The following is a 113,068-nucleotide window of genomic DNA, read 5'->3' as shown; positions in this document are numbered from 1 at the left end:
CCCCGAAGAGGCGATTTTGGAGACGAAAAGCGGTCTTTCCGGCATCGGGGGCATCGAAAGCCGGGGGACGCTGCGGCGGCGGACGTAGGGGGGCCGCGCTTCCGTACGAGTTCTCCCCGCAGAGAACAAAAAAAGGGAAACCCCCATCCTCCGTGAACTATGATTTAAAGAGAGCGTTTGCGACTTTTCCGGTTTGGTTGAGCCACGACGGGAGGCCCGAAGTCTGCCATGGAATTTCGTCTCGGCCAAAAGATCCTTCTGGAATCCTTTCAAGAGTTGGGACCGCGCTACGAAACCCGTATCGCCGACGTAGCGGAAGCCGCACTCTACGTGGAACCCCTGTACGACCTCTCTCGGCGAACCTTTCGTTCGTTTGTCCCCGAGGGTACGGAGTTTGTGGCTTTCGTGAGCGGGGGGGACGGAGCGGCGTACCGCTTCCCCACCCGCGTCCTGGGCGTACGCCGGGACCAAATCTGGCTCGTGGCCCTCAGGCGGCCGCGCGACGAAGAGTTGGTGCGCGTGCAGCGGCGCGGCTATCTCCGCGTCCCCGTCCTTCTCGACCTCCGCGTGCGGCGAAACGAGGGGGAAGAGTTTCCGGCGGTTTCGCGCGACATTTCAGCCGGGGGAATCTCCTTTTACCTTCCCCCGGGAATTCTCCTCTCGCTCGGGGAACGGATCGCCGTGAACTTTTCCCTTCGTCTTGCGAGCGGCGAACGACGCGACTTTTCGCCCGAAGGAGAGGTCGTGCGCGTCTTCGAGGATTCCGGGATGCCCCCTCGGACCGCGGCGGCCGTGCGCTTTCTCCGCCTATCCCCGGAAGAGGAGCGCTTTCTCGTTCGGTATTCTTTCGAGCGCCAGCGGGAACTCAAGGCGAAGGGTTTCCCCGAGATATCGGAAACGTGACCTCAAGGATTAGGCGGAGTTCGGGGCGTATTCCCGGCTGACCGAAGAAGGAGGCAATCCCGCGTGGAGGTCTGTAAGCAAATTGCCCTCGGCACCTTCGACCCCTTCGTCCACGAGCTCGAAGATCCCTACCGCAGCATCCGCCCGCGCGATCCGTGGGTCGAGGCGGCAGTTCGTTACCTGCGCTGGACGGCTGCCCGATCTCTGGTTCCCAAAAGGCAGGAAAACCTCTCGCTTCCGCCCTCGAACCCCGAACGGCCGCTCCTTCTGTACGTGCACATTCCCTTTTGCCGGGCGTTGTGTGCGTATTGCTCCTTCCACCGGTTTATCTTCCGAGAAGACGTCGCCCGGCGGTACTTCGCCGTTCTGCACGAGGAACTCGAGCTCCTCCGGGAGCAGGGATACGTCTTTTACAGCTTGTACGTAGGAGGCGGAACTCCGACCGTCCTTCCGGACGAGCTCCTCCGCCTCATCGCCCACGCCCGGGAACTCTTTCCCCTGCGGGAGGTTTCCGTCGAAGGCGATCCATTGGCGTTGGATCCGGCTATCCTCGGAGAGATGCGCGGTCTCGTGGATCGCCTCTCCGTGGGCATCCAGACCTTCGACGACGACCTCTTGCTTCGTGCTGGGCGTCTCCACAAGTTCGGCACTTCTGAATCCCTACAACGGAGGATCGCCGCCAGTGTCGGCATCCTCCCGTTTTTGAGCATCGACCTCATTTTTAATTGGTCGGAACAGACCCCTCAGATGCTCTGTCGCGACCTGGAGATCCTCCTCGGGTTGGGGCCCGAGCAGATTACCACCTATCCCCTCATGGTTTCGCCGGCGACGCGTAGCCAAAACAAACTCTTGTTGGGGAACGTATCTTCGGCTCAGGAGGCGGTGTACTACAAGGTCGTCCGTCGAACGCTCGAACCCGCGTACACGCCGACGACGGCTTGGCACTTTGCCCGCGGAGACGGGCGACGCGACGAGCCGATCGACGAGTACGTCGTGGACTATCCGGAGTACATGGGGGCCGGGTCAGGGGCCTTCAGCTTCCGCGGCGACGCTCTGTACGTGAACGCCTACGACCTCGAAGAGCACGAACGGCTCGTCCGATCCGGAAAAAATCCCGTTACGCACACCGTGGCCTTTCCCCGGCGCGAGCGGTACCTCTACGAACTCATGGTCGAGCTCTTTTCTCGGAAGGTTTCCGAAGAGCGGTTTTCCCGTATCTTTGGCGTTCCGTTGACAAGGGTTATGGGGAAGGAGCTCGCCCTGCTCGAGAAGATCGGCGCCCTTCGCCGAACGGACGACGGATGGGCCACGACGCCGCGTGGGGAGTACCTCGCCCTCGCGCTCATGCGCGAGTTTTACGTCGCCATGGACAACGTCCGGGAGCGCCTGCGCGCCGAACTCGGAGCCAAGCGCTGACCGTGCACGCCTTTTTCGTTGACAGGGAGGTGCGACCCTGTTATAATCGATCCTTTTATTTGACACACTATGCAGGAAATGATATACTGGGGGGCGCGAGGTGATGGCTGCGTGGCGAAGAATGCGTTGGCCGACATCAAGACGGTCCTCGACCACCACATTGGCCGTCGGGTGCATCTGCGCGCGAATGGCGGTAGGCGGCGCATCATCGAGCACGTGGGCATCCTCGAAGAAACGTACCCGGCTGTATTCACGATCAAACTGGACGAGCCCGAACAACCCGTACGACGCATTTCCTTCAGCTACGCCGATGTGCTCACGGAGACCGTTGAACTTACGATTTTCCTCGACGATCGGACGCTTCGCGTGGAAAAACCCCGGTGAGACGCCGTCGGCAAAGGACACCTTCCGAGGCAGAGCCGGCGGGACGCACGAGGGATAGAAATTCCGGGAAGCGGGTGTGCTCGCTGGCGGAAAGTGTCGCACGCGGGTTTGACGCCGGGCGCACATCCTAGAAGCGGGGACGTTGGTCCCCGGGGAGGGATGGCGCGTGGGTCGGCGGCGCGGGGTGATGTCGGAAGGGTTCAAGGAAGAACTCGCCAAGGAGCTGGGCTTTTACGACAAGGTGAAAGACGGCGACTGGGGGAACATCACGACGCGCGAGGCCGGGTTGCTCGTTCGCCGGGCGATCGAAAAGGCGGAAGAGCAGCTCCGGGGACGTGCCGAGACGCCGGGGGGGCGTGAGGGCGATACGCGTTAGTTTCTGCTCGGTGCGGGGGAAAGGGTGCGCCCTTTCCCCCGTTTTCTGCGTCGTGATACAATAGCGGGGACGATTGGGGAGGAGATTCCCCGTGGGTGCTCTCCACCTTTTCGCACCGGCAAAGGTGAACCTCGTTCTCGAGGTCCTCGGACAACGGCCGGACGGCTACCACGAGATCGCTTCCGTGTTTGCCCCTCTCGACTTCGGGGATTTCCTGACGCTCACCCTTCTCGAGGAACCGGTGGTTCGCCTGCACGTTCGGGGGCACGCGGTTCCCGCCGGCAAGGAAAACCTCGCCGTCCGCGCCGCCCTGCTCCTTCGGGAGCGCTTCGGGCGAAGGGGCGGCGTGAGGATCGACATCGAGAAGCGAATTCCCGTGGGTGCCGGGTTGGGAGGGGGCTCGAGCGATGCGGCAGCCGTACTTCGGGGGCTGAACATCCTTTGGGAGCTAGGGATTCCTTCGGAAGAACTCGCCGCTTTAGGCGCAGAATTGGGCTCCGACGTCCCTTACTTCCTCTGGGACGGGTTTGCTTGGGTGGGGGGGCGCGGCGAGCGCGTAGAACCGTTTCTCCCCCAAGGCGAAAGCCCCTATCGCCTTCTTCTCGTAAAGCCCCGGGCCTCCTTGGCGACAAAGGACGTGTTTCTCCGGTTCCGTTCTCGAGGGTTTTCGCGCTCGGACGGAAGTCGCTCCCGTAAGCTTCGCGAGGCCTTGTGTGCGGGGGATTGGGAAGCGCTTCCGGAACTCGCCGCCAACGACCTCGAGGGAGCGGCGGTGGATCTCCTCCCCGAAATCGCCGCAGTTCGCGAGACGCTGAAAGAGCTGGGGGCCTGTGCGGCGTTTCTCACCGGATCTGGGCCCACGTACGTAGGCCTTTTTCGCGGGGGAGAAGAACTCTCCCGCGCCCGCGAGGCGCTCACGCGGGAGCTTCCCTTTGTCCGGGAAGCGACAATGGTGGTGCGACCCTTTGCGGGAAACACGAGCCTGAGGAAGTGACGCTGTGGCGAAGGAAGCAAAGCTCAGGCGGAGCGCGAGACTGGCCGACCTCGCGTTGCGGCTTCTCGAGGAGCCGGGGCGTACGTTTTCCCTCGGACAGCTCGCCCGCACGTACGGCGCGGCGAAATCTTCCCTGAGCGAAGATCTCTCGATCTTGCGCGAGGTCTTTCTCCGGGCGGGGATCGGGACGATCGAGACATCCCCCGGGGCGGCCGGCGGAGCCCGATACGTCCCGGGAATTTCTCGCGAACGGGCGGAGAATTTCGTGCATCGACTTGTGGAGGAGGTCACCCGTCCCGAGCGTATTCTCCCTGGGGGGTTCGTCTACCTCTCCGACCTTCTGGGGCGGCCGGATATCTTGCGCGATGTGGGGCGGATCGTTGCCGCGGCCTTTGCGTCGGTCGACGTCGACGTCGTCCTCACCGTGGAGACGAAGGGGATCCCCATCGCCTATGCCGCGTCTTTTGCCCTCGGAAAGCCGGTGGTCATCGCCCGTCGGGACGGACAGATCACGGAAGGCTCGCTCGTGACGATCAACTACCTTTCCGCCTCATCCCGGAGCATTCGCACCATGTCCCTTTCGCGCCGGGCGATTGCCGAAGGTGCGCGCGTGCTTCTCGTGGACGATTTTCTCCGCGGCGGAGGGACGATCCGCGGGATGCAGGAGCTCGTCCGCGAATTCCGCGCCGAGGGAGTCGGAGCCTTCGTCTTTGTCGAGGGTCCCGCGGGAAGCGGGCGGGTGGTCGAGGACGTGGCTTCCCTCGTCAAGGTCGAGGAAATCGACGCCGACGCGCGCACGATTCGTGCGGTTCCCGGGAGCATTTTTTCCCGCGCTTGGCCGAGTTCGCCGTGGGGAGGTCTTTTCCAGATCCGAGAATCGGAGGGCCGCTCCCCCAAGCATGACTTGACAGGAGGGTAAACCATGCGGGTAATTTCCGTTTCCGATGCACCGGCTGCCATCGGCCCTTACAGCCAAGCTGTGGAAAGCGGGGGATGGCTGTTTATTTCTGGCCAGATCCCCCTCACCCCTTCTGGCGAGCTCGTCCAGGGAGACATCGTTCGAGAGACGCGGCAGGTTCTCGAAAACATCCGCGCGATTCTCGCGGGGGCGGGCTACCGCCTCGAAGACGTGGTCAAGACGACGATCTACCTCACGGACCTCTCCTTTTTTGGGCAGGTGAACGAGGTGTACGCCGCCTTTTTCGGCGACCACCGTCCGGCGCGCGTCACCGTAGGAGTGGCTGCCCTTCCCCGGGGGGCTCGGGTAGAGATCGAGGCGATTGCGGTCCGACCGCCCGAGGGAAGCGCGGAAACGTCCTGACACCCTTGCCGGAGCCGTAGGAATTTGGGGAGCGAATGCGGCCATTGGGAGTCGATCAGGGAAGAGGGGGAAACGCCCGTGGAGCGCACGGCGGCGATCGTCCTTGCGGCAGGGCGGGGAACGCGGATGAAGTCGCGTACGCCCAAGGTTCTGCACCGCCTTTTGGGGAAGCCGATGCTCGCCTACGTCGTAGAGGCCTTGCGCGGCGCCGGGTTTTCCGACATCTACGTGGTCGTCGGGGAAGCGGGAGAAGAGGTGCGGCGCGCGTTGGGGTATTCGGTCCTTTACGTGGAACAAGGAGAGCCCTTGGGCACGGGACACGCTACGGCCAAGGCGTTGGAGGTCCTTCCCGCGGAAATCGAGCACGTGTTTGTCGTAAACGGCGACATGCCCCTTCTTACGGCAGAGGCGTTGCAGAAGCTCCGAGACGTGCACGCGCGCACGCGGGCGGCGGCTACGATAGCTACCACACACCTCGAAGATCCCCGAGGATACGGGCGGATCGTGCGTTCGCCCGACGGTTCCTTTTTGCGCATTGCGGAGGAGAAGGACGCCACACCCGAAGAGCGGGAAATCCGCGAAGTCAACGCCGGCTTGTACGCCTTTGCGGTAGAGCCTCTACGTCGCGCGGTTCCCCGATTGCACCGGGAAAACGCCCAAGGAGAGTACTACTTGCCCGACGTCCTTCCCCTATTCGCCTCTGAAGGGTTGCCGGTGTCCCTCGTCTCTCTTCCGCCGGAAGTCGTCGCCGGCGTAAACGACCGGTATGAGCTCGCCCGTGCCGAGGACGTCCTTCGACGGGCGATCCTCGAGCGGCACATGCGAGCGGGAGTAACCGTGGAAATGCCGGATACCGTACTCGTCGGTCCGGACGTCGTGCTCGAGGAGGACGTAGTCCTGCGGGCGGGAACCCGACTCTTCGGCCGTACCGTGGTGCGCCGCGGTGCGGAAATCGGCCCCCAGACCGAGCTTACGGACGTGGAAGTTTGGGAGGAGGCGCGCGTCCTGTACACGGTTGCCGAAGGCGCGAGCATCGGTCCGCGGGCAACCGTAGGACCTTTTGCCCGCCTTCGTCCGGGGACGGCGCTCGGCCCCGGAGTAAGGGTTGGGAATTTCGTAGAAATCAAGAACTCCCGCATCGGAGAAGGGTCGAAGGTGCCGCACTTGAGTTACGTAGGCGACGCCTTCGTCGGCCGGGACGTGAACATTGCGAGCGGCGTGATCACCGTGAACTACGACGGATTGCGGAAGTACGAAACGGTGATCGAGGATGGGGCCTTTGTCGGTTGCAATGTGAACCTCGTGGCTCCCGTTCGGGTGGGAAAGCGGGCGTACATCGCCGCGGGTTCGACGATCACGGAGGACGTTCCCGACGAGGCGCTCGCCATCGCCCGCTCGCGTCAGGTCGTAAAGGAGGGGTACGTCCCCACGCTCTTCGCCAAACGGGAAAAGTTGGCCACGCCAGAACGGGCCTCCCGTGCCGACGAAAGGGGAGCTCCGCCCGCCAATACGGACGTTTCGCCTTCGTGATTGTTTTTCCCGGGACAATTCGCCGCTCTGGCGTTTGGGCAGATGCGAGGAGAGGTGAGGATGCTCACGTACCGCGATCCGTCCCTCAAGGTCTTTACGGGAAATGCCAACCCCGAGTTGGCCCGGGCAATCGCCGAACACATCGGAATCCCCCTGGGGCGGGCCGAAGTTGGCCGTTTCAGCGACGGTGAAATTCAGGTCAAGGTGTTGGAGAGCGTTCGCGGGGCAGACGTATTCGTGATCCAGCCGACGAGCCACCCTGTAAACGACCACCTCATGGAGCTCCTCATCATGATCGACGCGCTCAAGCGGGCTTCGGCGGCGCGGATCAACGTCGTGATGCCCTACTACGGCTACGCACGGCAGGACCGCAAGGCGCGCGCCCGGGATCCCATCACGGCCAAACTCGTGGCCAACCTCATCGAGCGTGCCGGGGCCGACCGCGTGATTGCCATGGACCTCCACGCCATGCAGATCCAAGGCTTCTTCGACATTCCTGTGGACCACCTCCTCGCCTTGCCCATCCTGGGGAAGTACTTTGCCGACAAGGGTCTCAAGGACATCGTCGTCGTTTCCCCCGATCACGGAGGTGTTACGCGCGCCCGACGCCTCGCCGACTACCTAGGCGCGTCCATCGCGATCATCGACAAGCGGCGCCCTGCCCCCAACGTCGTCGAAGTGATGAACATCGTAGGAGACGTGCGAGGACGAACGGCGATCCTCGTGGACGACATCATCGATACGGCGGGTACCATTCTCTTGGGCGCCGAGGCGCTGCGTCGCGAAGGCGCCGAGCGGATTTACGCGGCGTGTACCCACCCCGTCCTTTCCGGTCCCGCGGTCGAACGGCTGCGCAACGCCGACCTGGAAGAGGTCGTCGTCACCGACACCATACCCGTACCCGAGGAAAAGCGGCTTCCGAACTTGCGCATCCTTTCCGTTGCTCCGCTCATCGCCGAAGCCATCGTCCGCGTGCACGAAGGCCTCTCGGTGAGCAAGCTCTTCGACTAGGGGGAGGGCGGCCGTGCGCCTCATTGTCGGCCTCGGCAATCCGGGAAAAGCGTATGAAGCCACGCGGCACAACGTAGGCTTTTGGGTGATCGACGCGCTTGCAGGTGCCTTGCGCCTTCGCGGGTTCCGTTGGCGCGATGCCTACGTGTACGAGGCGGATGTGGACGGGGAAAGGCGGGTGTTTCTCAAACCCCTCACCTACATGAACCTTTCCGGAAAGGCGGTGCGCGCCGCGGCAGAAGCGTACAAAATCCCCCCCGGAGAAGTGCTTGTCGTCCTCGACGACCTCGCCCTACCCCTTGGGCGCCTTCGCCTGCGTCCGCGGGGAAGTTCGGGGGGACACCGCGGGCTCGCCTCCGTTTTGGAGGCCTTGGGGACGGAAGAGGTGCCCCGGTTGCGCGTCGGGATCGGAAGTCCGCCGCCCGGCGTAGATGCTGCGGACTTCGTCCTCTCTCCTTTCCTTCCCGAAGAAGAAGAGACAATCGCCGCGGCCGTCGAAGCGGCGAGAGACGCGGTTTTGGCCCTCTTTCGCGAGCCATTCGCGCAGGTGATGACCCGCGTAAATGCCCGTTGATGTCGGGCGTCCGCGCGCAACTCGCCGGGACAAGGACGAAGGGGTGAGAAGCGCTTGCTTGGCGCTCTTTTTTCGGTTTTTTCTGATGATAAAGGCTTTCAGGACTTGGTGGATCGGATTGGGCGAAAGGCGGGAGATGCGCAGGTCGTCGGGCTTGCCGGGGCGGCGCGCGCCCTCTACCTCGCCGCCCTACAGGAGCGGCTCGGGCGCCCGCTCGCGGTCGTCGTCGCGAGCAACTTTCACGCGCAGCGCCTCGCCGAGGAAATCCGCGAGTTTCTCGGCGAGGAGGGGGTTTGGTACTTCCCCGGCGAGGAGATCTTTCTGCGCGATCCTCGGGACGGTGGCCACGAGGAGCGCCGCATGCGCCTGCGCGTAATCCGCGAACTTCTCGTCGCCCGTCGCCCTCGGGTCCTCGTCACCTCTCTGGCGGGATGGACGACCCCCCTCCCTCCCCCCGAAGTCTTCCGGGAGCTCGAACTCCGCATCGCCCCTCAGACGGAGATTTCGCTGGAAGCGGTCGTTCGCCACCTTCATCTCCTCGGTTACCGTCGCGCGGAAGAGGTCGAGGTTCCCGGGGAGTTTTCCGTCCGCGGCGGCATCCTCGACGTGTACCCTCCCCTGGAGGACGACCCGTACCGCATCGAGTGGTTTGGCGACGAGGTAGACACCGTTCGGGTGTACGACCTCACCTCGGGCCGAAGCCGAGAACAGGTGGAGGAGGTCGTTCTCTTCCCTGTGTACGAGGGATGCTACCCGCGCGAACTTCTCGGGCGGATCGTGGAACGGATGGACGCTCTTAAGGAGGCGGCTTCCGTCCGCCGGGGGGATACGTTCTGGCGGGAACGCCTCGCGCAGGTTTGGGAGGAGGAGAAGGCGGACCTTCTCCAGGGAATCCTCCACCCCCGGGCGACGCGGTACGTGCGCCTGGCCTACGACCGCCCTGCACACGTTGCGAACTTTCTCGGCGGCAACGTGGTGTACGTGTTCGACGAACCTACGCGCCTCGCCGAAGCCGCGGAACAACGGGAACGCGAGGAGGCGGAGTGGCAGACGGGGGAACTAGAGGCCGGACGCCTCGTGCCCGGGCTCACCCTCTCGTTTTCCTTTTCCGAACTTTCCGCCCGCGCCCGTCCGCGTCTCGAACTCTCTCTGTTCCCCAAGGCGGGGCGCGGTGGCGGCCTAGCCGTCTCCTACGTGAGCAGGACCGCGCAGGAATTTCACGGGCAGCTTCCCCTGCTCAAGGGAGAGGTGGAGCGGCTCGTGCGTGCGGGGTTTTTCGTGCTTTTCCTTGCCCCTTCGGATGAAGGCGTTCAGCGCATGGCCCAAGTGTTTGAAGATTACGGAATCTACGCAGAACCCCTCGTCACCCTCCCCGTTCCTCTGCCTCAGAGGCCCGTGATCCTTCGCGGATCGTTGGAACGCGGCTTCGAAATCCGAAGCGTGAAGCTCGCGGTCTTTGCCGAGGGCGATTTGTTCGTGCGCCGGACGAAGGCGAGCAAGCCTCGGGCACCTCGCGTGGCCAACGCCGAGAAGATCCGCGACCTCTTCGATTTGCGGCCGGGGGATTACGTCGTCCACGTCCACCACGGGATTGGGCGGTTTCAGGGGTTGGAGACGCTCACCGTAGGAGGTGTAAGCAAGGACTACCTCCTCGTCCGTTACGCCGGAGGCGATCTCCTCTACGTCCCCGTCGAACAACTCAACCTCCTTCAGAAGTACCTGTCCGCCGAAGGCCACGAACCTAAGCTCCACCGTCTGGGGGGCGGGGAGTGGAAACGCGCCAAAGCGCGGGCCCGGCGCTCGGCGCAGGAGATGGCCGAGGAGCTTCTCAAGATCTACGCCGCGCGCATGCGCCTCCCCGGGTTTGCCTTTGATCCCGACAACGAACTCATGCGCGCCTTTGAGGCGACTTTTCCCTACGAGGAGACGCCCGACCAGCTGCGTGCCATCGAGGAGGTCAAGCGCGACATGGAGTCGCCGCGTCCCATGGACCGCCTCCTCGTGGGGGACGTAGGGTACGGGAAGACCGAGGTCGCCCTCCGGGCGGCCTTCAAGGCGGTGATGAGCGGCAAACAGGTGGCCGTTCTCGTCCCGACGACGATCCTCGCTCAGCAACACCTCCAGACGTTTCGCGAGCGGCTCGAAGGGTTTCCCGTACGCGTGGAGATGCTCAGCCGCTTTCGCAGCCGCCGTGAACAAAAGGAGATCCTCCGCCGCCTCGCCCAAGGCGAGATCGACATCCTGATCGGTACGCACCGGATTCTCTCGGACGACGTGGTCTTTCGCGACCTTGGCCTTCTCATCGTCGACGAGGAGCAGCGCTTCGGCGTAGGCCACAAAGAGAAGATCAAAAAGATCGCCACGCAGATCGACGTCCTCACCCTTACGGCGACGCCCATCCCGCGTACGCTGCACATGGCCCTCGCGGGCATTCGGGATATGAGCGTCATCGAAACCCCACCGAAAGACCGCTTCCCCGTACAGACGTACGTCCTCGAGTACTCTCCCGTCGTCGTCCGCGAGGCGATCGAGCGCGAGCTCGGGCGCGGGGGGCAGGTGTTCGTCGTCTACAACCGCGTCCAGGGCATTCACCGCGTCGCCGCCGAAGTTCAGGCTCTCGTCCCCGAGGCCCGCGTCGCCGTGGCCCACGGCCAGATGGACGAGGAAGAGCTCGAGCGGGTGATGCTCGCCTTTTTCGAACGCGAGATCGACGTGCTCGTCACCACGACGATCATCGAGACGGGTGTGGACATCCCCAACGTGAATACGCTGATCGTCCTCGATGCGGATACCCTGGGTCTCGCCCAACTCTACCAGCTTCGAGGCCGCGTAGGCCGCTCGAACCGGATTGCCTACGCGTATTTTACGTATCGTCCGGGGAAGAGCCTCACCCCGGAGGCGGAAAAGCGTCTCGAGGCAATCCGGGAGTTTACGGAACTCGGTGCGGGCTTTAAAATAGCCATGAGGGACTTGGCCATTCGCGGTGCGGGGAACCTCCTCGGTCCGGAGCAGCACGGACACATCGCCGCCGTTGGCCTCGAGCTCTTCACAGAGATGCTGCGGGAGGCGGTGTCCGAACTCAAGGGGGAAGAGCTCCCCGCGCAGGTCCGCAACCGACTCGAAATCAACGTGAACGTGGACGCCTATTTCCCCAACACCTACGTCCCCTCGCCTACGCAAAAGATTTCCCTCTACCGACGTCTCGCGGAACTCACGCGCTTGGAGGATTGGCAGGAACTCGTAGACGAGGTCGTCGACCGTTTCGGCACACCGCCTCCGCCTGCGGAACGCCTCCTTCTCGTGGCCAAAGTGCGGGCCCTCGCCAGCGAGCTCGGGATCGAGTTCATCACCTACGAAGCGGGTGCCCTCCGGGCGCGTTTTTCTCCCGAGAGGGCGAAAGCTCTGCCGCGGGAATCGCTTTTCGCCCTCCTCGAGCGCTTTTCTCCCCGCGTGAGCCTCTTCAGCGGCGAGGGCTACGGGGTGATGGTGCGAGGTAAGGAGGCAGAGCTTCCCGTCCTCCTCGAACGGCTCGCGGCGTTTCTTCTCGCCCTACGCGAAACCCTCCTTCGCGCTTCGGGGGGAGCCGACGTTCCCCCCGACGGTCGCGTGCCCGTCGCCGAATAGGGGAGTGCCGCCCCGGAATCGGGGCGCGCACCTCCCGTAGGTCGGAGACGAATCTGAGGCCAAAGAGGCGATGGATACCATGCGTGTGCAAAAGGCACTTTTCGGCGTTGCGGTTCTCGGTTTCGCGTTGGCCCTATCCCTTGCGGGATGCAAACGAGGTGCGGACGCCTTTGCCCCCGTCCGCCTTCCGGCGGCCAAAGACGCGGTGGTGGCGGAGTACCGCGTGCAAGAGGACGGCGACGTTCGGACGGTGAGCGCCGCCGACTTCGAGCGCTTTTTGAATTTCCTCCAACTTATGAGCTCGCCCGCACAAAGGCAGGGTCCCGGAAGCCCGTCGGATCGGGGAAGCTGGAACCACTACCTCGACTTTTACCTCTCCCTCCTCATCTTGGACGCGCGAGCCCAAGCCGCCGGAACGTCGGGACAGGCGTGGAGCGAAGAGAACTTCTCGGCTCTCAAAAAGGCTTTTGCCGAGGAGGAAAAGGTCTCCTTTGACCAGGCGCTTCGTTCTCTCGGGCTTACCGAGGAAGGGGTGAGGGCGGAAATCGAAAGAATGAACCGCGCACAGGCGTACTTCCTCGACCTCGCCGAGAAACAGGACCTTCGCCAGGAATTTGAACAGAACCGCGACGCCTTCGTGACCGGAACCTTCCGGTTGATCCTCATGCTCCCCAAAGAGGGAGAGGCGGAGGCGGATGCGCGGGCGCGCGTCGACGAGGTGTGGAAGAAGGCAAAGGCAGGCGAGGACTTTGCCGCCTTGGCGGACACGTACTCCGTAGATCCGGGGAACGTGGACCCCCAGGGCAAAAAGCTCGGGGGACTGTACAAAGACTTTCCGCTCGTCGTCCTTCCCGAGTCCCTGCGTAAGGTCGTCCTTTCTCTCGAACCCGGCCAGGTGAGCGACGTGGTCGTCGACAACGGGAGCTACTACATCGTAAAGCTCGAGGAGCGTCGCACTCCTGCGTTCGAAGAAGTCCGGCCCGGCCTCGTGCAGAGCGAGGCGAGGCGGATGTACGACGCCTTTTACACGGAAGAGCTTCCCAAACTCGTCGTTTCCCGAAACCTTCCTTCCTAAAGCCCTCTTCCGAAACGCCAGCGCTGCTTCTTTTGCTTCCGCATAGAAGGTATACCGCCACCGCATACTACCATCGGACTCCATGCGAGACGCGGTACCGAAGGCGTCGAGAAGTTTTCGGAAAGAGAGGGGAAGGGCCGATGAAGGCCACGGGCATCGTCAGGCGCATCGACGACCTGGGACGCGTCGTCATCCCGAAGGAGATCCGCCGCACCTTGCGGATCCGGGAGGGCGACCCCCTGGAGATCTTTGTCGACCAAGACGGGGAGGTGATCCTCAAGAAGTACTCCCCCGTCCTCGAACTCGGCGAATTTGCGCAGAGCGTCGCCGCTTCGTTGTACGATACCTTTGGACTTACGGTACTCGTAACCGACCGGGATCGCGTGGTGGCCGTCGCCGGTCCGGGAAAGAAGGACTTCCAAGAACGCGAGATCGGGCCGCTCGTAGAGCGTGCAATGGAGGATCGACGCACGTATCGGGAAGGGGCGGGGGAGGTAGAGCTCTTCTCCCAGGGAGCGGAACGCGTAGGCGGCGTGGTCGTCGCCCCCATCGTCGTCGGCGGAGATCCGATGGGGGCCGTAATCCTCCTGAGTCGGGAGGAGCCGATCGCCCTCGGGGAGGCGCATGTGAAAGGCGCGGAGGTCGCCGCCGCCTTTCTCGCCAAGCAGTTGGAGGCCTAAAGCGTCCGCGCGCTTTTTTCCGCTCGGTCTCTCCAGGACGGAAGGAAATTCTTCGAAGCGGGTCGAATGTAGAAGCAGGGTTGCCCCTGCAAAGCTTGCCAAGCCAAATCTCGAGGAGGGATCCGCGTGAACAAGCAAGACTTCGTCTCCGCCCTTGCGGAACGGACGCGCCTTACGAAAAAGGACGTGGAGGCGGTCGTAAACGCCTTCTTCGAGGAGATCGCCGAAGCCCTGCGTCGGGGGGAGAAGGTCCAGTTCGTAGGGTACGGCACCTTTGAGGTACGGAAGCGGGAGGCCCGTACGGGACGGAACCCCCAGACGGGGGAGACGATCTCGATTGCCGCCTCCATGGTCCCCGTGTTCAAACCCGGGAGCAAACTCAAGGAGGCCGTCAAGGAAGCGGCGAAGTAATCGCCCGCCCCAAACCCCCGTCGCAACGACGGGGGTCTTTTTCCGATCTATAGAGGGTTCCTCGGCCTTCTTTAGCGCGAGGGGGGAACGAGATGCGCCTGGACAAATACCTCAAAGACGCGCGCATCGTAAAACGGCGGACGGTGGCCAAAATCCTTTGCGATGCGGGAAAGGTTCGCGTCGACGGAAAGGTCGCCAAGGCGGGTTTGGAACTTCGCGGCGGAGAATGGGTGGAGGTAGAGTATGCGGGAAAAAGGATTCGCGTCCTCGTAGGTCCGCCGGGCGGTCCGCCGTACCTCTCGCGCGAAGAAGAGCGGATTTCCGGCGGGGGCCTTCCTCCGCACGCGGAAAGGGGCGATTCCCTCTTTTCCTTCGGCGAAGAAGATGCCCCTTCTTCCCGTTGAGGCGCATATCCCCTCCTGGGCCGCGTATAGTTCCACAGAACGGGTGGGACAGGTTTGGGAGGGATGGAAATGGTGGCGAACGCCGGGCACGAACTCGCCCTCAAGGGAAGGAAGTACCTTGCCGTTTCCGGTGTGGTGAAGGTCGACCGTTTCGATGACGAGGAGTTTCTCGTGGAGACCGGAGAGGGCTACCTCCTCATCCGCGGGGAAGGGCTCACCTTGCGGCACCTCGACGTCGAGGTGGGGGACATCGCCATCGAAGGGCGCATCGACGAAATGCTCTACCTCGAAGAGGGCCCGGGCCGCGAACGTCGGGGCCTTTTCGGAAAGTTGTTCGGGTGAGGACATGCCCGAGATCGCTGCGCTTGGTTTTGCTGCGCTTCTCGGTGCCCTGTTGGCGTTCCTCCACGCCCTGTACCTCGCGTCCGTGTCTGCGCGCCATCGGAGCATTGCCTTTCACGTCGGCGAAGGGCTCCTCTTTGCGTTTTGGGCGGTTGCCTTTACGGCGTTTGCCCAGGTAGGTACGGGTGGGAAGCACCTCCCGGACTTGCTCTTGGGAGCGCTTGCCGGCGCAGCCGTATACCGCTTCTTCGTTCCTCCCGTGCCCCCGCGCGTCCCGCGCGCCATTTGGCGAATCGTTCGAAGCACGTGTTTTCCCCTCCTCCTCGTCGTGCGGGGGGCGAGGGCCTTCGTGCAGATTTTCCGGAAGTTCGTCGTCTTTCTCCTCCGTCCGCTGCGGCCCTTGGAAATCGGTTTTTGGAACGCTACACTTTGGATACGGGCGTTTGTCAGGCGTAAGGAAAGGGAGTGAAGACGTCGTGTCCGGAGGGCGGGGGAACAGTCCGGAAGAAATTCGCAAGCGCCGGCTCCGCTTGGCGCGTTTCCTGCTCGCCGTCTTCCTTCTGAGCCTCGTCCCCCAATTCGTACGGCAGGAACGGCTAATCCACGCCCGCCAGGCGGAGCGCGACCGCCTCGCCCAGGCGTATGCCTCTTTGTCCGAAGAGCGCGCGCGCCTCTTATGGGAGAAGTCGCGCCTCGAAGACCCGGAGGTCGCAGGGGCGTTGGCGCGCCGCTTCTTTCTCGTGGGAAGGCCGGGGGAGATCCTCTTCGACTGGGACCCTCTGTCCCCTTCGGCCCCCGCGTTGGAAGTCCCCACTCCCTCCTCTCGGAAGTCTTCTCGCTGACGCCCGCTTGCGGCAAAGGAGGTGGATTTCCGGTACGCCCTGCGGCGCGCCGGAAAAGCGAACATGATTGTGTTTTCGGGCGTCCAGCCGACCGGTACTCTCACCTTGGGAAACTACTTCGGGGCGATCCGTCACTTCGTCGCCCTCCAAGACGTCGCAAAAGAGGCGTACTACAGCATCGTAGACCTCCACGCCGTCACCGTTCCCCACGACCCTTCAGCCCTCGCCGCGCAAACCCGGAACGTCGCGCGTTACTACGTGGCGAGCGGCCTGGATCCCCGGAAGTCCGTGCTTTTCGTCCAGTCGCACGTACCCGCGCATGCGGAGCTCGCGTGGATTCTCACCTGCGTCGTCCGCTTCGGGGAACTCATGCGAATGACGCAGTTCAAGGAAAAAAGCGAGGGAAGGGACACGGTTTCCGCGGGACTTTTCACCTACCCCGCCCTCATGGCCGCGGACATCCTTCTGTACCAAACCACGCACGTCCCGGTGGGCGAGGACCAAAAGCAGCACCTTGAACTCACCCGCGACCTCGCGGAGCGGTTTAACCGCGATTTCGGCCCGACCTTTGTCGTACCGGAGGCGCTCATCCCCCCTGTCGGAGCACGCATCATGTCCCTCGACGACCCGACGAAAAAAATGTCCAAATCGAACCCCAACGATGCGAGCCGAATCAACTTGAGCGATCCCCCGGAGGTGATTCGCCGCAAGATTCGGCGTGCGACCACGGATTCGGGGCAGGAAATTCGCTACGATCCGGAACAAAAGCCCGGGATCTCCAACCTCCTCGTCCTCATGAGCCTTTCTACGGGGATACCCATACCCGAACTCGAGTCGCGCTACGCGGGGGCGAGCTACAAAACCTTCAAAGAAGACGTAGCCGAGGCGATCGTCTCCGTCGTCGAACCGCTGCGCGACCGCGCGCTCGAACTTTTGGACAGCGAAGTCGACCGCCTGCTGGCGGAGGGGGCAGAGCGGGCGGAGGCCAAGGCCCGTGTGACCCTGGCCCTCGCCCGGGAACGGATGGGATTTCTCCCGCGCCGAAACGGCTAAAGGGCCGACCTGGCGGAGATCGCCCGGCGCAAGCGAAGGCGCTGCCGCTTCCCGAATGAAAACGAGCTGCGAAGCCTTGAGAAGGACCGTGTCGGGAAAAACATCGTTTCCCTTGACGGACTTCAACACGCTTTCCTCCCTCCGCCCCCTATACTGGGGGACAAGCTGCGAGAGGGAGGGTTTCGGCATGCGCACGCTCGTGGAGGCGACGGCGCTCCCCCGCGCCCAGCGCCTGTTTCGCGCGCTCCCCTGGCGTTCGGCACTCCTCTTCGCGACGTCCTTTTTCCTCGGGCGGGCAACCTTGCTCGGGGAGCTATATCCCTTTCCGTTTGCCTTCTTTGCCGTGGTCTTTCACGCCCTGCGCGAGCGTTGGCCGCTCGCCTTTTTTGCGCTCAGCTTGGGGGCGCTTTTGTCCTCTCTCCCCCATGCGGCTTCCTTTGCCGCCTTCCTCCCTGTGTTTTTCCTCGCGTATCACGGATTGGCCGCGTCCATCCGGAGCACACCTACCTACCTTGGCCTCGCCGTCGCCGGAGCGGTCGTCCTAGCGGACGGAGCGGTTCGCGCCTTCGTCTCGCACTCCTTTGCCGAAGCGTGGCCGTTTGCCTTTTTAAACGGCCTTCTCGCCTTCGCCCTCGTGTTCATCTTTTTGCAGGCGTTGCCGCTCCTCGTCCACCGGAGTTTCGGCTTTGCGGTCAGCCACGAGGAGCTCGTTGCCTTCCTCATCGTCCTCGGCTCTCTCCTTACGGGCATGCTCGGAGTAGAAGTTGGCGGGATTTCCCTTGGGTACGTCGCAAGCCGCGGCTTTCTCCTCCTCCTTGCGCACGTGGGCGGAGCCACGATCGGCGCCACCACCGGGGTTCTCCTCGGACTCGTCATGGGCCTCGGCGATCTCGCCTACCTCGATCAACTCAGCCTCCTCGCGTTTTCCGGCCTTCTCGGCGGTCTCCTCCGTCCCGTCGGGAAGGCGGGAACGAGCCTGGGGTTTTTCCTCGGGGCGGCCCTCTTCACCCTTTTCCGGGATACCCCAGACGTGCTCTGGTCCTCGACGATCGCTTCCCTTTGGGCCGTAGGGCTCTTCTGGCTCGTTCCCGAAGCGGCGGAGCGAAGCGTCGCCCGCCTCGTACCGGGGAGCCCTTCGTACCTCGAAGAAGAAGAACGGCGTTTTCGGGAGGTGCGCGCCGCCGCGGCGGAACGGGTTCGCCGATTTGCCGATCTCTTTGCGCGGATCGGTATTCGGCTCGGCGAAGGGCGTCCGGCGGATGCCGAGGAGCGGAAGACAGAAGCCCTCGTGGGTGCCGTCGCGCGGCGCGTGTGCCATACGTGCTTTCGCCGGGAGATCTGCTGGAAGAAGGAGTTCGAAGAGACCTATCGCTTCTTCGCCTCGTTCGTCCGCAACCCCGCCGACGAAGAGCTCCTGCGCTCGTGGCGCATCCGCTGTCCTCACGTGGACGAGCTGCGTCGCGCCCTAGAAGAGGCGCGGGAAGAGGAACGCCTCAAGGAGGAGACGGAGCGCCGCTTTCTCGAGGTGCGCCTACGGGCCGCGGAATACCTTAGCGGGCTTTCCCTTGTCCTCGGCGGGTTTGCCGGGGAGCTCGATCGCGAACCGCGCCCCCTCCGTCGGCGCGCGGAGGAACTCGCCCGCGCCCTCGAACGCGAAGGGTACCCCGTGCATTCGCTCGAACTCCTTCGCCACGAACCGGGTCGCGTGGAGGTCCGCGTCGCCCTCTTGGGCGAGGTTTCTCCCGGGCTTACCGCCACGCTCTCGCGTCTTCTCGGAGAACCCCTCGCCCTTGCCAAAGGAGGGCTCGAGGTGAAGGGCAGCGGGCTCCTCGTAGCTCGCTTTCTCTCGACGAAACGCTATCACGTCGAAGTGGGCGTCGTTCAGGCAGCAGCCGGAGGCGGGGTGTTGAGCGGGGACAGCACGTTGGCCGTGGAACTTTCCCCGCAACTCTACCTCGTGGGGTTAAGTGACGGCATGGGGAACGGAGAGCGAGCTCGCTTCGCGTCGCAAACGGCGGTCGACCTCCTGCGGGAGGCGCTCGCCGTGGGCGTCGCCGAAGACTTTGCCCTTCGCACCGTGAACACCGTCCTCGCCCTGCAGGCGGACGGCGAGCGCTTTGCCACCCTCGACTTCGCCCTCGTGGACTTGCGCACGGCAGAGGCGAAATTTCTCAAAGTCGCGGCTCCGCCGACCTTCATTCGCCGGGGAGACCGCGTCTTCACCCTAGAGGGAAGGAGCTTGCCCGTCGGGGTCTTTCCCGACGTCCACGTGGAGCCGCTTGTGCGCAAGCTCCTCCCCGGTGACCTCCTCGTGTTTTTGAGCGACGGGGTGTACGAGGCACGGCCTGAAGAGGACCGCGACGTGTGGTTTCGCCAGGTGATTTCGCGCATCGACGCCGAAGACCCCCACGTCGTCGCCGACCTCATCTTGGAAAAGGCCATCCGGTTTACGGGGCTCTCGCCCAAGGACGACATGACCGTCGTCGCGGCGCGCATCGAAGAGGTCCGCCTTCCCTGGGCTGTGTTCTCCCCACGGGAAGTACGCGACCATCTGGAAGGCGTATCGTGATCTTCCTCAATTATTGACGCGCGGGGAGCGCGAGCCCCGAGATTCGTGGAAGCGCAGGAGAAAAGGGGATATAATGCTCCCAGAGTGGCCCAGCCGCCCCCTTTACGCGGGTTTCCCATGGGGCGGGCACGGGTTTGTCGGTCCGTCTCCTCTTTGGAGCGGCCGAAAATCCGCGTCTTGCAGGCGGCTTACGGCGCGCGGAGGGGAGGAAGGGCTCGTGCCGCGGGAAGAACTCGGGGCACCGGAGGCCGTACCGGCGTGGTTGTGGGAAGAGCAGCTTCTCGCGCCGCATGAGACGGTCCTCCTCGCGGTCTCCGGCGGAGTAGACTCCATGACCCTCCTCCACCTGTTCCGCTTCCTCATGCCAATCCCCGTACGCCTCGTCTGCCTTCACGTCGACCATCGGCTTCGGGGTGCTGCCGCCGTAGAGGACGCGCGCTTCGTTCGCGCCGTCGCCGAAGCGTGGGGAGTTCCGTGTTTCGTGTACCCCCTTCCCTTTTTTCCCGCCGGCGGCAACGTCCAGGAAACCGCTCGCGCCCTACGCTACGGTCTCTTCGCGTACGTAGCCCGCGAGGTCCGGGCGACAGCCGTGCTCACCGCGCACAACTTCGACGACGTGGTGGAGACCTTTTTCCTGCGCCTTTTTCGAGGGGCAGGTCCTCGAGGTCTCGGGGGAATCCCGATCGTGCGTCCGTTGTCCGGTTCCCGCCTTCTTCGCCCCCTTCTCCCCGTCCGCAGACGCTCCATCGAAGCCTATGCCAGTCGCCACGGGGTGCCTTGGCGGGAAGACGTGTCGAACCGATCTCTGACGTATGCCCGAAACCGCATCCGCCATCTCTTCCTTCCTTTGGTGGAGGAGCTTGCGCCGTCGGCGGCGCACCACGTCGTCCGCCTTGCAAACGTACTCCGACAAGACGAAGCCTTTTTGGAGGGGGCGGCGCGGGAATTCCTTCGGAAGCACCTCTTCGCCTTCCCCAGCTTTCTTCTCGTTCGCCGGTCGGTGCTCGCAACCCTTCCCCTTCCCGTTTTGCGCCGGGCGGTCCGCCTGACCTGGTCGGAGCTCCGGGGGAGCCGTACGTCCCTCGCCTACGAAGACGTGTGTGCCACCTCGGAGGTTGTGCTGGGGAAGCGGCGTGCCGCGAGCCTTCCGGGAGGCGTAACGGTGGAGAGACAAGGCGAATACGTCCTGTGGGTGCGCGAAGGGGGGGCGGACGAATTCGCCACCGCGGTCGATTGGCCAGGGACCGCGCGGATTCCCCACCTCGGGTGTTCCGTTCGCATCCGGGATCCGGGCGAAGGCTCGGGGGTCGAAGATGAAAGGGAGGTAGCGTGCCGCGCGACCCTCTTTCTCACCCCCGATCTGCCCCTCGTTTTCCGATCGCGGCGCCCAGGCGATCGCCTCGAAACGCCGTGGGGTTCACGAGAGGTGCGCGAGCTTTTGCGGACGGCGGGAGTCCCTCCGCGCCTGCGAAGGGTTTGGCCTGTGGCCGAGCAAGGGGGTCGAATCGTGTGGGTGCCGGGGGCGTCCCCGGCGTCCAAGAAAATCGAAACGGGGAAAGAGGTCGTGGTCGAACTCGGATGGTGTACGTCGCCCTTTGTACGGCGATTTTGGCGGCACTTTTGCACACACAGGAACGGGAGGTGAAGGCCCGCCTACGGGCCTGTCCATGGAATCGCTCTTAGACGACATCCAGTCCGTTCTCTACTCGGCCGAAGACATCCGCCGTCGGGTAAAGGAACTCGGCGCAGAACTCTCTTCGTGGTATCGCGACGAGGTCCCCCTCGTCGTCGGCATCCTCAAGGGCGCTTCCTACTTTCTCGCCGACCTCACGCGCGAGATGCCCATACCTTTGGAAATCGACTACATGGTCGTTTCGAGTTACGGCACGTCGACGCGCTCTTCCGGCGTGGTTCGCATCCTCAAAGATCTGGACTACGACATTTCCGGTCGGCACGTCCTTCTCGTCGAGGACATTATCGATACGGGGCTCACCCTTCGCTACCTTGTGGACATCCTCGCGCGGCGAAACCCCAAAAGCCTGAAGATCGTCACCCTCCTCGACAAGCCGGCGCGCCGCAAAGTGGACCTCGTCCCCGACCTTGTGGGCTTTACCGCTCCGGACGAGTTTCTCGTCGGGTACGGCCTCGACTACGCGGAGCGGTACCGCAACCTCCCCTTTGTCGGGATTCTGAAATCCCGCGTGTACGCGGAACAGCGGTAGGCGCCCGCGCGGCGCTCCAGCGCTTTGCCTCATTCGGGGGGTATGCTAAAATAACTTGAACCCCGGGGGATCCTAGGAGGAGTGACCGTATGCCGCGGATCTTTCGCCATACCTTTTTTTATGTTCTCCTGGTTCTCATGATCATAGGGCTTGTCCAGCTCATCATCGGGCAAAGCCGGGTCACCGAGGAAATCCCCTACAGCAAGTTCCGCGAGTACCTCCTTCAAGATAAAGTCGAATCCATCCGGTTGTCCGTCGAGGGACAAAGCGCCCTGTACATCGAAGGCGATCTCAAGGATGCCGAGCAGGGGAAAAAGAAGTTCACCACCCGGGCTCCTCTGTTTGCCGCAGACCTCTACACGCTCATCGACCAAAAAATCGACGAGGGCAAGCTCAAGGTCTACCAAGAAAAGCCGCGGGAGACGGGGTACTGGGTCCAAGTCCTCGTTTCCTTTGTCCCCCTCCTTCTCATCCTCTTCCTCGTGTTTTTCATGATCAACCAGTCTCAAGGCGGCGGAGGGCGGATCATGAACTTCGGGCGTGCCCGCATCCGCCAGTACCAACCCGAAAAGCGCCGGGTGACCTTCGAGGACGTGGCCGGTGCCGACGAAGAAAAGCAAGAGCTTGCCGAAATCGTCGACTTCCTGAAGGACCCGCGCAAGTACACCGCGCTCGGCGCCCGCATTCCCAAAGGCGTGCTCCTCGTGGGTCCGCCGGGCACGGGGAAGACCCTCCTCGCCCGCGCCGTCGCCGGAGAGGCGGGTGTTCCCTTTTTCTCCATCAGCGGATCGGACTTCGTGGAGATGTTCGTAGGTGTCGGTGCGGCCCGCGTCCGCGACCTCTTCGAGACGGCAAAGAAAAACGCCCCGTGCATCGTCTTCATCGACGAGATCGATGCTGTAGGGCGCATGCGTGGCGCCGGGCTCGGCGGCGGACACGACGAACGGGAACAGACGCTCAACCAGCTCCTCGTGGAGATGGACGGGTTTGAACCCAACGAAGGGATCATCGTGATGTCGGCGACGAACCGTCCCGACATCCTCGACCCCGCCCTCCTCCGTCCCGGCCGTTTCGACCGCCAGATCACGGTTCATCGGCCCGACGTCAAGGCTCGGGAAGAGATCCTCAAGGTGCACGCGCGGAACAAGCCCCTTGCCGACGACGTGGATTTGAAGACGATCGCCCGCCGGACTCCCGGTTTCACCGGCGCCGACCTCGAAAACATCCTGAACGAGGCGGCCCTCCTCGCGGCGCGTCGGGGGGCGCGGAGGATCACGATGCAGGACGTGGACGAGGCGATCGACCGCGTGATCGCGGGACCGGCCAAGACGAGCCGGGTGATCAGCGAGCGGGAAAAGCGCTACATCGCCTACCACGAGGCAGGGCACGTCATCGCCGCCTACTACGCCTCGCCGGAAGACATCGTCCACAAGGTGACCATCGTCCCCCGAGGGCAGGCGGGAGGGTACGCCGTGCCCTTGCCGAAGGAAGACGTCTTCATCCCCACGAAGAGCTACCTCGAGGCGCGTCTCCTCGTGCTCCTCGCCGGGCGCGTTGCAGAAGAGATCGTCTTCGGCGACGTCTCCGTGGGCGCGCAGAACGACTTCGAGCGCGCGACGGAATTGGCGCGCAGCATGGTCATGGAGTACGGGATGAGCGAAAAGCTCGGACCCATCCAGTTTGGCCGTCGGCACGGCGAGGTGTTTCTCGGCCGCGACCTCGGTTTAGAGCCGAACTACTCCGACGCCATCGCGTACGAAATCGACCTCGAAATTCAACGGATCATCCGCGAGCAGTACGAACGCTGCAAGGAGCTCCTCACGACCCACCGCGACCAGCTCACGACGATCGCGGAAGCGCTTCTCAAGGTGGAGACCCTTTCCGGGGAAGAGATCAAGGCCCTTCTCGAACGCGGGCGCACGGAAGACGGGCGGATCGTGGTAGAGCGCACGGAAGACGGGGTGCGCGTCATCGTAGAGGGGGAGAACGGAACGGACGGAACCGGGAGCGGCGCGTAGGGTGGGCGTCTGGCGCGCGGGGCATGAAAGGCAAAGGCCCCGCCTTTGCGTTGGGAGGGGGAACGCGTGAGCATCTTCGCCTTCGACGTAGGCAATACGAACGTAACGGCCGGGCTTTTTGTCCGGGAGAAGCTCGTGCACGTCTTCCGCTTTGCGAGCGATGCGCGGCGGACGGCGGACGAATGGGTCGTCCTCTTCACCCACGCCCTCGCGCGCGTCGGACACCTCACGGAAGAGGTCGAAGGGGTCGTTTTGGGGAGCGTCGTCCCCCCCCTTACGTCCTCCCTGCGCGAGGCGGCTCGGGTGCTGTTCGATGTCGATCCGCTCATTCTCGGTCCCGGGGTGCGTACAGGGATCCCCATCCGCATCGACAACCCACGCGAACTCGGGGCCGACCGACTGGCCAACGCCGTGGGCGCGCGCGAGCGCTACGGTGCCCCCGCCATCGTCGTGGATTTTGGCACGGCAACCACCTTCGACGTAATCGGCGCGGACGGTGCCTACGAGGGTGGGGTGATCGCCCCCGGCGTCGAGATCGGGATGGAGGCCCTCTTTGCGCGTACGGCGAAACTTCCCAAGGTCGCCTTGGAACCCCCTCCGAGCCCTCTGGGGAAGAACACCGTGGACGCCCTTCAGGCGGGTCTCTTCTACGGAACGCTCGGCCAGGTGGAAGGGATCTTGCGGAACCTCAAGGCACTCCTACCGAGTTCGACGCGGGTCATCGCTACGGGTGGGTTGGGCGAACCCTTCGCCCGCGCTTCTCGAGAAATCGACCTCTACGATCCGGAACTCACCCTGTACGGCCTTTGGACGGTATACCGCAAAAACCGAATGCACGACGGTTGAGGTGGGGCAGATGGCCAAGCACTTTTCGCGCGTCCGCCGCCTCCCGCCCCTCCCTCCGGAGCGTCTGCGCGCCTACCTCCGGGCCACGGGGGCTGACGCTTCGGGCGTCGCCCTCATGGCTCCCAAGGGAGAGGTCGTCCTCTTCTGGATCGAAGGGCTTTCCCTCAAGGCGGCCAATCTCTTAAAGCAGGAGGCGCTTGCCGCCGGGGGAGACCTTGCCGTGCACCGCGGGGTAGCTGCGCTACGCGTCGAAACCACGGATGCCCTTCTCCTCCTTCCGCGCAAGCGCCTCACGCCGTTTCTTCGCAAGTTGAGGGCCCAACCCTTCGGGCTTGCGGAACTCGCGCACTTGCTCGCAGAGGGCGTGCGTGTGCCGGGCCGGCGGGAAATCCCCCTTCCGCACGGGATGCCGCCTCTCGTCGTAGGCGAACGCCCCCTCCTCATGGGAATCCTCAACGTCACCCCGGATTCCTTTTCCGACGGCGGGCGTTACTTTTCCCCGGAAAGCGCCTTACGGCGGGCGTGGGAGATCGCCGAAGAAGGGGCCGACCTCCTGGACATCGGGGCGGAGTCTACGCGTCCTGGATCTGCGCCGGTCGACCCCGAAGAACAGTGGCGGAGGCTCGAACCCGTCCTTTGCGCCCTCCGGGACTACCCCCTGCCCATTTCCGTAGACACGCGTTCTGCCGCGGTCGCCGAACGCGCCCTCTCCTGCGGGGCACACGTGATCAACGACGTCTCCGCCTTGGCCGACGATCCGGCGATGCTCCCCCTCGTCGTCCGCAGCAGGGTACCCGTGGTGCTCATGCACCGGCTGGATTTTTCCGAAGAGGAACGGCGGAAGGCCCCCCTCACCATGCGGGAGGTCATCGCCGACCTCGCGGCGGTCGTCGAGCGCCTCCTCGAGGCGGGCGGAAGGCGAGAGCAAGTCATCGTCGATCCCGGTTTCGGGTTCGGCAAGACGACCGCCGACAACCTCGTGCTCCTCCGCGACCTCGAGGAACTCGTCGCCTGGGGGTATCCCGTACTCGTAGGCGCGAGCCGCAAGCGCTTTTTGGGAGCCGTTACGGGCGCCCCGGTGGAAGAACGTCTGGAGGCGAGCCTTGCCGCCGCCGTCCTCGCCGCCGCCCGAGGTACACACATCCTCCGCGTCCACGACGTGGCGGCGACGCGTCGCGCACTTCAGGTTGTGGCGGCAACGGCACACCCGGAAGCGTGGCTCACGTCGAGGTGATCGAGATGGACGGTCGTCTGGATCGGTTCTCGGGCCCGGGGGAAGGCGACGCCATCCTCCTTCGCGGCCTCCTCTTTTACGCCCACCACGGCGTGCGTTCCGAAGAGCGGGTGCTCGGCCAACGGTTTCGCGTGGACGTTGAACTCTTTCTCTCCCTGCGCGAGGCCGGAAAGAGCGATCGCCTGCGGGACACCCTGGATTACGGCGAGGTGTACGCGGTGATCGCCGAAGTCGTGGAGCGCACGCAGGCACGCCTGCTCGAAAAGATCGCCGACACCATCGCCCTTTCCGTCCTTCGCCGATTCCCGAAGGTGGAGGGGCTTGTCGTCGTGTTGGAGAAGTTGAGTCCGCCGATCCCGGGGGCGATGGAATCTGTAGGGGTGCGTATCGTCCGCACGCGTCAAGACTTCGCCTCTGAGCTTGCGGATTCCGCCGCGTCCGCGCTTCCGGTGGCCCCTTCTGGCGACGAAATAGTTCCTTCCGAACCGTTGGGGCGGTCATAGGCGGTATCCGCGGGGAAGGGTTAGTCGGCCCCGCGTTGTCGGGACGTCGGCGTGAAAGGTGGGGACGGCGATGGCGCATCTGTGGATTGCGCTCGGTTCCAACCTCGGCGTGCGGATTCGGAACCTTGCCTACGCCGTGAACGCCTTACGGGAGGAGTTTGTTCTCCTTGGGATTTCTTCCGTGTACGAGACGGAGCCTTGGGGCGTGGAAGGCCCGCAGCCCCCGTACCTCAACGCCGTCCTTCACGCGGACGCCGGGGATCTAGCCCCGGAAGAAGTGCTCGAGCGTCTCGAGCGGATCGAAGGCGCACTCGGACGCGATCCCGCGGAAAAGGGGAAGTTCCTCCCCAGGCCTCTCGACGCCGACCTCCTCCTCTACGGCGACGTCGTCTGGCGTTCTTCTCGTCTCGTCCTCCCCCATCCGCGGATGTGGGAGCGTCCTTTCGTCCTTCGTCCCCTCCTCGACGTGTCGCCCGATGTTCGGGATCCGCTCTCGGGGGAGACGGCATTGTCGTTTTGGGAGAGGCTGCGCGAGGTCGACCGAGGCGGGATTCGCCGGTGGTTTTCCGCGGAGGACCTCCTCCGCTTGGCCGACCTTCTTCGCGGAAATTGACCTCTGCCGTTCGCCCCCGCGTACGCGCTTCGCGCTCGGGAGGGATTTCCATGGCTTGGAAGCTGGCGCACCTCACGCTGGATACCCCCGTAGTTCTCGCTCCCATGGCGGGTGTAACGAACGTCGCCTTTCGCGTGCTCGCCCGTCGCCTCGGTGCCTCCCTCATTTACACGGAGATGGTTTCCGCCGACGGGATCGTTCGGCGAAACCCGCAGACGCGGCAGTTTCTCGTCCTCGACCCCGCCGAGCATCCGGTCGCCCTGCAGATCTTCGGAAACGACATCTCCGTTCTTGCCGAGGCGGCGCGCATCGTAGAGGCGGAGACGGACGCCGACATCATAGACGTCAACCTCGGATGTCCTGCGCCCAAGGTCGTGAAGAACTTCGCGGGTGCCGCGTGGCTCCGTGAGCCGCGGCGCGTGGAGGCGCTCTTTCGCGCCTTGACCGATGCCGTGCGCCTTCCCGTCACGGCAAAGATCCGTTTGGGGTGGGACGAACGCTCCATCACCGCCGTGGAGGTGGCCCTTGCCGTAGAGGCGGGGGGCGGCGCGGCGGTGGCCGTGCACGCGCGCACGCGGGCGCAAGGGTATTCCGGAAATGTCGATTGGAGTTGGATTCGCCGCGTTCGCGCGGCGGTGAGCATTCCGGTAATCGGAAACGGGGACGTCCGATCCCCCGAAGACGCAAAGCGGATGCTCGAGGAGACGGGAGCGGATGCCGTGATGATCGGGCGCGCGGCTCTGGGGAACCCGTGGATCCTCCACCGCACGGTGCACTACCTTCAGACCGGCGAACTTCTTCCGGAACCGACCGCGGAAGAGCGAATCGCCCTCGCCCGCGAACATCTCGCGCGCCTCGTCGCGCTCAAAGGGGAGGCCCAAGCCGTACGCGAGATGCGGCGTCACCTCGCCTGGTACCTGAAGGGTTTGCCGCAGGCCGCCCGTCTTCGGGAAGAAGCGGTTCGCGTACAAAGCCTCGCCGAGGTCGAGGCGTTATTCGCCCGCGTTCGCGAAACGTCCCTTTCGCATGCGGAAACCCGCGCCTTTTCGGATAGGTCGGTCGGGTAGGGCACGCCGTTGACAACGAGGGTTCCCGTGGCTACAATGGGCGGTAACGCCGACGCACACACAGAGGTCCGCAGGACCCCCCTGTCTAGTGCGCGCCTTTCGCGGGCAGGGGGAAAGGGGGAATGCAGCTTGGCGGACAAGGAATTCTTCCTCACGCCGGAAGGGTACCGCAAGCTCGAAGAGGAACTCGAGTTCCTTAAAAACGTAAAGCGCAAGGAAATAGCGGAAAAAATTAAAATTGCCATCAGTTATGGAGATCTCAGCGAGAATTCGGAATACGAAGAAGCCAAGAACGAGCAGGCCTTCATCGAGGGCCGCATTCTCGAACTCGAAAAGATGCTGCGAAACGCGCGGATTATCGAAAATGGGGGAGACTTTAACGTAATTCACGTGGGAAGCACGGTTCTCGTTCGCGACCTCGAGTTCGACGAAGTGCTCGAGTTTACGATCGTGGGTTCCGCCGAGGCCGATCCGTCGGAGCATCGGATTTCCAATGAGTCGCCCGTTGGGCGGGCCCTCCTCGGACGCCGTCCGGGGGAGATCGTGGAAGTGAGCGCGCCCGCCGGCGTAATCCGCTACGAAATTCTGGAGATCAAGCGGGACGGCGCCGCGTAAAATCTTCGCGGCCAAGCGCGATGGAGGAGGACGGCAGGGCGTGAGCGAAGAGAGGGTGACCGGCGTCACGCCGGAAGAAGAGCTGCGGGCGATCCGCCTGCGGAAGCTTGCCGCGTTGCGGGAGATGGGAATCGATCCCTTCGGTGCGCGCTACCCGCGTACGGCCCTCGCGGCGGACCTTCACGCAGCCTACGACGGGTTGTCCGGCGAAGAACTCGAGCGGTACGGGAAGCGCGTCCGCGTCGCCGGCCGTCTCATCTCGAAGCGCGTCATGGGGCGGGCGTCCTTTGGCCATCTTCAGGACATGAGCGGGCAAATTCAGATTTACGTCCGGCAAGACGACGTAGGCGAAAGGCTCTATGCCCTCTTTCGCGACGGCGACGTGGGCGACTTCTGGGGCGTCGAAGGCCCCGTGATGAAGACCAAGACCGGCGAGACTACGGTGCGCGCCGAGTCGCTAACGTTTCTCACCAAGTCCTTGCGCCCGTTGCCGGAAAAGTACCACGGCCTCAAGGACGTGGAGACGCGCTACCGAAAGCGGTACCTCGACCTCATCGTAAACCGCGACGTCTTCGACGTCTTCGTCGCCCGCACGAAGATCCTGCGGGCGATCCGCCGTTTTTTGGACGAACGCGGGTTTCTCGAGGTGGAGACCCCGACGCTGCAGAGTCTGGCGGGGGGTGCCGCGGCGCGGCCGTTTGTCACGTACCACAACGCCTTGGACATGCAGATGTATCTGCGCATCGCCATCGAACTCTACCTCAAACGCCTTATCGTCGGCGGCGTAGAAAAGGTATACGAGATCGGCCGCGTCTACCGGAACGAAGGGCTCTCCACGAAGCACAACCCCGAGTTTACGATGCTCGAGCTTTACGAGGCGTACGCAGACATGGAGGACATGATGCGCCTCACGGAGGATCTCTTCGCCTTCGTGGCGAAAGAGGTCCTCGGAACGACGCGCATCCGCTACGGAGAGTGGGAGATTGACCTCACGCCTCCGTTTCGCCATGCGCGCATGACGGATCTCATCCGCGAGGTTACGGGAGTGGACTTCACCCGCCCGATGGACGAAGCGGAGGCCCGACGCCTTGCGCAAGAGCACGGGGTCGTCCTCCAACCCTTCCACACCTTCGGACACGTGGTAAACGAGTTCTTCGAGCAAAAGGTCGAAGACCGACTCATTCAGCCCACGTTCGTCATCGGACACCCCTTGGCCGTGTCCCCGCTGGCCAAGACCGATCCCGCCGACCCACGCTTCACCCTCCGCTTCGAACTCTACGTGGCTGGCCGAGAGCACGCAAACGCCTTTTCCGAGCTCAATGACCCCTTAGAGCAACGGGAGCGGTTCCTCGCACAGCTCGAGGAACGCCGTCGCGGGAACGTGGAGGCCCACGCGCTGGACGAGGACTTTTTGGAGGCGCTCGAATACGGAATGCCGCCCACCGGGGGTCTGGGCATCGGCATCGACCGACTCGTGATGCTCCTCACGAACCAACCTTCGATTCGCGACGTGATCTTCTTTCCCCACATGCGCCCGCGTTCCGAGGGGGAGTAGAGAAGGGGCCTTCCATGGAGTGGATCGTGGACGAGCACGTACTCCTTCGCCCCATACGCTGGTACGACGCCGAAGAGCTGTACGTCGTTTTGGACGCCCATCGTGCCTCGTTGGCCCTCTTTCTTCCTTGGGTGCGCACGACGACGCTGCGCGACGTGTACGCCATGATAGAGGCCGCTCTGCGCCAAGAGGAACGCGGCGAGGGGTATCAGACGGTGATCTTGTACGACCGGCGGATCGTCGGCTTTCTCGGCATGCAGCGGATCGATTGGACGCACCGCAACACGTCGTTGGGCTACTGGCTAGCCCCTCCCTTTCAAGGACGCGGGATCATGACGCGTGCGGTGGGGGTGCTTGTGGACTACGCCTTTCGTCACATGCGCCTTCATCGAATCGAAATCCGTGCAGCCGTGGAAAACACGCGCAGCCGACGCGTCGCCGAACGCCTGGGATTTCGCGAGGAGGGCGTACTTCGGGAAGTGGAGTGGCTGGGGGATCGGTACGTGGACCACGTCGTGTACGGCCTCCTGGAGGGCGAGTGGTCGTCGAGGATCGATCGCGTATGAGCCGCGGGATTGCACACGGTTTCCGCCTCGGCTTCGCCATAGCGGCGCAGTGAGGTGGGGAAAGAGAGGGTAGACGCCCGTGATCTTTTTGCGTACGGAATCTCCGGAGAGATTCGTTCGGGCCTATCCGCTGACGACGGCGCTTTTGGCCCTCATCCTCGGGGTATACGTGGTGTCGCGCCTGCTCATCCCCCTCGGGCTCGAGGGTCCTCTGTATGCTTGGGGCGCCTTCGACCTTTCGCGCTTCGTCCACAGGCAATTTTGGCGTCCCATAACGGCCGTCTTCCTCCATGCGGATTTCCTCCACGTGCTCTTCAACGCCTTTTACCTCTACCTCCTTTCCCCGCCCATCGAAGCTCGCGTGGGGAAGGCGGGCTACCTCCTCTTCCTCCTCACTGCGGACGCCTCGACGACCCTTTTTCTCCTCGTCACCTCTTCGCCTCCCGTCATCGGCGCATCGGGAATCGTGTACGGCTTTCTCGGTCTCTACCTCTACTACATCTGGAAGCGGGCGATGTGGATCGACGCTGCTTCACGGCAGGTGGTTCTCTTTCTCCTCCTTTTCGGCCTCGTGCAGAGCTTTATCCCCGGGATCAGCTTTTTCGGCCACGTCGGCGGCTTTTTGGGCGGCTTCTTTTTCGGTGCTTTGTACCACGGGGGAAAGTACTACCCCTTTTCCTAGGTACGAGGATGCGGCGCCCTCGCGTCGCGAAGGGGAGGACAAAACGTGGAGGGATTGCGCTACGTCGTCTTTGACATGGACGGGACCCTTTTCGACGCCTGGAGCGTCGCCTTTCCCGCCTTCGTCCACACCTTCCAAGCCCTGCGGGAGCGCGGCGTGAACGTCGACCTTCCGTCGGAAGGAGAGCTACGCCGGACGCTCGGGATGACCTACCGAAAGATGTGGAGCACCCTTCTCGGGTTCGACGATCCGGAGCTCGCCCTCTGGGCCGACCGGACGATGCGCGGCAAAGAACTCGAACTTCTGAAGGCGGGCGAAGGGAGGCTCTACCCCGGAGTCGTAGAGGGGATCTCCGAACTTGCGGCTTCGGGATTGACGCTCTTCATCGCTTCGAACGGAGAGGCGAACTACCTAAGCGCGATCCTGGAGCGTTTTTCCCTCCGGCCGTATTTCGCCGGGGTGTACGACGCCTTTTCGTTTCGCGCCGCCCGGAAGGAGGAGCTCGTGGGCCGCATCGTGGACGAGTACGGGCTTTCGTCTTCCGGGGGAGCCATCGTAGGCGACCGCGTGAGCGACCTTGAGGCGGGCACCGCCCACAGCCTGTATCGCGTCGCGTGCACGTACGGATACGGGTCCCGGGAAGAACTCCGGGGTGCGGATGCGTACGCCCAAAGTTTTCCCGAAGCGGTCCGCATCCTCCTGGCGCGAAAAACGGTGTGACGGGGGGAGCGGCTTCTCCCGCATAAATTTCCGCTTAGGTGGTGGGGCGCCCCGAGCTTCGGGGCGCCCTTTTCTTGCCAAGAATAGAGGAGATGTGGTATACTTCAAACGTCAGGGATGGTCAGATTAGACTTCCTCCGCACTTTCGGAATTTCCCCGGTGCAAAGTTCCGGGTACGCTAGAGGTGTAAAGTGTCGAGGCGGAGGGGGTGGAGATGAGGGTGGCGTCGCTTGCCGATACCATCGAAGCGTACCTCAAGCGCCTCCTCGACGAAAGCCCGACCGGCACAGTCGTCGTCCGAAGGTCGGAACTTGCGGAGACCTTCCGCGTCGCCCCTTCCCAAATCAACTACGTGATTTCCACGCGCTTCACTCTAAACCACGGATACGTGGTCGAAAGCCGACGGGGGATGACGGGGTTTTTGCGCATCGCCCGCGTCGCCCTCCCCGAAACGTGGCGAGAATTCGTCGAACGCGTAGCGACGGAAGGTACGAAGTTCTCGTACCGCGAGGCGCGAGGACTCTTGGACTTTCTCGTGCAGGAAGGGGTTCTCTCGCAGGGCGAAGGGGAGCTCCTTGGCGCCCTCCTCGCTCCCGAGGTTCTCGGCGGCCGGGCAGAAGAGCGGGACCTCCTGCGCGGGAGGATCCTACGCCGCCTTTTGGAGGTTCTTTCCCTGCGTGCGGCGGAAAGGGGGAACGGGGATGCTCTGTGAGCGCTGCAAGAAACGCCCGGCGACGGTCCACATCACCAAGGTGGTCGGCGACCAGAAGGTGGAACTTCACCTGTGTGAAGAGTGCGCGCGGGAGCTTCGGGAGCTTGGAGAACTCCCCCCGCCCTTCCCGGAGGAGTTTAAGCCCTTCGTGGAGGGTTTGCAGCCGTTTTCTTCGACGTTTTTCCCGCTTCCGGAACTGCTGCAAAGCTTTTTCGGGTCGTTCGGAGGAAAGGAAGGTTCTCCGCGGGAACGCGACGACGACCTCCGTTGTCCGAAGTGCGGGATGACGTGGCGGGAATTCCGGGAAAAGGGGAAGTTCGGCTGCAGCGAATGCTACGAGGCCTTCCGTCCGCGGCTTGCGCCGCTCTTTCGCCGCATCCACGGGGCGAGTGAGCATCGGGGAAAATCGCCCGCCCGCGACCCTTCCTCTCACCTCAAAAAAAGGCTCGAAGAACTTCGCGCGGAGCTTCGGCGCAAGGTCGAAGAGGAGGCGTACGAGGAAGCGGCGCGCATTCGCGACGAAATTCGCGCCCTCGAAAACGAACTCGGCGGCCGAGCAGGCTAAAGGAGGCGGATGGCATGGCAGAAGAACGCGCGCGCTCCTTTGCCCCTCTGGACGGCGAGGTAGACCGATTCCTCCGCACCCCGCTCGGCGCCGCTCTTCGGGAAGAGGGGCCGGAAGGAGATGTGGCCGTCTCCAGCCGCGTGCGTCTCGCGCGGAACCTTCGGGAATTCCCCTTTCCGACGGCCATGCGGCCCCGCGACGCCCAGGCGGTACTCACCCGCGTGGAATCCGCCCTAGCGGCCTTTCCCGATGCGGCGCAATACGTGCGAATCCGCATGGGGGAGATCCCCCCCTTTGCCCGTGGGATTCTCGTGGAAAAGCACCTCATAAGCCCGCTTTTGGCGGAAAATCCCGCGGGAGCCGTGATCGTCCGCCAAGACGAGGCGGTAAGCCTCATGGTGAACGAAGAAGATCACCTCCGCCTTCAGACGTTTGCGGCAGGACTTGCCCTGCAGGAGGCCTACCGCGAGGCGGACCACGTGGACGACCTTTTGGCCGCACACCTCGACATCGCCTTCGATCCGCGGTACGGTTTTCTCACCGCCTGTCCAACCAACGTAGGGACGGGGATGCGGGCATCCGTGATGCTTCACCTTCCCGCCCTCGCGCTCACGCGCACCTTGGGTCAGGTCGTGGAGGCCGTACAAAAGGTCGGCCTCGTCGTGCGCGGGATTTACGGGGAAGGGACGGAGGCGGAGGGAAACCTCTACCAAGTGTCCAACCAGGTGACCCTGGGCTTGAGCGAAGGCGAGCTTTTGGAAAACCTCCTCGGCATCGCCCGTCAGGTCATCGAACAGGAGCGTCGTGCGCGGGACGTCCTTCTTCGCGAGGACCGCGTTGCCCTGGAAGACCGGATCTACCGGAGTTACGGGATCCTCACCTCCGCCAGGCGCATCAGCACGCGCGAGGCGATGGAGCGCATATCCGACGTCCTCCTCGGCGTACACCTCGGGCTCGTGCAAGGCATCCCCTCCCGCGCGCTGCGCGAACTTTGGGTGATGATCCGCCCCAATTTCCTGCAGTACACCTTCGGCGAAAGCTTGGGGCCTGCAGAACGAGACGAGCGACGGGCCGTGCTCATCCGCCGCCATCTCAAAGAAGCGATGGCCCGCGGTTAGGAGCGGGAATTTCTCCCGCCTCCGGCGAAAAGGATACGCAGAGGAGGCGGCCAGTGCTTTGCACGTCCTTCCCCGTTGTAAAGCATTTCCTCATCCTACCGTGTGGATCGGTTCGAGATCTGAAATGCCGCGTAGAAATTTTCCGGGAGGTGGATTCCATGATGTTTGGCCGGTTTACCGAGCGGGCGCAGCGCGTTCTCGCCCTTGCGCAAGATGAGGCCATCCGGCTGGGGCACTCGTCCATAGGCACGGAGCACATCCTCCTCGGGCTCATCCGCGAGGGGGAAGGAATCGCTGCCCGCGTGCTCAAAAGCATGGGGCTTTCCCTGGAACAAATCCGCGAAGAGGTGGAGGGACTCGTAGGCCGCGGAACGGAGCGACCGACGAGCACGACGTACACGCCGCGTGCGAAAAAGGTCATTGAGCTCGCCTTTGACGAGGCGCGGAAGCTCGGCCACACCTACGTAGGCACGGAGCACATCCTCCTCGGGCTCATCCGCGAAGGAGAAGGGGTAGCTGCCCGCGTCCTTGCGAACTTGGGCGTGAGCCTCACGAAGGCGCGCCAGCAGGTGCTTCAACTCCTCGGGACGACGGAATTCGCCCAGTCCTCCGGCCAACCCGCCCAAAAGGGCTCTTCTACGCCGACGTTGGACGCCCTCGCGCGCGACCTCACCGCCCTCGCCCGGGAAGGCGAGCTCGATCCGGTGATTGGGCGGGACAAGGAAATCGAGCGCGTAATTCAAATCCTCTCTCGTCGGACGAAAAACAACCCCGTGCTCATCGGAGAACCCGGGGTGGGGAAGACGGCCATCGTGGAAGGGCTTGCCCAACGCATCGTCGCCGGCGAGGTCCCGGAAATCCTCCGCGACAAGCGCGTGATGAACCTGGATATGGCGACCGTCGTAGCCGGTACGAAGTACCGCGGCGAGTTTGAGGATCGGCTGAAGAAGATCCTCGACGAAATCCGGCAGGCGGGGAACGTGATTCTCTTCATCGACGAGTTGCACACGCTCATTGGAGCCGGGGGAGCCGAGGGGGCGATCGATGCGTCGAACATCCTGAAGCCCGCCCTGGCCCGTGGAGAAATCCAGGTCATCGGCGCGACGACCTTGGACGAGTACCGGAAGTACATCGAAAAGGACCCGGCCCTTGAACGTCGCTTTACGCCGATCCTCGTAGACGAGCCTTCCCCCGAGGACACGATCGAAATTCTCAAGGGTCTGCGCGATCGGTACGAAGCGCACCACCGCGTTAAGATCACGGACGAGGCGATCGAGGCGGCGGTGAAACTCTCGCACCGGTACATTACCGACCGTTTTCTCCCGGATAAGGCGATCGACCTCATCGACGAGGCGGCAAGCCGCGTGCGTCTCGATTCCTACATGGTTCCCCCGCAGATCAAGAAGCTCGAGCAGGAACTCGAGGAGATCCGCAAGGAAAAGGACGCGGCGGTGCAGAGCCAGGAATTCGAAAAGGCGGCCGCCCTTCGGGATCGCGAGCAGAAGATCAAAGAAAAGCTCGAGCGGGAGCGGGCCGCCTGGCGCGAGAAGCAAGGGCGGACGGATGCCGAGGTGACCGCCGAGCACATCGCCCAGATCGTCTCCAGCTGGACGGGGATCCCCGTGCGGCAGCTGCAGGAGGACGAACGGGAACGCCTCCTCCGCCTCGAAGAAGTCCTTCACCGCCGCGTGATCGGGCAGGACGAGGCGGTCGAGGCGGTGGCGCGGGCGATCCGCCGTGCATTTGCGGGGCTTAAGGACCCCAAGCGCCCCATCGGTTCGTTCATCTTCCTCGGACCCACGGGCGTAGGGAAGACCGAACTCGCCCGTGCGTTGGCCGAAGCCCTCTTCGGAGACGAAGACGCCCTCATTCGGGTGGACATGTCCGAGTACATGGAGCGGCACACGACGTCCCGCCTCATTGGCGCACCTCCGGGCTATGTCGGATACGAAGAAGGCGGACAGTTGACCGAGCGCGTGCGGCGGAAGCCGTACTCCGTAATCCTCCTCGACGAGATCGAAAAGGCGCACCCCGAAGTCTTCAACATCCTCCTTCAGGTCCTCGACGACGGGCGCCTTACAGACGGCAAGGGACGGACGGTGGACTTCAAGAACACCGTGATCATCATGACCTCCAACGTCGGCCAAGAACTCATCCAGCGCGGTACGCGCCTCGGCTTTACGGCCCAGCAGGACCGCATCGACTACGAGACGATGAAATCTCGGGTGCTCGAAGAGCTTCGGCGTACCTTCCGTCCCGAGTTCTTGAACCGCATCGACGAGATCATCGTCTTCCACCCGCTGGAGAAGGAGCACATCGAAGCGATCGTCCGTCGCCTTGCCGACGAGATCGCCGCCCGCGTAAAGGAGCAGGGAATCGAAGTGACGGTCACCGAGGACCTCATCCGGCACGTTGCCGAAGTGGGTTTCGATCCCCAGTACGGCGCCCGGCCCATTCGCCGCATGCTCCAACGCCTCGTAGAAGACCGCCTTTCGGAGGAACTCCTCAAGGGCACGATCCACGCGGGCGACCGCGTAGTGCTCGACATCAAGGACGGCGAAGTGGTGGTCATTCGAGAGGCGCCCGTAGGTTGAAATCGTCACGGCCACCGGGATCCTTTCCCGGTGGCCTTTTTTCGAACGAACGACGGGCGGGCAGGGGAGCCGCCCCCTTTCGAAAAGGCGGAAAACTCTTCGAGCTTTCGGGTTCCCCCTGTGGATTTTTCCGGAAAAGGACGATACACTGAAGGGGAAGAAGGCGACCGTTCAGGGCAAACGACGCGAAAGCGTCGGACGCAAAGCTACAGGGGCTACCGCGGAGGAAGAGTCTACCTCCGCCACGCCAGCCAGCTGCCGGTCTGCCGGGAAAGCGGTCGCCTCACACAAGTTTTGGGGTGAGGTGACAAGACATGCTTGGGAGACGCTCTGCGTTGGTGATTGGCGCGCTCGTTGTGCTCTTCTTTGCGGGTGCCACTTTTGCGTATGCGCACCCGGGAGGCATGTGGGGGAACCTGCAAAAGGCGTTGGGCATCGGGTCCCCTACGGACGTGAAGGGATCGGTTCTCGTCGCCCAAGACGTTCCTTCGAAGACAGAGAAAAAGACGGAAGCAAAAGAAGAGGTAGGGAACGACGAGTCTTCCCGGGAATCGTCGGAAGACCACGAAGAACTCGATCACCCGGACGAGAAATCCGTTCCTTCCGACGAGAAGGGGAAGGAAGAAGCGAAGCCGGGAAACGGAGAGGTACGCAAGTCGGAGAAGGGCCAAGAACAAAATTCCGTTTCCAAGCGGGCGCGGGCGCGAGAGCAAATTCGCGCGACGCACGAGGCGAAAATGCAGCGAATCCTCGATCGGGCGCGCGGCACCGCGGTGGAGGCAGAGATCCTCGCCCTTCCCTCTCTGAAGCTGCAAGAGCTCGAGGCGAAGCTTTCCACCCTCGAAGGATGGGGAACGTACTCTAAGGAAGAGGCGAAGATCCTGCGGGAGGCGATTCTCGAGGAACTCCAGTACCTTCACCGCCTGACGGAAGCTTCGTTGTAGCTTCGGCCGAGGGTGCGTGTCCTTCTAGCAAACTGTAGGCGGTGGTCCGCCCGCCGGGGAAAGGGTGGGCGGACCTCTTTTCCCATCTTTGGGGACGAAGGCGTTGCCTTTCGGTCGGGATTCGAGAACCGACATTTCGGGGAAGGTGTCGCTCATGGACGAAAAGGACCGGGAAAGCGCCCCACCTTCGGTGGGCTCGGCGGGTGTCTCAGAAGGGAGCGAAGGCTCGGTGGGGAACCGGTTTCCGTCCGAGGACGTCCCTTCTTCGGCGACGATTCGCGACGTGGCAGAACTTGCGGGGGTATCCGTCGCTTCCGTCTCTCGGTACCTCAACAAGAAGGGATACGTCGGGCAGGAAACGGCGGCGCGTATCGAGGCGGCCATTCAGGCCTTAAAGTTCGAACCCAACGTGGTTGCGAGGAATCTCGCCCGCGGGCGGAGCGGTATGATCGCGATTCTCGTCTCGGATCTCGAGAACCCCTTCTTCACGCTGCTCCTCAAGGCGGTGACGGAAGAAGCGGCGCGGGAAGGGTATGGGGTTTTGGTGTGGACCTGCGGGCAACGAAAAGGGCGAACGCTCGCCGATCTCGCCCGCCGGCGTTTCGTGGATGGCTTGATTGTTGCCGCCCACGGCATTTCTCAGGAGGAGCTCAGGGTTTTGGAAAGGCACGGAATCCCCATGGTGATGTTGGATCGCGCCCCGTCCTATTCGAAAAGCGTTGCTCTGCGCGTGCGCGATCGCCAAGGGGCCCGCAAGGCCGTCCGGCATTTGTGGGAGCAGGGATACCGAACGATCGCCCACGTAACGGGCCCCCTGGGATACGTTCCGGCTCGCGAACGTCTGGGAGGGTATATGGAAGGGCTCCTTGAGGTGGGGGCCGAGCACGGACCCATCTTCGTGGAATCGGATTTTACCTTTCGCGGCGGAATGGCTGCGGCTCGGCGCCTGTTTTTGGAACATCCGGAGGTCGACGCCGTCTTTGCTGCAAACGACCTCATGGCTTTGGGGATCCTCAAGTTTGCGGTACGCCAGGGGAGAAGGGTTCCCGAAGACGTGGGGATCGTAGGGTACGATGGGATTCCCTTGACGGAAATGTCCGAACCCGAGTTGAGCACGGTCGCCCAGCCCATCGAGCAACTCGGGCAGAAGGCCGTAACCGTCGTCCTGTCGCTTTTGGAAGATCCCAGACGGGAACCTCGAGAAGTGTGGTTTGACGTTACGCTCGTGGCCCGGAGTTCATCTCGCCGACGAGAGGATGCGTGAACCTGCACTGTCAGTGCGTCAGACGAAGACGATGGTCTTGTTTTCGTAGACGAGGATTCGGTCTTCTAGGTGCCACTTTACCGCCCGGGCGAGTACCGTACGTTCGATGTCTCTTCCGATTTGCTTAAAAGTAGCGAGGGAGGCGCGATGGGTTACGCGCGCTACGTCCTGCTCGATGATCGGTCCCTCGTCGAGGCCTTCGGTAACGTAATGGGCGGTCGCTCCGATGAGCTTGACGCCGCGGGCGTACGCCTGTTCGTAGGGATTTTTGCCTACAAAGGCGGGAAGAAAGGAATGGTGGATGTTGATGATGCGGTTCGGAAAGCGGCGGACGAAATCGGGGGAAAGGATCTGCATGTAGCGGGCAAGGACTAAGAGGTCCGGGCGGTACCCTTCGAGAAGTTCGAGGATGGTCTTTTCCGCTTCCTCCTTCTTTTCGCGGTCTACGGGTACGTGGTGGTAAGGAACGTCGTAGGCGGATACGGCATGGGCGAGGCGCGTGTGGTTGCTCACTACGGCGACGATGTCTCCGGGAAGTTCTCCGTTTCTCCAAAGGTGGAGGAGTTCGAGAAGGGCATGGTCGGCGAGGGAGGCGAAGACGACCACGCGCTTGCGCTGCGAGGCGAAGTGGAGTTGAAACTCGATGTCCCAGGATTCCGAGAGTTCGTGCAGCGATTCTTCGAGCTCCCCTCGCCTTTCTTCGAGCCCGGGGAGTAAGAACTCCACGCGCATGAACAACCTTCCGCCCCAAGGCGCCGTTGTGTACTGGTCGAGTTCGACGATGTTTGCCCCCAAGCGGTAGAGGGTACCTGAAACGTTGGCGACGATGCCCGGACGGTCGACGCAGGTGAGGAGGATGCGTGCCCGATCCGCTTCCACCTGGTTTCTCTCCTTCCCGCACACGGCGTTGGCTGTTCCGATCCAAGGGCGTCACGTGAAGTACCATACGGCATTGTGCGGGAGATGGGCAAGGGGGACTCGCAAAGGCGTTTCCCCTGCACGGCACCGAGATACGGAAAAAAGTTAACTTGAGGGAGAAAAAAATTCATAGGAATTCGTCTTGCTTCTCTTCCCCCTTGTCTGATAGCGTTATAGGCGCGGGTTGTCCTCCGGGAAGGGGGTGAGTCGATGCGGCGAGGTGCGGCACTCGCGACGCTCCTCCTTCTCGCGTTCCTTCCGGCAGGATGGGGCGCCCTGTGGTCCTGGATTTCCGAATTGAATTCCTGGTCCTTTGGCGACCTGAGCGGGTCGTCGAGCGTACGGGTGGATTGGAACGGCCAGAGCGTGGAGGTGGTGTCCCCGCTCACCGAAGTTTCGCCGGGGAGGTACGGCTCCTCTGCGTCCTTCGTAGGCGAGAAGAACGGGGTCACCATCCGCGCAGAATCCTCGACGCAGGTGTGGTTGCCCAAGCTGCCGGACGGAAAGTAGGACAAGCTCCGGGCGTTCGTACACAAACCTTAGGTGAGGAGGGATTCGGCCGTGAAAGTAGGGCAGAAGGGTCTCTTGGCGGCGGTTTTGTCCGTAGCCCTGCTCCTCCCCGTTGTCCCCGCGTTTGCGCAGGGGAACGCGTTGGGGGACCTTCTGACGGCGGTAGGTCAGCTCGTCGGCTCTACGGAGGTAAACGCGCAAGCGAAGGCGGCCATCCAGACGGGCGACGTCAGCGTGACGGCGGTTGCGGCGACGAAGGAGACGGCTGGCGGTCTCACGGGGGTCGTGACCTCCCTCATGGGCGGGAGCACTCAGGCGGGAGCGTACGCGACGTACGATCAGTATTCGGCTAAGGCGAGCGTGAACGCCGACTGGGGCCTCGCATCGACGACGCGGGCGCTTGGGGCGCTTCTTGCGGGGCTCGGCAGCGCGTTGGCCGGGAAGTAAGCCAAAGGAATTCGGAGCGGGAGTCTGACTACCTCAACAAGCGGGGGGAAGGGAAACGATGAAGGTACGCATGGGAGTCGTTGTGGCCGTATTGGCTCTCGTTCTCTTTGCCGGCGGCGGCCTGGCGTTTGCCCAGGGGAACGCCCTCGGCGACCTCCTCACGGCGGTAGGGCAATTGGTAGGTGACCACGACATCGGCGCCGTGAGCTACGTAGAGGCTACCACGCCGAACGCCGTTCTTACGGCGCAGGCGACCTACGGGAACAAGCAGACCGGCCTGAACGGCCTCGTAGGCGGCCTTTTGGGCGGGAGCTACAGCACTGCTGCGGAGATCAAGGGCCCCAACAACCTCTCCGCCGGTGCCTACACGAACGGAGACTACGGCCTTGCTTCCTCGGTCCGTGCCCTCTCCGCCGGTTTGGCGGGACTTTTGGGTGGGGTTCTCGGAAAGTAATCCGAGTGTTCCCGAGGAAGAACAAAAGGCGGGTAGCCTAAAGCTACCCGCCTTTTTCCTGGGAGGCAGAGCTTGAACCTTGGCGAGCCGTGTGCTAGAGTTCGTCGTAGGGCTGTCCTAGGAATATAAATCCGAAAGATGCGCCTCTAAAGTGGATGGCCCGTTTTCAAAATCTTACACCTCGTGGGAGGGATCGGCATGCGTATTGTCCGCCGAGGAGTAGCCGCGTTTGCCTTGTCTGCTTCGTTGCTCCTTCCTGTGATCCCTGCGTTTGCGCAGGGGAACGCGTTGGGTGACCTTTTGACCGCCGTTGGGCAACTCGTGGGTTCCACGGAAATCAACGCACAGGCGAAAGCGGGAATCCAAACCTCCGACGGCGTACGTGTGACGGCGGTTGCGGCGACGAAGGAAACTGCCGGGGGTCTGACGGGTGTAGTAAGTTCGCTTCTCGGCGGCAGCACGGAAGCCGGAGCATGCGTGACGTACGGAGAGTACTACGCCTCTTCCCGGGTGAAGGCGGACAACGGCCTTGCGTCGACGACGCGGGCGCTCGGGGCACTTCTTGCGGGGCTCGGAAGCTCTCTAAGCGGGAAGTAAGGTACCCCGAATTCCGCATGGAAAAGGGGGGATAGGGTTGTCCTTTTTCCGACGCCCGCGCGCGCGTCTCCTCCTCGCAGGGGTCGGAGTGTCCCTCGTTCTGTACGGCGTAGGGAAACCCCACGCATACGCTTCGAACTCCCTCGACGACCTCGTCGCCGAATTGCGCGGCCTTCTATCGCCAAACGCGGCAACACAGGTGAACGTCGACCTTACGACCACTACATCCGGGATCGGAAAGACGGAACAACGCGCGACGACGACGGTCACGTTTGTTTCTTTTCCACCGCTTCCTACTCTCCCTTCTCTGCCCAACTTGGGACCGGAAACCTTTCAACCTCCGGGTCACCCCATCGGCTATTTGGGCAACGGCGGCGATCAGTTCTTAAACGACACGTGCAAGCTCTGCCCGGGGCAACCACCCGAGCAACCGAAGCCACCCGAGCAGCCGAAGCCACCCGAGCAACCGAAGCCACCCGAGCAACCGGCCCCTGAGCAACCGAAGCCACCCGAGCAACCGAAGCCACCCGAGCAGCCGAAGCCACCCGAGCAACCGAAGCCACCCGAGCAGCCGAAGCCACCCGAGCAGCCGAAGCCGCCCGAGCAGCCGTCTCCTGAGCAACCGCTTGAGCAGCCGCCGGCACCGCCTGCGCCTGCGGAACCTACCCTGCAGCCCGTTACGGAAGAGCCTCCGCCGCGGCAAGGGCAGGAAGTGCGTGGGGAATCTCCCGTACTTCCACGTACCGGGGAAGTGCCAGGTTCTCTACCCCTTATCGGAGGCGCCAGTGCGCTCCTTGGGTTGGGAACCTTCTTTCTCTGGCGTAGCCGGCGCGAGGAAGACTAGTTTGCGGGAGTACCTTGGCCTCCCTTCGGGGAGGTCTCTTTTTGTGCTCAGGGGTCGGCGTGTCTCGATCGTTTCCTTGACAAGAAGGCGTGTATTGCAATATCATTACATCTCATGGTCATTGCCCCTCCCTTCCGCCTATGGTATGCTTAAACCGAGTGCGCGAAAGGAGGGGCGTACATGTTTCGCGTTGGCGATCGGGTGGTCTATCCCCTCCATGGAGCCGGAATTGTCGAGGGCATCGAAGAAAAGGAGCTCATGGGGGAACGCAAGGCGTATTACATCGTCTACCTTCCCCTGGGTTCGATGAAGGTCATGTTTCCCGTGGACCGTGTGGAAAGCCTCGGAGTACGGGAAGTCGTCGATCGTTCCAAGGTGGACGTGCTCCCGGAGATTTTGAGCGCCCCGGACGAGGAAGAGTCCTTACAGTGGAGCCACAGGCAACGGAGCTACCAGGAACGGATTCGGACGGGCGACCTGTTCGAGGTGGCCAGCGTGTTTCGGACACTCCATCGAAGGGATAAACGGAGGGGATTGTCCGCAGGAGAACGGAAGATCTACGAGCTTGCCCGGCAAATTCTCGTAAGTGAAGTTGCCTTCGTGCTTTCCGTAGATTTCGAGCAGGCGGGAGCATGGATCGAAGGCTGGGTGTGTCTCGGAGAGTGAGGCGTATACAAACTTGCGGAGACTCCCGATCCGCAAAAGGGGAGGCCGTAGGGTTTTGGGCGCGAGAAAACCGCCCACAATGTGTATCGGGAGGTGATCCTTCACATGCTGATGCGTCGCGCCTTTCAACTCTTCATGGTCCTCTTGGGCGGTGCACTCGGGTATTTCGTGACGACGCTTTTTCAGTTTTGGGAGCCGGTAAACACCGTATATGCCCCCTTCGTCGGTGCGGGGGTAGGCGGGCTTCTTTTTCTCGGGATTTCCTTCCTCTTGGCTTCTCCCTTTGAACGCGGGGTTCTTCGCCTCGAGGAGGCGCTCACCCGCATCCCGGCGGGCGACCTCCTGACCGGGATTGCCGGACTTTTTGTCGGTCTTCTCGTTTCTCTCCTTTTGTACTGGCCCCTCAAAGAAGTTCCCGTGTTGAATCTCTTCGTGCCCATTTTCTTATCCGTCTTTTTGGGGTACCTCGGATTTAAAGTAGGGGCGAGCAAAAAAGACGAACTCTTCGCTTTCTTTCAAGTCGGACGCGCACGCGAACGCGGACGCGAGCGAGAAAAAGATCGGGAAGACCGGGCGGCGCTCGCCGAACGGTCCAAGGCGAGCATAAAGATTTTGGACACAAGCGTGATCATCGACGGCCGCATTGCGGACATTTTAGACACGGGATTTCTTGAGGGCGTGCTCCTCGTTCCCCTCTTTGTTCTCGAGGAACTTCAGCACATCGCCGATTCCGCCGACGTCCTTAAGCGAAATCGCGGACGTAGAGGGTTAGATATTCTCGCGCGCATGCAAAAGGCCAAGAAGGCACCGCTCCTCATTTACGAAGGCGAGGCGGGGGACGGCCCCGTGGACATGCGTCTCGTAAAGCTGGCCAAGAAACTCGGGGCGTCGATCCTTACTACGGATTTCAACCTAAACAAAGTTTGCGAGCTTCAGGGCATCCCCGTGCTGAACGTAAACGACCTCGCCAACGCCCTCAAACCGATCGTACTTCCGGGCGAGGAGCTTACCGTGCAGATCATTCGCGACGGAAAGGAAGAAGGGCAGGGAGTCGCGTACCTCGAGGACGGGACGATGATCGTCGTGGAAGACGGGAAGGCCCACATGGGGGAGCGAGTTGCCGTCGTCGTCACGAGCGTCCTTCAGACGTCCGCCGGACGGATGGTGTTCGCAAAGCCAAAGCTATACGAAAAGGCCCTGTAGAGAGCGAGATCTCGTACGCGAGGAAGAGCACACGCGGTGGGCTCTTCCTTTTTTGCTCGGGCGACGCACAGGGCAGAGGTGCGCCGCATCCGGGGAACGTCTTGCAAAATTCCGCTACAATGGACGAGAGGGGCGAAATGTCGTTGTCCGCCGCCGATTCGTCAGCTCGTCTTCTCGAAAGGGGCCTCTTTTTTCCATGGGAACAGTGGGTGTGGTACTTGTGGCGGCCGGTGAGGGAAGACGAATGGGGGGGAACGTGCGGAAGCCCTTTCTCCCCCTCGCCGGCATTCCCGTCCTCGTACGTACGGCTCAAGTATTTGCCCGCGTTTCGGAAATCGGAGAAAAGGTGATCGTCGTCCGCCGCGAAGATGTGCCGCGGGTAGGTTCCCTCTTGGCCGCTTACGGAATTCGCGGTTTTCGTATCGTTGCGGGCGGGGAACGCCGGCAAGACAGCGTGTTTTTGGGCGTTCGCGCCTTGTCCGAGGAGGTGCACGGGGTGCTCGTACACGACGGCGTGCGCCCCCTCGTGAGCGAGGCGCTCGTCCGAAGGATGGCGGCGTACGCGCGGGAAGGGCGCATCGTCGTACCGGCCCTTCCCGTGAAGGATACGATCAAGGAAATCTCCGGGCGGCAAGTTTTGCGCACGCCGAAGCGGGAAGGTCTCGTTCGGGTGCAAACTCCCCAGGCATTTCCTAGGGCGGATCTTTTGCGCGCCTTGGAAGAGGCAGAACGTCGGGGTTGGGAAGTCACGGACGAGGCGAGCGTTTTCGAGCTCCTGGGCCATCCCGTGTTTTGGACGGAAGGTGAGGAATACAACCTGAAGCTCACAACACCCGAGGATCTCGCCGTGGCGGAAGCCCTTCTACGAGTTTTGTCTGCATCCGAGGACGCCGAGGGACAGGGTTTCCGTGTTGAGTCGGGCGCTCCACCCGCGCCAAAGGGATACGACGCCGAACCGTGAGGAGGGTTTGCCCTTGTTTCGGGTGGGCATTGGCTACGACGTACACCGCTTTGCCGTAATGCGGCCGCTCGTCTTGGGGGGAGTTTCCATTCCCTACGATCGCGGGCTGGAAGGCCATTCGGATGCCGACGTGCTCCTCCACGCTCTTGCGGACGCCCTGCTTGGCGCACTCGCCTTGGGAGATATAGGCGAACACTTCCCCAATACCGATCCCCGCTTTCGCAACCTCGACAGCGGAGAAATCGTGCGGTACGCCTTCGATCTCGTGCGCGCACGTGGATACCGGGTGGGGAACGCGGATGCCGTGATCGTCGCGGAGGAACCGAAGCTGTCCCCTTATATCCCCGAGATGCGCAAAAGGATCGCCGAACTCCTCGACACTTCGCCGGAGCGCGTGAGCGTAAAGGCGACAACGCCCGAGAGGCTCGGCGCTTTGGGGAAAAAAGAAGGGATTGCCGCTTGGGCCGTCGTCCTCCTCTTCTCCTCAGAGGTTTCGGGTGCGCACGACGAAGGGAGACTGCGGTGACATGCGTGAGGAAATTGACTGGTTTTCGCGCGGTTTCGCGCAGGCAGGTCGCGTGCGAACGCGGTACGTGCTTCGGGAAGGGGCGTCGGTGTTCAGAGGAGAAGAACTCGGGGCGCTCCTCGCTTCTTGGATTTTTGCGCGTTCGCAAGCGGGAAGTTTTGTCGTTCGCGTTTACGATGTCGGCGGCGGGGCGTCGGGTGCCCGCACGTGGGAAGAGCTTCAGTCCCTCGCCCGGGAACTTTCTCTGACGTGGGACGAAGGGCCGGACGTAGGCGGACCCTACGGACCCTACCGCAGCTCGCGTCGACTCGAGGTATACCGCCACTTTGCCGAACGTCTCCTTCGGCTCGGGAAGGCCCGAGCCTATCTGGTAACGTCCGGCCCTTTTCCCGAGGCTTTGCACCCCATATCCGCCGAACGCGTCCTCGATGTCCCCGGCGAACGGAAGGAAGAGGTATGGATCGTGTATCCCTGGGAGGGTGCCGGATTTCCCTCCGGCGGCCCATTCCTTTCCCTTCCGGAAGGCGGGACGGGAGTTGTTCTCGTAGGCGAGCGGGGAGGACCGAGTCTCCCGTTTGCGGAAGTTGTCGACGACGCCTTGATGGACATCACCGCCGCCTTTCCTCCGCGCCCGCAGAAAAAAGAAGAACTTGCCGTTCGAGAAGCTCTGTTTGAGTCCCTCGGGTTTTCTTCTCCCGAATGGCGGGCATTCCCCCCGACGCCCGCATGGGAGGAATTCCGCACGGCACTCAAGAGCAAAGGCGTCGTCATTTCCTCTTCTTCGGAGCCGCCACTAAGGGAGTTTCTCCGGGTATGGCTGCGCTTGGCGGGGGCTGAAGAAGGGCTTGCGTCCGCACAAGACGCCTTCGAGGTCGTTTTCCCCAGGATTTCCCTTTCTTCGGAGGGGGCGCAGCGTCCAGTATGAGCGCAACGGTTCGGGGAAGCGAAAGGCGGGTGAGGGGACCGTGTTCCGACGACTTTGGGAAGATCTCGATGCCTTTCTCACCCACGATCCGGCGGCACGGAGCCGCTGGGAGGTCTTCTTTCTCTACCCCGGGTTTCACGCGATCCTCGCGCACCGCGTGAACCACGCCCTCTGGCGGTTAGGGCTTCGGTTTCTTGCCCGAGCGCTTTCCCAGATCGTGCGTTTCCTGACGGGGATCGAAATCCACCCCGGGGCGAAGATCGGGCGGCGCGTCGTGATCGACCACGGGATGGGCGTGGTCATCGGCGAGACGGCAGAGGTCGGGGACGATTGCGTGCTCTACCAAGGCGTCACCCTGGGGGGAACGGGGAAGGAAAAGGGGAAACGCCATCCGACGTTGGGGAGGGGCGTCCTCGTGGGTGCGGGGGCCAAGGTGTTGGGTGCGATCACGGTAGGGGATTACGCAAAGATCGGAGCCGGCGCCGTGGTACTTCGAGACGTACCACCACATGCGACGGTGGTCGGCGTACCTGGGCGCGCCGTCCGCAGGACCTTCGACCCCGCACGTCCTCCCGTTCACGTGCTCGATCACGGAGATCTTCCCGACCCTTGTTCGGAGGAGCTCGCCCTCCTCGAGGCGAAACTCGCCAACCTCCTGCACGAATTGAAGCGCTTGGACGCGATTTCCGAGGCCCTCGAAATCACCCTCCGCGAACGAAGGAAAAGCTCTTCGCGCGAATCGTAACGTTCCGGGTGCACCTCTGAGAAACGAAGCACTTCGTCCCGGATTTTGATCCCAAAGGGAAGGGCGAGGGAGGCGATCCTTCGCGCCCCAGGGGATCGCTCGAAAAAATGCCCAGAGAAAGTGAGGTTTGCCCATGGCGGAAGTTCCCTCTATCGACATCTTTCTTACAAACACCCTCACGCGGCGAAAGGAACGCTTCGAGCCCCTTCGCCCTCCCGAGGTTCGGATGTACGTGTGCGGTCCGACGGTGTACAACTACGTTCACATCGGGAACGCCCGGGTCGCCGTGGTCTTCGACGTGCTGTACCGCTTCTTGCGCGCCATGGGGTACCGCGTGACGTACGTGCACAACTACACGGACGTCGACGACAAGATTCTGCGGGCCGCGGAAGAGAGCGGCGAACCTCCGGAACGGATAGCCGCGAAGTTCATCCGGGCGTACGAGGAAGACATGGCCGCTTTGGGTGTCCTGCCGGCGACGGTTCGGCCCCGGGCGACGGAGCACATTCACGACATGGTTCGGCTCATTGAACGCCTGATCGCGCGGGGAATGGCGTACGTCGTAGACGGCGACGTGTATTTCCGCGTGCGCGCCTTTCCCGAGTACGGGAAGCTTTCCGGACAGCCTCCCGAGAAACTTCTCGCGGGGGCGCGCGTGGAGGTCGACCCGCGGAAAGAAGACCCCTTGGATTTCGCCCTGTGGAAAAAGGCCAAGCCAGGGGAGCCGACGTGGGACGCCCCTTGGTCTGCGGGCCGGCCGGGATGGCACATCGAGTGCTCGGCGATGTCCATGAAGTATCTCGGGGAGACCTTCGACATCCACGGGGGCGGGGAAGACCTCATCTTTCCCCACCACGAGAACGAGATCGCCCAATCGGAAGGGGCGACGGGGAATCCCTTCGTGCGCGTGTGGATGCACGTGGGCTTCGTGACCGTAGGGGACGAAAAGATGTCGAAGTCCCTGGGGAACGTCGTCTTGGTCCGCGACCTCCTCCGGCAAAGCGAGGGGAGCGCGATCCGCCTCTTCCTCCTCGGTACCCACTACCGAAGCCCCCTCGTCTTTCGGTTTGAGGCGATCGTACAGGCCGAACAGGCCCTCTTCCGCCTGCGCCTGGCTTACGCCGAGGCCGAACGGGCATTGGAGGGAAAGGGGATCGAGGCGAAGGAAGAGGACGTCGCCGGCCTTCTTCGCCCTTTTTGGGAGGCCCTCGCCGACGATCTGAACACGCCAAACGCCCTCAAGGTCCTATACGAGACGGCTCGGAGCGTGTACTCCCTTCTCAAGCTCGAAGACCAAGAAGGCCGGCAAAGGTTGGCGGCGGTTCGCGAAGCCCTCAGGCGTATGGCCGACGTCCTCGGCATCGACCTCAGCCTCTCCGACGTTGAGCTCACCGAGGAGGAGGCCGCCCTTCTCGCCGAACGCGAAAAGGCCCGACAGGCCCGCGACTTCGCCAAGGCCGATTCCTTGCGAGAAGAGCTCGTTCGGCGCGGGCTCATCGTCGAAGACACCCCGACGGGAACGCGAGTTCGCCGACGTCGGTCGTAACCTTTGTTCTCGAACAGGTGCCGGTCGGAGGAGGGAGCGACGTGCTCATCTACGGACGCCATCCGGTACGCGAAGCGCTCCTGCGAGGAGACGTCGTAGAGCGGATATGGCTTCAGGACGACTTGGCGCACCGCACGCGGGAGGACATCGAACGTCTGGCCCGCGCCCGCGGCGTCCCTGTCCTTTACGTCCCGCGGCAAAAGCTCGACGAACTCCTTCGCCGAGAGGCACCCGAGGTTCCGCGGATCCGGCACCAAGGCGTCGCGGCGCGCGTCGTCCTGCGCGAAGGGCCATCTTTCGCCGAACTCGTCGCGTGGGTATCCCGTACGCGGACGGCAAAGGGGCCGGAGACCCCCCTCCTCCTCGCCCTCGACCACTGGGAAGATCCGCAAAACGTCGGCGCCGCCATCCGCACCGCCGTCGCCGTCGGGGCGGGAGCGGTGCTTCTACCCGAACGTCGGAGCGCCGGGGTAACCCCTGCCGTGATCAAAGCTTCCGCCGGGGCGGCGCACATTCTTCCGCCGACGCGCGTTCCTAACCTCGTTCGGGCGTTGCAAACCCTTCAGGAGGCGGGGGCTTGGGTGATCGGTGCGGTGATGGACGGGGGAAAGGACTATCGCCGTGCGGACTATACTCCGCCTACCGTTCTTGTCGTGGGAAGTGAGGGCCGCGGATTGTCCCGCCTCGTCCTGGAGACCTGCGACGAGCGCGTCGAAATTCCTATGCGGGGGGGCGTAGGTTCGCTGAACGCCTCGGTGGCCGCCGCCCTCCTCCTCTACGAAGCCTACAGGCAGAGGTTTCCCCTGTCGTAAGTTGTACCGACGTGCAAACTCCTGGCGGAAGGCCGGACTTTGGGGACGCGGATCGATTTCCACCGCCGATCGCGGAAGCGCGAGGGAAGAAAGAGAAACTTGACGAGTGCTGAGAAAGTTCGGCATAATGGACGTGTGATAACGGGATGGCCAGGGGGGAGCGTTGTGGCGTTTGAGGTCCGCGCACCTTACCCGGGCGACGTTTCGCCTGGGCCCCTTCGGGAGCAAACCCCCAGCCCTTCGCCGGAGGTTTCCGAAGTCCGGAGTTCTTTAGAAGAGCGGAGCGACGAAGAACTCGTGCGCCTCGTGCAGCTCGGCCACAGCGAGGCGCTCGACGTATTGCTCGACCGGTACCGAACGTTCGTCCGCGTAAAGGCGCGATCGTATTTTCTCGTAGGCGCGGATCGGGAGGACATCGTGCAAGAGGGGATGATCGGTTTTTTCAAAGCGATTCGGGATTTCCGCGACGACCGACCCTCGTCTTTCCGCGCCTTTGCCGAGATGTGCGTGACGCGCCAGATGATCACAGCCGTAAAGACGGCGACGCGGCAAAAGCACCTTCCGCTCAACTCCTACGTCTCTTTGGACAAGCCCATCTACGAAGATGAGTTTTCCGAGCGCACCCTCCTCGACGTCTTGGGGGATGAGGCAGAGTCGGATCCCCTAGTTCACCTCGTGCGCGAGGAGGAACGCCGAGAACTCGGGGAAAGGCTTCGGGAAATCCTGAGCGACTTTGAAAAGAACGTCCTCCTCCTCTACCTCGACGGAAATTCGTACCAAGAAATTGCCGAACGCCTCCACCGCCAGGTGAAGGCGGTTGACAACGCCCTTCAGCGCATCAAGCGCAAACTCGAGCGACTTCTCAAAACCAACTCTGAAGCGCGCGAGGAGTGAACCGCCGCGCGACGCGCCCGAAACCGTTGACATCTCCTCCTATCCGTGCTACATTCAACGGGTATGAGGGGGTGGGGTGACGTGCGCGTCGTAGTCACGTTGGAATGCACGCAGTGCAAGCGTCGGAACTACGCGACGACGAAGAACAAGCAGAAGCACCCGGAACGTCTGGAACTCCGGAAGTACTGCAAGTACTGCCGGACGCACACCCTCCACCGGGAAACGAAGTGACCGAGGAGGGAAGTTCGTGGGGGTTGCGGCGAGGATCGGGGCGGCGTACCGGCAGATGCGGACCTTTTTCCGCGAGAGCGTTGCGGAGCTCAAAAAGGTTCGCTGGCCCACGCGGAAGGAACTCGCGACGTACACGTACGTCGTACTCGCCACCGTTGCGATCGTGGCGTTGTTCTTCTACGGGCTGGACGTGCTCCTCGCATTTCTCGTCCGAACCTTCCTCTGGTGAGTCCGGGAGGGGAGGGTATGGACGTGGGCGAAGAGCCGCAATGGTACGTTGTGCACACGTTTTCTGGGTATGAAAACAAGGTCAAGGCGAACCTCGAAAAGCGCGTGCAGTCCATGGGGATGCAGGACCGCATCTTTCGCGTGGTCGTACCTACGGAAGAGGTCGAAGAGGTAAAAAACGGCAAGGTACATAAACACGAACGCCGGATCTTCCCGGGGTACGTCCTCGTGGAGATGATCATGACCGACGAATCGTGGTACGTCGTCCGGAACACACCGGGCGTCACGGGGTTCGTCGGCGCCCAAGGTCCTGGAATGAAGCCGCTCCCCCTTTCCCCGGAGGAGGCAGAGCGCATACTCGCGCGCCTCGGCGTGGAGACCCCGCGAACAGAGGTCTCGTTTCGCGTCGGCGACCGGGTAGAGGTGCGTGAGGGTCCGCTCGAGGGGATGTACGGCGTGGTGGACCACGTGGACGAGGTTCGGAAAAAGGTGCGCGTCCTCGTGGACTTTTTTGGCCGTGAGACTCCCGTAGAGCTCGACTTCCACCAGGTGGAGCGCCACTGAGGCGGCTTCGCTTCCCGGGGCGCTCGTTGGCGCACCGCCTCGCGCCGGAGCTTGCAACGCGGTTTCGGCCGTGGTAAACTCGGGCGACGGACGTGGCTTCCGAAGGCGGAAGGGGGGAGAACGCGTGGCAAAGAAGGTCGTCAAAGTCATCAAACTCCAGATCCCTGGTGGGAAAGCTTCCCCGGCTCCGCCCGTAGGTCCGGCTTTGGGGCAGGCGGGAGTCAACATCATGGCCTTCGTCAAGGAGTTCAACGCCCGAACGGCGGACATGGCTGGCTCGATCGTGCCGGTGGAGATCACCGTGTACGAGGACCGGTCGTTTACCTTTGTGACGAAGACGCCGCCGGCATCCGACCTGCTCAAAAAGGCCGCGGGCGTGGAAAAGGGCTCGGGAGAACCCAACAAGCGGATCGTGGGCAAGATCTCCCGCGAGAAGCTGCGGGAAATCGCCGCCCTCAAGATGAAGGATTTGAACGCGAATTCCCTCGAGGCGGCGATGAGCATGATCGAGGGAACCGCCCGGAGCATGGGCATCGTCGTCGAGGACTAAAGGTTGCGTGGGAGGGGTTTCCCCGCTCGCACCACGGAGGTGGAAGGAATGCCCAAGCGCGGGAAGAACTACTTGGAAGCGCTCAAGCTCGTGGAAAAGGACCGCCGGTACAGTGTGCGGGAGGCCATCGAACTGGTAAAGCGCACGTCGTACGCCTCCTTTGACGCGACGGTAGAGGCGGCGGTGCGCCTTGGCGTGGACGTGCGTAAGGCCGACCAGCAGGTGCGCGGGACGGTCGTCCTTCCCCACGGGACGGGGAAGACGATGCGCGTCCTCGTGTTCGCCAAGGGGGACAAGGCGAAAGAGGCGCAGGAGGCCGGTGCGGATATCGTGGGGGCGGAGGAGCTCGTCTCCCGGATCGAACAGGGCTTCCTCGACTTCGACGTCGCCGTAGCCACCCCGGACATGATGGGTCTCGTCGGCCGCCTCGGGAAGATTCTCGGGCCGCGGGGACTCATGCCGAACCCGAAGACGGGGACGGTGACCCAAGACGTAGCGAAGGCCGTGCGCGAGATCAAGATGGGGCGCGTGGAGTTCCGCACCGACAAGCAGGGCAACGTCCACATCCCCATCGGCAAGGTGTCCTTCCCCACGGAACACCTCGAAGAAAACTTGCGCGCCTTTTTGGACCAGTTGAAGCGGCTCAAGCCCGCCGCCGCGCGAGGCCAGTACATTCGAAACGTCACGTTGAGCGCGACGATGGGTCCTGGGATTCCCGTGGATCTGAGCGAAATCGCCTGAGATGCAAAGAAGGTCAGGCCTTTGACCCGAATAGATTCGGAGGCACCGAAGACGGAAGGTGCCCGCGGCGACGCCGCGGCATAATGGGGAGATCCCGCCTTCCGAGGTGCGCGTCGGAAACCCGGCGTCTGTCGCCTTTTTTCGGTGCCCCGCCACGAGCGGGGTTTTTTCGTGGCGCGGCGGGTCGAAGGGATCTCGCGCAAGCGTGGAAGGGGGTGAACCGGTTGGCCCACTGGGTCGTAAAAGGTGCGGAGCGTCCGGAAAAGGTGGCTCTGGTCGAGGAGATCCGGGAGAAGATCGGCCGCAGCCAAGGGGTGTACCTCGTAGAGTACCGGGGGATCCCCGTGGCCACGTTGTCCGGATTCCGGCGGCGCGTTCGGGAGGCGGGCGGCGAGCTCGTCGTCTACAAGAACACCCTTTTCCGCCTTGCCGCTGCCGCCGCGGGGATTCGAGGTTTGGAGGGGTACCTCACAGGGCCGACGATTTTTGCCTTTGCCTACGGCGATGCTGCGGCGATGGCGAAGCTCCTCTTCGAACTTACCAAGGAGCACGAGGGCTTCCAGGTGAAGGCCGGATGGGTGGAGGGGCGCGTGTACGACCGCGACGGCGTCGACGCGATCGCCAAGCTTCCCCCGCGGGAAGTACTCCTCGCCCAACTCGTCGGTGGGATTCAGGCGCCCATCACGCGGTTCGTCGGAACGCTTCAGAGCCTCACCCATACCCCGCTGCGGAATCTGCGGTATGGTCTCGAGGAAGTCGCCAAGCTCAAGGCGCAGGCTTCGTAGCGTAGGGGCTTTATCCGGTACCCGCTTCGAAGCGCGCGCGTCTTACGCGGACGGAAGGCCGGTCTAGGCCGCGAAAACTCCAAAGGAGGTTGGAACCGTGGACGTCAAGGCGTTCATCGAAGAGATCAAGAAGATGACGGTTGCGGAGCTCAACGAGCTCGTCAAGGCCCTCGAAGAGGAATTTGGCGTGAGCGCCGTAGCTCCTGTTGCGGCGATGCCGGTTGCGGGCGCGGCGGCGGCTGCCCCTGCCGAGGCGAAGGCGGAGGAAAAGACCTCGTTCGACGTGATCCTGAAGAGCGCAGGTCAGGCAAAGATCAACGTGATCAAGGTCGTCCGCGAAATCACGGGCCTCGGGCTTAAGGAGGCCAAGGACCTTGTTGACGGCGCGCCCAAGCCGGTTAAGGAGGGCGTGAGCAAGGAGGAGGCCGAGGCGATCAAGAAGAAGCTCGAAGAAGCGGGCGCCGAAGTCGAACTCAAGTAAATCCAGTGTTCTCGTTGAGGGGCAGGAGAGGGGTTCCTTTCCTGCCCACTCCGTCTTTTCGCGCTTTTTCGGTTCGACCACGTGTGCGGAGGTGGACGCGTGGAGCACTACTTCACCCGCGATCCGGGAGCACCGCATGCCCTGCGCCGTCTGGAGGTCGTGCTTCGGGGGGAAAGGCTGGTCTTTTGGACGGATCGCGGGGTGTTTTCGCCGGAGCGGATCGACCGGGGGACGCGGCTTCTCGCGGAGGTGTTCCAAGCTCCGGACGGCGCCCGGATCCTCGATCTTGGCGCTGGGTACGGGGTTTTGGGCATCGTGGCGGCCCGCGTCGTCCCGCAGGCGGAGGTGTGGATGCTCGAGGTGAACCGTCGTGCCGCTGAGCTTGCGGAGCGCAACGCCCGCGAAAACAGGGTGGAGCGCGTCCACGTCGTCGTCGGCGAGGACCTCGACGTTCTCCCTCCCGACCTCAGGTTTCATACCGTGCTCACGAATCCTCCCATTCGCGCAGGGCAGGCGCTCGTCTTTTCCCTCTACCGGCAAGCCCTCGCGCGCTTGATCCCCGGAGGCGAGCTTTGGACGGTCGTGCGCACGCGCCAGGGTGCCGAGCGGCACCTCGCCTTTCTCGCCGACCTCGCCGGGGAGGCGGAACTCGTCGCCCGCGGCGGCGGATACCGCGTGTTTCGTGCCGCGCGGCGGCGGAATTTTGGGGAGTAGCCCCTTGCGTTGCCGGCGCCTTCTTGATAGAATACACAAATGCCATTGATCAGACGGGCGCATAACCTCCCGGCGTTTGGGCACATACTGAGGGGATAGGTGGGCCCGGTTTTTCTTTTTTGCGTTTGACCACGGGGTGGAGGTGTTGGTCCTTGGCGGGGAAGTGGGTCACCTACGGCCGTAGGACCCGGCGGACGTACTCGCGCCTGCCCGAAGTGCTCGAGCTTCCCAACCTCATCGAGATCCAACGCGCGTCCTACGAGTGGTTCCTTAAGGAGGGCCTTCTTGAGCTGTTCCGGGAAATCTCCCCGATTCAGGACTATACGGGGAACCTCCAGCTCGAGTTCCTCGACTACACGCTCGGGGAGCCGAAGTACTCGGTCGAGGAATGCAAGGATCGCGACCAGACGTACGCCGCGCCTTTGCGCGCCCGCGTGCGCCTCATCAACCTCCAGACGGGGGAAGTCAAGGAGCAGGAGGTCTTCATGGGCGACCTCCCGCTCATGACGGAGACGGGGACGTTTATCATCAACGGGGCGGAACGGGTGATCGTAAGCCAACTCGTGCGCTCGCCCAGCGTCTACTTTTCCGAACAGGTGGACAAAAACGGGAAGCGCGCGTACGGCGCTACCGTGATTCCCAACCGCGGGGCGTGGCTTGAGTTCGAGGGGGACTTTCGGGACGTCCTCTACACGCGCGTAGACCGCACGCGCAAACTCCCGGTGACGATCCTTCTGCGCGCCCTAGGTTTTTCCACCTCGTACGAGATCCTCAACCTCTTCGGGGACGACGTCCTCCTCGCGAACACCTTAGATAAGGACAACGTGGACAGCGCCGAGCGCGCGCTCGTGGAAATTTACGAGCGCTTGCGGCCGGGAGAGCCGCCCACCGCGGAAAACGCGCGTGCCCTCCTCCTGAGCCGCTTCTTCGATCCGCGGCGCTACGACCTCGCTCCCGTCGGCCGATACAAGATCAACAAGAAGCTCTCCTTAAAGAACCGCCTTTTGGGACTCCGCCTCGCAGAGAACCTCGTGGATCCGGAAACCGGCGAGCTCCTGGCCGAGGAAGGCCGAACGGTTGACCGCCGACTTCTCGACCGGCTGATTCCCTACTTCGACCGAGGCTTGGGCGAGAAGGTGTACCGCCTGAGCGCACCTCTGGGAGAAGAGCGGGAAGTGCGCGTTCAGGAGGTGCTCGTCTACTCCCGCACGCAGGAAGGGAAGGTCGTCAAGGTCATCGGGAACGGGAGAATCCCCGAGGACGTCCGCGTGCTCACGCTGGCGGACATCGTGGCGACCGTGAACTACCTGATCGGATTGTACCACGGAATCGGGTCGACGGACGACATCGACCACCTGGGGAACCGGCGCGTGCGCGCCGTGGGCGAACTCCTGCAGGGGCAGTTTCGCGTGGGTCTCGCGCGCATGGAGCGCGTGATCCGCGAGCGCATGAGCATTCAGGACAACGAGGGAGCCACGCCGGCGAGCTTGATCAACATCCGGCCTGTCATCGCCGCGATCAAGGAGTTCTTCGGCTCGAGCCAACTTTCCCAGTTCATGGACCAGACGAACCCCTTGGCGGAACTTACGAACAAGCGTCGCCTGTCCGCCCTCGGGCCCGGGGGGCTTACGCGGGAACGGGCGGGCTTCGAGGTGCGCGACGTCCATCCTTCGCACTACGGACGGATGTGTCCCATTGAAACGCCGGAAGGACCTAACATCGGGCTCATCAACACCCTCGCCACGTACGCGCGGATCAACAAGTACGGGTTCCTCGAAACTCCGTACCGCCGCGTCGATCCGGAGACGCGGCGCGTGACGGACGAGATCGTCTACCTCACGGCGGACGAAGAGGAGCTCTACACGATCGCCCAGGCCAACGCTCCTGTAGAGGAGGACGGACGACTCAAGGACACGCTCATCGCGGCGCGGCGTGCAGGCGAAATCGTCACCGTGCCTCCGGATCAGATCGACTTCATCGACGTCTCGCCAAAGCAGCTCGTCTCCGTCTCTACGGCGTGCATCCCCTTCCTCGAGAACGACGACGCCAACCGCGCCCTCATGGGCGCGAACATGCAGCGCCAAGCGGTGCCGCTCCTCGTGCCGGAGGCGCCGCGCATCGCCACGGGGATCGAGCACCGGGTTGCGCTGGACTCCGGCGTACTCGTTGTCGCGCGTCACGACGGGGTCGTGGAGAAGGTCACGGCGCGGGAGATCCACGTCCGGCGGATCGAGGTTCGCGACGGCCAAGAGGTTCTCGGCGACGTGGACGTTTACCGCCTCGTGAAGTTCCGGCGTTCCAACCAGGGGACGACATTGAACCAACGTCCCATCGTCCGCAAGGGCGACCGTGTGAAGAAGGGGGACATCCTCGCCGACGGTCCGTCCACGGAGCAGGGAGAACTCGCGCTCGGACGCAACGTACTCGTCGCGTTCCTCCCTTGGGAAGGGTACAACTACGAAGACGCGATCCTCTTGAGCGAACGGCTCGTGAAGGAGGACATCTTTACCTCCATCCACATCGAAGAGTACGAGATCGAGGCGCGGGAGACGAAGCTCGGCCCCGAGGAGATCACCCGCGACATCCCCAACGTCGGAGAAGACGCCCTGCGCAACCTGGACGAACGGGGCATCGTCCGCATCGGGGCGGAGGTAAAGGACGGCGACATCTTGGTCGGAAAGGTCACGCCCAAGGGGATGACGGAGCTCACCGCCGAAGAGCGGCTCCTGCACGCGATCTTTGGGGAAAAGGCGCGCGAGGTTCGCGACACGTCCCTCCGCGTCCCCCACGGGGGTGCGGGAATCGTCGTCGACGTGAAGGTCTTCCGCCGCGAGGACGGCGACGAGCTTCCGCCCGGGGTAAACATGGCCGTGCGCGTGTACGTCGCCCAAAAGCGCAAGATTTCCGTTGGCGACAAGATGGCGGGTCGTCACGGGAATAAGGGCGTCGTATCCCGCATCCTTCCCGTAGAGGATATGCCCTTTCTGCCCGACGGGACGCCCGTAGACATCGTCCTCAATCCCCTGGGCGTTCCTTCGCGGATGAACATCGGCCAGATCCTCGAGACGCACCTCGGTTGGGCGGCGGAAAAACTCGGGATCTGGGTGGCCACGCCCGTCTTCGACGGGGCGAATGAGTACGACATCTGGGAGACGTTGCGCGAGGCCGGGCTGCCGGAGGACGGCAAGACCGTGCTCTACGACGGGCGTACGGGAGAGCCCTTCGACAACCGGGTGACCGTGGGCGTGATCTACATGCTCAAGCTCATCCACCTCGTCGACGATAAGATTCACGCCCGCTCTACGGGCCCGTACTCCCTCGTCACGCAGCAACCCCTCGGCGGAAAGGCGCAATTCGGCGGCCAACGGTTCGGGGAGATGGAGGTGTGGGCCCTCGAAGCCTACGGCGCGGCGCATACGCTCCAAGAGCTCCTCACGGTGAAGTCCGACGACGTCGTGGGTCGCGTCAAGACGTACGAGGCGATCGTAAAGGGCGAAAACATTCCCGAGCCTACGGTTCCCGAGTCGTTTAAGGTGCTCGTCAAGGAACTTCAGAGCCTGGCTCTCGACGTGCGGATCCTCGACCACGAGGGGAAAGAAATCGTCCTGCGCGAGGATCTCCTGGACGAGGAGACGCGCTACGAAAAGGCCCTCTTCTTCCCGCTTACGGTGACGCCGGAATCCGGGCACGAGTGAGGAGGAGGAATGTCGGTGGACGTCAACCGCATTGCGGCGATCCAAATCGGCCTGGCGTCGCCCGAGACGATTCGCTCTTGGTCGTACGGCGAGGTGAAGAAGCCGGAAACGATCAACTACCGCACCTTGCGGCCGGAGCGCGACGGGCTCTTCTGCGAGCGGATCTTCGGGCCCACCCGGGACTACGAGTGCGCCTGCGGCAAGTATAAGCGTTCGCGCTACAAGGGGATTGTATGCGACCGTTGCGGCGTCGAGGTAACGACGTCCCGCGTCCGGCGGGAGCGCATGGGCCACATCGAGCTTGCGGCCCCGGTGGCGCACATCTGGTTTCTCAAGGGAATCCCAAGCCGCATGGCCCTGATCTTGGACATGTCTCCGCGGGCGCTCGAGGAAGTCGTCTACTTCGCCTCGTACGTCGTCCTCGACCCCGGCCTCACTCCCCTGGAAAAGAAGCAGGTGCTCTCCGAGCGCGAGTACCGCAACTACCGGGACAAGTTCGGCGACGCCTTTGTCGTGGGAATCGGCGCCGAGGCCATCCGCTCGCTTCTTGAGGAGATCGACCTCGAGGCGGAAGCGGCGAACCTGCGCGAAGAGCTCCAACGGGCGCAGGGCCAGCGACGCGAGAGGATCATCCGCCGCCTGGAGGTCGTCGAGGCGTTCCGCCAGTCGGGGAACCGTCCCGAGTGGATGATCCTCGAAGTGCTCCCCGTACTTCCGCCGGAACTTCGGCCCATGGTACAGCTCGACGGCGGCCGCTTTGCGACGAGTGACCTCAACGACCTCTACCGACGGGTGATCAACCGGAACAACCGCCTCAAGCGGCTCCTCGAACTCGGCGCCCCGGACATCATCGTGCAAAACGAAAAGCGCATGCTCCAAGAGGCCGTCGACGCCCTCATCGACAATGGGCGTCGCGGTCGCCCGGTGACAGGTCCGGGGAACCGGCCGCTTAAGTCCCTCTCCCACATGCTCAAGGGGAAGCAGGGGCGTTTCCGCCAGAACCTCCTCGGGAAGCGCGTCGACTACTCCGGGCGTTCGGTCATCGTGGTCGGTCCCAAGCTCAAGATGACCCAGTGCGGTTTGCCCAAGGAAATGGCCCTTGAGCTCTTCAAACCCTTTGTGATGCGCGAACTCGTCCGCCGCGGTCTGGCGAACAACATCAAAAACGCCAAGCGGCGCGTGGAACGGGCCCGTCCGGAAGTGTGGGACGCCCTCGAGGCGGTGATCAAAGAACACCCCGTACTCTTGAACCGCGCCCCTACCCTCCACCGCCTCGGAATTCAGGCCTTCGAGCCCGTGCTCGTGGAAGGTCGGGCGATCCAACTTCACCCCCTCGTGTGTACGGCGTACAACGCGGACTTCGACGGCGACCAGATGGCCGTCCACGTCCCTCTGTCCATGGAGGCGCAGGCCGAGGCGCGGGTGCTCATGCTCGCCGCACAAAACATCCTGAGCCCGAAGGACGGCCGCCCCATCGTCACGCCGACGCAGGACATGGTCCTCGGAAACTACTACCTCACCTTGGAGAAGGAAGGGGCCAAGGGCGAAGGACGCGTCTTCGCCTCCGTCGCCGAGGCGCTCCTCGCCCACGAGAAAGGGGAAGTGGAACTCCACGCCCGCATCGTTCTTCCCGTGCGTGCGGTGGGGAAGACGTCCTTCCCCGAGCACGTCCAAGGCGGCTATCTCGTGACGACGGTGGGGAAGCTCCTCTTCAACGAGGTCTTCCCGCCGGACTTCCCCTACATCAACGGCGGCCTCAAGGGTTCTCTGGAGAGCAGCTTCCCCGAGACGCACATCGTGCTCGGGAAGGGCACGGATTTCCGCGCCTACGTCGCCTCGCTTCCCGTCCTCGAGGCCGTGAAGAAGAGTGACCTTGGGAAGATCATCGCCCGCGTCTACGAGCGCTACGGGACCACCGTGACGTCGGAAATCCTCGACAAGGTGAAGGACCTCGGCTTTCGCTACGCCACGAAGTCGGGAACGACGCTCGCTGCGGTGGACATCGTGGTTCCGCCGGAAAAGAAGGAGATCCTCCGGCGGGCGGAAGAGGAGGTCGCCCGCGTGACCGCGCAGTACCGCCGCGGTCTCATCACGGACGACGAGCGGTACAACCGCGTGATTCAAATTTGGTCGCGGGCGAAGGACGAGATCCAAGAAAAGCTCATGCAGAGCCTCGATAAGTTCAACCCGATCAACCTCATGGCCACCTCCGGTGCCCGCGGCAATGTGTCGAACTTTACCCAGCTCGGCGGAATGCGCGGCCTTATGGCCAACCCCGCAGGGCAAATCATCGAGTACCCCATTCGCGCGAGCTTCCGCGAGGGGCTCACGGTGCTCGAGTACTTCATCTCCACCCACGGTGCCCGAAAGGGGCTTGCGGACACGGCCCTGCGGACGGCGGACTCGGGGTACCTCACCCGGCGCCTCGTGGACGTCGCCCAAGACGTGATCGTCCGGGAAGAGGACTGCGGGACGGACGAGGGGATCGTCGTCCGCCTTGGGGCGCCCGGGAGCGAAGACCGTGCCGCCTTTCTCGAGCGCATTGCCGGCCGGACTTCCCTCCGCACGATTCGCCACCCGCAGACCGGCGAAGTGCTCGTTCGGAAGAACGAGATGATCACGGAAGCGATCGGGGAAAGGCTCCTCGAGGCCGGCGTGCACGAGGTGGAAATTCGGAGCGTGCTCACCTGCCGCACGTCGCACGGCGTTTGCCGCCTCTGCTACGGTCGGGACAACGCCACGGGCCGGATGGTGGAAATCGGGGAATCCGTGGGGATCATCGCCGCGCAGTCCATCGGGGAACCGGGGACGCAGCTTACGATGCGCACGTTCCACACGGGCGGCGTCGCCGGCGAAGACATCACCCAAGGTCTTCCCCGCGTGCAGGAACTCTTCGAGGCGCGCAACCCCAAGGGGCAGGCGACGATTGCGGAAATCGACGGCGTCGTCGTGGACATCCGCGACGGCCGCGACCGAAGGGAAATCGAAGTCAAGGGAGAAAACGAGATCCGTACGTACGGCGTTTCCTACGGCGCCCGCCTCCTCGTCTCCGTGGGGGATCGCGTGGAAAAGGGGCAGCCCCTCACGGAAGGGAACATCGACCCCAAGGAACTTCTCAAGGTCAAGGGCATCCGGGCGGCCGAGGAATACATCTTGCGCGAGGTGCAGAAGGTCTACCGGATGCAGGGTGTGGAAATCAGCGACAAGCACATCGAAATCATGATCCGCCAGATGCTCCGCAAGGTGCGGGTGCTGCACGCGGGAGATACGCCGCTCCTCTTGGGAACCCTCGTGGACGTCGACGAGTTCGAGCGGGCCAACCTCGAGGCGTTCCGCCAGGGGAAACGCCCAGCCGTGGGGCGGGCGGTCCTCATGGGGATCACCAAGGCCTCTCTCGAAACGGAGTCGTTCCTCTCCGCCGCCTCCTTCCAGGAGACGACGCGCGTGCTCACGGATGCCGCCATCCGCGGCAAGCGCGACGAACTCCTGGGCCTCAAAGAAAACGTGATCATCGGCAAGCTCATACCCGCCGGAACGGGAGTCGCGCGCTACCGCCTCGCCCAGGTGGAACCCCGAGCCGCCGTAGGCGGAGAATTGACAAGCGGCGAAGGGAATGTGTAATATATCTACCGTGCCATGGGCCAGGGAGGAAGTGCGGATGGCGTACGACGAACTCCGCAGGGCGTCGCGCCGCATCGTCGGGGCAAAGGCCGTACGCCGCGCCTTGGAAGCCGGCGGGGTGCGACTCGTCGTCGTCGCCCGCGACGCGGAAGAACACGTCATCGCACCGATCGTCGCGCTTGCCCGGCGCACGGGGGTTCCCATAGAACTCGTCGATTCCATGGTAGAGTTGGGGCGGGCTTCGGGGATCGATGTCGGAGCAAGCGTCGTCGCCCTTCCGCGGGAAGAGGAGTGAAGGGCGCGGCATGCGGACTGCCCTGGGCGAGTCTCGGAAGCCGCGCCGACCGCAGGGTCGCCCGGGGACGCGAAGGCGGCCGAAGATTCGGCCGCCCTTTCGTGCGCACGGAAGCCGAGGAAATTTCGAGGGGGTGAACAAATGCCGACGATTCAGCAACTCATCCGCAAGGGTCGGGAAAAGTTCCAGGAGAAGTCCAAGGCGCCGGCGCTTCTCTACCACTACAACAGCTTGAAAAAGGAACGCCGCGTGCTTCCCGCGCCGCAAAAACGGGGCGTGTGCATTCGCGTAGGTACGATGACGCCCAGGAAACCCAACTCCGCCTTGCGGAAGTACGCCCGCGTTCGTCTGACGAACGGCATCGAGGTTACGGCGTACATCCCGGGGATCGGACACAACCTTCAGGAACACAGCGTCGTTCTCGTGCGCGGGGGTCGCGTGAAGGACCTCCCGGGCGTGCGCTACAAGGTGATCCGCGGCGCGTTGGATGCCGCGGGTGTGGCGAACCGGAAGCAGGGGCGTTCGAAGTACGGCGCTAAGCGGCCCAAGGAAGCCAAGGCCAAGAAGTAAAGAGACGGGAACCGCCGGGTACCGTCAAAAGAAAGGAGGGGGCTTATGCCGCGGAGAGGGCCCGTTCCCAAACGCGAAATCGCCCCGGATCCCGTATACCAAAACGTTTACGTTCACAAGCTCATCAACCGCGTGATGCTCGACGGGAAGAAGAGCTTGGCCATGCGCATCGTCTATGGCGCGTTTGACCGCATTCGCGAGCGCACGGGGAAGAACCCTGTCGAGGTATTCGAGGCGGCGCTCAAAAACGTGATGCCCGTGCTCGAGGTGCGCCCGCGGCGCGTCGGCGGCGCGAACTACCTCGTTCCCGTGGAGGTAAACCCACACCGCCGCGTGAGCCTGGGGATCCGTTGGATCGTCCTCGCCGCACGTGAGCGGGAAGGACGTTCCATGATCGACAAGCTTGCCGCGGAAATTCTCGACGCCGCGCAAGGTACGGGCGGAGCGGTAAAGAAGCGCGAGGAAATGCACCGCATGGCCGAAGCCAACCGCGCCTTTGCCCACTACCGCTGGTGAGCGCCGCCCGGCACAAGGACGGGCTTCGGGCTGCCGAAGCGTCTGGAGGAGAGTGAGGATGTCCCGACACGTGCCGATCGAACGCCTGCGCAACATCGGGATCATGGCGCACATCGACGCCGGAAAGACGACGACGACGGAACGCATTCTCTTTTACGCTGGAAAGATCCACAAGATCGGCGAGGTGCACGAAGGTGCCGCGACCATGGACTGGATGCCGCAGGAACAAGAGCGAGGGATCACGATCACCTCGGCGGCGACCACCGTCTTTTGGCGCGAGCACCAGATCAACATCATCGACACGCCAGGGCACGTAGACTTCACGGTCGAGGTAGAGCGCTCGCTTCGCGTGCTCGACGGGGCGATTGCGATCTTCAGCGCCAAGGAAGGGGTAGAGCCGCAGTCGGAAACCGTCTGGCGGCAGGCGGATAAGTACCACGTGCCGCGGCTCGCCTACGTGAACAAGATGGACATCGTCGGCGCGGACTTCTTCGCCGTCGTCGAGGAAATCAAGAAGCGGCTGGGCGCTCACCCCGTACCGATTCAGGTGCCGATCGGCACGGAGTCGGAGTTTCGCGGGCTCATCGACCTCGTGACCATGCAGGCGTACTACTACCTCGACGACCTCGGCACGCGTACGGCGGCGCAGCCGATTCCCGAGGAGTACCGCGAGGTGGCCGAACGTTGGCGTACGCACCTCCTCGAGGCGGTGGCGGAACTCGACGACGCCCTCATGGAGAAGTACCTCGAGGGCGAGGAGATCACACCCGAAGAGATCCGCCGTGCGCTTCGCCGCGGGACGCTCGATTTTAAGATCGTCCCCGTGTTGGCGGGCTCGAGCTACCGCAACAAGGGCGTACAGTTCCTCATGGACGCCGTCGTCGACTACCTCCCCTCGCCGGTGGACATTCCTCCGGTAAAGGGCACCGATCCGGAAACGGGAGAACCCATCGAACGGCGCGCTTCGGACGATGAACCTCTGGCGGCCCTCGCCTTTAAGATCATGAGCGATCCGTACATCGGACGCCTCACCTACCTCCGGATCTACTCTGGAGTTCTGCGAAGCGGGATCTACCTCCTTAACCCGCGCAAAGGGCACCGGGAGCGCATCGGTCGAATCCTCCGGATGCACGCCAACCACCGCGAGGAGATCGACGAAGTCCCGGCGGGGGAAATCGTGGCCGTCGTCGGCCTCAAGGACACGATGACGGGGGATACGTTGTGCGACGAGAAGGCGCCCATCGTCCTCGAGGCGATGACCTTCCCCGAACCGGTCATCAGCGTAGCCATCGAACCTAAGTCCAAGGCGGACCAAGACAAACTCGCCCTTGCCCTGCAGCGCCTCGCGGAGGAAGACCCGACGTTCCGCACGTGGACGGACCAGGAAACGGGTCAGACGATCATCGCGGGGATGGGCGAGCTCCACTTGGACGTCCTCGTCGACCGCATGCGGCGCGAGTTCAAAGTCGAGGCCAACGTGGGGGCGCCGCAGGTCGCCTACCGGGAAACGTTCACCGTTCCGGTCAAGGTGGAAGGCAAGTACATCCGCCAGACGGGCGGCCGCGGGCAGTACGGTCACGTCTGGATCGAGTTCATCCCCTTGGGGCGAGGCGAGGGGTTCGTCTTCGAAAACCGCATCGTCGGCGGCGTCATTCCCAAGGAATACATCCCCGCTGTGGAGGCTGGCCTGCGGGAGGCGCTGCAAAACGGCGTGCTCGCCGGTTACCCCCTCACGGACCTGAAGGCCGTCCTCTTCGACGGGAGTTACCACGAGGTCGACTCCTCGGAGATGGCCTTCAAGATCGCCGCATCCCTCGCCCTCAAGGAGGCCGCCAAGCAGGCGCGCCCCGTACTCCTCGAGCCGATTATGAAGCTTGAGGTGAGCGTTCCCGAAGATTACCTGGGGGACGTGATCGGCGACCTCAACGCGCGCCGCGGGCGCGTGGAGGGAATGGAGCGGCGGGGCAACGTGCAGGTAATCCGTGCGTACGTCCCGCTCGCGGAGATGTTTGGCTACGCCACCGACCTCCGGTCGCGCACTCAGGGGCGCGGAACGTACATCATGCAGTTTTCGCACTACGAGGAGGTCCCCGCGGGCATCGCCAAAGCGGTGATCGAGCGCAGCAAAGGCGCTTGACCCCATACAAGATGTTCCTTTTCTCGTTTGCCCCTTCCACAACTACGCACTCGCGTTCCGCGAGTCCGTCAAAGGAGGAAGCAGAATGGCGAAGCAGAAGTTCGAGCGGACGAAGCCGCACGTGAACATCGGTACGATCGGTCACGTGGACCACGGGAAGACGACGCTTACCGCGGCGATCACCAAGGTGCTCGCCTTGCGGGGCCTCGCTCAGGAGAAGTCCTACGACCAGATCGACAACGCTCCGGAAGAAAAGCAACGGGGAATTACGATCAACATCTCCCACGTGGAGTACGAGACGGACAAGCGGCACTACGCCCACATCGACGCTCCCGGCCACGCGGACTACGTGAAGAACATGATCACGGGTGCGGCGCAGATGGACGGCGCGATCCTCGTCGTCTCCGGCGCGGACGGTCCCATGCCCCAGACTCGGGAGCACATTCTCCTCGCCCGTCAGGTCGGCGTGCCGTACATCGTCGTGTTCATCAACAAGGTGGACATGGTCGACGACCCCGAGCTCCTCGACCTCGTAGAGATGGAGGTTCGCGACCTTTTGAGCCACTACGGCTACCCCGGGGACGAGGTCCCCGTGATCCGCGGATCCGCGCTCAAGGCGTTGGAGGACCCGCAGGGGGAGTGGGGTCAGAAGATCCTCGAGCTCATGAACGTCGTAGACGAGTACATTCCGACGCCTGAGCGCGACGTCGACAAGCCCTTCCTCATGCCCATCGAGGACGTCTTTACGATCACGGGCCGCGGTACGGTCGTCACGGGCCGCGTCGAACGCGGGCGCCTGAAGCTCGGTGAAGAGGTGGAGATCGTCGGACTCAGGGACGAGGTGCGCAAGACCACGGTCACGGGCATCGAGATGTTCCGGAAGATCCTCGATGAGGCCGTGGCGGGTGACAACATCGGCGTCCTCCTTCGCGGGATCGACCGCCGCGACGTCGAACGCGGAATGGTTCTCGCGAAGCCCGGGACGATCACGCCGCACACGAAGTTTGAAGCGGAAGTGTACGTCCTCACGAAGGAAGAAGGAGGACGCGAAAAGCCGTTCTTCACCGGGTACCGTCCGCAGTTCTACTTCCGTACGACGGACGTCACCGGGACGATTACCCTGCCCGAGGGCGTGGAGATGGTCATGCCCGGCGACAACGTTCGCTTTACGGTAGAACTCATCGCCCCCATCGCCGTCGAAGAAGGGACGCGCTTCGCGATCCGCGAGGGCGGACGTACGATCGGCGCCGGGGTGGTCACGAAGATCCTTCAGTAACTCCTGCCGGCGGGTTCGATGCGCCCGCGGCCATGCGCCGCGGGCGTTTTTCTGCCTTGCCTTTCTTCCCCCCGCGCGATATAATGTAAAACCGTTGGCCGTGACGTTTGTCGGGATGGCGACACGCCCGAAGCCATTGTCATACGAGCGCTCGAGTTGCCGCCTCAGATGCGGGTTTTGGGCAGGAAGGAGGAGTTCAGCGTGGCCAAGCAGCGGATCCGCATTCGCCTGCGGGCGTTCGACTTTCGCGTACTCGACCAATCCGCAGCGAAGATCGTGGAGACGGCCCGGCGTACGGGGGCAAAGGTTTCCGGCCCGATCCCCTTGCCCACGGAACGGTCGTTGTACACGGTTATCCGGGCCCCCCACAAGTACAAGGACTCGCGCGAGCAGTTCGAGATGAAGACGCACAAGCGGCTCATCGACATCCACGAACCTACCCCGCAAACGGTCGAAGCGCTCATGCGCCTTGACCTCCCCGCGGGCGTGGACATCGAGATCAAGCTGTAAGGGGGTGAGGGAAGGTGCGCAAGGGCCTACTCGGGCAGAAGATCGGGATGACGCACATCTTTGCGGAGGACGGCACGCTCATCCCTGTGACCGTAATCCTCGCGGGTCCGAACTACGTCGTACAGAAAAAGACGCCGGAAAAGGACGGCTACGTGGCGGTACAGCTTGGATTCGGCGTGCAAAAGGAGCAGCGCCTCACCCGCCCCCTTCTCGGACATCTCAAGAAGGCGGGAGTTCCCCCGGTGCGGTACCTCCGGGAGATCCGCGACGTCGACCTCGACCGCTACGAGGTCGGACAGACCGTAGACGTGGACATCTTCGCCCCGGGAGAGCTCGTCGACGTCACGGGTACGAGCAAGGGGAAGGGAACGCAGGGCCCGATCAAGCGGCACGGCTTTGCCCGCGGTCGGATGTCCCATGGGTCTGGGTTTCACCGCACACACGGATCCATTGGTGCCGTCGGGCCCTATCGCGTACTCAAGGGTATGCCGCACATGGGGCGGATGGGGAACGAACGCGTCACCGTGCAAAACCTGGAGATCGTCCGTGTGATTCCGGAGGAGCACGTGCTGCTCGTTCGCGGTTCGGTTCCCGGGCCGCGGGGGGGCCTCGTGATCATTCGGAACGCCGCGCGCAAACTCATTCGCGCCTAGGTGACGGGAACGGGAAAGGAGGAGGACCATGCCGACCGTCCCGCTGTACGACCAGGAAGGGAACGTCATCGGAGAACTCGACCTAAGCGACAAACTCTTCGGCATCGAGCCGCACGCCGACGCGCTCCACCGGGCGGTCGTTCTCAAGCTCGCTTCCGAGCGGCAGGGTACGCACGCGACGAAGACCCGGGGAGAGGTGCGTGGGGGCGGACGGAAGCCTTGGCGGCAGAAGGGCACGGGTCGCGCGCGCCACGGGAGCATCCGCTCGCCGCTTTGGGTAGGCGGCGGCGTGACCCACGGCCCCAAGCCGCGGGAGTACGGCTTCACCCTTCCCAAGAAGCTGCGCCGCCTCGCGCTCGCCTCGGCGCTTTCTCTGCGCGTGCGCGAATCGAAGCTTTGGGCCCTCGACCGCCTCTCCCTCGAGCGGCCGCGGACGAAGGAAATGGTGCGGATCTTTCGCAACCTCCAACTCCCTTCCAAAGTACTCGTCGTTCTCGGGGAAGAGGACGCAAACGTCGAACTTTCCGCCCGCAACCTGCCGGGCGTGAAGGTCGTGACGTGGGATCGCACGAACACCTACGACATCTTGAACCACGAGGCGCTCGTGGCAACGGTGGACGCGATCCGGAAGCTGGAGGAGGTCTTCGCGCGATGAAGGATCCGCACGACATCATTCTCCGACCTGTGATCACGGAGAAGACCACCGACCTCATGCGGGAACGGAAGTACGTCTTCGAGGTGGATCCGCGGGCGACGAAGCCGGAGATCCGCAAGGCCGTGGAGGCGATCTTCGGCGTCAAGGTAGAAAAGGTGAACACGATGCACGTGCGCGGAAAGCTGAAGCGCCAAGGCCGCTCCGTGGGGCGGACGAAGTCTTGGAAAAAGGCGATCGTCAAGCTCACGCCCGACTCCAAGACCCCCGACTTTTTCGAAGGCGTGCAGGCGTGAGCCTGTAAGGGAGGGAACGAGATGGGGATCCGGCATTACCGCCCGACTTCGCCGGGGCGCCGGGGGATGACGGTATACACGTTCGAAGAGATTACCAAGACGGAGCCGGAGAAGTCCCTCGTCGAGCCCCTTAAGAGCAAGGCGGGGCGCAACAACATGGGGCGGGTCACCGTGCGCTTCCGCGGCGGTGGCCACAAGCGGATGTACCGGATCATCGACTTTCGCCGGAACAAGGACGGCGTTCCGGGGAAGGTGGCGGCGATCGAGTACGATCCGAACCGTACGGCGCGCATTGCGCTCATTCACTATGCGGATGGGGAAAAGCGCTACATCCTCGCCCCGGAAGGCCTTAAGGTCGGAGACACGGTGATGAGCGGGCCGAACGCCGAGATTCGCGTGGGGAACGCCCTCCCCTTGGAAAACATCCCCGTCGGAACTGTAGTGCACAACATCGAGCTCAAGCCGGGGAAGGGCGGTCAGATCGCCCGCGCCGCCGGTGCTTCCGCTCAGATTCTCGGGCGTGAAGGCGACTACGTGATCTTGCGTCTTACGTCCGGGGAGGTCCGCAAGATTCACAAGTCGTGTCGGGCGACGATTGGACAGGTGGGCAACGTCGAGCACGAGCTCATCGTCCTCGGTAAGGCGGGGCGCAGCCGCTGGCTCGGGCGCCGTCCGCACGTGCGCGGGTCGGCGATGAACCCCGTGGATCACCCCCACGGCGGTGGGGAAGGGAAGGCCCCCATCGGGATGCCTTCGCCAAAGAGTCCATGGGGGAAACCCACGCTCGGAAAGAAGACGCGCAACCCCCGCAAGCCTTCGAGCCGCTTCATCCTCGAGCGGCGTAAGAAGAAGCGCTGAGGACGGGTTCGGGAATCCCGCGAGGAAGGAGGGACGGCCGTGGGGCGCAGCTTGAAAAAGGGTCCCTTTGTTGACGACCACCTGCTGGAAAAGGTTCGCAAGCTCAACGAGACGGGCGAGAAGCGCGTGATCAAGACGTGGTCACGTCGTTCGACGATTTTGCCGGAGTTCGTGGGGCACACGTTTGCCGTATACGACGGAAGGAAGCACGTTCCCGTATACGTGACGGAAGAGATGGTGGGGCACAAGCTAGGAGAATTCGTCCCGACGCGGACGTTCCGCGGTCACGCCGGGGACGACAAGAAGACGCAGCGGCGCTGAAGAGGGGAGGTGCACGCCGTGAAGTCGGAAACCAAGACCAAGGAGGAAAAGGTCGCGCGGGCGATCGCCCGCCACGTCCGCATCGCCCCGCGGAAGCTCCGCCTCGTCGCCGATCTCGTGCGCGGGAAGCAGGCGCTTCACGCCCTGGCGATCCTCCGCTTCACCCCTAAGCGCGGGGCGAAGATCGTGGAGAAGACGATCCGCTCCGCGATGGCCAACGCGGAAAACAACCACGAAATGGACGTAGAAAAGCTCTACGTGAAGGAGATCTACGTAGACGAAGGTCCGAGGCTTAAGCGTTGGCGTGCACGGGCGATGGGGCGTGCCGCGCGGATCATCAAGCGAACGAGCCACCTGACGGTCGTGCTCGCGGAAAGGGAGGGGAAACCGTGGGGCAAAAGGTAAGCCCGGTGGGACTTCGCCTTGGCATCATCCGCGACTGGGAGACGAAGTGGTACGCCAGGGGTAAGAAGGAGTTTCAGGAACTCCTCCACGAGGACCTCAAGATCCGCTCCTTTCTCGAGGAACGCCTGCGGGGTGCGGCTCTCGCTCGGGTGGAGATCGAACGGGCGGCAAACCGCGTAAACGTCACCGTGCACACGGCGAAACCCGGAATGGTGATCGGGCGCGGCGGACAGGAGATCGAGCACCTGCGCGAAGCGCTTCAGGCCCTCACGGGGAAGAAGGTGCACGTAAACGTCGTCGAGGTGAAAAAGCCGGATCTCGAGGCCAAGCTGGTCGCCGAGAGCATCGCCCGGCAGCTGGAACAGCGGGTTTCCTTCCGTCGGGCCATGAAGCAGGCGATCCAGAGGGTGATGCGCGCCGGGGCGAAAGGGGTGCGCGTCCAAGTTTCCGGCCGTCTCGGCGGTGCGGAAATCGCCCGTACGGAAGGGTACCTGGAGGGGAAGGTTCCCCTGCACACGTTGCGGGCGGACATCGACTTCGCCCGTGCCGAGGCGTTTACGACCTACGGCGTGATCGGCGTAAAGGTTTGGATTTACCGCGGGGACGTGTTGCCGAAAAAGGGAAAGGCCAAAGAGGAGTGACCGCCATGCTCATGCCGCGCAGGACGAAGTGGCGCAAGCAGCACCGCGGCCGTACAAAGGGGCGCGCGACGCGCGGGAACCGCGTCGTGTTCGGCGATTTCGGGCTCGTCGCCCTCGAACCCGGGTGGATTACGGACCGGCAAATCGAGGCCGCGCGTATCGCTATCACCCGACACATGCGCCGCGGCGGCAAGGTGATCATCCGCATCTTTCCGGATAAGCCGTACACGAAGAAGCCCCTCGAGGTGCGTATGGGCGGAGGAAAAGGGAGCGTAGAGGGCTGGGTGGCCGTGGTGAAACCCGACCGCGTCCTCTTCGAGGTAGGCGGGGTGGACGAAGAGGTCGCCCTGGAAGCCCTGCGTCTGGCGCGGTATAAGCTCCCTATCCGCACGAAGATCGTACGGCGGGAAGGGTGAGGTGAGGAGCATGAAGCCTCAGGACCTGCGGAAGCTCACGGACGAGGAAATCGCTGCGAAGATTCGCGAACTCAAGGAAGAGCTCTTCCGTCTTCGCTTTCAGCAGGCGATGGGCCAGCTCGACAAGCCTCACCGCCTGAAGGAAGTGAAAAAGGACATCGCACGTGCGAAGACGATCCTTCGCGAGCGCGAGCTCGGTCTTAAGCGGTAAGCGAGGGGGTGGAAGGCGTGAGCGAAGACCTCAGGGAGTCGACGAAGGAACGGGGGCGGCGGCGCGTGCTCGAAGGGGTTGTCGTTTCCGCGAAGATGGAAAAGACGATCGCCGTTCGCGTGGACCGCGTCGTCCACCACCCGATCTACAAGAAGGCGATCGTCCGCTCTAAGAAGTACCTCGTCCACGACGAACACGGCGAGGCGCGTGTCGGTGACCGGGTGCGCATCGTGGAAACCCGTCCGCTTTCGCGTCGCAAGCACTTTCGCCTCCTCGAAATCGTGGAACGGCCAAAGGGCGGAGAACTCCGCGTGGTCGACAAGCACCATGCGGAAGAGGCGCCCGAGCCTGCCGCAGAGTGAGGGGTGACCTAAGGTGATCCGTCCTCAGACCCGGCTTGTCGTAGCCGACAACACGGGAGCCAAGGAAATCATGTGCATCCGCGTTCTCGGCCACGGAAATCCGAAGTACGCGAACATCGGCGACATCATCGTCGCTTCCGTAAAGAGCGCCACGCCCGGAGGCGTTGTCCAAAAGGGCGACGTCGTAAAGGCGGTGGTCGTCCGCACGCGAAAGGGAATTCGTAGGCCTGACGGTTCGTACATCCGCTTCGACGACAACGCCGCGGTGATCATCCGCGACGACAAGAGCCCGCGGGGCACGCGCATTTTCGGTCCCGTCGCGCGGGAGCTCCGCGAGAAAGACTTCACGCGGATCATCTCCCTCGCACCGGAAGTGGTGTAGGAGGTCTCTGCCATGCACGTGAAGAAGGGTGACGAGGTCATCGTCATTTCCGGAAAGGACAAAGGGAAGCGCGGGCGCGTCCTCGCCGTGTACCCCAAGAAGAACCGCGTGCTCGTAGAGGGCGTGAACGTCGTGAAAAAGCACATGCGCCCCTCGCCCAAAAACCCGCGTGGGGGGATCATCGAAATCGAGGCTCCGATCCACGCCTCCAACGTACTTCCCGTAGACCCCAAAACGGGGAAGCCGACCCGCATAGGGTACAAGGTTCTCGAGGACGGCCGCAAGGTCAGGTACGCGAAGCGCTCCGGCGCCATCTTGGATTGAGGGGGTGAGCGGCGTGTCCGAAACAAGCGCCAAGCCCATGCCGCGCCTCAAGGAAAAGTACCTCAAGGAAGTCGTTCCCGCCCTCATGGCGCAATTCGGCTACACAAACCCCATGCAAGTTCCCCGCTTGGAAAAGGTCGTGATCAACGTAGGCGTGGGCGAAGGAGCGCACCAGCCCAAGCTCATCGACTCTACGGTCGAGGAAATCGCTGCGATCACAGGCCAACGTCCGGTCGTCACGCGGGCGCGCAAGAGCGTGGCGAGCTTTCGGATTCGCAAAGGCATGCCCGTCGGGGTGAAGGTGACCCTGCGGGGAAACCGCATGTACTACTTTCTCGACAAGCTCTTCCACCTCGCCCTCCCGCGCGTCCGCGACTTTCGAGGCGTAAGCCCGCGAGGTTTTGACGGGCGCGGGAACTACACGTTGGGTCTCAAGGAGCAGCTCGTCTTTCCCGAAGTGGACTACGACAAAGTGGAAAAGATCCGCGGCATGGAGATTTCGATCATCACCACGGCGAAGACGGACGAAGAGGCCTACGCCCTCCTCAAGGAGCTGGGCATGCCCTTCGCCCGGAGCTGACGTCCCCTAGGCCGGTACGGGAAGGTCCGATCGGTCGGATTCTCCGGTTTGCCGAAGCGGGAAGAAAACTCCATCGTGCGTAAAGGAGGGAGACATGTGGCGCGTAAGGCTTTGGTCGTAAAGGCGCAGCGCGAGCCGAAGTACAAGGTGCGCAAGTACACGCGGTGCAAGCGGTGCGGGCGTGCTCGCGCCGTATACCGGAAGTTCGGCCTTTGCCGGATTTGCCTGCGGGAGCTTGCCCACAAGGGGCAGATCCCGGGGCTTAAGAAGGCGAGCTGGTGAGCGGGTGGTCGGGAAGGGAGGGAGTGCCATGATGACGGACCCCATTGCCGATATGCTCACGCGCATCCGCAACGCCAATCAGGTGCGGAAGGATCGCGTGGAGGTACCTGCTTCTAAGATGAAGCGGGCGATTCTGGAAATCCTCAAGCGCGAGGGGTACATTCGCGATTTCGAAGTCGTGCAAAACGGCCCCAAGGCGACCCTGCGGATTTACCTGAAGTACGGACCCGGGGGAGAACGGGTGATCACGGGCCTTAGGCGGATTTCCAAGCCGGGCTTGCGCGTGTACGTCGGTGCGGACGACATTCCCCGCGTTCTGGGCGGCCTCGGGATTGCCGTTCTCTCCACTTCGCGCGGGATCATGACGGACAAGGAGGCGCGCAAGGCGCGCGTCGGCGGCGAAGTCATCGCGTACATCTGGTGAGGTCGTGGGAAAGGGGGGTAAGAGATGTCTCGCATCGGCCGAAAGCCGATCCCCATCCCTCCGGGCGTGAGCGTGTCGCTCGAGGGGAGGCGGGTGAGCGTGAAGGGCCCTAAGGGCACCCTCGAGCTCGAAGTACACCCCGAGGTAGAAGTAGCCGTGGAAGACGGTTCGCTCGTCGTGCGGCGCAAGGGCGATGAAAAGTTCCAGCGTGCGATGCACGGCACGACGCGGGCGCTCCTCGCGAACCTCGTGGAAGGGGTAACCAAGGGCTTTGAGGTGCGTCTGGACATCGTCGGCGTAGGATACCGCGCGCAAAAGCAGGGGAAAAAGCTCGTGCTCAGCTTGGGCTATTCCCACCCCGTCGAATTCGACCCGCCGGAGGGCATCGAGTTCGACGTTCCGCAACCGACGAAGATCGTCGTGCGCGGCATCGACAAGCAAAAGGTCGGCCTCGTAGCCGCAAACATCCGCGCCGCCCGTCCGCCCGAGCCGTACAAAGGAAAAGGAATTCGCTACGAAGGCGAAGAAGTGCATCTCAAGGCCGGTAAGGCTGGTAAGGCCGGCGGCAAGAAGAAGTGAGGGGTGACCGGCCGTGATCAAACGAGAGTCGCGCAACGAACTGCGCAAAGTCCGCCACCGCCGCATTCGCAAGAAGGTCGTAGGCACTCCGGAACGGCCGCGGCTTTCCGTATACCGCTCTCTCCGCTACATCTACGCCCAGATCATCGACGATACGCGGGGGCATACGCTCGTCGCGGCGTCCTCCCTCGAACCGGAGATCCGTAGCGGCCTTACCTCCACAAAGGACATAGAAGCGGCACGTCGCGTGGGCGAGGTCATCGCCCGCCGCGCGCTCGAGAAGGGGATCACGCGTGTCGTCTTCGATCGCGGCGGCTATCCGTACCACGGACGAATTCAGGCCTTGGCAGAGGCCGCACGCGAAGCCGGTTTGGAATTCTGACGCCCATTTCGAAAGGAGGGTGACCATGGCACGCCGCCCCCGCGAAGAACGCCTCGATCCGGAGGCGCTTAAGCTCGAAGAACGCGTCGTCATGATTCGCCGTACGGCCAAGGTGGTCGAAGGCGGACGGCGCTTTCACTTTTCCGTTCTCGTGGTCGTCGGCGATAGAGAAGGCCACGTAGGGGCTGCGCTTGGCAAGGCGACAGAAGTGCCCGATGCCATCCGCAAAGGCGTGGAAAAGGCCAAGAAGGAGCTCATCACCGTCCCCCTACGCGGCACGACGATCCCGCACGAGATCATCGGAGAATTCGTCTCCTCCAAGGTCTTGCTCAAACCCGCCGCTCCCGGTACGGGAGTAATTGCCGGAGGCCCGGTGCGCGCAGTGCTGGAACTCGCGGGTGTCAAAGACGTCCTCACGAAGTCCCTAGGGTCGAACAACCCGATCAACGTGGTGTACGCAACGCTCGAAGCCCTCAAACAGCTCAAGACCGTAGAGCAGGTGGCACGGCTTCGGGGCAAGCGCCCGGAGGAAATCCTCGGCTGAGGAGGAATCGCCATGCGCCTCAAGATTACCCTCAAGCGGAGCCTCATCGGCCGGACGGAGGAACAACGGGCTACCGTGCGGTCGCTCGGCCTTCGGAAAATCCGGCAGTCCGTGATCCACGAGGATCATCCGTCGATTCGGGGGATGATCGCCAAGGTCGCCCACTTGGTGGACGTGGAGGAACTTCCCGATGAGGCGGGCGGAAAGGAGGAAGCGCGATGAAGCTGCACGAGCTCCGGCCAACCCCGGGGTCGAAAAAGCGGAAGAAGCGCGTCGGTCGCGGAACGGCGAGCGGGCACGGGAAGACGTCCGGTCGCGGGCACAAGGGCCAGAAGGCTCGCTCTGGCGGCGGCGTGCGTCCCGGGTTCGAGGGCGGACAAAACCCCCTCATCCTCCGCCTGCCCAAGCGCGGATTTACGAATGCGCCCTTTAAAAAGGAGTACGCGTACGTGAACGTGGGCGAGCTCAACGTCTTTCCTCCGGGTTCCGTCGTGGGCCCCGAAGAGCTCCTCGCCCGGGGGATCGTGAAGAAGCTGGGCGACGGGCTCAAGGTTTTGGGAGACGGCGAGCTCGAAGTCACCCTCACGGTTCGGGCGCACAAGTTTTCCCGCGGAGCGGTGGAGAAAATCGAGGCGGCCGGCGGTCGCGTCGAGGTGATCTGAGTGTTCCGCACGCTGGCGAACGCCTTCCGCGTTCCGGACCTCCGGCGGCGACTCCTCTACACCCTCTTCGCCTTCGTCGTCTTTCGCATCGGCAGCTACATTCCCGTCCCGGGCATCGACGTCGCCGCGCTGCACCGCGGCCTGGCGTCGAGTGCCCTCTTCGGACTTTTCGACGCCTTTTCCGGTCGGGCGCTGTCGAACTTCTCCCTTTTCGCCATGGGCGTGATGCCCTACATCACCGCGTCGATCATCGTTCAGCTCCTCTCCATGGACGTGATCCCTGCCTTTAGCGAGTGGGCGAAGGAAGGGGAGGTCGGGCGGCGCAAACTGGCCCAGGTTACCCGCTACCTCACAGCCGCTCTCGCCTTTCTTCAAGCCATCGGGTTTACGATGACGCTCCAGAGCCAGTACCACCTTCTTCGGGAACCGGGTCTCGGGAGCTACCTCCTCACCGCCCTCACCCTGACGACGGGCACGATGTTCCTCATGTGGCTCGGGGAGCAGATCACGGAAAAGGGGATCGGAAACGGGATTTCCCTCCTGATCTTTGCGGGGATTGCCGCCTCCATTCCCTCGACGCTCGAACAGATCTACGTATCCAAGTTCTTCACGGAAGAAGGAAGGGTAAGCCCCTTTCTCGTCGTGTTGGGCACGCTCTTTCTCCTCCTCCTCGTTGTCGTCCTCTTCGCAGGTGTGATCTTTGTACAGGAGGGGATTCGGCGGATCCCCGTTCAGTACGCGAAGCGCGTCGTGGGGAGGCGGGTGTACGGAGGGCAGATGACGCACATCCCCCTCCGCGTAAACTCGGCGGGGGTCATTCCCGTAATCTTTGCCGTTTCGATTCTCATGTTTCCCTCGATCGTAGCCTCCTTTTTCCCCGCCAGCGGTTTTGCCCAAGCTGTCGCGCGGATGTTCGCCTTTGACGCGCCGCTGGGCCTTTTCCTCTACGTGACGCTCATCGTCGCCTTCACCTACTTCTACACGTATGTACAACTCAACCCCCAGCAACTTGCGGAAAACCTGCAAAAGCAGGGGGGGTTTATCCCCGGCGTGCGCCCGGGAAAGGCCACGGAGGTCTACCTCACACGGGTGATCAACCGGATCACGCTTTTCGGCGGGCTCTTTCTCGCCCTTGTCGCCGTCCTGCCCGTGTTTTTCACGGACGTCTTTGGTCTCCCGCGTTCCGTCCGGATTGGAGGGACATCCCTCCTCATCCTCATCGGGGTGGCTTTGGAGACGATGAAGAACATCGAGAGCCAGCTCGTGCGGAGGCACTACGAGGGATTCTTGCGTTAGGGTAGGCATGCGGCGAGCGCTCTCGCGACGAAGGAGGCTAGGAGATGCGCGCCCTCCTAATGGGCTTGCCCGGGGCAGGCAAGGGGACGCAGGCAGAACGTATCGTGAAGCGGTACGGCGTCCCGCACATCGCCACCGGGGACATGTTCCGTCGGGCGGTAGAGCTCGGCACCCCGCTCGGCCTTGAGGCAAAGCGCTATATGGATCAGGGGCTCCTCGTGCCCGACGAGGTGACGATCGGGATCGTGCGCGAACGGCTTCTCGAACCGGATGCCGCCCGGGGGTTTCTCCTCGACGGGTTTCCCCGTACGATTCCCCAGGCGGAAGCTTTGGAAGCCCTCCTCGCCGAACTCGGTCGTCCACTGGAGGCGGTCCTCTACATTGCCGTGCCGCGAGACGACCTCGTGGAGCGGCTTACCGGAAGGCGGATCTGTCCGAAGTGCGGTGCGATCTACCACGTAAAGTTCCGCCCGCCGCGCGTTGAGGGAATCTGCGACATTTGCGGTACCCCCCTCAAGCAACGCGACGACGACCGAGAGGAAGTCGTCGTAAAACGCCTCGAAGTGAATGCCGCCCAACTCGAGCCTTTGCTTGCGTTCTACCGCGAGAAGGGGCTCTTGTACGAGGTGGACGGGACCCCGCCGGTTGACGAGGTTACGCAGGCGATCTTTGAGATCCTCGATCGGGTGAAGGGAACGCGATGATCCACCTGTACACGGCGGAGGAGATCCGCAAAATTCGCGAGGCGGGACGCATCGTGGCCCACGTGCACAAGGTCCTTTCGGAACTCATCGCACCGGGGATCACGACGCGGGAGCTCGACCAGGTGGCCGAGCGCGAAATCCGAAGCCTCGGAGCTCTCCCTTCCTTTCTCGGATACAACGGCTATCCCGCGAGCATTTGCACCTCGATCAACGAAGAAGTCGTCCACGGGATTCCCTCGGAACGCGTCTTGCGCGAAGGCGACATCTTGAGCATCGATGTAGGGGCGTATTACGACGGCTTCCACGGCGACGGCGCGTGGACGTACGCCGTGGGCCGGGTATCCCCCGAAGATCAGAAGCTCCTCGACGTCGCCCGCGAAGCTCTGTTTCGGGGGATCGAAGCGGCCCGACCGGGAAATCACCTCTCCGACATCTCGCACGCCATTCAGACGTACGTAGAAGCCCACGGGTTTTCCGTGGTTCGGGCGTATGTGGGACACGGGGTAGGTCGCAACCTGCACGAAGAGCCCCCGGTGCCCAATTTCGGGCCGCCGGGTCGAGGGCCGAAGCTTCGGCCGGGAATGGTGCTCGCCATCGAGCCGATGGTGAACGCGGGGACTTTCGAGGTGCGTACGCTGGACGACGGATGGACCGTGGTGACGGCGGACGGGCGACGTTCCGCCCACTTCGAGCACACCGTGGCCATTACGGAGGAAGGGCCGATCATCCTCACCCGGCTGGACTGAGGTCTTTCTCCGGATGAAATCCATCCCTCGTCCGAACGGGAATGCCATCGGGGAAGGAGGGAGAGAAGGTGGGCAAGGATGTCATCGAAATGGAAGGGACCGTCGTCGAAGCTTTGCCCAACGCGATGTTTCGCGTACAATTGATCAACGGGCACACGGTCCTCGCCCACGCCTCCGGGAAGATCCGCATGCACTACATCCGGATTCTTCCTGGGGACCGCGTGACGGTCGAACTTTCCCCGTACGACCTCACGCGCGGTCGGATCACTTACCGCCACAAGTGAAAGAGGGGGTTTCTCCGCACGCCGGATGCGCTCCGCCCCCGCATGGGTTTGCGGCGGCATCGTGCCCGGGGGCGAACGCCGTCCCCGCGCGTGCGGGTTTGCAGCGCTTTCGCGCGGTTTCGAGCTCCTTTTCTCTGAAGAGGCGAAGGGAAATCCGCACGAGCGGGTACATCCGTACGCGAGTGCGAAGAGGAGGCGATTTCCGTGAAAGTCCGACCCTCGGTAAAGCCGATGTGTGAGAAGTGTAAGGTCATCCGCCGCCACGGGAAGGTCATGGTGATCTGTTCTAACCCCAAACACAAGCAGCGGCAAGGTTGAGGAGGGAATTCCATGGCGCGAATTGCCGGGGTCGACATCCCCCGCGACAAGCGGGTTGTCATCTCGCTTACGTACATCTACGGGATCGGGCGTTCGCTCAGCGAGAAAATCCTGAAGGAGACGGGCGTAGATCCGAACAAGCGCGTGCGCGATCTCACGGAAGACGAAATCGGAAGGATCCGCACGTACATCGAGCGGAACCTCAAGGTCGAAGGGGACCTGCGCCGTGAAGTGGCGATGAACATTCGCCGCCTGATCGAAATCGGAAGCTACCGGGGCAGCCGCCACCGCCGCAACCTCCCCGTTCGCGGCCAACGTACGCGCACGAACGCACGTACGCGAAAGGGACCGCGGCGGACGGTCGCCGGGAAGAAGAAGGCTACGAAGAAGTAAGACAAGGGGGGATATCGTTTGGCGACGAAGAAGCGCACGACGACGCGCGTGAAGCGCCGCGAGCGGAAAAACGTTCTCAAGGGAATCGCCCACATCAACTCCACGTTCAACAACACGATCGTCACGATCACGGATCCGCAGGGCAACACGATCGCTTGGGCGAGCGGGGGTACGGCAGGGTTTAAGGGAACGCGAAAGGGAACGCCCTTTGCCGCACAGCTGGCCGCAGAACAGGCGGCGCGCGCGGCGATCGAGCACGGGATGCGCGAGGTGGAGGTTCGCGTCAAGGGGCCCGGATCTGGACGCGAGGCGGCAATCCGTACGCTCCAGGCAGCCGGCCTCGAGGTTACCGTAATTCGCGACGTCACCCCGATCCCCCACAACGGTTGTCGTCCCCCCAAGCGGCGTCGGGTGTAACCGGAGGATTTGTAAAAATGTTTACGAAAGCGCGGATTGGGTGAAGCTGAGTCTATGCCCGACGCAGCACGCCCGAGAGGGGGAAGACGCACGCTATGATCGAAATGGAAAAACCCCGTGTTGAAGTGGCGGAGATCTCACCCGACGGAAGCTACGGGAAATTCGTCGTAGAGCCGCTCGAACGCGGCTTCGGCACGACGTTGGGGAACTCTCTCCGCCGCGTTCTCCTCTCGTCGATCCCCGGTGCCGCCATCACCTCTGTGTACATTGACGGCGTTCTGCACGAATTCTCCACGATCGAGGGCGTCCTCGAGGACGTTACGGAGATCGTCCTCAACCTCAAGCGCGTGGCCCTCCGGATCCACTCTGACGAGGAAAAAATCCTGGAGATCGAGGCGGAAGGCGAGGGAACGGTTACCGCAGGGGACATTCGTGCAGACAGCGACGTAGAGATCTTGAACCCCGAACACCACATCGCCACCCTCACGGAGGGGGCGCGACTGTACATGCGGATGACGGCCCGACGTGGCCGTGGGTACGTAGGGGCGGAGAACAACAAGCGCGAAGACGCCCCGATCGGGGTCATCCCCATCGACGCCATCTACTCCCCTGTCGTCCGCGTGAACTACACGGTCGAGGATACGCGTGTGGGACAGATCACGAACTACGACCGCCTCATCCTCGAGGTGTGGACGGATCGAACCGTACGCCCGGACGAAGCGGTGGGCTACGCGGCGCGAATTCTCACGGACCACCTTTCGCTCTTTACCTCCCTCTCCGGAGGAGGGGATCCGGGGTCTGTACTCGTGGAACGTTCTGCCGACCCCAAGGATCGCCTTTACGAAATGCCCATCGAGGATTTGGACCTTTCCGTGCGTTCCTACAACAGCTTGAAGCGTGCGGGAATCAACACCGTTCAGGAACTCGTTTCGCGCACGGAAGAGGACATGATGAAGATCCGCAACTTGGGCAAGAAGTCCCTCGAAGAAATTCGCGCCAAACTTGCCGAGCTCGGCCTCGACTTTCGCAAGGAAGATTGAGGTCGCGCCTTTCCTGTGAGGAGGGAGTCTCTCATGTCCTACCGGAAACTCCGGCGCCCGACGTCGGCGCGCCTGGCAATGCTCCGCAGCCTCGTAACCGACCTCATCCTCTACGAGCGGATCGTGACGACCGAAACTCGGGCCAAGGAAGTGCGGAAGTTGGCCGACAAACTCGTAACGTGGGCGAAGGACGGCTCCCTGCACGCCCGGAGGCAGGCTGCCCGGATCGTCCGCAAAGAACGGGAAAATCCCGACGACCCCCGTTCGCGGGACGCGCTGCGGAAGCTCTTTGACGAAATCGCTCCTCGGTACCGGGACCGCGCCGGGGGATACACGCGCGTGCTCAAACTCGGACCGCGCCGCGGCGACGCCGCTCCCATGGCCGTGATCGAATGGGTGGAAGAATAGGGCCTTTCGCGGTCTACGGGAGGGGGCCGCGGCTGTCCCGAGAAGGGAAGGGCGGGCGTCTTTGCGAGGGCAAGAGCCGCGCCGTTGCACGCGGCGTTTTCGCTTTTTCGCACGGGGGCGAAGCCTTTGCCCCTCCGGGTCGCCGGCTTCCCTCCTTGCGAACGGGTCAAGGGGAAACTCCTCGGAGGTGACCGTCCTTGCGTGTGGCCCTCCGAGTTGCGTACGAAGGAACCGGGTTCTTCGGCTTCGAGCGTCAAAAGCAGGGACGCACGGTTCAAGACGAACTCGAAGCCGCGCTTCTCGAGACGTACGGTCGCCCGATTCGCGTGGTTCCCGCAGGTCGGACCGACGCTGGGGTTCACGCCGTAGGTCAGGTCGTGCACTGCGACGTGGACGCCAACGTCCCCGTCGAAAAGATTCCGTACGCCTTGAATACCCGCCTCCCGCCGGACGTTCGGGTGTGGGAGGCTCACGTCGTTCCCTCCGAGTTTCACGCCCGAAAGGACGCCATACGCAAACGTTACGTGTACCGCTTCGATACCCGACCGATACGCCTTCCCTTTCTCCGCACCTTTTCCGCCCATGTTCCCGGAAGGTTGGACGTCGAGCGGATGGCCGAAGCGGCACGTTACCTCGTGGGTACGCACGACTTTCGCGCCTTTCGCAACCTAGGATCTTCTGCCCGAACGACGGTTCGGACGGTGTTCCGCGCCGAAGTTTTCGCCCGCGGTTTCGACGTCTTTTTCCTCGTGGAAGGCGACGGCTTTCTCTACCACATGGTGCGCATCCTTGCGGGGACCCTTTTGGAAGTCGGGCGCAACCGCCGTACTCCGGAAGACGTCGCCCGTCTTCTCACTTCCGGACGTCGCGAGGAGGCGGGACCTACGGCTCCGCCCGAGGGCTTGTGGCTTTTCCACGTGTACTATCCGCCGCATCTCTTGCCGGACCCGCCCGCCGTTCAGCTGTTTGACTTCCCCGAAGACATCCGCTAAGATGGTTCGGGTAAAGGAGGACGAACGCGATGCAGGTCCAGAGGACCTTTATGCCTACGGAAGAAGAAGCGCTCGCGCAGCGCAAGTGGTACGTTGTCGACGCCGCGGGACAGCCCCTGGGGCGGATTGCGGCGGAGATCGCCCGGATCTTGCGGGGGAAGCACAAGGCCATCTTCGTTCCGCATCTCGATGTCGGCGACTTCGTGATCGTCGTCAACGCGGACAAGGTGGAACTTACCGGGGAGAAGTGGGAGAAAAAGCTGTACCACTTCCACTCCCGCTATCCCGGTGGGTTGCGCACGTACACGGCCCGTCAGCTTTGGCAAAAGCGCCCGGAGCGGTTGCTCGAGCTCGCCGTTCGGCGGATGCTTCCCAAAAACCGGCTCGGGCGTAAGCTCATGAAGAAGTTGTACGTATACGCGGGTCCCGACCATCCACACGCCGCCCAAAAGCCGGAACCTTGGCCGTTGGGAAAGTTTTGGCCTACGGGCCGGGAACGCGCGTCGCACGACGGGGGTGAAACGAAGTGAGCACGCTCCAGTACATGGCAACCGGTCGTCGCAAAGAAGCGGTAGCCCGGGTGCGTCTCGTTCCTGGGGATGGCAAGATCTTCGTAAACGGAGAGCCCTTCGAGAAGCGCTACAGCCTCCTCGCCTACCGCCTGATCGTACAGGAGCCGCTTGAACGCGCGGGGGTTCTTGGGCAGTACGACGTGTACGCAAACGTAAGCGGAGGCGGGATTACCGGACAACTGGGGGCGATCCGTCACGGAATTGCCCGAGCCCTCCTCCTTATCAACCCGGAATTCCGCCCCGTTCTCAAAAAGGCGGGTCTTTTGCGTCGCGACCCGCGGATGAAGGAACGGAAGAAGTACGGTCTCAAGAAGGCGCGGCGGGCGCCGCAGTTTTCGAAACGGTGAGGGTTTGGTTCGATCTGGACGGTCGATCCAAGGAACACCGCTTGCCCTGGGCAGGCGGTGTTTTTTTTTGCTCTGGCGCATACGTTGGAGCGAGGGACAACCGCGGGGGTTTTCGAAAGGTGGGAGGGCTACGTCCGATGGGGATTCGCCGCGTGCGGTTTGCAGTTCGCCCGGAACAGCGAAAAGCCCTTGTTTTCCTTCTGGGAATTGTCCTGGGAAGCGCGGCGATTTTCGCCCTGCGCGTCGTCCCGTGGAGCTCGGGGCGGTGGTTTGCTGCATCTTCGGCCGCGTCTTCGCACGGGGCCCTAGCCGGGAAGGTCGTCGTTCTTGATCCCGGGCACGGCGGCATTGACGGTGGGGCCGTGGGTCTGGGTGGGGAAATCGTCGAGGACGACACGGTTTTGGCTATTGCCCTTTACCTTCGGGATTACCTCCAGGGTGCGGGAGCATACGTGCGGCTCACGCGGGAGGGGGATTACGATCTCGCGGGTGAGGGGAGAGGACGGAGAAAGGAACGCGACATGCGCGCCCGCGCCCAGATCATGAATTCTCCAGACGTGGACCTTGCCGTAAGCATCCACCTCAACAGCGTTCCTTCCCCCAAGTGGTGGGGGGCTCAGGTGTTTTACGGTGAGGATCCTCCAGAGAGCGCCTGCCTGGCCTGGCACGTGCAGCGTGCCTTGGCCGAGCACTTAGGGACGCCTCGGCTTCCCAAGAAGCGAGACGACCTCTACCTTCTGCGGGTTGCGAGGGTTCCCACGATCCTCGTCGAAGCCGGCTTTCTTTCCCATCCCGAAGAGGCCCGCCTCCTTCTCGATCGGACGTACCAAAGACGCGTAGCTCTGGCCGTTTACGACGGGATTGCACGGTACGCGGCAGGGAACGAACCCTGTCCTCCGCCTTCTTCCGTCCCTGCGCAAGGGGAATTTCGGGATTGAACGACCAAGGGGGCTGCAAGGGCCCCTTTTCCCTTTGGGAACTTCAAAGGAAGAGGTGTTCAAGAGAAGTTCACCGTTCTGCGGTAGCGCTTTCCTAAGGAACTGGTCTATAATGAAAACGAGGGCAAAAAAGCCCTCTTCTTTTTGCCGTCTTCCGTACGTCTGTACCGGGGTAGGGAAAGATCGGGAAAGGAAGGTGCAATCCGTGGCCCTTACGGTAGAAGAGGTGCGCGAGGCGTTGCGCACCGTCGAAGACCCCGAACTTCGTCAAAGCCTCGTCGATCTCGATATGGTCAAAGACATCGAAGTCGAGGGGGATACGGTTCGCGTCGTAATCGCGCTCACCGTGCCGAACTGCCCGCTTCAGGGCGTAATTTCCGAACGGGCAAAGGAGGCCATCCTAGCCGCGGGGGCGAAGAAGGTGTACGTACGCCTCACGGCGATGACCGAAGCGGAACGACAGGCCCTTGCCGCTAAGCTTCAAGCTTCTAAAGGCCTTGTTACGCTCACGCCGGACCGCCCTCCCGGTTCGGAAAAGACCGTGTACCTCACGGTTTCCTCGGGAAAGGGTGGTGTAGGGAAGTCCACAGTTACCGCCAACCTCGCGTACGCCCTCGCCCGCTCCGGGCTCAAGGTGGGGCTCATCGACGCGGATATTTACGGTTTCAGCATCCCCGAGATCCTCGGAATTCGCCGCCAGCCCACGGTTCTCGAAAAGCTCATCGTGCCCCTGTACAGCTTCGGGATGAGCGTGATCTCCATGGGGTTTTTCGTTCCCCACAACACCCCCGTCATCTGGCGCGGGCCTATGCTCGGGAAGATGCTCGACACGTTCTTTAAAGAGGTTCACTGGGACGAGGACCTTGACGTCCTCCTCTTTGACCTACCTCCCGGTACGGGGGACATTCCCCTGGACATCAGCCGGCGCGTGAGCTGGGCCATGGACATCCTCGTCACCACGCCGCATCCGACGGCGACGCGCGTCGCCGCCCGTGCCGGGGCGATGACCTTACGCCTCAACCGTTCGATCTTGGGAATTGTAGAAAACATGTCCTACGTCGAATGTCCCGACGGGACGCGCGTATACCCCTTTGGCGAAGGCGGGGGGCGCGATCTCGCGGCCCACTTCCGGACGGAACTTTTGGCACAGATCCCCTTGGCGGGAGATTCTCCCGGGGTCGAAGACCCCGTGACGGGAGAAACCGCCCCGGGGCTCTTCCCGGCGGATCACCCCGTGGGAAAGGTCTACGCCTCTCTCGCGGAAAAGGTCATGGAGAAGCTCGGCCTCGAACCGCGTCCGGAAGCCGTCCGCTGAAGGCACGTCGCCCGGGAAAGAATTTCCGGGCGCTTTTTTATTGTCCTCCCTGTCCTTCCTCTTCTCGTCCTTCGGATTCCGTCTTTTCTTTCTGTTTTTGTTCCTTTTGTTCCTTGTCTCCTTGCTTTTGTCCTTGGGGCTTTGCCTGTTGTTCAACCTGGCTCTTTACGAGTTTTGCCACCCGTTCTTGAAAGAGGGGGCCTTCAAGGACTTCCTGGGCGGTCTCTTTGACCACCGAGCGAAAGTCCGAGGACTGAAGCGTGTGCACGATGTGTTGGGAAAATTCCGGGCTTTTGAGCGTCGTGAGAAGGAGTTTTTGGTAGTCGGGATCCTTCATGAGATCTTTCAAGAGTTTGGCGTGTTCCTGAGCGGTCGCCTTTGCGTACTCCGCCACAAAGGCCGGATCGTGAAAGGTCTCTTGTAAGAGTTGCGTCCCTTCGGGAGAAAGGAGCGTTTCCCGGATGGTCGCCTTGGCTTCCGTTTCCTGAAGGTACAGGGATTTCCTCACCTCGGGATCTTTAAGCGCCTCGCGGAGGGCGTTCTTTCCTTCTTCCGTCTGCAGGATGTCCCGCACCATTTCTTTAAGGGAGGAATATTCGCTGCCACGGTTCGTCCCGGTAGTTTGCCCTTCGGAGGCACATCCCCCCATGGCTCCCATGAGGACGGCCAAGGCGCCCGCAAGTACGCCCCAAAGCCGCAAACGTTTGAGCCACCTGCGCCACACGCGTCGGCGTTTCATCGGTTTCCCCCCTTTACCCGTTCCTTGCAAAATCAACGGTTTGCGGAAGACGCTCCGAAGGCGCCCTCACCCGGTAGGCTGGGTGGGGTACGGGTGGGGTATGTGCTTCTCCCTTCGCCAGTTTTGGGGAAGCTCCCCTCGGCAGGTCCGCTTCGCCCCCACATCCCCCTATTGCGGTACGATGCGTGCGTTTTCGCCGTAGACCAAGTTCCGTAAAGGAACTACGTTCCACCGACCTTGGAGATCCCGCAGCTCTTTCTCCACCCATTCGGGGGTTGCCCCTTCGTCCCACGTCAGGACGACGAGACCTCCCCCGTACGCGGGTTTCTTTTCCTGACCTCCGTCGTGCGGGGTGACGGTCCTTTGTCCTACGACGAGCCGCATACCCTCCTGCTGGCAGATCCGGGCCAAGGTGTCGACGTCCGCCCGGCGGTAAGGAAACATGGGGAGCAAGAGGTACGAAACTTCTTCCGGCGAGCGGCCGAAAAGCCGTGCGGCCTCGTTGCGCTCGTGCTGAAGCCGGTTGGCAAGTTCTTCTTCCCCAGGGCGGCTGTCCGACTCTGCCCCGGCGGCCGAGACAAGGGCCTCGCTTCGGCGAAACGACGTACGAAACGGAGAATCCGTGGCGTTTTGTCCGTCCTTTTGAAGGAGCGCTTCCCAGACAAGCCCTAGTTCCCACGTCGGGGGCCAGAAGGCTTCCCGGTCGGGGAGGCGAAGGTACGGAGCGGATGGGTGGCGGCTTTCCTCCTCCCGTTTCCACGTCTGGGGGTCGAGAAAGACGGTGAGCGGCGGTTTTCCCGCCCCTTCCCATCCGATCTTCATCGCTTCGTACGCCCTCCGGTGAGGAACGTAAACCCCGACCGCGATCGCCCTTTCTTCCCCGGGTACGGCGAAGAAGGGCTTGGCTTCCGCGTACGCTTTCTCGGCGGTCTCATTCGGCTGGGCGTGTTCTCGGGGTTCTTCGGGAGGAACCGCCGCGGTGAAAAAAAGAATTCCCAGGAAGGCCAGGCCTTTTTGGAATCCGAGGAAGACCGGGTGCATGTCCCATCACGTCGCTTTCCCATGCGAATTTCGGCAACGAACGCATTCACCTAAGGCCGAACCCTCTTCCGTTCCCTTTTCCTTAGGCCTTGGGAAAGATTATACTGGGTAGGGTAATGTGAATAGCGGCGCAAAGGGGGAGTCCACGTGCACGTCGAAACACTTTGGGAAGGGAATTTGCGCTTTCGGTCTACGGGTCCGAGCGGGCATTCTGTCGTGATCGACACGGACCCCGACCACGGGGGAACGGACCAAGGTCCGCGTCCCATGGAACTTTTGCTTCACGGACTGGCCGGATGCACGGGAATAGACATCGTCCTCATCTTGCAACGAATGCGCGTGCCACTCGAGGGATTTTCGATTCAAGTGAACGCCGAACGTGCGGAAGAACATCCGCGGAGATTTACCAAAATCCACCTCCACTACCGTTTCGTGGGTACAAATCTGCCCGAGGACAAAGTCAAACGGGCGGTCGGCCTATCCGTAGAAAAGTACTGCTCGGCCTCTGCTTCGATTGCCGCCCCCATCGTGGTCACGTACGAGGTCAACGGCCAGACGTACACGTACGGGACAAAACTCCCCCATTGCGTATCGGAAGGGGAGAGTTAGAGGCTCAGGGTTAGGGTTGCCCGGCCGCTTGCACGCATGCCGTGGAAGAATGTGGTCTATCTTTTGGAAGGGTGGAAGGGCCCGCGGATTTTGCCGACGGGCCTCCTTTGCATTTTCAAAGCGCAAAAGGTGTCGGACTTATGCCGGGCACGGCGGCCAACGACGTTTTTTGCGAAGGCTCCGATGCTCCGTCGCTTTGCCGGCGTTTTCCGGGTTTGGGGTACAAGAAGGCCGGGAACGATTCCCAACATGGCCTCGTGCTGCGCCGGGCAAAGCCACCTCCTTCTCAGGAAGAAGGTTGCGTTTCCGCGGACGTGTGGTTTCGCCAAGAGCCGAATCAACCTATACGTGTGGAGAGGAGGGACGGAGTTGGCAAAATTGGGCATGCTCCTTACGCCGCACGAACAGGTAGAACTCGAATACATCTTGCGCAAGGAGTTGGAAGACCTCCTTACCGACCTCGAAGACCGACGTCTCGAAGGGCTCCTTCGGAGCGTTCTCGAAGAACGCTACGCACTTCTCTTACGCCTGTACAGCCGGGTGGCCCCTCCACGGGAGGTGCGACGTTTTTTACGGTCTCCGTAACCACCTAATTTCCGGGAACGGGCTTCAACAAGCGCTTGGGGTCTCGCCCGACAGAGGGTACCCGGGCGTGCGCCCCGAGCGCCAAGTTCTTCCGCTCGCCCGGAAAGAAGAGGCGAGGCCGTTTTGCGTTTCGTATCTTGCCTTTTCTCTCGGGGGTCGCTATAATGAATAGCGCGTTTGGCCTGCTCCTGTAGCTCAGTGGCAGAGCGCATCCTTGGTAAGGATGAGGCCGCAGGTTCGATCCCTGCCGGGAGCACCATCCACGGCCCCTTGGTCGAGTGGTTAAGACACCACCCTTTCAAGGTGGTAGCAGGGGTTCGATTCCCCTAGGGGTCACCAATGGACGATTAGCTCAGTGGGAGAGCACCTGCCTTACAAGCAGGGGGTCGGCGGTTCGAATCCGTCATCGTCCACCAGTTGGAGGGGTAGCGAAGCGGTCAAACGCGGCAGACTGTAAATCTGCTCCCTCTTGGGTTCGGGGGTTCGAATCCCTCCCCCTCCACCACGATCCTGTCGTTGGGGTGTAGCCAAGCGGTAAGGCAGCGGACTTTGGATCCGCGATTCGTAGGTTCGAATCCTACCACCCCAGCCATTTGCCGTGAGCCGGTAGCTCAGCCGGTAGAGCACCGGACTTTTAATCCGGGTGTCGCGGGTTCGATTCCCGCCCGGCTCACCACTCCTATAGTGGACGGCGTTTTTGCGATGGAGGGAAATTTTTCTATATACACAGGTATCAGAATATTCTTTCGGTAGATCCAAAAGATCTACCGATTTTTATTTTTATAAAAAGACTCATACACACTTTCCATCTTTTTCACGCTACTTTCCCAAGAAAATTTTTGAATAACAAATTCTCTTGCACTATTCTTCATCTTGTTTAGTATTTCTCTATTTAAAGCAAAAAGAACAATTTTCTCGGCTGCAGATTGCGGGTTTTCTTTAGGGACGACAAACCCCGTAGATTCGTGGGATACGACTTCGGGGAGCCCCCCTACGTCGGAGACGATGACGGGGATCCCGCAGGCCTGGGCTTCGAGTACGGCTACCCCGAAGCTTTCGTATCGGCTGAGGGCGATGTAGACGTCCAATTGGTTGAGGTAACGAGTTACTTCTCTGTGGGGAACGGCCCCCACGAACGTTGTTCTTTTGTCGATCCCGAGATGTCTGCTCAGGGCTTCCAGACGTTTGCGTTCCGGTCCGTCTCCCACAATGAGCAGGCGGAGCGAACGCCCGACGTCGGGGGCGGTTTCCACGAGGTATCTTTGGGCCAAGGCAAAGGCGTGGAGTAGGAGGTCTATACCGTATTGCGGGGCGAGGGATTTTACCGTGCCGACGGTAAAGAAGCGTGGGTCTTTGTATTCCGGTTGGGGACGAAATTGGGCGACGTCGACGCCGAAGGGGGTGATTTCAATTCCCCGAACGTTTGGTTCGAGTTTGAGGGTTTGTTGGGCCATGGCACGACTGGTCGACAAGATGAGATCTGCCGCTCGGAGGTTTTTTGTGACGATGTAGCGGTGAAGCGGCGAGTAAAAGGGGTATTCGTACACGTCGGAGCCCCATACGGATAGGAGAAAGGGCCGGAAACGGGAAAGGCGCCCCAAGGTTCCGTATCCCGTTGCGTAGTGGGCGTGCAAGATGTCCGGTTTGACCTCGGAAATTTTTTTCCTGAGGGCAGGGGCGGAAAAGAAATAGGAAAGGGCCGGTTTGGGGAACAGTCCGTGGATTTCGTGCACGCGAACGGCAGGATGTACCGGTTCTCTTTCCGGATGAACGGTAAACAGGTGGATTTCGTACCCCCGGTCTGCCAAAGCGTTTACCCAACGGACCGTGTGAACGGAACTCTGTGCGGCAAGGAAGGCGATTTTCACCGGCCGAGAAGCTCCCTTCGTCGTGTAGCGTTTTTTGTCTAGACTTCCTAGCTCCGCATTCTTATACTAGGAAGGGCACATAGCAATTGCCCCGCTTCTTCATCCATTCTACCTTTCGGGAGGGCAAGGAGACCACATGGGACTTTGGCACACGAGGAGAAGGAAAAGACGCGAAGAGCCGTGGAACATGCTGGTCGCGCACCACATCCCCGAGTCCGAAGAGGCGGAGTCGTTTCGCATCCTCCGCACGAACCTCTTTTTTCGCGGGGTCGGGGTGCCGCTTCGCTCCGCAGCCATTGTAAGTTCCCTGCCCGATGAAGGGAAGAGTTTTGTGGCGGCCAATTTGGCAATCGTCGTAGCGCAGTCCGGGAAGCGGGTGCTCCTCGTCGATGCAGACTTGCGCAAACCCTCACTCCATAGGTATTTTAGGAGCCGCCAGAGCCCCGGCCTTTCTTCGCTTCTTGCGGGGATGGTCTCTTTACCGGACGCAGTGGTTCCGACTCCCGTTCCCAACCTCTTCCTCCTTCCCTCGGGCCCCCTCCCTCCGACTCCTGCGGAACTTTTGGCATCGGAATCGATGGACGGCGTGTGTGCGGAAGTCTCTTCTCTTTTTGACTTTGTGCTGTTCGATACCCCCCCGCTCTTGCTCATGGCGGACGGCGTGATCGTTTCCTCGCGTACGGATGGAGCCGTCTTAGTAGTTCGCGGGAAGCACACTCGCAAAGAAGACGCGAAAAAATCTGTTAAAATTTTAACAAATTCTAATGTAAAAATATTAGGGGCTGTATTCAACGGAAGTGTCAAAGAAAAAAACTATTATAATGATGTAAAATATTATTACAATTATTGACAAACAAAGCAATTTCTCTCATAAATTCCTAGGTACTAGAATCCGAAATCTATGGAATTCGCTGTCGCGTGATCGATTTCTCGATGGTTCGACACTCCTCGCTTGCGAACGCGAACCTTTTTGTCGTATGCTAAAACGAGCGGGATCGAGGGTTACGTGGTCCGCATGGCGGATCTCCCGGGGGAAACGGGTGACGAGGTTGCGAAAGGAGGAACCTCCTTGTCGGAGGAACTTGGCCTACAAGATGTCGTTCGGGTTTTGCGTAAACGGTTAATTTGGATTATTTTACTCACAATAATAGGAGCGCTTATTGCGTATGTTTTTAGTGCTTATTTTACTACCCCTGTATACTCTGCTTCAACGCAACTTATCGTTAATCCAAAACAGAACGAAAATGCTCCTTTAACTTACTCAGATTTACAAATAAGCCTAAATTTGATAGAAACTTACAAAGAAGTTTTAAAAAGCCCTAGGATTTTAGAAAAAGTAGTTCAATTAACGGGATATTCAAAAGGAGTAGGCGAACTTAATAAACACGTAAAAGTAAATACGGTAAAGCAATCCCAGGTCCTTTCTGTGACTGTTGAAGATACATCGCCCGAACGGGCGGCGGTTTTGGCAAACGCAATCGCAAAGGTATTTCAGCAAGAGATTCCAAAAATACTAAGAGTTGATAACGTAGAGATTCTTGCTGAAGCGTATCCGCCTTCTTCGCCTGTACGCCCTAAAGTTTTCTTGAATACTCTCGTCGGGGGTGTGATTGGACTTTTCGCAGGAATTTTGCTTGCGTTTCTTCTCGAAGCCTTAGATACTACATTTCGCGAAGAAAAGCAAATAGAGGAGGTTTTGGGGCTTCCGGTTTTGGGAGAGGTCGGAATTGTATCCACAGCTGGGCGAAGAAAGCGACCGCGAGGTTTGGCGCCGACTGCAATGTTCCAGGAGGAGGAGAAAGCGAAACCGAAACCCGGAACTTCGACTTCCGGTTCTCCTCCTCACGAAGGGAGGGTGGAGGTGTGATTGGCAAGATCTTTCATAACCGCGTATCCAAGGACGAGCGCCATACCCAGCTCGTAAGTTGGGACGATCCGACGTCTCCCGAGGCCGAAGCCTTTCGGAGCCTGCGTACGAATTTGCAGTTTGCGGCTGCGGCCCGGCCTTACCGATCGCTTCTCGTTACAAGCACTGTTCCGGGAGAGGGAAAGAGCCTCGTTACGGCCAATTTGGGCGTAGTTTTTGCGCAGGCCGGGAAGAAGGTTCTCCTCGTAGACGCCGATCTGCGGCGTCCTACGTTGCACAGGTACCTTCGGACGTCCAACCGCGTAGGGTTGACCAACGTCCTCGTAGGCACGTATTCCCTTTCTCCGGCAATCCAAGAGTTGCGCATTCCGGGACTTTCATTTTTGCCCTCGGGCCCCGTACCGCCAAACCCCGGCGAACTTTTGGGTTCGCAAGCCATGCAACAGCTCCTCGGGCAGCTTGCCGATCGGTTCGACCTCGTTTTGGTGGATACACCGCCGGTCTTGCTCATGAGCGACGCACGTCTTCTCGCCCCTTCCGTTGACGGGGCCCTCCTCGTCGTACGTTGGAAGTTTGCTCACCGTGAGCTCGTAAAAAAAGCGGTTCAGCTTTTGCGCCTAACGAATACCCATATTTACGGAGTAATTTTTAATTATGTGGTAAATTACGAGATGAATTCTTACTATGGTGGCTACGGGTATTTGAAATAGTGTGTTTTCAATTCCGGGTAGGTGGGTTCCACGTGGTCGACCTTCACACCCACTTGTTTCCGGGTCTGGACGACGGAGCGCAGGACGAGGACGAATTCCTCCGTATGGCCGAAGCTGCCGTACGAGAGGGAATCCGGACGGTTGTCGGTACTCCTCACCACCTGAACGGAGTATACGTGAATCCCGCCGACAGGGTACTGAAGGCGGAGGGAAGAGCCCGTGCCCTTCTCTTGGAACGAGAAATTCCCCTTCAGATTCGCGCTGCGCAAGAAGTGCATTTGAGCGTAGAGCTCTTTTCGGCAATTGACAACGATGAGATCTTGTTTCTCGACGGGAGGAAGGGACGCTACCTCCTTCTCGAACTGCCTCATCGTATTCCTTCGGACATTGACCGGTGGGTATACGAACTTCGCCTTCGGGGAATCGTTCCAGTGCTTGCTCACGTGGAGCGATACGCTTATTTTCGCGAACGGCCCCAACGTCTCTTCGCTCTCGTCGAAGAGGGTGCGGTTCTGCAAGTTACGGCTGGCAGTTTTTCCGGGGTATTTGGAGAGGACGTGAGAACTTTCGCCCTACGGCTTGCGGAACACGGGTGGGTCCACCTCGTGGCCTCCGACGCCCATAGAGCGTTTGGTCGAAGAGGGTTTCACCTCGCGGAGGCCAACCAGATTCTCGAACGCATACTCGGGCCGGAGGAGGTTGCGGCTATGTACACGCGTGCCCAGGAAATCCTTTCCGGCCGAGAAATTTTCGTCGAGGAGGGAGAACCCTTCTCTCCGCCAGGGAAGACGGAGGTCTTCTTCACCCGCTTGAGGAGCTTGTTCGTCCGCAAACGGTAGTTTGGAACGTACGGTGTTCTAAGGGGGTTATCGAAAAGGGCGGGCGGTTTATCCCCGCCCTTTCTCTTGTGGTAGACTTACGTACGTCGTGATCGGTAGCGGGATGTGGACCTTCGCACACCGCGCATGCGAGGTAAGGAGAAGGAGAACCCGATGACCAAGATCCTCACCGTAGTCGGCGCTCGCCCCCAGTTCATTAAAGCCTCCGTCGTTTCCCGCGAACTTCGGAAGCTCGGCGAAACCGTGAGAGAAGTCCTCGTCCACACGGGGCAGCATTTTGACCCCTATATGTCCGACGTGTTTTTCCGCGAACTGGAGCTTCCCAACCCCGACTACCATTTGGGAATCGGGGGTGGTACCCATGGCCAAAACACGGGGCGTATGCTGGAGGCCGTAGAAAGCGTGCTCTTTCGCGAACGCCCAGACGTCGTCCTCGTGTACGGGGATACGGACAGCACCTTGGCGGGAGCCCTCGCTGCGGCAAAGCTTCACATTCCCGTAGTTCACGTCGAAGCGGGACTTCGCTCGTTTAACCGACGCATGCCGGAGGAGATCAACCGTGTCCTTACGGACCACGTCTCCGACCTCCTCTTTGCCCCGACGGAGCAAGCCGTGGAAAACCTTAGGCGGGAGGGAATTTCGGGGGAGCGCGTTCGTCTCGTAGGAGATGTGATGTATGACGCGGCCTTGTGGTTTGCCGAGAGTGTAGGTGGGCAGGAAGACATCCTCGCTTCGTACGGCATCCGTCCGAACGCATACGCCTTGGTTACCGTTCATCGTGCGGAAAATACAGATCGTCCGGAACGGCTGTTGACCATCGTACAGGGGTTTCTCCGTTTTGCCGAACTCATGCCTGTCGTCTGGCCTCTTCATCCCCGGACGCGCAAGGTCTTCGAGACATTCCTTGAGGAGGATGTTTTTCCCCAGGACGTTCGTGGTGTGATCGACCGGGAGTTTTTGGCCGAGCTTGATGCATCGGGTGCGGTTGTCCGGAGAAACGTTTGGTGGCTCCGACCCGTAGGATACGGAGAAATGATCGTTTTGGAGCGGAACGCCCGTTTCATCGCTACGGATTCGGGCGGCGTACAAAAGGAGGCCTTCTTTTACCGCGTGCCGTGCGCTACACTACGGGAAGAAACCGAGTGGACCGAACTTGTCGAACTCGGTTGGAATCGGCTCTGCCCGCCGTCGAGCGTCGACGATTTGTACGCATGCCTCACAGAGGCATATCAAAGTCGCGGGCGCGAGGCCTTTCCGTACGGCAGAGGAGACGCTTCGCGGAAGATCGTACAAGAACTCCTTCGGCGGTACGGGTAGGTACGCGCTTCATCCGAAGGATACGTCTTTTCCTCGCTTGCGGATGAGGAAGGCGCTCTCCCGATGGTTTTGGAGAGGAACGTCTACACGGAGGACGGACCGACCTTGCGTTCGATGAACATCTGGATCGTAAACCAGTACGCCGGCGCTCCCGATCAACCCGGGTTTACCCGGCACTACAGCCTTGCGCGGGAGCTCATTCGTCGCGGACACCGCGTGAGCATCGTCGCGACAAGCTTCCACCACACCTTGCGAAAGGACACGCGCTTAGAACCGGGGGAAGCGTGGCGCTATGAGGAAGTTGAGGGCGTTCCCTTCCTCTGGCTTCGGACTCCCGCCTATCGGGGGAATTCCGCAGCGCGCGTTTGGAACATGGTGTCCTTCGGGCTTTCTGCCGTGCGCCGAAGCCGTCCGGAAATTTTAGGTGTTCCGGACGTCGTTTTGGGCTCCGTCCCCCATCCCTTTATCGGACTTGCCGCAGAACGCCTTTCCCGGAGGTACCGCGTTCCTTTCGTGCTCGAGGTTCGAGATCTTTGGCCAGATTCCCTCATCGATTTGGGAGACGTTTCTCCGTTCCATCCGTTCATCCTCTGGATGCGGTGGGCCGAACGTTACCTGTACCGGAAATCGACGCGTATCCTTTCCATACTTCCTTACGCCCATGAACACATGGTGCGCCAAGGTGCGGCACGGGAGAAGATTTTTTGGCTCCCCAACGGAATTGACCTTACGAACGTCCCATCCTTTCTCCCTCCGCCGGAAGGAGAGACCTTTACCGTGATGTACGCGGGGAGCCACGGCTTGGCCAACGATCTCGATCGCGTTCTCGACGCGGCCCGCCTCCTGCAAAACGAGGGGGGCGAAAGGGCAATCCGTTTCGTCCTCGTAGGAGACGGTCCGGAAAAGGAAAGGCTGATGGAGAAGGCCCGGCAAATGGGGCTTCACAACGTGGAGTTCCGTGACCCCGTTCCCAAACGCGAGGTCTTTCGCGTGTTGGCCGAGGCGGATGCGTTCCTCCTCCTTCTCAAGGAAGCTCCCGTATTTCGATTTGGCGCAAGCCCGAACAAGCTGTACGACTACATGGCGATGGGGCGACCGGTAATCTTTGCCGTAAATTCTCCGTACAACCCCGTCCAAGAGTCGCGTGCGGGAATTACGGTTTCGGACGCAAGTCCGGGTGCCTTGGCGAGGGCGGTGCGCGACCTCGCATCTCTCTCGCGGGAAGAACGGGAAGCCATGGGCAGGCGGGCACGCGCATACGTGGAAGAGCATCACAGCTTTCCGAAGCTGGCGGAGCGGTTGGAAGGGATTTTGCAAGAGATCGTCCCCCTTCGGAACCGTCCTTAGAAATCCGCCTTCGACGGCAGAAAGTCGCGGCTGCACCTTTTCGCACCCGTTTCGGGAAGGCGTGAAAGTACGCATAGGGAAGGGGGATTTCTCCGTGCGTGATTCGTTTCTTCCCTTTTCTCCTCCGCTCATCGGCGAAGAGGAGATCCAAGAGGTGGTGGACACGCTGCGGTCTGAGTGGATCACCACGGGCCCGAAAACCAAGGAATTCGAGCGCAGGTTTCAGGAATTCTTGGGGGCTCCCGGAGCCTTGGCGTTGAATTCCTGCACGGCAGCCCTTCACACGGCCCTCGTGACCTTAGGTATTGGTCCCGGAGACGAAGTGATCACCACCCCCCACACCTTTGCGGCAACGGCAAACGTGATCGAACACGTCGGAGCACGTCCTGTCTTCGTCGACGTAGAACCTGATACGTTGAACATCGATCCGTCGCGCATCGAGGCGGCCCTTACGCCGCGGACGCGCGCCATCATGCCCGTGCACTTCGCCGGACATCCGGCGGACCTCGATCCCATACGGGAGATCGCGCAAGCACACGGGCTCGCTCTCATCGAGGATGCGGCCCATGCCCTTCCGGCGCGCTATCGAGGGCAGATGATCGGGTCGAGCCGTAACCCCGTGGCGTTTAGCTTTTACGCGACCAAAAACCTCACGACCGCAGAAGGCGGGATGCTTACGGGCACACCGGACTTTTTGGCTAAGGCTGCCGTCCTCGCCTTGCACGGGATGACTCGGGACGCGTGGAAGCGGTACGGGAAGGAGGGGTCCTGGTACTACGAAGTAACCGTCCCCGGCTTTAAGTACAACATGACGGACATCCAGGCGTCCCTCGGGCTCCACCAGTTGAGAAAGCTGCCGGAATTTCACAGGCGCAGGCGGGAAATTGCCGCACGGTACACGGCGGCCTTTTCCGAACGTGAGGAGCTCGTCGTGCCCGTGGAGCGGCCGGACGTAGAACACGCGTGGCATCTCTACGTTCTCCGACTCAACCTTTCCGCTCTTACGATCGACCGAGCCCGGTTTATCGAAGAGCTCAAACAGAGGAATATTGGGACTTCCGTGCATTTCATTCCCGTTCACCTCCACCCATACTACCGCGAGAAGTACGGGTACCGTCCGGAGGATTTCCCGGTTTCCTACGAAAACTACCTGCGGAGCATCAGCCTTCCCCTTCATCCCGGCCTCAGCGACCGCGACGTGGACGACGTCATCGAGGCGGTCCTGGACGTCGTTCGCGAATTTCGGCGGTGAGGTCTTCGGAGTTTTTTTCGGGAGGCGGTGGCGTGCGGCGATCGAAGCGCCTTTTTGACATCTTCTGGAGCGCGCTGGGCCTTCTTCTCCTCCTCCCCGTGTTTCTCGGAATCGCACTGGCGATCAAACTCGACGACGGAGGGCCTGTGTTTTTCCGCCAACAGCGCATCGGGTACCGGGGACGGCCGTTTACGATGTGGAAGTTCCGCACGATGGTCGTCGATGCGGAGCGAAGGGGAGGGCCCCTTACCGTGGGAAGGGACCCGAGGGTTACGCGCGTGGGGTACTGGTTGCGGAAGACCAAGCTCGACGAACTCCCGCAGCTTTGGAACGTACTTAAGGGCGAGATGAGCCTCGTGGGTCCGAGGCCGGAAGTTCCCCAGTACGTCGCCCTTTACACGGAAGAACAGCGGCGAGTTCTAGAACTCGTACCGGGAATTACCGACCCCGCTTCTATTCGCTTTCGCCACGAAAGCGAACTCCTCGCCCGTTCTCCGGATCCTGAAAGGACATATGTCGAGGTCGTCATGCCGGAAAAAATCCGCTTGAATTTGGAGTATGCCGAGCGCGCTACGGTATGGAGCGACTTTGCGGTAATCTTGCACACGTTTTTGGCCCTCTTTCGGTCTTCGGACATGGGTCCCACCGTCGAGCCCTCGGATGACAGGCGTTCCGATTTAGGGTAAGCTATACGGGGAACTGCGCGCCAAAATGCGGACGGGGAACGACTTCTTAGCCCGAGGGCGAAAGCAAGGTGAAGGCGCAATGCCTCGGAGTTTCCTGAAGTTTTCGCTCGATCTTTTGGCGTGGAGCGCGGCGGCGCTTCTCAGCTTTTGGCTCCGGTTGGAGGATCCCCTCCCCCTCTACGCACGCCCCTTGCTCCTGTACGTGCTCCTGGGGGCGGTTGTAGGCGGGCTCGTAATCGCCGCTCTCGGGTTGCCGCGGCAGGCTTGGAACAAGGCGGGTTTGCGGGATGCCTTTGCGGTGTTTCGGGCTACGGCCCTGGGGACCGGGTTCCTCTTTCTCATCGTCGGCGTCGGCCACCCCGATCTCGGAATACCCCGAAGCATTCCCCTCATCCACGGAGTTCTCGCCCTGCTCTTTCTCGGGGGGTTGCGCGTGATCGTCCGCATGTCCGAGGAACGGAGCGGTCGGCGGGCGCTTTCGGGAAGGGAACGCCGCGTCCTCATCGTAGGTGCCGGGGAAGCCGGAACGATGATCGCGCGGGAGATGCTCAGGCATCCGGAAACCGGGCTTATGCCCGTGGGCTTTCTCGACGATGATCCGAACAAAGCCGGACAAAGGTACCTAGGGCTCCGCGTTTTGGGAAAGCTGGGTGACCTTCCGCGAGTCGTACGGCACACGGCCGCAGAAGAGGTGCTCATCGCCATTCCGTCCGCCCCCGGCACGGTGGTCCGCCGGGTCGTAGACCTCGCCCGCAAGGCGGGCGTGCGCTACCGCATCATCCCCGGGATCTACGACATCCTTGCGGACCGCGTAAGCGTAACCCAAATCCGCGAGGTGGACGTGGAAGACCTCCTCCGGCGCGATCCTGTACGTCTCCAGGTAGAAGAAATCGCCGGCTACCTCGAAGACAAGGTGATTTTGGTTACGGGGGCCGGGGGCTCTATCGGGAGCGAGATCGTTCGGCAGGTGCTTCCGTTTCGCCCCAAATTTCTCGTGCTCGTGGGGCGGGGCGAAAACAGCCTGTACGAACTCGAGAAGCGCTTGGAGCGGGAGTATCCTTCCGCCCGGTGGGCGACGATCGTCGCGGACGTTCGTCGGAAGGACAAGCTGATTTCTATCTTCGAGCGTTTTCGCCCACAGGTGGTCTTTCACGCGGCCGCCCACAAGCACGTGCCGCTCATGGAACTCAACCCCGACGAGGCGATTTTCAACAACGTCGGGGGTACGAAGAACCTGGTGGAGGTCTCCCTGAGTTTCGGCGTCGAGCGGTTTGTCAACATCTCCACGGACAAGGCGGTCAACCCGACTTCGATCATGGGAGCGAGCAAGCGGGTTGCGGAGTACATCGTAACTTGGGCGGCGTCCCGCGCTCGACCTGGTCAGGTGTTCGTCTCCGTGCGCTTCGGCAACGTCTTGGGGAGCAGGGGGAGCGTGATTCCGCTCTTTAAGGAGCAAATCCGTCGGGGCGGTCCGGTGACGATCACCCACCCGGATATGGTTCGGTATTTCATGACCATTCCCGAAGCGGCCCAACTCGTCTTGCAGGCGGGCGGCCTGGGCGAAAACGGCGCCGTGTACGTCCTCGACATGGGAGAACCCGTCCGCATCCTCGACTTGGCGTACGACCTCATCCGCCTTTCCGGCCTGGAACCCCACGTGGACATCGACATCGTGTTCACCGGGAAACGGCCGGGAGAAAAGCTCTTCGAGGAACTCCTCACGGCAGAAGAGGGTACGCGTGCGACAAAACACGAAAAGATCTTTGTGGCCCGTAATACCGACGTTCCGCCCGACTTCGAGGAAAAGTTGCACGCGCTTTTCGAAGCGGCTCGGACGGGGAACGGAGACGCGATCCGCAAGGCCCTGCGCGAACTCGTGCCGACGTACACCCCCGCCTCGTTTTCCGGAGAAGACGGGAAGAGGTTGGAAAACGGTCGGGAAACGCGGAGGGCGGACGGTTCGGGTTCCTCTGGAGGCGATTTGGTCGTCTCCCAGGCCCAGGAGCTCCTGTGGCCTTCCCGGAGTGCGACGGGAGGGACGTGAGGGCGTTGGCGTTCCACGAGTTCGGGGCGGGTTCGAAAAAGACCCCGAGAGATGAGGAAACTATTCTACCTTCACACGGGAGGAAGGCCCATGGGGGATTTGCACCGCACGAAGGAAGAGCTCCTTCGCAAGATCCGCAATCGAAATGCCGTCGTCGGGGTCGTAGGGTTGGGGTACGTAGGTCTTCCGCTGGCCGTGGAAATTGCCCGCGTAGGTTTTCGCGTCTTGGGAGTAGAGCGGAATCCCAAACGAGTCGATCTCGTGAATTCCGGGAAAAGCTACATCGACGATGTTCCTACGGAAAAACTTGCCGAAGTGGTCCGGGAGGGGCGGTTGGAAGCTCGCGTAGATTTTTCGCGCGTTCCCGAGATGGACGTAATCGTGATTGCCGTCCCCACCCCTCTCACCCGAAATCTCGTACCGGACTTGCAGTACGTAGAGGGTGTGACCCGCGAACTTTCTTCGCGGCTCCGCCCCGGACAGCTCGTAAGCCTCGAATCTACGACGTACCCCGGGACTACCGAGGAAGTCATGCTTCCCATCTTGGAACGTGGCTCCGGCCTTCGCGTCGAGGAGGACTTCTTCCTCGCGCACTCTCCGGAACGCGTTGATCCCGGGAACAAGAACTTCACCACAAAAAATACCTCTAAGGTCGTCGGCGGCGTTGGCCCGGCGTCGTTGGAGGTGGCCTCGGCCTTTTACGCCCAAGTGATCGATCAAGTCGTACCCGTATCGAGTGCGAAGGCGGCGGAACTCGTCAAGGTGTACGAGAACACGTTTCGCGCCGTAAACATCGCCCTCGTCAACGAACTCGCTCTGCTTTGCGACCGCATGGGGCTGAACGTGTGGGAGGTATTGGACGCGGCGTTTACCAAGCCGTTCGGGATCATGCCGTTTTACCCCGGCCCCGGAGTCGGGGGCCACTGCATCCCGATCGACCCCCACTACCTGGAGTGGAAGGCGAAGGAGTTCAACTTCAATACGCACTTCATCGCGCTGGCGGGCGAGATTAACCGCAAGATGCCCGAGTTCGTCCTCGAAAAGGTCCGGAGGATTCTGAACGACATGCGCCTCGCCCCTTCTGCCGCCCGCGTTCTCCTCTTGGGCGTTGCCTACAAGAAGGACGTTTCGGACTTGCGGGAAAGCCCCGCCCTCGACGTCCTCCGCCTTCTGAGGCGGGAGGGCGCTCAGGTGGCTTATCACGACCCGTTTGTTCCGGAACTTTCTTGGGAGGGGATCTCCCTCCGCAGTGTTCCGCTTACGGACGAGGTCCTTCGGGAACACGACCTCGTCGTTCTGACGACGGACCACACGAGTGTCGACTACGAGTTTGTGCGCAGACACGCACGTAAGATTTTGGATACGCGGGGCGTGTATCGGCGTTCGCCTTCGGACAACGTCGTCCTCTTGTGACCCGCCCGTACGCCCGTACCGGAAAGAACGGGTTCCGGGGCAGTTTGCGTCGTTTCTATCCCCGATTCGCGTAGGGGGAATTCGCTCTTCGGGAGAGACGAGAGCATGAAGCGTTTTGCTCTTATCGGCGCCGGGGGCTATATCGCTCCGCGGCACCTCGCGGCCATTCGCGACACGGGAAACCTCCTCGTCGCCGCGCTCGACCCCGTGGACGCCTCGGAACGCGTTCACGCCTTCTTTCCGGGAGCGCGGGTGTTTCGCGAAGAAGGGGAATTCGAAGACTACCTTCGGGTTCTGCTTGAACGAGGCGAAGGCGTGGACTACGTGAGCATTGCCAGCCCCAACCATCTACACGCAGCACATATCCGCCTCGCCCTTCGCGTAGGCGCCCACGCCCTTTGCGAAAAACCGCTGGCTGTTCGCGTTGAGGACCTCGAAGACCTCAAGCAACGGGAGCGGGAAACGGGACGTCGGGTGTACACGGTCCTCCAACTCAGGGTACATCCCGAACTCGCCCGCCTCCGCGAGCGTTTGCGCGCGGACGACCGCGTGCACGAAGTGTTCCTCACCTACGTGACGGGGCGCGATCCTTCGTACCTCAAAACCTGGAAGGGGCAAAGCGAAAAGAGCGGCGGACTGGCGATGCACATCGGGATCCACTTTTTCGACCTCCTCCTTTGGTACTTTGGAAATCCCGTTCATCTCGAAGTCCACCGTCGGGACGATGCCACCGTTGCGGGCTTTCTCGAGCTCGAAAGGGCGCGCGTGCGGTGGTTTCTCTCACTTGACACTGCCTATGTTCCCGAACTCTACCGGCAAGCGGGGAAGACGACGTACCGGTCGATTGCGGTGAACGGCGAAGAGATTGACTTTTCCCGCGTACCGCCGGAGCTTCATACGGAAGTGTATCGACGAACGCTTGCGGGCGAAGGGTTCGGCATCTCGGAGGCCGAAGCATCCATACGTCTCACGGCGGCGATCCGCGAACTTCCCGTGGTTTCCCCTTCTCCCGCGTACGTTCATCCATTGCTCGCGGACAGGAAGTAATCGGACGCGAGAAGACGTCGGAGCGGCCGACCAATCCGGCAAAGGAGGGGTCCCGTTGCAGGGCGGGGAAACGGCGGATTCTTTGCTCTCTTTGGGGTTACGCGTGTGGGAAGGGAAGGCGTATGTCCACGAGACGGCGGTCGTAGATCCAGGGGCGGAGATCGGTGAGGGAACTCGAATTTGGCATTTTTCTCACGTGATGGCGGGTGCACGGATCGGTCCGCGCTGCAATCTAGGGCAAAACGTCTTCGTAGCCCGAGGGGCCGTCATCGGGGCGGGGTGCAAGATCCAAAATAACGTCTCGGTGTACGAGGGCGTCGTTTTGGAAGACGAGGTTTTTGTCGGCCCAAGTGCCGTATTTACGAACGTCAAGACGCCTCGGGCGGGCTTTCCCCGCAATACGTCGGAAGACTACGTGCGTACGGTTGTGCGCCGCGGGGCGTCCATCGGGGCAAATGCCACCATCGTATGCGGCGTGACGATCGGAGAATGGGCCATGGTGGGTGCTGGGGCGGTCGTCACCCGAGACGTCCCTCCGTACGCCCTCGTCCTCGGGGTGCCCGCCAGGATTTCTGGGTGGGTCTGCGAATGCGGGCTCCCCCTCTCTTTTGATTCTTCGGGGCATGCGGTGTGTTCGTGCGGGCGGCGCTACGAGCGCGTAGACGAAACTACGGTAAGGAAGGTGGGGGACGGTGGAACGGTCGAAAATCCCCGTTCTTGATCTGACGCCGGAGGTCGAGGAACTTTGGGAGGACTTCCAGGCGGCCATTGCGCGGGTGCTTCGTTCGGGACAGTTCATCCTTGGCCCCGAGGTAGAGGCGTTTGAACGGGAGGTGGCGGAATACCTCGGCGTCAAGCACGCGATTGGGGTAAATTCGGGGACAGACGCTCTGGTACTTTCTCTGCGCGCTTTGGAAATCGGCCCCGGAGACGAGGTGATCACGACCCCCTTTACCTTTTTTGCCACGGCAGAAGCGATCCATCTCGTCGGGGCGACACCCGTCTACGTGGACATCGATCCCGAGAGCTTCAACCTCGATCCGAAACGCATCGAAGAGGCCATCACCCCGAGAACGCGAGCCATCCTTCCCGTGCACCTGTACGGTCGTCCGGCGGATATGGATGCGATCTTGGCAGTTGCCCGCGCGTACGGCCTCAAGGTGATCGAGGACACGGCGCAGGCCTTTGGGGCGGTCGTCGGCGGCAAGAAAGCGGGGACGTTGGGCGACGTCGGCGCCTTTTCCTTTTTTCCCAGCAAGAATCTCGGGGCTTATGGCGACGGAGGCCTTGTGGTCACCGACGACGACGAAGTAGCGGAGCGCGTACGCATGCTTCGCGCACACGGCTCTCGGAAGAAGTACTTCAACGAGATGATCGGGTACAATTCCCGCCTCGACGCCCTTCAGGCGGCAATCCTCCGCGTCAAGCTCCCCCATATCGACCGTTGGAACGCGGCGCGAAGGTTGGTGGCCCGCCGCTACAACGCCCTGCTCGAGGGGGTACCGGGAATCGTAATCCCCGACGTGCAGGAGGGGTACGTGTTTCACCAGTACACCATCCGCGTCTTGGGCGGAAAGCGGGACGCCGTGCGGCGTTTTCTTGCCGACCGGGGGATTGCCACGATGGTGTACTACCCCGTACCGCTGCACCGCCTCCCCGTGTACTCCACCCCTCCGGGCGAATTTCCCGAAGCAGAGCGGGCGGCTTCCGAGGTCCTGTCCCTTCCGATTTGGCCCAAACTTCCCCCGGCCGTCCTCCACGAGGTTGCACACGCCGTACGCGAAGCGGTGGGATCCGAAGAATAGGAGCAACTTGCCCCCTGCGGTTTTTCCGGTTCGTCGCCCCTCACCGGAGAGATCCGTTGACAGGAGGGGGATTCTGAAGTATAATATTCTTTGCTGGCCGAAGGGCCATGCGCCCGTAGCTCAATTGGATAGAGCATCTGACTACGGATCAGAAGGTTGGGGGTTCGAGTCCCTCCGGGCGCGCCACTTCGGGATTTAGCTCAGCTTGGCAGAGCGCTTGGTTTGGGACCAAGAGGTCGCAGGTTCAAATCCTGCAATCCCGACCAGCACAGGCGGGCGTAGTTCAATGGCAGAACTCCAGCCTTCCAAGCTGGCGATGCGGGTTCGATTCCCGTCGCCCGCTCCATGATGCGAAAAAACGGAGCCGCTGAAAGCGGCTCTTTTTTCATTTCCTGGGTTGTCCAGACCCGGCCGTGGGATCCACGGCGGTCGGCGGCGACTTTTTCTCGGGAAGAGAAATGTGCTAATCTGGGTGCGAAGCGCTAGGGGTCGCCGGGGCGGAAGAAGGCGGTGAAGCGCCGGGTGGGCAACTTTTGGGAGGTCTTTTGGCGGTACGCCACGGACATCCTCGACATCGCCCTCGTTTCCGTAGTCTTTTACTACCTCATCGTCCTCCTCCGGGGAACGAAGGCCGTCCAACTGTTAAAGGGCTACCTCATCATCGTAGCCGTTTGGCTCGTAAGTTCTTTCTTACACCTTCGGGCCCTTCAATGGCTCATGTCGCAGGCCTTTAGCCTCGGGGTCTTTGCCATCCTCATCATCTTCCAGCCGGAGCTCCGTCGGGCGCTTGAAGAGCTCGGAAGCGGTCGCCTCCTGCAACCTGCAAGGGAAGGTGCACGTCGGGCGGAAGAGCACATCGCCGAGACTTTGGCGTCCGCAGCATCGTACATGGCCAAACGACGGATTGGGGCACTCATCGCCCTCGAGGGCCACGTGAGCCTGAAAAGCTATGCGGATACGGGTACGGCGATCGGCGCGCGCCTTTCGGAGCCGCTCCTCATCCAGATCTTCATTCCCAACACCCCCCTGCACGACGGTGCGGTGATCGTCCGCGGAGACGAAATCGTCGCCGCCGGATGCTACTTTCCCCTCAGCGAACGGCGCGACCTTCGCCGAGGATTGGGGACACGGCACCGCGCGGCCGTGGGGTTGTCGGAACTGAGCGACGCCCTCGTACTCGTCGTCTCCGAAGAAACCGGGAACATCTCGCTCGCGTATCAAGGGCTTTTGGAGGAAGGTCTCGGTGAAGAGCAGCTCCGCGAGCGAATTCGAGAATGGCTGCGCGAACGGCGTCCTCGAGCTTCGGGGATGAGGAGGGGGTTCCTCCGTGGAACGCTTACTCGAGAATAACCTTTTCGTCCGCGTCCTCTCCGTCCTCCTCGCCTTTATGCTCTGGCTTATTTTGCGCAGCGAAACTCCGCCCGGCGGCGAGCGGGTGGCCGTACCCCCTCTTACCGAGACGGTCGAGCGAGAGTTTCGCGGCCTCGACATCCACCCCGAACTTCACGATACCTCTGTCGCCATCGTCTCGATTCCCACAAAGGCCGACGTCGTCCTTCGCGGGCCGCGCGTGGCGGTTTCGGGGGTGTTGCGGGAGAGCCTACGTGTGGTTGCCCCGCTTCAGGGGCTTGGTCCCGGCCGGCATGAAGTCCCCCTTATCCTCGAAGGAGTTCCCATAGGCGTGGAATGGAAGGTTGTCCCTGAGCGCGTGGAAGTCGTCTTAGAAAAGGTCGTGGAACAGGAGTTCCCCGTAAACGTGGAGATCCTCGGAGATGCCAAACCGTACGTGTTGGACGTACAACCAGACCCTTCGCGCATCGTCGTCCGCGGAGCGGAAAGCCTCGTCGCACGCGTGGCGATCGTCAAGGCGTTTCTCACCCTCGACGCGCCGAAACCTCCGGAGTCCACGTATACGGCGAGCCTCTCGGCGTACGACGCCCAAGGGAAGGGACTTTCTGTGGCAATTCTTCCCGCTCAGGTAAAGATCCGCGTCGCCTTTGCGGAAGCGTACGGGGAAGTCCCGCTGCGCCCGCAAGTTCGTGGCTCTCCTCGGGACGGGTTCGCAATTGCCGACGTAACCGTATCCCCCCAGCGCGTCCGGATCTTGGGGGGGGATCAGGCCGTGCGCGGAGTTTCCGAACTCGTGCTTCCGCCGGTGGACGTTTCGAATGCCCAGGACAGCGTACATCGTTCGGTGCAAATCCTTCTCCCCGCGGGGGTTCAGCGAGTAATCCCGCAAACCGCCACAGTCACCGTTCGCCTCGTGCCTGCAGAGGATCGGAGGGTCGAACTTCCGCTGGAGGTGCGGGACGTTCCGGAGGGTGCAGAGTTTCGTTGGAGCGACGGGTTTGCCGGAAAGGTCGCGGTGACGCTCCGCGGGGCTCCCTCGGTTTTGGACGGCGTGACCCCCACATCGATCCACGCCTACGTTTCCCTCGCCGGCCTTCCTGCGGACGGTTCCGCGCACGAAGTTCCCGTCCGTGTGGACCTTGGGAATTTGAGGTGGGTGACTGCCGTGCAGGTGACTCCCGATCGGGTCGGCGTGATCCTCACCTCAGGGCGAACCGGTGCGTCTACACCGGTGCCCTGAGGCGCCGAAGGAGGTGGTGAGCGGTCGGCAGGAAGCCAAAGGGACAACGCCGGCGGAAAGCGACGTAGCCTACGTTGGGAAAGAGATTTTGCAAGGGAGGTCGACGGAGTGGGTCGGTACTTTGGAACGGACGGAATCCGGGGTATTGCCAATCAGGAGCTCACCCCCGAACTCGCCTATCGTGTGGGGCGTGCTGCAGGGTACCTCTTGCGCAAAGGCGAAGGCGCACCGCAGGTCGTCGTAGGGCGCGATCCGCGGATTTCGGGGACGCTTCTCGAGTGCGCCTTGGTTGCGGGCCTTCTATCGGTCGGCGCGGAGGTCGTGCGTCTCGGAGTCTTTACGACGCCCGGGGTAGCGTACATGACCCGCGCTCTTGGAGCGGATGCCGGAGCGGTGATCTCCGCCTCCCACAATCCCATGGAGGACAATGGGATCAAATTCTTCGGACCCGACGGATTCAAGCTTTCCGACGCCGTGGAGGATGCCATAGAAACGCACCTCGAGGGAGAGGATCGGCTGCCCCGTCCCATAGGGGCCGGGATCGGTCGACTCGTAGACTATCCAGAGGGCGTCCAGAAGTACCTCGCCTTTTTGAAGCAGAGCGTCCCTGTAGACCTTTCCGGCAGAAAGATCGTCCTCGACTGTGCCAACGGAGCGGCTTCCCCTGTGGCAGAACGGCTCTTCGTCGACCTCGGGGCAGAGGTCGTGTCGATCTGCTGCCGGCCGGACGGAACGAACATCAACGCCGGTTGCGGTTCTACGAAGCCGGCTAAGCTCGCGGAGACGGTCGTCCGCGAAGGGGCCGACCTCGGTCTCGCCTTCGACGGCGACGCCGACCGCCTCATCGCCGTCGATTCCCAAGGGGAAATCGTGGACGGCGACCGCATCTTGGGGATCTTAGCGGAAGACCTTCAGGCACGCTCCGCCCTTCCGCAAAACACGCTCGTTGGAACGGTGATGACCAACGAAGGGCTCGTCCAGTACCTGGCGACGAAGGGAATCCGCGTAGAACGCGTCGCTGTCGGCGACCGCTACATCCTCGAACGGATGCGGGAACGGGGGTACACCCTTGGCGGGGAGCCATCCGGCCACATCATCCTCCTTGCGCGGCACACGACCGGAGACGGCCTTCTCACGGCGCTTGCGCTCCTACAGGTACTTCAGGCGCGGAAGACCGCGCTTCGGGACCTCGCCTTTACGTGGAAGGCGTACCCCAACATCCTCGTGAACGTCCGCGTTGCGTCGAAGGAAGGGTGGGACTCTCGGGAGGGGATCCAAGCGGCAATCGCCGAAGCTCAAGAGGCGCTTGCGGGCAAGGGCAGGATTGTCGTACGCCCTTCGGGGACGGAGCCCCTCCTTCGCGTGATGGTGGAAGCCGAAGAACGGACTCTTGCCGAAACCCTCGCCCGTCGCATTGCCGAGGCGATTGCCCGGGAGATGGGGGGAAACCTCGTAGAGTGAGATCCTCCGCGCTTTTCGTTTCCTCCGGTAGACCTCATCCGCCGCCGCATTTGGGCGGTGGGTGGGGTTGGCCGGGGTTTTTGTGTTCCGGCGGTTTCCGCCGCCCCGGCGAAATTTCCTTGCACTTCGAGGGGGAGTGAGTATAATAGGCTCGAATCGGCGACAAAGGGAAACCGGCGAGGGGTGGGGATGGGACGATGGAGCCCATCGTTCGTCTCGAGGGCGTAACGGTGCGGTATGGCGACGACCCCCCGGTGCTTGCGGATTTCTTCTTGGACATCGAGGAGGGAAAGTTTACCACGCTCCTCGGACCTTCGGGTTGTGGCAAGACTACGATCCTTAGGCTCATCGCGGGATTCGTCCGACCGCAGCGTGGCGAGATCTACTTTCGGCGGCAACGCATCACGGATCTCCCTCCGAACCGCCGCAAGGTGAATACCGTGTTTCAGGACTACGCCCTCTTCCCCCACCTCGACGTCTTTGAGAACGTCGCATTCGGCCTACGCGTGCGGGGGGAAAGGGAGGCTAAGGTACGCGAAAGGGTCCTCGATGCCCTACGCTTTGTCAACCTTCTCGGGTTCGAGCGCCGGCACGTGCACGAACTTTCCGGCGGTCAGAGGCAGCGCGTGGCCATCGCGCGGGCGATCGTCAACGAACCGGAGATCCTCCTCCTCGACGAGCCTCTTTCCGCCCTGGACCGCAAGCTGCGTGCGGAAATGCAGTACGAGCTTCGCAACCTCCAGCGCAAGTTGGGGATTACCTTCGTGTTCGTCACCCACGACCAGGAAGAGGCGCTCGCCATGTCCGACACCGTAGTCGTCCTCAACGAAGGGAAGATCCAGCAGATTGGGACGCCCAAGCAGATCTACGACGAGCCGGCCAACCGCTTCGTGGCCCGGTTCATTGGCGAGTCAAACCTCTTCGAGGGCGTCATGCTCGAAGACTACCGCGTGGCCTTTCAAGGCCGCGTCTTTACCTGTGTTGATCGCGGATTTCCGCGGGAAGCCCCCGTGGACGTCGTCCTTCGCCCCGAAGACCTCGAAATCGTTCCGGCGGGGGAAGGACTTCTCGACGTCCGCATCGTTTCGGAACTCTTCCGCGGCGTGCACTACGAAATGGTGGGCATCGACGACCTCGGGGGGCGTTGGCTCATCCACTCCACGCGCCGCGTTGCCGAGGGAACGCTCGTAGGAATTCGCTTTGATCCCGACGCCATCCACGTAATGCCCCGCGTACGCGAGGAAAACGGATCTTTCTCGGACTCGGCCGCACCTGCGGACGGTCTCGCCGAGGAAGGGGGGACACCCGCCCTTGCTCGGTAAGATCCGCATCCTCTTTTGGATTACCTACGGGGTTTGGCTTGCCGCTTTCGTCGTCCTTCCGATCCTCCTCGTCCTCTACCAAAGCCTTCACGACGTCCACGGAAGGTGGACGTTGGAAAACTTCTTCCGGTTCTTTTCCCCGGTCTACCTTCGGATGGCCGGGGACTCTCTTTGGTACGCGTTTTGGATTACCTTTCTCTCTCTTGTCGTGGCCTATCCCGCAGCCCTCGCCCTCGTACGCCTTGCGTCGCGCGACTTCTGGCTCGTCGCCCTCATCCTTCCTTCCTGGGTGAACCTCCTCCTCAAGGCCTACGCCTTTCTCGGGATCCTTTCCGAGCACGGGCCCGTCAACGCCCTCGTTTCCCTCGTAGGCCTGGGGCCCGTCCCGCTTCTCTTTACCGACCTCGGTTTCGTGCTCGTTTCCGTGTACATCTTTATTCCCTTTATGATCCTCCCCATCTTCAATGCCGTTCGCGCCATTCCTGCAGAACTCATCGACGCCGCCCGCGACCTGGGCGCTTCCCCCTTACAGGTCGTCCGCCGGGTCATCTGGCCTCTGAGCCTTCCGGGGGTGCGGGCGGGTGTTCAGGCGACCTTCATCCCCGCGTTGTCTCTCTTCATGATCACGCGGCTCATCGCGGGAAACCGCGTTATTACCTTGGGGACCGCCATCGAGCAGCACTTTCTCGTGACGGGCGATTGGGGGATGGGGTCGGCCATCGCCGTCGTCCTCCTCCTTCTCATGAGCGCGTCCGTGATCTTCGCCCGGCGGAGTTTCTTTGCCGCTCCCGTCGGGGGCGAGTAGGTTTCAGAGCCGCAAGGAACGATGGCGAGGGTGCAGGTACGGCCGACAAGGGGGTGAATTTCCGCGGTGGAAGAAGGACGGGCTCGAAGGATGTGGGAGCGGACGGGAGGGCGCCTGGGGAAGGCGTACCTCGTCTTCGTGTTTTTCGTCCTCTACGCGCCAATTCTCTACTTGATCGCGTTTTCTTTCAACGCCGGGGACACGATGTACGCTTGGGAAGGGTTTTCGCTCGACTGGTACCGCGAACTTCTGAACGACGAGCGCCTGCTCGTGATCGCGTTGAATACGCTCGTGATCGCCCTCGCCTCGAGCATCTTGGCCACGGTTGTGGGAACGGCGGGTGCCCTCCTCATCGGCATGTCGGAAGCGCGGCGTAGGCGGGAGACGCTCCTCCTTTTGAACAACGTGCTCCTCGTAAGTCCCGATGTGCAGATCGGAATTTCCTTCCTCCTTCTCTTTACGCTAGCAGGGATCGCCCTCGGCGAAGGCTCGGTCCTTCTGGCGCACGTAGCGTTCAGCGTACCGATCGTCGTCCTCATGGTTCTCCCGCAGGTGGAGAAGATGCCCAAGACGCTCCTCGACGCCGCCTACGACCTCGGGGCGTCCCACCGCGACGTCCTCTTCCGCGTGATCCTCCCCTACATCACCCCTGGGATTCTCGCCGGCTT

General features: G+C 62.1%; 129 protein-coding genes, 9 tRNA genes, 1 pseudogene and 1 riboswitch (2 of these 140 running past the window's edge). Of the genes and pseudogenes, 134 read left to right on the top strand and 5 right to left on the bottom strand.

Annotated elements, in window-relative coordinates:
* The 40 genes from C7438_RS05220 to C7438_RS05025 form a co-directional block, all read left to right on the top strand.
* Positions 1-88 carry the final stretch of a sporulation peptidase YabG gene (locus C7438_RS05220; RefSeq protein ID WP_121444294.1) on the top strand. It extends 749 nt beyond the left edge of the window, so 88 of the gene's 837 nt are visible here — the last part of the coding sequence; its start codon lies beyond the left edge, outside the window; its stop codon occupies positions 86-88.
* A 140-nt stretch (positions 89-228) separates the two neighbouring features.
* Entirely contained in the window at positions 229-903 is a 675-nt protein-coding gene (locus C7438_RS05215; RefSeq protein WP_121444293.1) for a flagellar brake protein, read from the top strand.
* Between the two features lie 63 nt (positions 904-966).
* Positions 967-2,319 carry a coproporphyrinogen III oxidase family protein gene (locus C7438_RS05210; protein ID WP_121444292.1) on the top strand — a complete coding sequence of 451 codons (1,353 nt, stop codon included), beginning with the start codon at positions 967-969 and terminating at the stop codon, positions 2,317-2,319.
* A 111-nt stretch (positions 2,320-2,430) separates the two neighbouring features.
* Entirely contained in the window at positions 2,431-2,703 is a 273-nt protein-coding gene (locus C7438_RS05205) for a Veg family protein (RefSeq protein ID WP_121444291.1), read from the top strand.
* Between the two features lie 166 nt (positions 2,704-2,869).
* On the top strand, positions 2,870-3,079 hold the full coding sequence (locus C7438_RS05200; protein WP_121444290.1) for a small, acid-soluble spore protein, alpha/beta type: 210 nt from the start codon (positions 2,870-2,872) through the stop codon (positions 3,077-3,079).
* A gap of 91 nt (positions 3,080-3,170) precedes the next feature.
* On the top strand, positions 3,171-4,073 hold the full coding sequence (gene ispE / locus C7438_RS05195; RefSeq protein ID WP_170143580.1) for a 4-(cytidine 5'-diphospho)-2-C-methyl-D-erythritol kinase: 903 nt from the start codon (positions 3,171-3,173) through the stop codon (positions 4,071-4,073).
* A gap of 4 nt (positions 4,074-4,077) precedes the next feature.
* On the top strand, positions 4,078-4,992 hold the full coding sequence (gene purR, locus C7438_RS05190; RefSeq protein WP_121444288.1) for a pur operon repressor: 915 nt from the start codon (positions 4,078-4,080) through the stop codon (positions 4,990-4,992).
* A gap of 3 nt (positions 4,993-4,995) precedes the next feature.
* A complete protein-coding gene (locus tag C7438_RS05185) occupies positions 4,996-5,394 on the top strand; it encodes a RidA family protein (protein WP_121444287.1) in 399 nt (132 codons plus the stop codon).
* Between the two features lie 78 nt (positions 5,395-5,472).
* Positions 5,473-6,924 (top strand): bifunctional UDP-N-acetylglucosamine diphosphorylase/glucosamine-1-phosphate N-acetyltransferase GlmU, encoded by a 1,452-nt coding sequence (gene glmU / locus C7438_RS05180; RefSeq protein WP_211322078.1) that lies wholly within the window; start codon positions 5,473-5,475, stop codon positions 6,922-6,924.
* 60 nt (positions 6,925-6,984) lie between these two features.
* Positions 6,985-7,935, top strand: a complete 951-nt coding sequence (locus C7438_RS05175) for a ribose-phosphate diphosphokinase (RefSeq protein ID WP_121444286.1) — start codon at positions 6,985-6,987, stop codon at positions 7,933-7,935.
* Positions 7,936-7,948: 13 nt separating this feature from the next.
* Positions 7,949-8,509: an aminoacyl-tRNA hydrolase gene (pth, locus tag C7438_RS05170; protein WP_121444285.1), complete on the top strand. Its 561-nt coding sequence runs from the start codon at positions 7,949-7,951 to the stop codon at positions 8,507-8,509.
* Between the two features lie 108 nt (positions 8,510-8,617).
* Entirely contained in the window at positions 8,618-12,133 is a 3,516-nt protein-coding gene (gene mfd / locus C7438_RS05165) for a transcription-repair coupling factor (RefSeq protein WP_245956513.1), read from the top strand.
* A 70-nt stretch (positions 12,134-12,203) separates the two neighbouring features.
* Positions 12,204-13,208 (top strand): peptidylprolyl isomerase, encoded by a 1,005-nt coding sequence (locus tag C7438_RS05160; protein ID WP_121444283.1) that lies wholly within the window; start codon positions 12,204-12,206, stop codon positions 13,206-13,208.
* A 140-nt stretch (positions 13,209-13,348) separates the two neighbouring features.
* Complete coding sequence (locus C7438_RS05155) at positions 13,349-13,888, top strand: stage V sporulation T C-terminal domain-containing protein (protein WP_121444282.1); 540 nt, start codon at positions 13,349-13,351, stop codon at positions 13,886-13,888.
* 126 nt (positions 13,889-14,014) lie between these two features.
* Positions 14,015-14,299: a non-specific DNA-binding protein Hbs gene (locus C7438_RS05150; RefSeq protein ID WP_121444281.1), complete on the top strand. Its 285-nt coding sequence runs from the start codon at positions 14,015-14,017 to the stop codon at positions 14,297-14,299.
* A 92-nt stretch (positions 14,300-14,391) separates the two neighbouring features.
* Positions 14,392-14,703: a S4 domain-containing protein gene (locus tag C7438_RS05145; RefSeq protein ID WP_121444280.1), complete on the top strand. Its 312-nt coding sequence runs from the start codon at positions 14,392-14,394 to the stop codon at positions 14,701-14,703.
* Positions 14,704-14,766: 63 nt separating this feature from the next.
* A complete protein-coding gene (yabP, locus tag C7438_RS05140; RefSeq protein WP_121444279.1) occupies positions 14,767-15,045 on the top strand; it encodes a sporulation protein YabP in 279 nt (92 codons plus the stop codon).
* A gap of 4 nt (positions 15,046-15,049) precedes the next feature.
* Positions 15,050-15,514: a hypothetical protein gene (locus tag C7438_RS05135; protein ID WP_121444278.1), complete on the top strand. Its 465-nt coding sequence runs from the start codon at positions 15,050-15,052 to the stop codon at positions 15,512-15,514.
* Positions 15,515-15,521: 7 nt separating this feature from the next.
* Positions 15,522-15,887, top strand: a complete 366-nt coding sequence (locus tag C7438_RS05130; protein WP_121444277.1) for a hypothetical protein — start codon at positions 15,522-15,524, stop codon at positions 15,885-15,887.
* A 63-nt stretch (positions 15,888-15,950) separates the two neighbouring features.
* Positions 15,951-16,940, top strand: a complete 990-nt coding sequence (trpS, locus tag C7438_RS05125) for a tryptophan--tRNA ligase (RefSeq protein WP_121444333.1) — start codon at positions 15,951-15,953, stop codon at positions 16,938-16,940.
* Between the two features lie 187 nt (positions 16,941-17,127).
* On the top strand, positions 17,128-19,509 hold the full coding sequence (gene spoIIE / locus C7438_RS05120; protein ID WP_170143579.1) for a stage II sporulation protein E: 2,382 nt from the start codon (positions 17,128-17,130) through the stop codon (positions 19,507-19,509).
* A 217-nt stretch (positions 19,510-19,726) separates the two neighbouring features.
* Complete coding sequence (gene tilS / locus C7438_RS05115) at positions 19,727-21,154, top strand: tRNA lysidine(34) synthetase TilS (protein ID WP_170143578.1); 1,428 nt, start codon at positions 19,727-19,729, stop codon at positions 21,152-21,154.
* A gap of 22 nt (positions 21,155-21,176) precedes the next feature.
* On the top strand, positions 21,177-21,731 hold the full coding sequence (gene hpt, locus C7438_RS05110) for a hypoxanthine phosphoribosyltransferase (RefSeq protein WP_121444274.1): 555 nt from the start codon (positions 21,177-21,179) through the stop codon (positions 21,729-21,731).
* Positions 21,732-21,820: 89 nt separating this feature from the next.
* Complete coding sequence (gene ftsH, locus C7438_RS05105) at positions 21,821-23,749, top strand: ATP-dependent zinc metalloprotease FtsH (RefSeq protein ID WP_121444273.1); 1,929 nt, start codon at positions 21,821-21,823, stop codon at positions 23,747-23,749.
* A gap of 66 nt (positions 23,750-23,815) precedes the next feature.
* Positions 23,816-24,595: a type III pantothenate kinase gene (locus C7438_RS05100; protein WP_245956499.1), complete on the top strand. Its 780-nt coding sequence runs from the start codon at positions 23,816-23,818 to the stop codon at positions 24,593-24,595.
* A gap of 10 nt (positions 24,596-24,605) precedes the next feature.
* Positions 24,606-25,829: a dihydropteroate synthase gene (gene folP / locus C7438_RS05095; protein WP_147401996.1), complete on the top strand. Its 1,224-nt coding sequence runs from the start codon at positions 24,606-24,608 to the stop codon at positions 25,827-25,829.
* Positions 25,811-26,332, top strand: a complete 522-nt coding sequence (gene folB / locus C7438_RS05090; RefSeq protein WP_211322077.1) for a dihydroneopterin aldolase — start codon at positions 25,811-25,813, stop codon at positions 26,330-26,332. The genes folP and folB overlap by 19 nt, the downstream gene beginning before the upstream one ends.
* 70 nt (positions 26,333-26,402) lie before the next feature.
* A complete protein-coding gene (gene folK / locus C7438_RS05085; protein WP_121444271.1) occupies positions 26,403-26,945 on the top strand; it encodes a 2-amino-4-hydroxy-6-hydroxymethyldihydropteridine diphosphokinase in 543 nt (180 codons plus the stop codon).
* Positions 26,946-26,995: 50 nt separating this feature from the next.
* Positions 26,996-28,012: a tRNA dihydrouridine synthase DusB gene (gene dusB / locus C7438_RS05080; RefSeq protein ID WP_121444270.1), complete on the top strand. Its 1,017-nt coding sequence runs from the start codon at positions 26,996-26,998 to the stop codon at positions 28,010-28,012.
* Positions 28,013-28,141: 129 nt separating this feature from the next.
* Positions 28,142-28,627 carry a transcription elongation factor GreA gene (gene greA / locus C7438_RS05075; protein ID WP_121444269.1) on the top strand — a complete coding sequence of 162 codons (486 nt, stop codon included), beginning with the start codon at positions 28,142-28,144 and terminating at the stop codon, positions 28,625-28,627.
* A gap of 40 nt (positions 28,628-28,667) precedes the next feature.
* Positions 28,668-30,182 carry a lysine--tRNA ligase gene (lysS, locus tag C7438_RS05070; protein WP_252393322.1) on the top strand — a complete coding sequence of 505 codons (1,515 nt, stop codon included), beginning with the start codon at positions 28,668-28,670 and terminating at the stop codon, positions 30,180-30,182.
* Between the two features lie 14 nt (positions 30,183-30,196).
* Positions 30,197-30,748, top strand: a complete 552-nt coding sequence (locus C7438_RS05065; protein ID WP_121444268.1) for a GNAT family N-acetyltransferase — start codon at positions 30,197-30,199, stop codon at positions 30,746-30,748.
* 79 nt (positions 30,749-30,827) lie between these two features.
* Entirely contained in the window at positions 30,828-31,430 is a 603-nt protein-coding gene (locus C7438_RS05060) for a rhomboid family intramembrane serine protease (protein ID WP_121444267.1), read from the top strand.
* A 45-nt stretch (positions 31,431-31,475) separates the two neighbouring features.
* Positions 31,476-32,150, top strand: coding sequence for an HAD family hydrolase (locus tag C7438_RS05055; protein WP_121444266.1), 675 nt, complete (start codon positions 31,476-31,478; stop codon positions 32,148-32,150).
* A gap of 214 nt (positions 32,151-32,364) precedes the next feature.
* The gene (locus tag C7438_RS05050) at positions 32,365-32,862 is read left to right on the top strand and encodes a CtsR family transcriptional regulator (protein WP_121444265.1); all 498 of its coding nucleotides are present in this window, start codon (positions 32,365-32,367) and stop codon (positions 32,860-32,862) included.
* On the top strand, positions 32,852-33,427 hold the full coding sequence (locus tag C7438_RS05045) for a UvrB/UvrC motif-containing protein (RefSeq protein ID WP_121444264.1): 576 nt from the start codon (positions 32,852-32,854) through the stop codon (positions 33,425-33,427). Before C7438_RS05050 ends, C7438_RS05045 begins: the two co-directional genes overlap by 11 nt.
* Positions 33,428-33,441: 14 nt before the next feature.
* Positions 33,442-34,545, top strand: coding sequence for a protein arginine kinase (locus C7438_RS05040; protein ID WP_121444263.1), 1,104 nt, complete (start codon positions 33,442-33,444; stop codon positions 34,543-34,545).
* A 158-nt stretch (positions 34,546-34,703) separates the two neighbouring features.
* Positions 34,704-37,139, top strand: a complete 2,436-nt coding sequence (locus tag C7438_RS05035; RefSeq protein ID WP_121444262.1) for an ATP-dependent Clp protease ATP-binding subunit — start codon at positions 34,704-34,706, stop codon at positions 37,137-37,139.
* 165 nt (positions 37,140-37,304) lie between these two features.
* A riboswitch (cyclic di-GMP riboswitch) is annotated at positions 37,305-37,402 on the top strand.
* 141 nt (positions 37,403-37,543) lie between these two features.
* Positions 37,544-38,083, top strand: coding sequence for a hypothetical protein (locus C7438_RS05030; RefSeq protein WP_147401995.1), 540 nt, complete (start codon positions 37,544-37,546; stop codon positions 38,081-38,083).
* A 154-nt stretch (positions 38,084-38,237) separates the two neighbouring features.
* Positions 38,238-39,347, top strand: a complete 1,110-nt coding sequence (locus C7438_RS05025; RefSeq protein WP_121444260.1) for a LacI family DNA-binding transcriptional regulator — start codon at positions 38,238-38,240, stop codon at positions 39,345-39,347.
* 18 nt (positions 39,348-39,365) lie between these two features.
* On the opposite strand, the gene purU is transcribed toward C7438_RS05025, so the two are convergent.
* On the bottom strand, positions 39,366-40,226 hold the full coding sequence (gene purU / locus C7438_RS05020) for a formyltetrahydrofolate deformylase (RefSeq protein ID WP_121444259.1): 861 nt from the start codon (positions 40,224-40,226) through the stop codon (positions 39,366-39,368).
* Positions 40,227-40,475: 249 nt separating this feature from the next.
* Between purU and C7438_RS05015 the strand changes: the two genes are divergently transcribed.
* From C7438_RS05015 to C7438_RS05000, 4 genes are all read left to right on the top strand, one after another.
* Entirely contained in the window at positions 40,476-40,775 is a 300-nt protein-coding gene (locus C7438_RS05015; RefSeq protein WP_121444258.1) for a hypothetical protein, read from the top strand.
* Between the two features lie 51 nt (positions 40,776-40,826).
* A complete protein-coding gene (locus tag C7438_RS05010; RefSeq protein WP_121444257.1) occupies positions 40,827-41,222 on the top strand; it encodes a hypothetical protein in 396 nt (131 codons plus the stop codon).
* A 58-nt stretch (positions 41,223-41,280) separates the two neighbouring features.
* Positions 41,281-41,676, top strand: a complete 396-nt coding sequence (locus C7438_RS05005) for a hypothetical protein (protein WP_121444256.1) — start codon at positions 41,281-41,283, stop codon at positions 41,674-41,676.
* A gap of 198 nt (positions 41,677-41,874) precedes the next feature.
* A complete protein-coding gene (locus C7438_RS05000; RefSeq protein ID WP_121444255.1) occupies positions 41,875-42,273 on the top strand; it encodes a hypothetical protein in 399 nt (132 codons plus the stop codon).
* 385 nt (positions 42,274-42,658) lie between these two features.
* Here the strand turns inward: C7438_RS05000 and C7438_RS09140 are convergent, their stop codons facing one another.
* The gene (locus C7438_RS09140) at positions 42,659-42,895 is read right to left on the bottom strand and encodes a hypothetical protein (RefSeq protein ID WP_170143577.1); all 237 of its coding nucleotides are present in this window, start codon (positions 42,893-42,895) and stop codon (positions 42,659-42,661) included.
* A 90-nt stretch (positions 42,896-42,985) separates the two neighbouring features.
* Here C7438_RS09140 and C7438_RS09625 point away from each other — a divergent pair, with 90 nt between their 5' ends.
* The 60 genes and pseudogenes from C7438_RS09625 to C7438_RS04695 all read left to right on the top strand — a co-directional run bounded on the left by C7438_RS09625 (position 42,986) and on the right by C7438_RS04695 (position 87,053).
* Positions 42,986-43,117: an LPXTG cell wall anchor domain-containing protein gene (locus C7438_RS09625; RefSeq protein WP_353653310.1), complete on the top strand. Its 132-nt coding sequence runs from the start codon at positions 42,986-42,988 to the stop codon at positions 43,115-43,117.
* Between the two features lie 180 nt (positions 43,118-43,297).
* Entirely contained in the window at positions 43,298-43,783 is a 486-nt protein-coding gene (locus C7438_RS04990) for a CarD family transcriptional regulator (RefSeq protein ID WP_121444253.1), read from the top strand.
* A gap of 108 nt (positions 43,784-43,891) precedes the next feature.
* Positions 43,892-44,986, top strand: coding sequence for a PIN/TRAM domain-containing protein (locus C7438_RS04985; RefSeq protein ID WP_121444329.1), 1,095 nt, complete (start codon positions 43,892-43,894; stop codon positions 44,984-44,986).
* Positions 44,987-45,230: 244 nt separating this feature from the next.
* Positions 45,231-45,947: a 2-C-methyl-D-erythritol 4-phosphate cytidylyltransferase gene (gene ispD / locus C7438_RS04980; protein ID WP_211322076.1), complete on the top strand. Its 717-nt coding sequence runs from the start codon at positions 45,231-45,233 to the stop codon at positions 45,945-45,947.
* Between the two features lie 13 nt (positions 45,948-45,960).
* The gene (gene ispF / locus C7438_RS04975; protein WP_121444251.1) at positions 45,961-46,473 is read left to right on the top strand and encodes a 2-C-methyl-D-erythritol 2,4-cyclodiphosphate synthase; all 513 of its coding nucleotides are present in this window, start codon (positions 45,961-45,963) and stop codon (positions 46,471-46,473) included.
* Between the two features lies 1 nt (position 46,474).
* Entirely contained in the window at positions 46,475-47,398 is a 924-nt protein-coding gene (locus tag C7438_RS04970; RefSeq protein WP_121444250.1) for a glutamate--tRNA ligase family protein, read from the top strand.
* Between the two features lie 40 nt (positions 47,399-47,438).
* The gene (cysE, locus tag C7438_RS04965; RefSeq protein ID WP_121444249.1) at positions 47,439-48,143 is read left to right on the top strand and encodes a serine O-acetyltransferase; all 705 of its coding nucleotides are present in this window, start codon (positions 47,439-47,441) and stop codon (positions 48,141-48,143) included.
* 133 nt (positions 48,144-48,276) lie between these two features.
* On the top strand, positions 48,277-49,689 hold the full coding sequence (cysS, locus tag C7438_RS04960) for a cysteine--tRNA ligase (protein ID WP_170143575.1): 1,413 nt from the start codon (positions 48,277-48,279) through the stop codon (positions 49,687-49,689).
* Positions 49,690-49,730: 41 nt separating this feature from the next.
* Entirely contained in the window at positions 49,731-50,501 is a 771-nt protein-coding gene (gene rlmB / locus C7438_RS04955) for a 23S rRNA (guanosine(2251)-2'-O)-methyltransferase RlmB (RefSeq protein ID WP_170143574.1), read from the top strand.
* A gap of 297 nt (positions 50,502-50,798) precedes the next feature.
* The gene (gene sigH / locus C7438_RS04950) at positions 50,799-51,395 is read left to right on the top strand and encodes an RNA polymerase sporulation sigma factor SigH (protein ID WP_245956511.1); all 597 of its coding nucleotides are present in this window, start codon (positions 50,799-50,801) and stop codon (positions 51,393-51,395) included.
* An 81-nt stretch (positions 51,396-51,476) separates the two neighbouring features.
* Positions 51,477-51,626, top strand: coding sequence for a 50S ribosomal protein L33 (gene rpmG, locus C7438_RS04945; protein ID WP_170143573.1), 150 nt, complete (start codon positions 51,477-51,479; stop codon positions 51,624-51,626).
* A gap of 16 nt (positions 51,627-51,642) precedes the next feature.
* Positions 51,643-51,855 (top strand): preprotein translocase subunit SecE, encoded by a 213-nt coding sequence (gene secE, locus C7438_RS04940; RefSeq protein WP_121444245.1) that lies wholly within the window; start codon positions 51,643-51,645, stop codon positions 51,853-51,855.
* A gap of 17 nt (positions 51,856-51,872) precedes the next feature.
* Positions 51,873-52,418, top strand: a complete 546-nt coding sequence (nusG, locus tag C7438_RS04935; RefSeq protein ID WP_121444244.1) for a transcription termination/antitermination protein NusG — start codon at positions 51,873-51,875, stop codon at positions 52,416-52,418.
* Between the two features lie 124 nt (positions 52,419-52,542).
* Entirely contained in the window at positions 52,543-52,968 is a 426-nt protein-coding gene (gene rplK / locus C7438_RS04930) for a 50S ribosomal protein L11 (RefSeq protein WP_121444243.1), read from the top strand.
* 48 nt (positions 52,969-53,016) lie between these two features.
* A complete protein-coding gene (gene rplA, locus C7438_RS04925; RefSeq protein WP_121444242.1) occupies positions 53,017-53,709 on the top strand; it encodes a 50S ribosomal protein L1 in 693 nt (230 codons plus the stop codon).
* Positions 53,710-53,933: 224 nt separating this feature from the next.
* Complete coding sequence (rplJ, locus tag C7438_RS04920; protein WP_211322075.1) at positions 53,934-54,494, top strand: 50S ribosomal protein L10; 561 nt, start codon at positions 53,934-53,936, stop codon at positions 54,492-54,494.
* Positions 54,495-54,591: 97 nt separating this feature from the next.
* The gene (gene rplL / locus C7438_RS04915) at positions 54,592-54,975 is read left to right on the top strand and encodes a 50S ribosomal protein L7/L12 (protein ID WP_211322074.1); all 384 of its coding nucleotides are present in this window, start codon (positions 54,592-54,594) and stop codon (positions 54,973-54,975) included.
* Between the two features lie 99 nt (positions 54,976-55,074).
* Entirely contained in the window at positions 55,075-55,689 is a 615-nt protein-coding gene (locus tag C7438_RS04910) for a class I SAM-dependent methyltransferase (RefSeq protein WP_170143572.1), read from the top strand.
* Between the two features lie 152 nt (positions 55,690-55,841).
* Positions 55,842-59,384 carry a DNA-directed RNA polymerase subunit beta gene (rpoB, locus tag C7438_RS04905; protein ID WP_121444239.1) on the top strand — a complete coding sequence of 1,181 codons (3,543 nt, stop codon included), beginning with the start codon at positions 55,842-55,844 and terminating at the stop codon, positions 59,382-59,384.
* Positions 59,385-59,399: 15 nt separating this feature from the next.
* A complete protein-coding gene (gene rpoC / locus C7438_RS04900; protein ID WP_245956497.1) occupies positions 59,400-63,005 on the top strand; it encodes a DNA-directed RNA polymerase subunit beta' in 3,606 nt (1,201 codons plus the stop codon).
* 37 nt (positions 63,006-63,042) lie between these two features.
* The gene (locus C7438_RS04895; protein WP_170143571.1) at positions 63,043-63,300 is read left to right on the top strand and encodes a ribosomal L7Ae/L30e/S12e/Gadd45 family protein; all 258 of its coding nucleotides are present in this window, start codon (positions 63,043-63,045) and stop codon (positions 63,298-63,300) included.
* Positions 63,301-63,441: 141 nt separating this feature from the next.
* Positions 63,442-63,870, top strand: a complete 429-nt coding sequence (gene rpsL, locus C7438_RS04890) for a 30S ribosomal protein S12 (RefSeq protein WP_121444236.1) — start codon at positions 63,442-63,444, stop codon at positions 63,868-63,870.
* Between the two features lie 45 nt (positions 63,871-63,915).
* Complete coding sequence (rpsG, locus tag C7438_RS04885; RefSeq protein ID WP_121444235.1) at positions 63,916-64,386, top strand: 30S ribosomal protein S7; 471 nt, start codon at positions 63,916-63,918, stop codon at positions 64,384-64,386.
* A 58-nt stretch (positions 64,387-64,444) separates the two neighbouring features.
* Positions 64,445-66,523, top strand: a complete 2,079-nt coding sequence (gene fusA, locus C7438_RS04880; RefSeq protein ID WP_121444234.1) for an elongation factor G — start codon at positions 64,445-64,447, stop codon at positions 66,521-66,523.
* 85 nt (positions 66,524-66,608) lie between these two features.
* Complete coding sequence (tuf, locus tag C7438_RS04875) at positions 66,609-67,799, top strand: elongation factor Tu (RefSeq protein WP_121444233.1); 1,191 nt, start codon at positions 66,609-66,611, stop codon at positions 67,797-67,799.
* 201 nt (positions 67,800-68,000) lie between these two features.
* Positions 68,001-68,309: a 30S ribosomal protein S10 gene (gene rpsJ, locus C7438_RS04870; protein ID WP_121444232.1), complete on the top strand. Its 309-nt coding sequence runs from the start codon at positions 68,001-68,003 to the stop codon at positions 68,307-68,309.
* 14 nt (positions 68,310-68,323) lie between these two features.
* Positions 68,324-68,962: a 50S ribosomal protein L3 gene (rplC, locus tag C7438_RS04865; protein WP_121444231.1), complete on the top strand. Its 639-nt coding sequence runs from the start codon at positions 68,324-68,326 to the stop codon at positions 68,960-68,962.
* A gap of 28 nt (positions 68,963-68,990) precedes the next feature.
* Complete coding sequence (gene rplD / locus C7438_RS04860) at positions 68,991-69,617, top strand: 50S ribosomal protein L4 (RefSeq protein WP_121444230.1); 627 nt, start codon at positions 68,991-68,993, stop codon at positions 69,615-69,617.
* Positions 69,614-69,910 (top strand): 50S ribosomal protein L23, encoded by a 297-nt coding sequence (gene rplW, locus C7438_RS04855; RefSeq protein ID WP_121444229.1) that lies wholly within the window; start codon positions 69,614-69,616, stop codon positions 69,908-69,910. Before rplD ends, rplW begins: the two co-directional genes overlap by 4 nt.
* A gap of 21 nt (positions 69,911-69,931) precedes the next feature.
* Positions 69,932-70,768 carry a 50S ribosomal protein L2 gene (gene rplB, locus C7438_RS04850; protein WP_121444228.1) on the top strand — a complete coding sequence of 279 codons (837 nt, stop codon included), beginning with the start codon at positions 69,932-69,934 and terminating at the stop codon, positions 70,766-70,768.
* Positions 70,769-70,807: 39 nt separating this feature from the next.
* Positions 70,808-71,089, top strand: coding sequence for a 30S ribosomal protein S19 (gene rpsS / locus C7438_RS04845; RefSeq protein WP_121444227.1), 282 nt, complete (start codon positions 70,808-70,810; stop codon positions 71,087-71,089).
* Positions 71,090-71,107: 18 nt separating this feature from the next.
* Positions 71,108-71,494 (top strand): 50S ribosomal protein L22, encoded by a 387-nt coding sequence (rplV, locus tag C7438_RS04840; protein ID WP_211322073.1) that lies wholly within the window; start codon positions 71,108-71,110, stop codon positions 71,492-71,494.
* Positions 71,479-72,135: a 30S ribosomal protein S3 gene (gene rpsC, locus C7438_RS04835; protein WP_121444225.1), complete on the top strand. Its 657-nt coding sequence runs from the start codon at positions 71,479-71,481 to the stop codon at positions 72,133-72,135. Before rplV ends, rpsC begins: the two co-directional genes overlap by 16 nt.
* A 5-nt stretch (positions 72,136-72,140) precedes the next feature.
* Entirely contained in the window at positions 72,141-72,551 is a 411-nt protein-coding gene (rplP, locus tag C7438_RS04830; RefSeq protein WP_121444326.1) for a 50S ribosomal protein L16, read from the top strand.
* Positions 72,552-72,561: 10 nt separating this feature from the next.
* Positions 72,562-72,762, top strand: a complete 201-nt coding sequence (rpmC, locus tag C7438_RS04825; protein ID WP_121444325.1) for a 50S ribosomal protein L29 — start codon at positions 72,562-72,564, stop codon at positions 72,760-72,762.
* Positions 72,763-72,779: 17 nt separating this feature from the next.
* Positions 72,780-73,052 (top strand): annotated as a pseudogene (gene rpsQ / locus C7438_RS04820) (30S ribosomal protein S17); the annotation flags it as partial.
* 85 nt (positions 73,053-73,137) lie between these two features.
* On the top strand, positions 73,138-73,506 hold the full coding sequence (gene rplN, locus C7438_RS04815; RefSeq protein WP_121444224.1) for a 50S ribosomal protein L14: 369 nt from the start codon (positions 73,138-73,140) through the stop codon (positions 73,504-73,506).
* Between the two features lie 12 nt (positions 73,507-73,518).
* Positions 73,519-73,830: a 50S ribosomal protein L24 gene (gene rplX, locus C7438_RS04810; protein WP_121444223.1), complete on the top strand. Its 312-nt coding sequence runs from the start codon at positions 73,519-73,521 to the stop codon at positions 73,828-73,830.
* A 37-nt stretch (positions 73,831-73,867) separates the two neighbouring features.
* Positions 73,868-74,410 carry a 50S ribosomal protein L5 gene (gene rplE / locus C7438_RS04805; protein WP_121444323.1) on the top strand — a complete coding sequence of 181 codons (543 nt, stop codon included), beginning with the start codon at positions 73,868-73,870 and terminating at the stop codon, positions 74,408-74,410.
* Positions 74,411-74,506: 96 nt separating this feature from the next.
* A complete protein-coding gene (locus tag C7438_RS04800; RefSeq protein ID WP_121444222.1) occupies positions 74,507-74,692 on the top strand; it encodes a type Z 30S ribosomal protein S14 in 186 nt (61 codons plus the stop codon).
* A 28-nt stretch (positions 74,693-74,720) separates the two neighbouring features.
* Entirely contained in the window at positions 74,721-75,116 is a 396-nt protein-coding gene (rpsH, locus tag C7438_RS04795; RefSeq protein ID WP_121444221.1) for a 30S ribosomal protein S8, read from the top strand.
* A 24-nt stretch (positions 75,117-75,140) separates the two neighbouring features.
* Positions 75,141-75,695 carry a 50S ribosomal protein L6 gene (gene rplF, locus C7438_RS04790; RefSeq protein ID WP_121444220.1) on the top strand — a complete coding sequence of 185 codons (555 nt, stop codon included), beginning with the start codon at positions 75,141-75,143 and terminating at the stop codon, positions 75,693-75,695.
* A 13-nt stretch (positions 75,696-75,708) separates the two neighbouring features.
* Positions 75,709-76,077 (top strand): 50S ribosomal protein L18, encoded by a 369-nt coding sequence (gene rplR, locus C7438_RS04785; protein WP_121444219.1) that lies wholly within the window; start codon positions 75,709-75,711, stop codon positions 76,075-76,077.
* Positions 76,078-76,102: 25 nt separating this feature from the next.
* Positions 76,103-76,621: a 30S ribosomal protein S5 gene (gene rpsE, locus C7438_RS04780; protein ID WP_121444218.1), complete on the top strand. Its 519-nt coding sequence runs from the start codon at positions 76,103-76,105 to the stop codon at positions 76,619-76,621.
* A gap of 6 nt (positions 76,622-76,627) precedes the next feature.
* Positions 76,628-76,843: a 50S ribosomal protein L30 gene (gene rpmD / locus C7438_RS04775; RefSeq protein WP_121444217.1), complete on the top strand. Its 216-nt coding sequence runs from the start codon at positions 76,628-76,630 to the stop codon at positions 76,841-76,843.
* Positions 76,840-77,283: a 50S ribosomal protein L15 gene (gene rplO, locus C7438_RS04770; RefSeq protein ID WP_121444216.1), complete on the top strand. Its 444-nt coding sequence runs from the start codon at positions 76,840-76,842 to the stop codon at positions 77,281-77,283. Before rpmD ends, rplO begins: the two co-directional genes overlap by 4 nt.
* Positions 77,284-78,579 (top strand): preprotein translocase subunit SecY, encoded by a 1,296-nt coding sequence (gene secY / locus C7438_RS04765; protein ID WP_121444215.1) that lies wholly within the window; start codon positions 77,284-77,286, stop codon positions 78,577-78,579. It begins immediately after the preceding gene.
* Between the two features lie 44 nt (positions 78,580-78,623).
* A complete protein-coding gene (locus tag C7438_RS04760) occupies positions 78,624-79,283 on the top strand; it encodes an adenylate kinase (protein WP_121444214.1) in 660 nt (219 codons plus the stop codon).
* Positions 79,280-80,029, top strand: coding sequence for a type I methionyl aminopeptidase (gene map, locus C7438_RS04755; RefSeq protein ID WP_121444213.1), 750 nt, complete (start codon positions 79,280-79,282; stop codon positions 80,027-80,029). Before C7438_RS04760 ends, map begins: the two co-directional genes overlap by 4 nt.
* 89 nt (positions 80,030-80,118) lie before the next feature.
* Positions 80,119-80,313, top strand: a complete 195-nt coding sequence (gene infA, locus C7438_RS04750) for a translation initiation factor IF-1 (protein ID WP_245956509.1) — start codon at positions 80,119-80,121, stop codon at positions 80,311-80,313.
* Between the two features lie 204 nt (positions 80,314-80,517).
* Positions 80,518-80,631, top strand: a complete 114-nt coding sequence (gene rpmJ, locus C7438_RS04740; RefSeq protein WP_121444210.1) for a 50S ribosomal protein L36 — start codon at positions 80,518-80,520, stop codon at positions 80,629-80,631.
* Positions 80,632-80,643: 12 nt separating this feature from the next.
* Entirely contained in the window at positions 80,644-81,024 is a 381-nt protein-coding gene (rpsM, locus tag C7438_RS04735; protein WP_121444209.1) for a 30S ribosomal protein S13, read from the top strand.
* 18 nt (positions 81,025-81,042) lie between these two features.
* Entirely contained in the window at positions 81,043-81,441 is a 399-nt protein-coding gene (gene rpsK / locus C7438_RS04730; protein ID WP_121444208.1) for a 30S ribosomal protein S11, read from the top strand.
* Between the two features lie 95 nt (positions 81,442-81,536).
* The gene (locus tag C7438_RS04725; RefSeq protein WP_121444207.1) at positions 81,537-82,481 is read left to right on the top strand and encodes a DNA-directed RNA polymerase subunit alpha; all 945 of its coding nucleotides are present in this window, start codon (positions 81,537-81,539) and stop codon (positions 82,479-82,481) included.
* Positions 82,482-82,514: 33 nt separating this feature from the next.
* Positions 82,515-82,889: a 50S ribosomal protein L17 gene (rplQ, locus tag C7438_RS04720; protein ID WP_121444206.1), complete on the top strand. Its 375-nt coding sequence runs from the start codon at positions 82,515-82,517 to the stop codon at positions 82,887-82,889.
* 203 nt (positions 82,890-83,092) lie between these two features.
* Positions 83,093-83,881, top strand: coding sequence for a tRNA pseudouridine(38-40) synthase TruA (truA, locus tag C7438_RS04715; RefSeq protein ID WP_245956508.1), 789 nt, complete (start codon positions 83,093-83,095; stop codon positions 83,879-83,881).
* 29 nt (positions 83,882-83,910) lie between these two features.
* Entirely contained in the window at positions 83,911-84,411 is a 501-nt protein-coding gene (gene rplM / locus C7438_RS04710) for a 50S ribosomal protein L13 (RefSeq protein WP_121444204.1), read from the top strand.
* Positions 84,408-84,800 (top strand): 30S ribosomal protein S9, encoded by a 393-nt coding sequence (gene rpsI, locus C7438_RS04705; protein WP_121444203.1) that lies wholly within the window; start codon positions 84,408-84,410, stop codon positions 84,798-84,800. The genes rplM and rpsI overlap by 4 nt, the downstream gene beginning before the upstream one ends.
* Before the next feature lie 137 nt (positions 84,801-84,937).
* Complete coding sequence (locus tag C7438_RS04700) at positions 84,938-85,738, top strand: N-acetylmuramoyl-L-alanine amidase (protein ID WP_121444202.1); 801 nt, start codon at positions 84,938-84,940, stop codon at positions 85,736-85,738.
* Positions 85,739-85,943: 205 nt separating this feature from the next.
* Complete coding sequence (locus C7438_RS04695) at positions 85,944-87,053, top strand: Mrp/NBP35 family ATP-binding protein (protein WP_245956494.1); 1,110 nt, start codon at positions 85,944-85,946, stop codon at positions 87,051-87,053.
* A gap of 37 nt (positions 87,054-87,090) precedes the next feature.
* Here C7438_RS04695 and gerD read toward each other — a convergent pair whose 3' ends face one another.
* Complete coding sequence (gene gerD / locus C7438_RS04690; protein WP_121444200.1) at positions 87,091-87,792, bottom strand: spore germination lipoprotein GerD; 702 nt, start codon at positions 87,790-87,792, stop codon at positions 87,091-87,093.
* Between the two features lie 168 nt (positions 87,793-87,960).
* Positions 87,961-88,614: a hypothetical protein gene (locus tag C7438_RS04685; protein ID WP_147401994.1), complete on the bottom strand. Its 654-nt coding sequence runs from the start codon at positions 88,612-88,614 to the stop codon at positions 87,961-87,963.
* Between the two features lie 366 nt (positions 88,615-88,980).
* Between C7438_RS04685 and C7438_RS04680 the strand changes: the two genes are divergently transcribed.
* From C7438_RS04680 to C7438_RS04645, 8 genes are all read left to right on the top strand, one after another.
* Positions 88,981-89,442: an OsmC family protein gene (locus C7438_RS04680; protein ID WP_121444198.1), complete on the top strand. Its 462-nt coding sequence runs from the start codon at positions 88,981-88,983 to the stop codon at positions 89,440-89,442.
* Between the two features lie 369 nt (positions 89,443-89,811).
* On the top strand, positions 89,812-90,027 hold the full coding sequence (locus tag C7438_RS04675; RefSeq protein WP_121444322.1) for a hypothetical protein: 216 nt from the start codon (positions 89,812-89,814) through the stop codon (positions 90,025-90,027).
* 184 nt (positions 90,028-90,211) lie between these two features.
* A tRNA-Thr gene (locus C7438_RS04670) sits at positions 90,212-90,286 on the top strand.
* 5 nt (positions 90,287-90,291) lie between these two features.
* A tRNA-Glu gene (locus C7438_RS04665) sits at positions 90,292-90,366 on the top strand.
* A gap of 2 nt (positions 90,367-90,368) precedes the next feature.
* Positions 90,369-90,443: transfer RNA gene (locus C7438_RS04660), tRNA-Val, on the top strand.
* A 3-nt stretch (positions 90,444-90,446) separates the two neighbouring features.
* Positions 90,447-90,532, top strand: a tRNA-Tyr gene (locus C7438_RS04655).
* A 12-nt stretch (positions 90,533-90,544) separates the two neighbouring features.
* Positions 90,545-90,619, top strand: a tRNA-Gln gene (locus tag C7438_RS04650).
* 8 nt (positions 90,620-90,627) lie between these two features.
* A tRNA-Lys gene (locus tag C7438_RS04645) sits at positions 90,628-90,703 on the top strand.
* Between the two features lie 88 nt (positions 90,704-90,791).
* Here the strand turns inward: C7438_RS04645 and C7438_RS04640 are convergent.
* Positions 90,792-91,895: a glycosyltransferase gene (locus tag C7438_RS04640; protein ID WP_121444197.1), complete on the bottom strand. Its 1,104-nt coding sequence runs from the start codon at positions 91,893-91,895 to the stop codon at positions 90,792-90,794.
* 136 nt (positions 91,896-92,031) lie between these two features.
* On the opposite strand from C7438_RS04640, the gene C7438_RS04635 reads away from it, so the two are divergent.
* The 22 genes from C7438_RS04635 to C7438_RS04530 all read left to right on the top strand — a co-directional run.
* Positions 92,032-92,745, top strand: a complete 714-nt coding sequence (locus tag C7438_RS04635; RefSeq protein WP_211322072.1) for a CpsD/CapB family tyrosine-protein kinase — start codon at positions 92,032-92,034, stop codon at positions 92,743-92,745.
* A 219-nt stretch (positions 92,746-92,964) separates the two neighbouring features.
* Entirely contained in the window at positions 92,965-93,762 is a 798-nt protein-coding gene (locus tag C7438_RS04630; protein ID WP_170143570.1) for a YveK family protein, read from the top strand.
* A complete protein-coding gene (locus tag C7438_RS04625) occupies positions 93,759-94,472 on the top strand; it encodes a CpsD/CapB family tyrosine-protein kinase (protein WP_170143569.1) in 714 nt (237 codons plus the stop codon). The genes C7438_RS04630 and C7438_RS04625 overlap by 4 nt, the downstream gene beginning before the upstream one ends.
* A gap of 32 nt (positions 94,473-94,504) precedes the next feature.
* Positions 94,505-95,311, top strand: a complete 807-nt coding sequence (locus C7438_RS04620) for a tyrosine-protein phosphatase (RefSeq protein ID WP_121444194.1) — start codon at positions 94,505-94,507, stop codon at positions 95,309-95,311.
* Positions 95,312-95,464: 153 nt separating this feature from the next.
* On the top strand, positions 95,465-96,628 hold the full coding sequence (wecB, locus tag C7438_RS04615) for a non-hydrolyzing UDP-N-acetylglucosamine 2-epimerase (protein WP_121444193.1): 1,164 nt from the start codon (positions 95,465-95,467) through the stop codon (positions 96,626-96,628).
* 63 nt (positions 96,629-96,691) lie between these two features.
* Positions 96,692-97,975, top strand: a complete 1,284-nt coding sequence (locus C7438_RS04610; RefSeq protein WP_121444192.1) for a glycosyltransferase family 4 protein — start codon at positions 96,692-96,694, stop codon at positions 97,973-97,975.
* 94 nt (positions 97,976-98,069) lie between these two features.
* Positions 98,070-99,227, top strand: coding sequence for a DegT/DnrJ/EryC1/StrS family aminotransferase (locus C7438_RS04605; protein WP_121444191.1), 1,158 nt, complete (start codon positions 98,070-98,072; stop codon positions 99,225-99,227).
* A gap of 32 nt (positions 99,228-99,259) precedes the next feature.
* Positions 99,260-99,913 (top strand): sugar transferase, encoded by a 654-nt coding sequence (locus tag C7438_RS04600; RefSeq protein WP_121444190.1) that lies wholly within the window; start codon positions 99,260-99,262, stop codon positions 99,911-99,913.
* Between the two features lie 79 nt (positions 99,914-99,992).
* Positions 99,993-101,957: a polysaccharide biosynthesis protein gene (locus C7438_RS04595; protein ID WP_121444189.1), complete on the top strand. Its 1,965-nt coding sequence runs from the start codon at positions 99,993-99,995 to the stop codon at positions 101,955-101,957.
* A 90-nt stretch (positions 101,958-102,047) separates the two neighbouring features.
* On the top strand, positions 102,048-103,370 hold the full coding sequence (locus C7438_RS04590; RefSeq protein WP_121444188.1) for a nucleotide sugar dehydrogenase: 1,323 nt from the start codon (positions 102,048-102,050) through the stop codon (positions 103,368-103,370).
* Between the two features lie 105 nt (positions 103,371-103,475).
* Entirely contained in the window at positions 103,476-104,417 is a 942-nt protein-coding gene (locus tag C7438_RS04585) for a Gfo/Idh/MocA family protein (RefSeq protein WP_121444187.1), read from the top strand.
* A gap of 55 nt (positions 104,418-104,472) precedes the next feature.
* Entirely contained in the window at positions 104,473-105,138 is a 666-nt protein-coding gene (locus tag C7438_RS04580) for a DapH/DapD/GlmU-related protein (RefSeq protein WP_289626233.1), read from the top strand.
* On the top strand, positions 105,110-106,222 hold the full coding sequence (locus C7438_RS04575; RefSeq protein WP_121444186.1) for a DegT/DnrJ/EryC1/StrS family aminotransferase: 1,113 nt from the start codon (positions 105,110-105,112) through the stop codon (positions 106,220-106,222). Before C7438_RS04580 ends, C7438_RS04575 begins: the two co-directional genes overlap by 29 nt.
* Before the next feature lie 109 nt (positions 106,223-106,331).
* Positions 106,332-106,408: transfer RNA gene (locus tag C7438_RS04570), tRNA-Arg, on the top strand.
* Positions 106,409-106,411: 3 nt separating this feature from the next.
* Positions 106,412-106,488 (top strand) — tRNA-Pro (locus C7438_RS04565).
* A gap of 6 nt (positions 106,489-106,494) precedes the next feature.
* A tRNA-Gly gene (locus C7438_RS04560) sits at positions 106,495-106,568 on the top strand.
* Positions 106,569-106,744: 176 nt separating this feature from the next.
* The gene (cdaA, locus tag C7438_RS04555) at positions 106,745-107,572 is read left to right on the top strand and encodes a diadenylate cyclase CdaA (protein ID WP_121444319.1); all 828 of its coding nucleotides are present in this window, start codon (positions 106,745-106,747) and stop codon (positions 107,570-107,572) included.
* The gene (locus C7438_RS04550; RefSeq protein ID WP_121444185.1) at positions 107,550-108,812 is read left to right on the top strand and encodes a CdaR family protein; all 1,263 of its coding nucleotides are present in this window, start codon (positions 107,550-107,552) and stop codon (positions 108,810-108,812) included. The genes cdaA and C7438_RS04550 overlap by 23 nt, the downstream gene beginning before the upstream one ends.
* Before the next feature lie 108 nt (positions 108,813-108,920).
* Positions 108,921-110,273, top strand: a complete 1,353-nt coding sequence (gene glmM / locus C7438_RS04545; RefSeq protein WP_121444184.1) for a phosphoglucosamine mutase — start codon at positions 108,921-108,923, stop codon at positions 110,271-110,273.
* 197 nt (positions 110,274-110,470) lie between these two features.
* On the top strand, positions 110,471-111,595 hold the full coding sequence (locus C7438_RS04540; protein ID WP_121444183.1) for an ABC transporter ATP-binding protein: 1,125 nt from the start codon (positions 110,471-110,473) through the stop codon (positions 111,593-111,595).
* Complete coding sequence (locus C7438_RS04535; protein WP_121444182.1) at positions 111,585-112,400, top strand: ABC transporter permease; 816 nt, start codon at positions 111,585-111,587, stop codon at positions 112,398-112,400. The genes C7438_RS04540 and C7438_RS04535 overlap by 11 nt, the downstream gene beginning before the upstream one ends.
* A gap of 90 nt (positions 112,401-112,490) precedes the next feature.
* Positions 112,491-113,068 carry the 5' portion of an ABC transporter permease gene (locus tag C7438_RS04530; RefSeq protein WP_121444181.1) on the top strand. 229 nt of this gene lie beyond the right edge of the window, so the window shows 578 of its 807 coding nt (coding positions 1-578); it begins with the start codon at positions 112,491-112,493; the stop codon falls past the right edge of the window.

The sequence above is a fragment of the Brockia lithotrophica genome (assembly GCF_003633725.1).
Lineage (GTDB): Bacteria > Bacillota > Bacilli > Thermicanales > DSM-22653 > Brockia > Brockia lithotrophica.
This window is presented reverse-complemented; position numbering and strand designations above follow the sequence as displayed.

Bases quoted from the DNA above. Each gene is read 5' to 3' on its own strand.
- folK (WP_121444271.1), top strand. From the start codon at position 26,403: ATGGCGCATCTGTGGATTGCGCTCGGTTCCAACCTCGGCGTGCGGATT.
- C7438_RS05030 (WP_147401995.1), top strand. From the start codon at position 37,544: ATGTGGGGGAACCTGCAAAAGGCGTTGGGCATCGGGTCCCCTACGGAC.
- cysS (WP_170143575.1), top strand. From the start codon at position 48,277: ATGGCGGAAGTTCCCTCTATCGACATCTTTCTTACAAACACCCTCACG.
- rpsH (WP_121444221.1), top strand. From the start codon at position 74,721: ATGATGACGGACCCCATTGCCGATATGCTCACGCGCATCCGCAACGCC.
- fusA (WP_121444234.1), top strand. From the start codon at position 64,445: ATGTCCCGACACGTGCCGATCGAACGCCTGCGCAACATCGGGATCATG.
- C7438_RS04725 (WP_121444207.1), top strand. From the start codon at position 81,537: ATGATCGAAATGGAAAAACCCCGTGTTGAAGTGGCGGAGATCTCACCC.
- C7438_RS05160 (WP_121444283.1), top strand. From the start codon at position 12,204: ATGGATACCATGCGTGTGCAAAAGGCACTTTTCGGCGTTGCGGTTCTC.
- rpsM (WP_121444209.1), top strand. From the start codon at position 80,644: ATGGCGCGAATTGCCGGGGTCGACATCCCCCGCGACAAGCGGGTTGTC.
- folP (WP_147401996.1), top strand. From the start codon at position 24,606: ATGGCCAAGCACTTTTCGCGCGTCCGCCGCCTCCCGCCCCTCCCTCCG.
- rplP (WP_121444326.1), top strand. From the start codon at position 72,141: ATGCTCATGCCGCGCAGGACGAAGTGGCGCAAGCAGCACCGCGGCCGT.
- rplW (WP_121444229.1), top strand. From the start codon at position 69,614: ATGAAGGATCCGCACGACATCATTCTCCGACCTGTGATCACGGAGAAG.
- wecB (WP_121444193.1), top strand. From the start codon at position 95,465: ATGACCAAGATCCTCACCGTAGTCGGCGCTCGCCCCCAGTTCATTAAA.
- C7438_RS05000 (WP_121444255.1), top strand. From the start codon at position 41,875: ATGCGTATTGTCCGCCGAGGAGTAGCCGCGTTTGCCTTGTCTGCTTCG.
- rpsL (WP_121444236.1), top strand. From the start codon at position 63,442: ATGCCGACGATTCAGCAACTCATCCGCAAGGGTCGGGAAAAGTTCCAG.
- C7438_RS05155 (WP_121444282.1), top strand. From the start codon at position 13,349: ATGAAGGCCACGGGCATCGTCAGGCGCATCGACGACCTGGGACGCGTC.
- C7438_RS04895 (WP_170143571.1), top strand. From the start codon at position 63,043: ATGGCGTACGACGAACTCCGCAGGGCGTCGCGCCGCATCGTCGGGGCA.
- rplQ (WP_121444206.1), top strand. From the start codon at position 82,515: ATGTCCTACCGGAAACTCCGGCGCCCGACGTCGGCGCGCCTGGCAATG.
- ftsH (WP_121444273.1), top strand. From the start codon at position 21,821: ATGCCGCGGATCTTTCGCCATACCTTTTTTTATGTTCTCCTGGTTCTC.
- C7438_RS04610 (WP_121444192.1), top strand. From the start codon at position 96,692: ATGGTTTTGGAGAGGAACGTCTACACGGAGGACGGACCGACCTTGCGT.
- infA (WP_245956509.1), top strand. From the start codon at position 80,119: ATGGAAGGGACCGTCGTCGAAGCTTTGCCCAACGCGATGTTTCGCGTA.
- C7438_RS04970 (WP_121444250.1), top strand. From the start codon at position 46,475: ATGCGTGAGGAAATTGACTGGTTTTCGCGCGGTTTCGCGCAGGCAGGT.
- C7438_RS05065 (WP_121444268.1), top strand. From the start codon at position 30,197: ATGGAGTGGATCGTGGACGAGCACGTACTCCTTCGCCCCATACGCTGG.
- C7438_RS04540 (WP_121444183.1), top strand. From the start codon at position 110,471: ATGGAGCCCATCGTTCGTCTCGAGGGCGTAACGGTGCGGTATGGCGAC.
- hpt (WP_121444274.1), top strand. From the start codon at position 21,177: ATGGAATCGCTCTTAGACGACATCCAGTCCGTTCTCTACTCGGCCGAA.
- C7438_RS05040 (WP_121444263.1), top strand. From the start codon at position 33,442: ATGGCAGAAGAACGCGCGCGCTCCTTTGCCCCTCTGGACGGCGAGGTA.
- C7438_RS04700 (WP_121444202.1), top strand. From the start codon at position 84,938: ATGGGGATTCGCCGCGTGCGGTTTGCAGTTCGCCCGGAACAGCGAAAA.
- C7438_RS05145 (WP_121444280.1), top strand. From the start codon at position 14,392: ATGCGCCTGGACAAATACCTCAAAGACGCGCGCATCGTAAAACGGCGG.
- C7438_RS04760 (WP_121444214.1), top strand. From the start codon at position 78,624: ATGCGCGCCCTCCTAATGGGCTTGCCCGGGGCAGGCAAGGGGACGCAG.
- rplB (WP_121444228.1), top strand. From the start codon at position 69,932: ATGGGGATCCGGCATTACCGCCCGACTTCGCCGGGGCGCCGGGGGATG.
- rplF (WP_121444220.1), top strand. From the start codon at position 75,141: ATGTCTCGCATCGGCCGAAAGCCGATCCCCATCCCTCCGGGCGTGAGC.
- ispD (WP_211322076.1), top strand. From the start codon at position 45,231: ATGGGGGGGAACGTGCGGAAGCCCTTTCTCCCCCTCGCCGGCATTCCC.
- C7438_RS05185 (WP_121444287.1), top strand. From the start codon at position 4,996: ATGCGGGTAATTTCCGTTTCCGATGCACCGGCTGCCATCGGCCCTTAC.
- nusG (WP_121444244.1), top strand. From the start codon at position 51,873: ATGGACGTGGGCGAAGAGCCGCAATGGTACGTTGTGCACACGTTTTCT.
- trpS (WP_121444333.1), top strand. From the start codon at position 15,951: ATGATTGTGTTTTCGGGCGTCCAGCCGACCGGTACTCTCACCTTGGGA.
- C7438_RS05015 (WP_121444258.1), top strand. From the start codon at position 40,476: ATGCGGCGAGGTGCGGCACTCGCGACGCTCCTCCTTCTCGCGTTCCTT.
- rplA (WP_121444242.1), top strand. From the start codon at position 53,017: ATGCCCAAGCGCGGGAAGAACTACTTGGAAGCGCTCAAGCTCGTGGAA.
- C7438_RS04595 (WP_121444189.1), top strand. From the start codon at position 99,993: ATGCCTCGGAGTTTCCTGAAGTTTTCGCTCGATCTTTTGGCGTGGAGC.
- rpsE (WP_121444218.1), top strand. From the start codon at position 76,103: ATGGCACGCCGCCCCCGCGAAGAACGCCTCGATCCGGAGGCGCTTAAG.
- C7438_RS05035 (WP_121444262.1), top strand. From the start codon at position 34,704: ATGATGTTTGGCCGGTTTACCGAGCGGGCGCAGCGCGTTCTCGCCCTT.
- rplO (WP_121444216.1), top strand. From the start codon at position 76,840: ATGAAGCTGCACGAGCTCCGGCCAACCCCGGGGTCGAAAAAGCGGAAG.
- C7438_RS05215 (WP_121444293.1), top strand. From the start codon at position 229: ATGGAATTTCGTCTCGGCCAAAAGATCCTTCTGGAATCCTTTCAAGAG.
- yabP (WP_121444279.1), top strand. From the start codon at position 14,767: ATGGAAATGGTGGCGAACGCCGGGCACGAACTCGCCCTCAAGGGAAGG.
- C7438_RS05045 (WP_121444264.1), top strand. From the start codon at position 32,852: ATGCTCTGTGAGCGCTGCAAGAAACGCCCGGCGACGGTCCACATCACC.
- spoIIE (WP_170143579.1), top strand. From the start codon at position 17,128: ATGCGCACGCTCGTGGAGGCGACGGCGCTCCCCCGCGCCCAGCGCCTG.
- rplE (WP_121444323.1), top strand. From the start codon at position 73,868: ATGCCGCGCCTCAAGGAAAAGTACCTCAAGGAAGTCGTTCCCGCCCTC.
- C7438_RS04685 (WP_147401994.1), bottom strand. From the start codon at position 88,614: ATGAAGATCGGATGGGAAGGGGCGGGAAAACCGCCGCTCACCGTCTTT.
- rplM (WP_121444204.1), top strand. From the start codon at position 83,911: ATGCAGGTCCAGAGGACCTTTATGCCTACGGAAGAAGAAGCGCTCGCG.
- C7438_RS05025 (WP_121444260.1), top strand. From the start codon at position 38,238: ATGGACGAAAAGGACCGGGAAAGCGCCCCACCTTCGGTGGGCTCGGCG.
- C7438_RS04635 (WP_211322072.1), top strand. From the start codon at position 92,032: ATGGGACTTTGGCACACGAGGAGAAGGAAAAGACGCGAAGAGCCGTGG.
- dusB (WP_121444270.1), top strand. From the start codon at position 26,996: ATGGCTTGGAAGCTGGCGCACCTCACGCTGGATACCCCCGTAGTTCTC.
- C7438_RS05135 (WP_121444278.1), top strand. From the start codon at position 15,050: ATGCCCGAGATCGCTGCGCTTGGTTTTGCTGCGCTTCTCGGTGCCCTG.
- map (WP_121444213.1), top strand. From the start codon at position 79,280: ATGATCCACCTGTACACGGCGGAGGAGATCCGCAAAATTCGCGAGGCG.
- C7438_RS05175 (WP_121444286.1), top strand. From the start codon at position 6,985: ATGCTCACGTACCGCGATCCGTCCCTCAAGGTCTTTACGGGAAATGCC.
- rpsG (WP_121444235.1), top strand. From the start codon at position 63,916: ATGCCGCGGAGAGGGCCCGTTCCCAAACGCGAAATCGCCCCGGATCCC.
- C7438_RS04590 (WP_121444188.1), top strand. From the start codon at position 102,048: ATGGGGGATTTGCACCGCACGAAGGAAGAGCTCCTTCGCAAGATCCGC.
- C7438_RS05050 (WP_121444265.1), top strand. From the start codon at position 32,365: ATGAGGGTGGCGTCGCTTGCCGATACCATCGAAGCGTACCTCAAGCGC.
- rplX (WP_121444223.1), top strand. From the start codon at position 73,519: ATGCACGTGAAGAAGGGTGACGAGGTCATCGTCATTTCCGGAAAGGAC.
- gerD (WP_121444200.1), bottom strand. From the start codon at position 87,792: ATGAAACGCCGACGCGTGTGGCGCAGGTGGCTCAAACGTTTGCGGCTT.
- rpmC (WP_121444325.1), top strand. From the start codon at position 72,562: ATGAAGCCTCAGGACCTGCGGAAGCTCACGGACGAGGAAATCGCTGCG.
- C7438_RS04585 (WP_121444187.1), top strand. From the start codon at position 103,476: ATGAAGCGTTTTGCTCTTATCGGCGCCGGGGGCTATATCGCTCCGCGG.
- C7438_RS04990 (WP_121444253.1), top strand. From the start codon at position 43,298: ATGTTTCGCGTTGGCGATCGGGTGGTCTATCCCCTCCATGGAGCCGGA.
- rplD (WP_121444230.1), top strand. From the start codon at position 68,991: ATGCCGACCGTCCCGCTGTACGACCAGGAAGGGAACGTCATCGGAGAA.
- C7438_RS05005 (WP_121444256.1), top strand. From the start codon at position 41,281: ATGAAGGTACGCATGGGAGTCGTTGTGGCCGTATTGGCTCTCGTTCTC.
- tuf (WP_121444233.1), top strand. From the start codon at position 66,609: ATGGCGAAGCAGAAGTTCGAGCGGACGAAGCCGCACGTGAACATCGGT.